Origin of the sequence: Anabaena sp. CCY 9910 (assembly GCF_963920875.1) — a bacterium.
Taxonomy (GTDB): domain Bacteria; phylum Cyanobacteriota; class Cyanobacteriia; order Cyanobacteriales; family Nostocaceae; genus Trichormus; species Trichormus variabilis.
The window spans coordinates 115,343-230,685 of the sequence record NZ_CAWUDJ010000003.1 but is presented as its reverse complement, the minus strand read 5'-3'; the positions used below and the strand labels follow the sequence as shown (position 1 = coordinate 230,685).

Here is a 115,343-nt window from a genome sequence, read left to right as displayed (position 1 = left end):
CGCGTGATTAAAGTCCCTGACAGCAGAATGCTGCATAAAGCCCGCACCCATCTGCAAGCGAAGGGTATCACCAGGCTGTTAATTGATGGTCAGGTTTATTCTTTGTCTCTGGTTTAGGGGTGTAGGGGTGTAGGGGAAAGAATTAACGGATAAAATCTAAATCCAAGTGATTCGACACTGTTTGGGGTTTTACATATACCCTCATACCCCTACACCCTCATACCCCTACACCCCTAACTACAAATAAACAGCCGCCGCAAAACGATTCGCCAAGTTAATGATGTCTTGTTTCCGAGCAATTTGATTTACCCATTGTTGGGGAATACATTCGATTCCGTAGTAAATCCCCGCTAACCCCCCTGTTACCGCCGCCGTTGTGTCTGTATGCCCTCCCAAATTCACAGCTTTCAGCACAGCCTCGGAGTAAGAAGAAGTATTTAACAAACACCACAGGGACGCTTCTAAGGTGTCAATTACATAACCACCAGAATTGATTTTCTCTGCTGATAACTGGGCAATTTCCCGGCTGAGGATGCGCTGAAAATGCGGGTGTTCTCGAATATATTCCTCAGATGAATAGATTTTGTGGATATTTTCTAGCCCTTGTAAATAAGCTGTGGGCAGATCAGCCCCTTTGAGGATCTCCACGGCAATACTAATGTAAATACCGCAGGCCATTTGGGAACGACGATGAGCGTGGGTAATACCAGAAACCTCATGTACACGCTGAATTAACTCACCAAAAGGTAAATTTTTATGGCAATAAGCCATCGGTAAAATTCTCATCAAAGAACCGTTACCATTGCTCATTTCACTAATTCCCCCGGCGTGTAACGGGGAAATTCCCTGCTTGAGACGCATAATTACGGCATGAGTGCTTTCACCAATACCGAAGATTTCCCCACGGGGTGTCCAGTAAGCTTGTTTGTACCAACGCCAAAAAGAATGAGCGATCGCATCTAATGAATAGCCTCTACATAGACTTTCTGCCAGGCAAAACGTCAGCGAACTGTCATCAGACCAAGTTCCTGGGGGTTGGTTCCATGTGCCGTAGCCTTGCATCTTTGTCACCGGAGATTTAGCTAGTTCGGTGCGGCTAGTAAACTCCACCGGCACACCCAACGCATCACCGACACATAAACCCATCAAACCAGATAAAGTTTTTGGCGCGGTTAGCATTATCTAATCTCCATGCAGATGATCAAAAATCTACTTTATAGATTTCCTCAAAAGCTTGTTGCCATAGTTGTTACAAGGCGGGGATTGGAGACTGGGGATTGGGGATTAGGGATTGGGGACTGGGGATTGGGGATTAGGGATTGGGGACTGGGGATTGGGGATTGGGTGGGGACTTGGGGCTTACCAATTACCCTGCGGAAAATACTACCCGAAAACCGCATATCCTTAAGCCGCCGTCTGACTCATTCCAACTGCGGCTGGCGCTGCGGCAAAGTTCTGCGGCAAAGTTCCAGGAACCGCCACGCAACACTCGGCGATATATATCACCACCTGCTTCCCATACACTACCGTCGGTTGGTGCGCCGTTGTAGTTATTGTGCCAAGGGTCGGCACACCATTCCCAGACTAGTCCGTGCATATCGTACAATCCAAAGGCATTGGCTACGCGAAAGTTGCCGACATCTGTAGTTTCTTTGCGGTATCTGGTTTTGGCTTCAAGATTGTGAATATCGCCGTCGCTGAAGTTGGCTAAATCGGGGGTGATGGTTTCGCCAAAGTGAAAAGATGTAGTTGTTCCAGCACGACAAGCATATTCCCATTCGGCTTCGCTGGGTAGGCGATATTCCCGTCCGGTTTTTTCGGAGAGTCTAGCACAAAATTCTAAAACTTCGTGCCAAGAGACGTTTTCTACTGGTCGATTTTGACCTTTGTATTTTGAGGGGTAGGGATTTAAGGCTTGTTTAATTTTGGGTAAGCCAGCCACAGCTCGCCACTGTGCTTGAGTTACGGGATATTTTCCCATGAAAAAGGGGGCGATCGCTACTTGGTGTTGGGGGCGTTCGTCGGCATCGCCTTCAAAGTTGGGCGAACCCATCAGGTATGCACCGCCAGGAATTGACACCATTTCTAGGGTGATATCTTTGTTTAATTGTTCTACCAAAATTTGGGTATTAGTGCGATCGCGGTTCACAATTCGACCGGCTGTATCTACTGTAACTACCTCATATTCAAAGGTTTGTAGGGGAGGTAATGGCCGTTTTGTTCTTTGTGTTACTGGTGCTAATGGGACTAATGTTGTTTGAGTATTTGGCAGAATTTGAGTTTCTTCAACTATGGCTGTGGATACTTGTAAATCATGGAGGACTTCGGCGGCTGATTGATATCTTTCACTAGGTAAATGCTTAAGTAATTTATCTAAAATTTGACTTAAATTTTCACTAATTGTGATGCCTCTGTCCTGTGAATATTCTTGCCATAACCATTTACCATTCATGGGATCATAAAGACCATCATCAATATGTCCGTAAGGATTTTGTTGCGGTAGGCATTGGGTTAATAACCTAACACAAGTAACACCCAAAGCATATAAATCACTAGCATGACAAGCGAATCCTGCCATTTGCTCTGTTGGTGCATAACCAATGGTATAAATAGCTGTTGCTTGTCTAGCTATACTAGTTTGGGTAACTTGTTTAGCACCACCAAAATCAATTAATACTAATTTGCCATCACCATCACGGCGAATAATATTTTCTGGTTTAATATCTCGGTGGATAACTTGATGAAAATGAATAAAATCGAGAACTGGTAATAAATCAATTAACAGTTGCCGAATTTTTTCTTCATTAAAGGGTTCTTGTTGGACTTCTTGTAAAAGTGTTAGTCCTTTAATAAACTCTTGAACAAGATATAAGCTAGAACCTTGTTCAAAGTAAGCTAATAACCTCGGAATTTGAGTGTGATTTTCTCCAAGTTCATACAGCCGGAAGGCTTCTTCTTTAAAGAATTCTGCCGCTTTACTGCGCTGTCCGGTTCCTTGAATTTGTGGAAAGAATTGTTTGATGACACAAGGTGCATCTAGTCTATCTGCGTCTTCAGCTGCGTAGGTTTTGCTGAATCCACCTTCACCTAATAGTCCTAGTACGCGGTAGCGATTTCTTAGTAGTTTGCCAAAGTTGCTTTGTCCGCAACTCATGCAAAATCTATTGCCATCAGGATTGAATGGGTTTGAACAATTGGGATTTTGGCAGATTTGCATAACGAAGGGATAGTAGCATCTTGTCCAAACTTAGCCCCAATATTATCGAATTGAAAAGGGATATCTAGACAAATAAATATTAATAATTTTCACCTGTATAAATACTTAAACGGCAAATACAGATGAATTTATTGAGTTAATCTGTTACTCGTTACTGGGTAGTTTGTGAAGATACATTTGTAAGGTGAGTAAGCTAGTGCGAATAAAATTATAGTTCGTAGATAGCAATTAATTACCCAGAGTAATAGTAACTAGGAATAAAGCCATGACTACAAACTTATATTTATTTTCATTCACCTGCGGACAATGCACGAGTTAACAGATATTTATTTCTAAAATAATATTAGAATTAAATAATTGAGTTTGTCAAGTGTGTTTATATTTTGTTTATTTTCGTTCTCCTAAGGAGCGAATTGATTCTGCTATAAAGGCAACAATTGCCGATAGAAAAATTAGTAAAACACTGAGAGCATTAATATCAGGTTTAACACCAGTTCTAATCCGACTAAAAATTTCCATTGGCAGAGTGTTGTAACCGCTACCTGAGGTAAAACTAGCAATGAGAAAGTCATCTAGACTAAGAACAAATGCTAGTAGACAGCCAGCAACAATTCCTGGCATTAATTGTGGTAGTAATACTTGCAGAAATGCTTGTATTGGTGTAGCGCCTAAATCAAGTGCAGCTTCTTCTAAGTGGGGGTCTAAATTTGTCAGTCGTGATGAAACTACTAAAGCGATATAAGCTATACAAAATACCACATGGGCAGCGACAATCGTCCATAAGCTGAGGGGGATGGCGAAGGTAGCGAGAAAGACGAGAGTGGCAACAGCGATCGCAATATCGGGAATAATTAATGGTAGATAAGCAACGCCACGATACAAATTTTTGCCAGGAAACTGATAACGCGCCAAACCCACAGCCATTAAAGTTCCTAATACGGCAGAAATACCGACGGCACTACAGGCAACCAGCAAACTATTTTTCAAAGCTGATAAGATGCGATCGTCACCTAATAGCTGGTAATACCAATCAAGGGTGAAGCCTTGCCAAGTTGCACTGTAAGGTGATTTATTGAAGCTATAAAATCCCAGTACCAGGATAGGTAGGTACATGAATATAAATATGAGTACGGAGAAAACCGCCTGCCATGAGACAAGCGGTTTATTGTGAGATGGAGAAATATTCACGTTTTTGTGATCTATTAAGATTACCAAGCCTAAAATATATTCCACTCGATATGAAACGTCAATATCGTAGCCGAAATTTCAGCCATAGGCTTAAAGAATTATCTCATTTCACAAATACATAACTGCTAGCTTAGTTTAGTAAATAAGAGGATAAACAAGTAAATAGTAGCAAATACTTTAAATATTGGTGCAGGAAATAGTAAAAACTATAAAATTGCTAATTTCTTGGGTTTTTACTCAGATAAAGGGGAAAATTACTTGAATACTTTCGAGCTATTGAGTTTAATTAGTCCAATAAATTATATTTGATAATTTATTAAATGCAACAAACTAATTAATCATAGAACAAAAATCATCTCTTGGGAATGGGAAGATTTCCCTACTAAGATAGACAAGGAATTAAGAATATAAAGCATAAGATGATGAGGCAGTTAATTTTAAAATTGGTGTTAAGAAGTAGTTTCTAGTGCAAATTTAATTGTCTATCAGGCACTCTTGAAACAAAAGACCAACACACCTAATTCAAATCTTAGTTTGTAGGAGGTTTGTGATGCGAATTGCTCAGGTAGCCCCATTATGGGAGAGAGTACCCCCGCCTGCGTACGGCGGTATAGAGTTAGTAGTGGGGTTATTAACAGATGAGTTAGTCCGACGTGGACACGAAGTTACTCTGTTTGCATCGGGAGATTCTATCAGTTTAGCAAACCTAGTATCAGTTCATCCCCGTGCGCTAAGGCTTGATTCCAGTGTTAAGGAATACGGCATTTATGAAATGCTCCAACTAAGCACAGTATACGAGCGTGCAGATGAGTTTGATATCATTCATTCACACATGGGTTGTGCATCATTACCTTACACAAAGTTAGTCAAAACCCCCACTGTTCACACTCTACACGGCATTTTTACCCCTGACAACGAAAAAATGTTTAGATATGCCAAAACAGAGCCTTTTGTGAGTATTTCTGATGCACAACGGGATCTGAGATTAGGACTTAATTATGTGGGAACAGTCTACAACGGCATTGATGTTAATAGTTATAAATTTTATCCCCAACCGGATGAACCACCATATTTAGCATTTTTAGGTCGAATATCTCCAGAAAAAGGTACACATCTAGCAATAGAAATTGCCAAGAAAGCTGGCTGGCATTTAAAAATGGCAGGTAAAGTAGACGTTGTTGATGTGGAATATTTTGAAAAAGAAGTTAAACCATTAATTGATGGTAAGCAAATTGAATATTTAGGTGAAGCAGACCACACACAAAAAAATGTATTGATGGGAGGTGCAGTTGCCACCTTATTCCCGATTACTTGGAGAGAACCATTCGGATTAGTAATGGTTGAGTCAATGGCATCAGGTACGCCTGTGATTGCGATGAATCTTGGTTCCACTACAGAGGTAATTGCCCACGGCAAAACAGGCTTCCTGTGCAGTAATGTGGAAGAGTGCGTGAGTGCGATCGCCAAAGTTGCAGATTTAGACCGCTATACTTGTCGGGAGTATGTGCAGAACCGTTTTAGCCTGCAAGCCATGACCAACGGCTATGAAGAAGTTTATCGACAAATTCTGCAACAGCGCTTTGCTAATAATGGGCATCACCGGAGTACAGTTGCTTTGAGTAAAGTATAGAACATGGCTGAATCTTTATACCTGCTCATGTCAAGGGTGATAACGTAACAGCAAAAGCTTCTTGAGTTGGTTTGGTTGGTAATGCTAATGATTTTTGATGATTACCCATTACCAATTACCAACTCCACAGAGGAAAATAATTCTCTAGACTTATAAAACATGGGTGATGCGATCGCTTTATGATGCGGTAAGTGGTATATAGGCGATCGTTATGACGCAGATAATCTCAATCAATGACAATCAACGTTTACAACTGGAACCTTTAGAAGTTCCCTCCCGTTTGCTGTTGGGGCCTGGGCCATCAAACGCCCATCCCGCAGTCTTGCAAGCGATGAATGTTTCACCAGTGGGACATCTTGACCCGGCTTTCCTCGCACTGATGGATGAAATTCAATCCTTGCTGCGCTATGTATGGCAAACAGAAAACCCCCTCACCATTGCTGTGAGTGGTACGGGGACAGCTGCAATGGAAGCAACCATCGCCAATGCTGTAGAACCCGGTGACGTAGTATTAATTGGTGTAGCTGGTTATTTTGGTAATCGTCTTGTGGATATGGCCGGACGCTATGGCGCAGATGTCCGCACAATTTCCAAACCTTGGGGACAAGTTTTCTCACTGGAAGAACTCCGCACAGCTTTAGAAAACAATCGTCCGGCAATTTTGGCTTTAGTTCATGCAGAAACTTCCACAGGCGCACGTCAACCCTTGGAAGGGGTGGGTGAGTTGTGTCGAGAATTTGGCACTCTGTTATTAGTAGATACAGTTACTAGCTTGGGTGGTGTCCCTATCTTTTTGGATGGGTGGGGAGTAGATTTAGCCTACAGTTGCAGTCAGAAAGGTCTAGGTTGTTCTCCTGGCGCTTCGCCTTTTACCATGAGTTCCCGTGCTATTGAGAAGTTGCAACGGCGACGCACCAAAGTGGCGAATTGGTATTTAGACATGAACTTGCTGGGTAAGTATTGGGGTAGTGAGCGAGTTTATCACCATACAGCCCCGATTAATTTGTATTATGCTTTGCGGGAAGCGTTGCGTTTAATTGCCCAGGAAGGATTAGCAAACTGCTGGCAACGTCATCAAAAGAACGTAGAATATTTGTGGGAAAGATTAGAAGATATAGGCTTAAGTCTGCACGTTGAGAAAGAATACAGACTACCAACCCTCACAACAGTCCGTATTCCCGACGGAGTGGATGGTAAAGCAGTCGCCCGTCAGTTACTCAATAAACATAACATTGAAGTTGGCGGTGGTTTAGGCGAATTAGCAGGTAAAGTCTGGCGTGTGGGGCTAATGGGTTTCAATAGCCGCAAAGAAAGTGTTGACCAACTGATTCCAGCTTTAGAGCAAGTTTTACGTTAGGGTCAAAATTCTTTGTAAGTCCTCAACTTGGGCTAAAAGTCTGAGTTTAGCTACAAAGGATTTTACTAAATGTTTTAGGGGGAAATATTTTGTTCACACCCCTAAATTCTGATAACTGCTACATAAGTACTGAGCGAGTTTCCTAATTCACTCAGTGCTTATTACTTATTTATGCTTACTCTTTTTATTTCAGAGATAACATTACGATACAGAGCTATCCTCTGGAGGATTGTGACGCTTAATAATAATATATTCTTGCTGGTTGTAACGCTTTCTTGCTTTCTTCTCCAAGACAATTATGGTTGAATTTGATGAACAGCTACGCTCCTTAGTTGCTCAAGCCTGTGGACATCCACCCGGAAGCCCTCAGCGTCAAAAGCTGCTCACGCAAATTATTCGCTTGACTTCCCGTAAACTTTGGAAGGAATACACTCCCTACTATCAAGATGCACTGCAACAAACTTGGCTGTACTTTTGTCGCAACGTTTGTGAAGGGTTGACAGGACAAAAATATGACCCTACTTATGGTACTGTGATTACCTGGCTGAATGCCTATCTTAGACGTAGATTACAAGACTTTTATATCAACCAAAATAAAGAACAAGCAACAACAGTTCCTTTAAGAATTCGCCAATCTAAATCAGGTGAGAGCAGTGATGTTATTGACCCTGTAGAGAATTTGGCTGCTACTCCTGAAACACCACCAATTTTGGAAGAGTTGGAAACTTGGGTAAAGAGGGATTTGAGCGGAGAACTGCGCGCTACTCATGTGAAAGGCCGTCCTGATGTAAACTGTCAGGTGTTAATTCTCAAGCGCTTACCTCCGGAAGTAAGTTGGAAAGAATTGTCTGAGCAATTTGGGCTGGCAATTCCTACATTGAGTAGTTTTTATCAGCGTCAGTGTCTGCCACGGTTACGGAAATTTGCCGAGTCGGAAGGTTTAATTTGAAATATTAATAATGGGTGATTGATAAGAACTAGGACTTACGCATGAAAACGAAATATCAAGGGTTTGGAGAAGAGTATAGGGGTATAGGGGAGCCAGTTGAGTGGGAGGTTTTCCCGACTTGAGCAAACTGGTGTGTATAAATGTTTGAAACCCTTACACCCTTACACCCCTACACCCTTACACCCGTTCTCAACAGACAAACCGTGTGCGTAAGTCCTAAGAACGTATTCTTAATTACCCATAAGTAAAGAATCATCTCACTGCAAAAATAACTCCCGAATCCCTGTACTACCAATCTCCACAGCCAATGCCGCCAAGAGGAAACCTAAAAGCTGGGTGACAATTACCCCGCCTTCTAAACCAATCCGTTTTTCTATGGGATTTGCCAAGCGCAAAATCAACCAAGTGACAAACATCGCCGCTAAAATCCCTAACACTACAGCCAAATGTGGACTTTGGGATTTAGACATGAATAACATCACTGTTGTTAGCGTACCCGGCCCGGCTAACAATGGTAAAGCCAAGGGTGTAATCGCCACATCCCTTCCTTCTTCGATGGTTGGTGTCTCCAATTCTCCCCGCAGCATTTGCAAAGCAATTAACAGCAACAACAGCCCCCCAGCTACCCGTAAAGATGCCATGCTGATTTCTAAATAAGTCAAAATATATTGACCACCAAAGGCAAATAGTAATAGAACTGCGATCGCCACAATACTCGCTTTATCAATTACTCTATTCCTATCCTCCGGTTCCATACCCTTGGTCAAAGCTAAAACTATGGGTATATTACCTATCGCATCTGCTAAGACGAACACAGCAATAAAAGTTTGAATCAAAATAGATGTATCCACAGCAATGCGCTTTTATCAAAGTTTGATAACAACTTACCTTGAGTGGGTTCAGTTGGCTATAGCCCGTAGGATGATTGAATAGTTAGTTGTCAGTGGTCAGTGGTCAGTTGTCGGTTGTCAGTGGTCAGTACCCAATCCCCAATCCCCAATCCCCAGTACCCAGTACCCAATCCCCAGCCCCCAATACCCCCAACTAACGGTATATTTAAGTATCTATCTCACACAACTCTACTGTTTTTTTAAGTCTATGAAGTCTTATTTAGCTGCTGCTATTCAAATGACCAGTGTGCCTGATTTACACAAGAATTTGGCACAAGCGGAAGAATTAATTGATCTGGCGGTGCGTCGGGGTGCTGAGTTAGTGGGTTTGCCAGAAAATTTTTCTTTTATGGGTGAAGAACAGGATAAACTGGCTCAAGCAGAAGCGATCGCTCGTGAAAGTGAGATTTTTATTAAAACAATGGCGCAGCGCTACCAAGTGACTCTGTTAGGTGGTAGTTTCCCCGTACCAGTAAGTGATACAGGTAGAGTCTATAACACCACTATTCTCGTCAGTCCCAGTGGTGAAGAACTTGCTCGCTACAATAAAGTACACCTTTTTGATGTCAATGTTCCTGATGGTAACACTTACCGCGAATCTAGCACTGTTGTCGCCGGTCAGCAATTACCCCCTGTCCATTTCTCAGAACATTTAGGCAATATCGGCGTTTCTATTTGTTACGATGTCCGCTTCCCAGAACTCTACCGCCATCTATCAGACAAGGGAACAGATATCATTTTTATACCTGCTGCTTTCACTGCTTTTACAGGTAAAGACCACTGGCAAGTTTTACTGCAAGCCAGGGCTATTGAAAATACAGCCTATGTAATTGCACCTGCTCAAACAGGTAATAACTACGGTCGCCGCCTCACCCACGGACACGCTGTGGTTATCGATCCCTGGGGAACAATTTTAGCTGATGCCGGGGACAAACCAGGAATTGCGATCGCCGAAATCAACCCTTCACGCCTAGAACAAGTCCGTCGCCAAATGCCTTCCTTGCAACACCGTGTATTTAGTTAATTTTAGAAGTTAGGGGTTAGGGTTTAGAGGCTAGAGGTTAGGGGCTAGAAAAATTAGGAGAAGTTATTAATTTATCCCAGTCCCCAGTCGCCAATACCTATTCCCCAGTTTCAGTACTGGGTTTTTGTGGCGTAATTCCATGCAGTTTTATAAAACTATCGAAAGAGTACCAAGCCAACACATACCAGGGGATAATTTCAAATTGCAAACCTTTAATAATTAGCTGTCTCACAGCCAAAATACTAAGTCCTAAGGGGAAAAGAAAACGAATATCAACAACGCCATCGGTTGCTTGTCTGACTCGTTTATTCAAATCTACAACCGCACTGGATACTGTCGTCGCTGCTTCGGTGCTACCTTGTGTAATCTCGCCAAAAATAATTCCTAAATCTTTCAAGGTTGCGAAGACATCATCCACGGTGCCATTTTTGTCACTATATTTAATGACAATACTGCCATGATCGACATTAGTCCGCACCTCGTCAATATGAGCTTGTGCGTCTAATGTATGAGCAATATGTGCCATTGTTTCCGCTTGACGGTGACAGTGAGCAATTCTCAACCTTAATCTTCCTGGGGTATCACTAATAATTTTTGTAGATATAGGTAAGGATGGCGTATTGAAGTTGATTTTCTGTTTAACTTTTGGCATTTTCGTGAGATTACCATGACTATTGGTCAACATGAGCCACCCTCCAAACTGATACTTGCTTGATTATTAGTGTTTATTCACAAGTTCTATAGGAATCCGATTTGATTATTGAAAATATTTGAGTATCTGTAGGGTGGGCAATGCCCACCACAACCATCGTACGGTGGGCATTGCCCACCCTACCTATATTTCAAAAATCAAATACTAGTCCTATATAAAACTAGTGCTTGAATAGCAAATTTCTCAAATATAAATATCTTTAGGACTTACGAAAGTGTCACATGATATATGTCGTGTAGGGTGCGTCAGATATCAAGAATCTGTTTATTGACAACACTTGAACCCTCTGACGCACCCTACTAATGAGGTTTCGGCAATAGGAACTAGATATCAAAGACTTTCATCGGCGGTTAATTATTGAGGAATTTTAGAGATGGGAAGATTACCCATCTCATCAATATCTCGATAAATCAAATCGCTTCTATAGAAACGAAATTGACTAATCTACACGCCATTATCAGAGGAACTATCGATAGTGCTAGCAGCCTCAAATGCTGGTGTTTCCTTATCTTCTGCTAGTTCAGCTTTAGCCTCAGCTACGATATCTTCCCAGGTTTCACCCAGTTCTGCAAAAGCTCCCTTGCTCTTTTCATAAGCTACAAGACTGCCTTTGATGATTGATTTGGCGATGGGTTTACCGATACCTGCAACAACCGGAATGAGAACGGGTGCTAACAGTACTGCGCCAATACCTGCAATAAGTCCAGGTGCGCCGGCTTCTTCAACTAAATCAGTGATTTTAGGCATGATTAATTCCTCCAGTAATTTGTTTGAAAATTTGTATGAAAGCTGTCTAGGCTAACTTAGCTAGATGAGCTATTTCATCTCTCTGCTGGGAGAGCTTTTTTTGGGGATTGCTTGAGGATGGGGCGTAAACCGTTCACTCCAGCAACTATTGTTGAGCCATTATTGACTACTGTGGCTGCTAATGGGTTGAGACCGAACAACACCGCTACCAATAAGGCTCCCAAGTTGGGGATAGCGACGATGCCGGTGTTTTGGCGAATCAAACTTTTGGCTTGACGAGCGATCGCAATTGCTTCTAATAATCCATGTAGGTCATTCTGCATTAGCACCACATCGGCTGTTTCACGGGCGATTTCCGAACCGTGGGCAAAGGACACGGAAACATCAGCGTAGGCTAAAGCTGGCGAATCGTTGATTCCATCCCCAACAAATGCAACCGTCTTACCTTGTTCGTGCAGTCCACGGACTACCGTTGCTTTTTGTTCGGGAAAAGCTTCTGCATGGGTGTGTGCTGGTGCAATTCCCAATTCTGCCGCCACAGTCATGGCCGTACGCTTGTTATCGCCGGTGAGCATATGGACTTCCACACCTTCCACCGTCATGAGTTGGGAAATTACTTCTCGACTCTCAGGGCGGAGAATATCACTATATCTTATTTTACCTTGAAGTTTCCCGTTGCTGGCGACATAAATCACTGATGTGGCTTTTTGTCCATTGCCGTTGAGGGCTTCCATATCAACGCCTTCCTGACGTAAAAAGCGCTCACTACCGACGTAAACAGTCTCACCGTCAATTTCTGCCTTCACACCCAAACCGAGTTTATAATCCCATTTACGGCGGCTGGGGATCACTACTTGTTGGGCTTCTGCATAGCGGACTATAGCTTCGGCTACTGGGTGGGTTAAACGCTGTTCGGCGGCGGCGGCGATCGCTAATATGCGATCGTTGGCAACTTCGGGACTATAACTATCAACGCCAATTACGGCGACTTCCCCTTGGGTGAGTGTGCCTGTTTTATCAAATACAATAGTATCAATTTCTGCTAACTGCTCTAAGGCGCGACCACTGCGGATGAGTATCCCTTGCCGTGCTGCATAGGAAAGAGCAGCTAAAACAGTTGTGGGAATAGATACGCGAATTCCTGTACACAGGTCGAGGGTAAGAATGCTGGCAACCCTGACTGGGTTACGGGTGACGGCAAATACGGCTGCCCCTAGTAACAATGTTGGCACTACTGCAATTTCGGCGATTCTGGTGGCGTGATTTTCCATCCGAGTATCGTGGACAGGGGCTTCTTCCATCAGTTTGATACTCTGCCCTGCTCGCGTATCATTACCGATGCGCTCAGCTAAAATATATACTTGTCCTTCTCGTACTAAGGTTGAAGCAAATACAGACTGTCCCTGCTTTTTCAAAATGGGTACAGATTCACCTGTTAGCTTCTGTTCATCAAGTAAAGCCTTACCTCTAAGGATAGTTCCATCTATGGGTATTTGTTCCCCTGGATAGACAATCACAGTGTCTCCTGGTAACACTTGTTGGATGGGGATTTGCACCTTTTCACCATCACGTTCTACCCAAGCAAATTGACCCAATGAACCCAGGAGATCCAATGTTTGCATTTTGGAAGAACGAGCAGTGCGATCGCGGATATTTTCCCCAATTTCAATTAGACTCAGCATCAGGGATGGGGTGAGAAACTGACCTTGGACTGTAGTAATGGCGATCGCAATAAAATCTAAAAAGTCTATACTTAACTTGCGTTCCTTAACAATTCCATCTACTGCTCTTTTAAAGACGGGTAAGGTTGCTAGAGCAATGGTTCCCGCCGTGACAATTGGTGGAACCGCTACCCCTAAAGGCCCCCCAAGCACCGCCAAACCAGTGGCTAAAACCGAAAGCTGCATTCCCGGCCAAGGCTTTTCCTCTTCTTGTGGAGATGCTTTTTTGGGATTCAACAAGACGATCCCAGGATCACTTGCAGCTATCATCAGACAGCTAAGGCGCGATCGCATCTTGGCATCAGTTACAGCATTTGCTTTATAGTTAACAACTAAGGATGCGGCTGCTGGCTTAATTTTGACAGTTGTCACCAGGGGATCAGCTTCCAGTAAAGTCTGCAACCGTTGTCCATAGTCTTGATCGTTGCGTAAGCGAGGTACACGCAACCGCAACCTACCCGGAATTGCATGGACAACACTATAAGTGACATGGGGAATTTTCTTAGAGGATTGTACTTGAGCAGAAGTTATCGCTACTCTGCTGTTTTGTTCCCCTACAGTCTTGTAAGGTAGGGAAGTTATAGATACTTCCCCACTCTTTTCTTCCAATGTCAAATAAGACTCTTTCACAGGAAGCGACGCTAGTTGAACTGTCATTTTTGCCATTTCTTAAATCTCAAAATATGTTGGATAAGCTTGTTTTTTGGAAACTGCTGGGGAGGAAGACAAATGCACATCTAGCCTCTGACCCTGAGAGAATGCAGATTTGCTTTTATACACGACTGGATATCTTGGCAGTTGCCGCAGATTGAATCAGACTGGAAAAGTGTGCAACTGCGACTGCGAAAATACTTTGCAATTGCTGTTTTGGCCTTTGTACTTTTCCTGGTTTGTAAATAATCACCACAGAAGCAGCCTCCCGATTAATTCGCTCACTGATCACTACTGGGTCTGATTGAAGTAAAGCTTCTAAACGTTGGACGTAAGCTGGATCTGTAGCGACTTGCGGGACATGAAACCGCACTCGTCCAGGGATCGCATGAACAACGCTATGAGCTACTTTTATTTGTTGCTCAGTTGGTTGTGAATGAGTGACAGACTGAGGGGGAGAGGATGAAGTTACTGGTTCTATGACTGGTGATTTAGGTGTTAATTCTGTATCATCCGTCATATCAGCAGCCTGAATTAGACCAGCTAGATGGTCTCGCATCTCAATATCAGACATTAGTCCAGACTGGTAAGCAATTGCTAAAGACCCTGTAGCGAGATTAACTTCCTCCGTGGTAATCCCTGTTTCCTTTGCTAACAACCTTTGTAGATGTTGCAAGTAGTTTGGATCTTCACTAATTCGCGGAATACAAAATGCTACTTGTCCGGGTAGGGCGTAGGTAACACTATAAAATACTTTTATGGGATGTGTGCAATTGTGGCGCGGCGGTCGCGGGACAGCATCTGATGATGAGGATGCAGAATCATCCATTTTGATTCCTCCATTGTTCCTGACTTGGGAACGTTCTACAACGGCAAGTTAGCTATAAAGTTTAAAGAATAGGATAATGCGGCAGGCTTCATATCAACCCAGAAATTAGAAATATTTAGGGTTTGGTCGGCGCTGGGGGAAAATTCTGTTTCTGTTGGCTGAGTTGGCTGACTAACTGCTGCTGCCAACGTTGGTGAAGTTGGACTCAATTTTTCTACGGCTATATCTGCTGACTGATTGATTGTTGTTATGGGTTGTGTAGGGGGGGTTGTCTGCATGGCTAATTCCATCAGACTCACCCAATGAGATGTAGCTACCTTACCACTTTGATAAGCGATCGCCAAAGATGCTGCATCACCATTTATCCGCACATTGTTAACCAAAGGATCAACTTTTAATAGCCTTTCCAGACGCTTTGCATAGGCGCGATCGCTAGCTATTTGAGGTATATGAAACCTAATCCTACCAGGAATTTCATGGACAATACTATAAGTTACTTTCGCAGACTTAATTGTTGTCTTAGTAATTCTATTTCCTGCGCTCTCTGGCTTACTTTCTTCAGTTACTATCACAGCTTTTGCCGACTCTTTGACTGCATCTGAACCCGTAATTTGCGGTTCTAGATAGTCAATTACTAGCCGAGTTGCATCTGCCGTAATCATATAGAGAGGAATCGCCGCTAAACCACTAACTCCTAACCCTCCCGTCACCGCCAAACCTGTCATTAAGGGGATAAATGAAACAGTTTGCTCTTTCCAAAAATCTACAGATTTCCAAGGAGCAAAGGGGTCTGATAAAGGTGAATTTTGTGAAGTTTGAATATTAAGTTGTTGCAAAATACCCAACATCTGCGGTAGTGACAGTTGATTTTCATCAAAGATGACTACCATACTGAGAGTTTGCTCATTGCTAGCAACTTCTCTGACACTTTTATACTGTTTTAAGTGTTGGGTTATTGTCTTGACGTTGGCGCTAAAACTACCATCAGTCGCCTTGATGCGTATGCGTCCATTCGTTGCGTGTACAACCTGCATACCAGTAGCAGAAAGTTGCAACTGGGGATATTCTCCCAATCTACTGCTATTCGTATTCACTTTTACTTCATCGGTTTGACGCTGATTAGAGGTTAAGTCAGAAGATATGGTTAGATGCGGACTTAACTCTACACGACTACTAATAGTTTTTGCCATTTATTCGATAGCTACACCCGGCTTTCTAGGTTAACAATAGGTTAAGTATACATTAAAAAAACTTGTTGGTTCTCATTCTTAAGAAGAATTTTTATTTTGTATCTTTGGCTACTATTTTTTGGTATTCTTCCTCCGTAATTATATTTAAATTACTTTCCACGCGGTCTATAAACAGTACACCATCCAGATGATCAAATTCGTGTTGAAATATACGAGCAACAAAATCAGTTAAGGTTTGTTTTTGTAAATTTCCGTAACGATCCGTGTATTCAACCTCAATTGCTTGATGCCGAGGAACTAATCCTCTAATTCCCGGAACACTAAGACAACCTTCCCAACCTTTGACTATTTCGGTTGAACTTCCCACTATCTTAGGGTTGATCATGGCAGTGGGTTCCATTACTGGAGCATGAGGATACCTGGGGTTAGGACGGGAAGCGACAATAAATAAACGATAAGACTGTGCTACTTGAGGGGATGCGATTCCCACACCGTTAGCCTTGGCAACCGTGGCAATTAAGTCATCAATTAATTGCTGTATAGCTGCATCATGAATATTTTCCACCCAAGCAGCTTTTTGGCGTAATGTGGGATTGCCTAATTGAATGATGGGGAGCAATTCGGGATTCATGTGGGGACTGGGGATTGGGGACTGGGGATTGGGTAATGGGTAATAGGTAATCGTAATACTCCACGCCCTGATACTAAGTAAATAGTAACAACTTCAGATTTTTTGGGTAATTTTGATTAATCGTGAACTATATTTAACTGCGGACTTTTGACCCCATTACCAATTACCAATTACCAATTACCCATTCCCTACCCTTCTCGTTGCACAGGTAAAGGTGCTGGACTGACGGCTACCTGTGTTGTTCGACCATTGCGTTCTATTTGGACTTGTAAAGGTTTACCTATTTGGCTATTTTCCACAATTCTTTGGACTTCTTCAACGGTTGTGACAGATTGGTTATTAATACTTTGAATAATGTCTCCTGGTCTGAGGCCAGCATCGGCGGCGGGAGAACCAGGGACGATACGAACTAATAAAACGCCTCTATCTGCTGTAATATTGATGCGATCGCCCAATCTTTCGTTAATTCTTTCCTTAACTTGTGGCGTGAGGGTTGCCATCTGTACACCCAAATAGGGATGATCTACCTTACCTTGAGTGATTAATTCCTGAGCAACTTTCTGCACAGTATTAATAGGAATAGCAAATCCCAAACCTTGAGCGCCTTGGATAATAGCTGTGTTCATCCCAATTACCTGACCGCGAGCATTGAGCAGGGGGCCGCCAGAGTTACCAGGATTAATCGCCGCGTCTGTTTGCAGATAGTCAACGCGCTTATCACTTGCGCCAATATCAGTACTAGAACGACCTGTGGCGCTGATAATTCCTGAAGTAACACTATTATTTAAGCCTAGAGGATTACCGATCGCAATAACCGCTTCACCCGGTTGTAAAACTTCAGAATTACCGACAGCAACAGTTGGCAAATTATTAGCGTTTATTTTAATAACAGCTACATCCGTTACTGGGTCTTCACCAAGTACCTTACCATCAAAAGTCCTCCCATCTTTGAGGGTAACTGTTACCTCATCAGCACCATCGACAACATGGGCATTAGTTAAAATCTGACCAGAGGAACTAATAATAAAACCTGAACCGCTACCCCTTTCTACTCGCTGTCTTGGTTGTGCTTGCACTCCATCTCCGAAAAAACGGCGGAAAAAAGGATCATTAAATCCATCTGGAACTCTGGAAGTTACTGTTCTGGCAGAATCAATCCGCACTACAGCCCCTCCCACTTTTTGTACTACTCCGACGACAAAATTAGGGTCGCCGGTAGATGAAAAAATAGCTGGGGGGACAATTGCTGGACTATTGTCATTCGACTGGGGCTGAGATTGATTAGCTTGGGATTGCACTGTCCTTGTGGGTAGGAGGGAGCAGCTTCCTAAAAACATAGCTGTTACCCCACCCAGCAGCATCAAAACCGCACTACTGCCACCCTTGTGGGGCAGACTCCAAGTATAAATCTTGTTATGTGCGCCATTATATGTCTTCATGTGTCTTTGTTTCTCCGTGTTGGTCAGTGAGTGCTAGGATGTTGCCTACTGGGTTTGTCCCAACATGATTACAACTCAAAAGCTAGTTCCAGGTCTAGAGCGTCTGAATGCTAAGTTGGTGCTTGCTTATATCTTCTATTGTGACGATTAGCAGCAAAGGTGGTAAATGATGGAAATTTCCATTGACAGTTTATGGAGTCAGGTACTAGAGCGCCTACAGATAGAACTATCTCGCCCCACCTTTGAAACTTGGATTAAAACTGCTAATGCAGAACGCCTAGAAAATAATTGTCTAGTAATAATTACACCTAACCCTTTTGCACGCAATTGGTTACAAAAGTATTACATCACTACTATTGCTAATGTTGTACAAAGTATTTTGGGACATCCTGTAGAAATTTACATTACAGTGGCTAAAGGCGAGGAATTTGAAGAGATTGGTGGGGGTGGAGCGTGGGAACTACCAACTACAAATAGTATCTACGAAACTCCGAATCAAAACAGGCAACCGAATACAGAATTAAATGCGAAGTATGTATTTTCGCGGTTTGTCGTCGGAGCTAATAATCGGATGGCTCATGCAGCTTCTTTAGCGGTGGCTGAATCTCCAGGGAGAGAGTTTAACCCTTTATTTTTATGTGGTGGTGTAGGACTGGGAAAAACTCATCTCATGCAGGCAATAGGGCATTACCGTTGGGAAATTTGCCCAGATTCTAAGATATTTTACGTTTCCACAGAGCAGTTTACAAATGATCTGATTACAGCTATTCGTAACGATAGTATGCAGAGTTTCCGAGAACATTATCGAGCTGCTGATGTGTTGTTAGTAGATGATATTCAATTTATTGAGGGTAAGGAATACACCCAAGAAGAGTTTTTTCATACTTTTAATACATTACATGAGGCTGGAAAACAAGTAGTGATTGCCTCTGACCGTCCACCAAATCAGATTCCTAGCCTACAAGAGCGCCTGTGTTCGCGGTTCTCGATGGGTTTGATTGCAGATATTCAAGCACCAGATTTAGAAACGAGAATGGCAATTTTGCAGAAAAAATCAGAGTACGAGAAAATACGTCTACCCCGCGATGTAATTGAGTATATTGCTACTAACTTTACTTCTAATATTCGGGAGTTGGAAGGGGCTTTAACTAGAGCGCTGGCTTATATTTCCATTTGGGGTTTACCCATGACCGTTGCCAATCTTGCACCAGTGTTAGTGTCACCAACAGAGAAAATAGAAGCTACCCCTGAGGCAATTCTCACGGTGATTGCTGACAATTTTGATATCTCAGTTGAAGATCTGAAAAGTAACTCCAGGCGACGGGAAATTAGTTGGGCGCGCCAAATCGGGATGTATCTTATGCGCCAACATACTGATTTAAGTTTCCCTAGAATTGGTGAGGAGTTTGGCGGGAAAGATCACACAACGGTGTTATATAGTTGTGACAAGATTGCTCAATTAGTAGAAAGCGATCGCGGTTTATCTCAAACTTTACGTCAATTGAGCGATCGCATCAAGATGAATAGCCGTTCTCGAAAACCATCATTATAAAAATTCGACGTTTTCCACAGCCTCACTGCAATTAATGATTTGAAAATATTAAAAATTGTATAAAGATAGATTAAATTTAAATCTTGCCTGTGGAAAAATAGCTGTTTTTTGTGGAAAACTTGACACTTTTTGAGCAAAGATTAGCTTAAGTATAATTACCCTGTGGAAAAGATAGAGGGTTTTTCCACAAGTTTTCCACAGATTTAAATGCACAGTAGACAAAGAAAACTCTTTTATATTTGATTGCAGGATTGTCCTGTGAATGCTTGTATTAAAATGAAACCGACTAGAAAAACAGTTCAAAAGTTACAAATTCAGATAAGATTTTATCTCGTTGAACCAAGAATCCTTCCTTCGGGACGCTAACGCGAACACGCCTTGAGGCTGAGTTTAATCAAAAGTAAATACCCATTCCCCATTCCCCATTCCCCACTCCCCATGAAATTAGTTTGCGCCCAAAGCGACCTCAGTACCAACCTTTCCTTAGTCAATCGTGCTGTACCATCACGACCAACTCATCCAGTACTTGCTAACGTGCTATTACAAGCTGATGCTGAAACTAATCAAGTAAGCTTAACAGCCTTTGATCTCAGTTTGGGTATCCGTACTAGCTTTAATGCTGATGTATGGCAAAGTGGAGCGATCGCACTTCCTGCTAAATTATTGGTAGATATCACCTCACGTCTGCCAGAGGGAGAAATTACCCTAGATGATGAATCAGCCACCGACGGTACAGCAACCGGAGAAGGTTTAATAGTTAGCCTAACCCCAAAAACCGGAAAGTATCAATTACGAGCAATGGGAGCAGAAGAGTTTCCCGAATTACCCTTAATTGAAAACACCACAGCTATTTATCTCACAGCTACTTCCTTAATTGAAGGATTGCGGGGTTCATTATTTGCTACCAGTGGCGACGAAACAAAGCAAGTCCTCACAGGAGTGCATCTGACAGTTAAACAAGACACCTTGGAATTTGCTGCTACTGATGGACATCGCCTAGCCGTAGTCGAAACCACTAACGAGCGTCCTTTAGAAGATAATGACCAGCAATTAGAGGTAACAGTACCAGCTAGAGCCTTACGGGAACTAGAAAGGATGTTGGCTCATAATGCTGCCTCTGAGGAACCCATAGCGTTATATTTAGACCAAGGTCAAGTCATATTTGCATGGCAAAACCAACGTCTAACTAGTCGCACATTAGAAGGTCAATACCCAGCTTATCGCCAACTCATTCCCCGCCAATTTGAGCGACAAGTAACCATTGAACGCCGACAATTTTTAAGCACATTAGAAAGAATTGCTGTACTAGCAGACCAGAAAAATAATATCGTCAAGCTAACTATTGATAGTACTGCTCAAGAACTTACCTTATCTTGTGAAGCTCAAGAAATGGGTAGTGGTAGAGAGTCGATGAATGCGGAAATTGCCGGAGAAGATATAGAAATTGCTTTTAACGTCAAGTACTTAATGGAAGGATTAAAAGCCCTACCATCTCCAGAAATTCAAATGCACATCAACCAAAATCTCACACCAGTAATTTTCACTCCCCTGGGTGGTTTGAAGATGACTTATTTGGCTATGCCGGTGCAATTAAGGAATTAACTAATTGTGGGGATTGGGGACTGGGTAATGGGTAATGGGTAATGGGTGATGGGTAACGAAAGAGAATTTAATTTGTCTCCAATCCCTAATCCCTAATCCCTAATCCCCAATCCCCAATCCCTAATCCCCCAGCTAATTAAGATAATCGAGGATCAAGGGCATCCCGTAAACCATCACCTATGTAGTTAATACTTAACACAGTCAGAAATATTGCCGTCCCTGGAAAAACCACCATATACGGTGCAAACTCCAAAAAGTTTTGTGCATCGTAAAGCATTCGCCCCCAAGTGGGGACATCAGGGGGAAAGCCCAAACCAAAAAAGCTGAGTGTAGATTCCGTGACGATGGCGGTACTCACAGAGAGAGTGGCTGCTACCAATACCGGACTGATGACATTGGGCAAAATATGAATCCAGATTAACCGTCTGGGGGAAGCACCGAGGGCGCGGGCTGCTGTGACAAATTCTTGTTCGCGCACACTTAAAAACCCAGCCCTAACTAACCTAGCCACAGACATCCAGTTGAGTCCGCCGATAACTAGCACGACTAAGACAAATATACCTAGTTCTGCACCAGCGATCGCCTTAATTGCATCTCGAAACAAAAATATCACCAATAACAATAATGGTAGGCGCGGTAAAGCCAGACACAAATCAGTCAACCGCATCAATACCACATCTAACCAACCGCCATAAAATCCTGAAAGTGCGCCGATGAGTATCCCCAACGTTATCGCCACCACCATCGAAAACACTCCCACAGCAATGGATATTCTGCCACCATACAAAATCCTGGCTAATATATCTTGACCCAAATCATTAGTCCCAAATGGATGTTCCCAACTTGGTGGTAGGGTGGACTTAGCAAAATCAATTTTATTGATAGGGACAGAGTAAATCAAAGGCCCAAACACAACACTCAAAACAATAATCAGTAATACTACAGCACCCAACATAGCCTGACGATTACCGCGAAACTTTCGCCATGCTTCTTGAGTGAGGCTTTCTTGTCCAGCAGTAGTACTTGTAATTGATATTTCAGGTATTGTGAAAGTACGATTTAACCAACGTTTTAACATAAATTATTTTGTATATTTAACGCGAGGATCTAAGAAACCATAGAGAATATCAGCAACCAGATTAAATATCACAATTAAAATTGCATATATAAAGGTGATTGCCATCACCACTGGCGTGTCATTTTTATAAATAGAGTCAATTAATAAAGCACCAATACCAGGAACGCGAAAAACTTTTTCTGTGACCAAAGCACCTGTAAACACGCTAGGAATATCCAATGCTATTAATGTGACTACAGGAATTAAGGCATTTCGTAAAATATGCCGTCGAATCACTACAAATTTGGATAATCCTTTTGCATAAGCAGTCCGAACATAATCTTGGTGGATATTTTCCAAAATTTCTGAACGGACAAAGCGCATTAGCATAGCTGTTTGCCAAAGTGCTAATACAGAAATTGGCATAATAGATTGTTGGATTTGGGCGATAAAACTCTGCCAATCTTTTACTTGTAATGTACTGTTATAAATAAAAGGCAACCATTTCAATTGAATACTAAAGATAATAATAAATAGTAAACCTGTGAAGAAAGTCGGCAGAGAAAAGCCGAAAAATACTAAAGTAGTTAAAACATGATCAATAACTGTATGGCGCTTAAGGGCAGAAATCACGCCTAAAGGAATAGCGAGAATTGCACCTAGTAAATAAGCAGCACCAACTACCCATAATGTTGTCGGTAGACGTTGCAGAATTAAATCAATTACAGGACTGCGACTAGTGAAAGAATAGCCCATATCCCCACGCACAAAAGCTATCACCCACTTGAAGTAACGAATATGAATTGGTTGGTCTAATCCTAAAGACCTTTTGATATTTTCCCGCACCTCTGCTGTGATGGAAGGATTCAGGGCAAATTCACCCATTGGATCACCGGGAGCTAATGCCAAAATAGTAAATATAACCAGACTAATAGCAATTAGTGTGGGGATAGCAACTAGTAGACGATTGATTAAATATTTATTCATTTTTGATGCAAAATCTGTCTTACCCGTTAACTCAATAACTATATCCAAACAAGTTTAATAGGTAATTTGCTGAGTAGATAGCATCAAGGATACAAAAAATTTAGCTTTATCATTTATACAAATTAAGTGCGCTCGTGATAGTTAAGGGGTTTACGGTATAAGTAAGCCTACGTTGTACCAATTCTCTATGAAGTTGCGCCAAATAAATGATGTAGAGACGTTGCATGCAACGTCTCTACAGTACAGAATAAAGTGCATCTTCATCAAGAAATGATATCAAACCAGTTATGGCGTTTCGTTACTTGATTTTTAACCAGGATTTACGCAAGTGTCACAATTGGTCGTTGGTGCGTGACGCTATAAGTCTCATAACTACGTTCAAGTCTTCTCGCTGCGTCACACACCCTACAGGAAAAATATGACAGATGCGTAAGTCCTATTAACTGATGACTCCGCATTAATTTTACTGTACCCAACCGCCAAAAACGGCTAAACCATAATATTTCCAAGGTACTGCTACCGTCTTAAACCCAGATTTTGTCAGCATTTGCAAATGGGTATCTAAAGTAGCGAGTTGGTCTGGATTGGAGTATCCTTGGGGGCTGCTATCACCAACCTTAGCGCGGACTTCTGTAAAATTGCTTCCCTGTTCACTTACCCATTCTTCTCTCGCTGCTTGGTAAATTTCTGCAAGGGTGGGTGATTCTGGTAAGGTGGGATCTGCGTTCCAGAAACAACCGTTTGGTGTAAGGCTAGCAGCGATGCGCTGAAATAGCCGTAACTTCATGTCGTCATAGAGATGGTGAATTGCTAGAGATGATACACAAGCATCAAATTCATTACCAATATTCAATGTCTCAGGATTGATAGCCCAGTCGCCAAAGTCAGCTTGTAAACCTGTCCAACGTTCTTTATACCCAGATGCGACGATTTTATTTTGGGCAAATTCCAGCATTCGGGGTGAATAATCTAAAGCAATGACTTGAGCATCGAGACAGCGTTGGAGTATTTTGAGACTAAGTTCGCCTGTACCGCAACCTAAGTCTAAAATGCGACGACTTGTCAAAGGTAGACAACGACTAATCACTTCCAGCATCTCGTTATAGCGAGGTAATAACTGGCGAATCCCGGTGTCAAAATCAGCAGTATTAGCAAAGACTTCTCCAGGGAATAACTGTGACATATTGATTGTTGGGTTAAGGGAAGATGCAGAAAAAAGATGATTTTAGTTTATCTTGTTGAGTAGTACAGCTTTGTTTAAAAGCATAGTGTTTTTAAACGCAGAGGTACGCAAGGTTAAGCGCGGTGAACCAGCGCTGCGGGAGGGTTTCCCTCTCTTACGAGACGCTTACGCGAACCGCAGGCGACTGGTGAACCCAAAGGGAGGTACGCTGAGTTTTCTTAAGAGGTGTTGCTACGAACTTAAAAATTGTGTATTTAGTTAGCATACATAGAGATTGTTTATTCCCAGTCCCCAGTCCCCAATCCCCAATCCCCAATCCCCAATCCCCTGATATGCTTATTTGATGTGAGTTCAATTTACAGAAAAATGCACATTCAGTTTCGTGAATTTGATCAATTTGATGTGTGGATGTGGCTAAAATTTAGTACCATCCCTTCTCAAAGAGAAAAGCAGTATGTAGAAGAAGTTTTTAATTCCTGGTTTTATCTAGGGAAATTGGGTGCATTTAATGCCGAAAATCTCCAGGTACAAGAAACTGGGGTTGATTTAAGTTACCTGAATTATGATTCGCAGGGTTATGACAAAAGCCTATTGGCGCTGATGCACAATATGGGTGAGTTGGAGTATGAAGGACAATGGGCGCGATGTTGGTTTGATTTGGGAACTAGTGATGCGATCGCCATTGATATTTTAATCAATGCTCTCACTCAACTAAGTGAAGAATACGTCACTATTGAAGAATTTTACATCGGCGGCGAGAATGAAAATTGGCCGGTCGAAGATAGTGACAGTCGCCCTCACTCTATTTACGATAATTAATCTAAAAATGACTAAACACGGCGAAATTCGGGTAATAGTCTTAGGATTGGTTCAAAACGGTAACCGCATTTTTGTCTCCGAAGGCTACGACCCCGTCAAGCAATCAACTTTTTATCGTGCTTTAGGTGGTGGTGTGGACTTTGGCGAAACCAGTCTAGCAGCTTTGAAAAGGGAATTTCAAGAAGAAATTCAGGCAGAATTAACAAATATTCGCTATCTAGGTTGCATAGAAAACCTATTTACATTTAATGCTAGAAGGGGACATGAAATTATTCAGCTTTATCAATGTGATTTCACTGATCCCAAGTTTTATCAGTTGGAGAGCTTAGTATTTTATGAATCTGAGCATCATAAACATAGAGCAATATGGATAGATATTGACCGCTTCAAATCTGGTGAACTGATATTAGTACCAGAGGAATTTTTTAATTATTTATAAAACTTTCATTTCCTAAGTAACAGTATTCAAAAGAGAAATAGAGTCACAAATTCAATCCTAAGTACATTGTAAAGATTACGCAAAATTATAAATAGCGGTTCTTCCGTATTACTGTTAGTAAAGTATCCGGCAAGTTACGCATTTTTACGATTGTGCTAGTGTTTCATACCCACATAGTATTTAGCACATCGTTTTACTACTACTGCACTAATTGTGAAATCTATTCTACAAACTTACCTAGAGAAAGAAATCTGGATACTGATACGAGATAAATGGTATTACGCAACCATTATTGGGATTTGGGATGATTTGTTGTGCTTTAAACATAGAACTCACAACAAAGACACGGAGGAAGATACTTTGTGGGAAATGATTGTCAAAGTCAGCGAAGTAGTTGCCATTGATAAAGTTGTCTCAGTTGTGAGTAGAAAACCGGATGTGTTTATGTCACGACTTCTAGAAACCGAAAGACATACTCATAATCATCAGGAACATGAAAATTCTTGAGTTATGGCGAAGCATTGAGTCATAAATATCAGACCACTTGCTTTATTGCTCTGAACAATTGAAATTTTCCTCACTTATATGACTATTGCTTTAGCTGAGACGCTTTGAATGTTTAGTTGTGAATATCCTACACAGCAGAGTACTCTGATGTATTCTTCCTGTAGATAGAGAAAAGCACCGTGAAATATCTCACAGTGCTTTTTTATTTTTGAATTCTTTCAGGTTCTTCAATCTAACGTGGAGAACAGCCACCGCTTTCCTGATGATGGTTTTCTAAGACAATGCTTACTTGTATCTCAAAAATCAAGTATGAACCCTACCTATCATCAAATGTCTAGTGACTGCTTATATGTCCTCAAGCAAATGCAAGCAGTTGTGAAACTTCTGCGTGTGCTAGAACCACACTGGGTTCACCTTGCAGTGCAGTGTAGTATTTTCTAGCAAATGTATTTCCCTCTTCTGATGGCGAGAGTAAAGTACGGATATCGACAATCAAGTTTTTGACGTTATCTGGCGATATGGGTTCATCTGCTGTGAGGATTTCATCAATTTGAACAATCACCTCGGAAATACTATGTAACCAAGCAAACTGCTCATGGCTAATTACAAGTTGCAAAAATTCTCCACTTGATATTCTGCCACTCACTTGTTCATAGGTAATGCGTTCTTTATCTAGCAAAACCTTATGTAGCTTGAGTAATTTGTTTCGTAAATTCTTGAGGTGCTGATGTTGATTTATACGTTGTAAAAGCGTGTTAGAAGTCAATGGAATCGATCCTCCCATTACGATATTCTTTAATAGCTGAAATTTCTGTTCAGGCTGGCATCACAAACGCTTCTCATCAAACTACTTTGTTAAATGCCATATCAGGAAATTAGTCATCCATTCAATTATGCTTTGTGTATGATGGATTTGTGGTCTGTAATTTCCGAAAATATAGCGCAAACTCTTTGTCTGCAATCAACAAAGTAAATATTATTGTTGAGAATGCTTTCGTTTTGGCATTTGTTTTTTATATATGAATATTCATATATTAGCATAATCAATATAGGAGCTATCAAAGACAGTATTTACTACTTTATTTTCGGAAAACCGTCTATGTCCTTGGCTTATATAATCCTCGGTTTCCTACAAAAAGAAGATATGACAGGTTACGACCTCAAGACAAATTGTTTCGATCAATGTATTGCTCACTTATGGCCAGCCGATCAAGGGCAGATTTATAAGACGCTCGATAAGCTGTTTGAGCAGGGTTGGATTAATTGCCATGTTGAGATTCAGCACGATCGCCCCAACCGTAAAGTCTATAGTCTCACAGAAATGGGCAAAACCGAGTTTGTAAGGTGGTTGCAATCCCCCCAGCCCTTGCCTATAGTCAGAGAACCTTTACTTGTACAATTATTTTTTGCAGCTCAGTTATCGAATGAGGCGATCGCTAGTCTACTACAACAGCAGCTAGCAGCTCACGATGAAAAAATCAGTAGTTGTGAAGCCATCAATTTTCCACCTGTTGAAGACGAATTGGGGATTCGTGAGCAATTAATCCATAGGCTAATGGTGGAATTAATCGTGCGTCGTGAGGAAACTTATATTGACTGGTTAAAGTCAGCCATCAAAATGCTAGAAGTTGAAAATTAATATATTCTTTCTAAATAACTATTATTTTTTATTAAATTAAAACTACTATTTTGAATTTATCTAAAGTTATAATATGTTTTTTAACAAAATACTCATTTGAGTTAGTAATATATCAATTTAGTTCTATTAATATATGATAAAAGACTAACATTATTTTTACCATACTCAGTCCAAATTACAGATTTCTGAACAGAGTAAGAATTACTTGGTACCTTCGTACTTATGTAACTACCCCAACCTTGACGATACCCTTATTGGTATTCTCTGTGTTCGCGTAGCATCCCCCACACAAAGATGAGTAGTCTTTTAATTTAGCGCTTTCAACTCAGCATTCTTCATAAGCATAGGAACTATGAATATAGGATATTTTCAAAAAATTCCTGTGATGCCACTAGTACTACTTTGGTTAGCTTATGCCCTCTTGGGGTGGTATCTTGCCGCGCATCACATTGTTTGGTTAGTCGGAGCTTTTATCGCTACTATTGCTATAGCTGTAGTCCGCAAGAGTATTTCTTGGTTAGAAAGCATAGTTTCCTTTGGTTCTCGAACTTTAGTAGTAGTTATAGTCTTAAGTGCATCTATTGCTTTAGTTGCAACTTGGTCAATGTTATTGAGTTTATTTCTTATTCCTATAGCAACCACTCTTTTAGCTGATTTAGAACTGCGTTTTGCCGGCTTCAAAAAAATAGATTCGTTTTGGATTTTAACTGTTTTGGCGGGTTGGGGTTTGACTGTCGGGGAAATTGTAGATATTTTACTTCTGCCCAGTGGTAGATATTAGAGGCTAGGGGAGAATAAGACAATTGTGCAGAGACGCGATTAATCGTGTCTATAATTACAAAACTTCTGATTTCCTCGCCTCTTGTAACTGTTGAGCAGTTCCGCCTTGTTGAGACAGTATCAAAGTAGCCCCGGCGACTGCTAGCACCCCAATTATTGCTAAACACAAAACTGTAGTTTGATATTTCAACTTGATGACTGTGGCTAATATTTCCATAGCTGTGGCATTACCAGTAACTTGAATAGGCTGGAGTGCTGCCAAAGCATCCGCAGCATTAGTATAGCGATATTGCCACTTGGGTTCCACCATGCCCATTAACCAGGAGCGGAAGCGTAAATCGATGGGAGAATCTAGTTTTTGAAAATCAAAATAACCCTTACTGTTAATTAACTTACCAATATCTACAGAACGGATATTAGCAAGTAAACAAGCTAGTGTCGCCCCTACACTGTATAAGTCTGAAGCCAATGATAAAGAATAGCCTGATTGTTCCTCTGGTGGTATAAAGCCTGGTGTTCCTGTTAGTAAGCTGGTGAGAGCTATTTTTGTATCCTGTACCCTAGCTAAACCAAAATCTACTAAGTAAGCATTCAGTTGGTCATCAACTAAAATATTTTCTGGTTTGATATCTCGATGAATAATTGGGTCAATTCGTTGCTGTAAATACACCAAAATTTCTAAAATTGACACAGCTATTTGTTTAATTTCTTCTGCTTGGAAACTGCGTTTTGAGCTTAAGGGTAGAGCGTGTTTATATTCCTGTACTAAATAGAAAGCTGTCTGCGTTGCAAAAGAATCCAGATAGCGGGGTATGCGGGGATGATTTAGTTTTTGTAAGATTTGCGCTTCACTTTCATAAGCTGTAAAACCAAACCAGTCAGTATAAGTATGAGCAAAACTGAATTCTTTAATTACTACCTGTTGCTTAGACTGATGATGATGAGCTAAATAAGTGATGCGACCTTCTTCTCGGTTCCGTCCCAGTTCTCGAATAACTTGATAACCTAAAGCAGAACAATCTGGATGATTAATTAAGGGAATTGCTCCTTTATTAAACACATCAAGCTCCATACACACCACCTGAGTTTGATTTTGTCAAGGTGCAATCAAAGAATTATAAATACTCACCCAGATTGTTACCTGCCATTCTGCCTTAATCTCGCTATGGAGTGGGGCGTTAAAAAGAGGATATGAATAATTAATTCTTATTTTCTCCTTACTCCCCTGCTGTGTAAGAGTTTTTATTTCCTTTGCGCCAACCAATCAATAATCTGGGCATTGACTACATTGGGGACTTCATCGTGGGGACAATGACCAGCACCAGGAATGGGAATAATTGTTATGTCTTGACCACTCTCCTGGGCTTGCTCGTAAATCTTCGCCCCTGTAATTGGTGTCCACGGGTCGTCAGCGCCCCAAATCACTAGTAAAGGACGTTCTATTTGGGGTAATAGTTCCTCTGGTGTGGGGCCAGGAGGTGCTGTGAGGATGGAGGCGAAAACTTGCTGCGCTCCAGGGTCGCAGGATGGGGTGTAAAGTAAATCGACTAACTCATCAGTGACGGCTGTACGATCGCGGTAAACTTGGTAGAGTGTGCGGCGAATTTGAGCTTTTTGTCTGATACGGTTAAAGACAAATTTGCCTGTAATGGGCGATCGCACTACTCGATTAAATGTGTCCATCACAATCCGTAGTGGTGGGTTCAGTTCATGGGGGCGATGGCTCAAACCACCTGCTGAGTTGATTAAAACACCACCAGATGTAATCTCTGGATGTTTTGCCAATACTATCAGGCTTAAAAGTGCGCCAATGGAATTACCGATAAATACGGCTGGTTGTTGAATATGGGCTGTCCAAAAGTCTTTTAGCAGTTCTACCCAAACATCAACATTGTAATCAATTGCTGCTTTGTCAGAACCACCAAAACCCAACAAATCAATTGCAAAGACTTGGTAGCCAGCATTTGCCAAAACGGGAATGTTCTTGCGCCAATGTCCGATGGAAGCACCAAAACCATGAACTAGGACTAATGGCTGTCCAGTACCCATGACTGTGTACTGAATTTTGTAATTACGCCAAGTCCATACTAATTTATCAAAATTAGCGATCGCCGTAGCTGCTGGCGGTTGAGCCTTTAAAGTCATTATTATTAAGATTTCTAAACTATTGCTTTATATATTAAAGCAGGGGAGCAGAGAGCAGAGGAGAAAACCCCCCCAAAGGAAAAGATAATCCACTCATTACCAATTACCAATTACCTATTACTCATTACTCATTGCACTACTCCAGTAAAATAGGTGTGTCCGTGATCAACTAAAAACACCTAAGTAGCCAATCTGTATGCTCACAACGGCTGAATTTCTGAAATATACTCAATGGTCTGGTATTGCCACTGTGGTATTTGCAGTTTTGGCAATATTAGCCTTCTTATTCAAATGGGGCATCCGCTTTCGGCTAGTGGGTACGACTGGCTTTATGTTGGTGCTAACTGCTGGTTTATTTGGACTTTCAATAGTTCCTTTGAGTCGTACTGTGATTCCTGGGGCTGTCAAGTACACGCTAGTTTACGATAATGGCTCAAACCAAGCAGTAATCTCCCTATCTCCCAAAATTTCCCCTGCGGAAGTAGAAGCAACTTTATTACAAGTAGCCAGCAATCTCAATTCTTTTGGGCGTTCTGGTGGCAGGAATGATGACAAGGTGACAATTCGCGCTCGTACTCTGATTCACCCAGAACCAGGGCTAACAATACCAATTTACCTTGGAGAAGTTAAGCGATCGCTCGCTAGTCGAGAAGATACTCAGATATCTGTGGAAATATATCCAGAGAAATTTGCCCAATTACCACCAACAGAAGCTTAACATCAAAAGTGCTGAGTTTAACTCAGCACGGGCTGAACACCCCGCAAACAGCAAGTATTATGTTTTTTCACCACGTATAACGAGTGCATAAGTTTTTTGTATTTTCATATACAATTTTTGTTATTTTTAGATTAAGATATTATTTACCTAAATTTAATCAACCAATCATTCATGGATGATGAAAGGTGTAAATTCTATTTCCTAATCCATGCGGTGACATGAATAACAATACTTTGGCTGAGTATTCTGACAGTGGTATTGTTAATTACTATATGTTTATTCAAAAGTTTGGTAGTTCAGAATTTAAGGATAATGGGCAATATTTAATTTCAGGCAACCCCGCTAATTATGTTCTGACAAGCATTTCCCTTCTTTGGGGAAACCGATATGAATTCTAATTAGTCTAATTTTATGAAGATATATCAAGGTTTTTGGCAAACTAGAGTATATGCCTAATCAATTATCTAATCAAACCTTGTCTACTCAAACTGCTAGTTCATTAATCACCCTCGCGGTTTCCCCAGCAAAAGTAATCCGTGGCTCTAATATATTGCAGGTAGCCGCCACAGAAATTGCCAAGTTGGGCAGTCGTCCTTTAATTGTGGCAGGTAATAGCACCGTTGCTATCAGCCAAGAGAGTCTGCAACCAATTTTAGAAGCCCAGAATCTGCACGTTGCCCAAGCCTCCTACGGTGCAGATTGCGCGGAAGCTAGCTTAAAAGCCTTGAGGAAAGCAGCCAAAGAACATAAAGCCGATGCCATTATCGGCATTGGTGGGGGTAAAGCGTTAGATACAGCGAAATTAGTTGCCCATCAGTTAGATTTACCTGTAGCCACAATTCCCACCTCAGCCGCTACCTGTGCCGCTTGGACGGCGTTATCCAATGTATATTCTGAGGACGGGGCGTTTCTTTACGATGTGGCTTTATCTCGCTGTCCCGACTTACTGATACTTGACTACGACTTGATTCAAACAGCACCACAACATACACTAGTGGCAGGGATTGGGGATGCGATCGCTAAATGGTATGAAGCTTCCGTTAGTAGTGGGCATCTAGAACAAACTTTAATTATCTCCGCAGTCCAACAAGCACGAGTTTTACGCGATATTTTATTCCAAAAGTCGGCAATTGCCTTACAACAACCAGGTAGTGAAGCTTGGCGGGAAGTTGTGGATGCCACAGTTTTACTTGCTGGTGTCATCGGTGGACTAGGTGGGGCGCAGTGCCGTACAGTCGCTGCCCATGCAGTCCATAATGGTTTAACCCACATTGCCGGACACAGTAGCATCCACGGCGAAAAAGTCGCCTATGGGATTTTGGTGCAACTGCGCCTCGAAGAGATGGTGCAAGGCAATCAACTAGCCACCGCCTCACGACAACAACTATTAAAGTTTTATGCAGAGATTGGCCTGCCACAAAAATTAGGAGATTTGGGGTTGGGTAATATTACCTTAGGCGAGTTGCAAACAGCCGCCGAAATCGCTTTAACACCTCAATCTGACATTCATCGCCTACCATTCAAAGTTGCGTTGGAACAGTTAATGGCAGCGATGGTTTCTACCACTGCACCAACAGATAGTAGAGACTCAGTTCATCGTGTCTCCACCAGGGGAATAAGTGACGAGGTTGAGGAATGAGTTTCGATTGGATTACGCCAGCAGATAGGATACAGCAACTACCACCTTATGTATTTGCCCGTCTTGACGAGCTGAAAGCTAAGGCAAGGGAGCAAGGAATTGATTTAATAGATTTGGGGATGGGGAATCCCGATGGCGCGACACCACAACCAGTGGTAGATGCGGCTATCAAAGCTTTGCAAAACCCCGCCAATCACGGTTACCCCCCCTTTGAAGGTACAGCAAGTTTCCGCCGTGCCATTACTAACTGGTACAATCGCCGCTATGGGGTTGTCTTAGATCCCGATAGTGAAGCCTTACCCCTACTCGGTTCTAAAGAAGGATTATCCCATTTAGCGATCGCCTATGTGAACCCAGGTGATGTGGTGTTGGTTCCTTCCCCCGCCTACCCCGCCCATTTTCGTGGCCCGGTAATCGCTGGGGGTACAGTCCACAGTTTAATTCTCAAGCCTGAGAATGACTGGTTAATTGATTTAACCGCCATTCCCGAAGAAGTAGCCAGAAAAGCCAAAATACTATACTTTAACTATCCCAGCAACCCCACAGGCGCGACTGCGCCCCGTGAATTTTTCGAGGAAATTGTGGCATTTGCCCGTAAATACGAAATTCTCTTGGTGCATGATTTGTGTTACGCCGAGTTAGCCTTTGATGGCTATCAACCCACCAGCTTACTAGAAATTCCTGGGGCTAAAGATATCGGCGTGGAGTTCCACACCTTATCAAAAACCTACAATATGGCTGGTTGGCGTGTGGGCTTTGTTGTGGGCAATCGTCATGTCATTCAAGGCTTGCGGACACTCAAAACCAACTTGGACTATGGCATTTTTGCCGCCTTGCAAACAGCCGCCGAGACAGCCTTACAACTACCAGATATTTATCTGCACGAAGTACAACAACGCTACCGCACCAGACGGGATTTCCTCATCCAAGGATTAGGTGAGTTGGGTTGGGATGTTCCCAAAACCAAAGCCACCATGTATCTGTGGGTGAAATGTCCTGTAGGTATGGGTTCGACAGATTTTGCTCTCAACTTGTTGCAGCAAACAGGCGTTGTCGTCACCCCTGGTAATGCCTTTGGGGTTGCCGGAGAGGGATATGTGCGGATAAGCTTAATTGCAGATTGCGATCGCTTAGGTGAAGCCTTAGGCCGAATTAAGCAAGCTGGCATCCGTTATCGTCCGGAAGCTCTCGTTTCTACGCCAGAATAGAAATAGCAGCCCTTTATTGACTTTCATTCATGCAAACCCCCACTGCTACCGTTCCTCATTTCATCGCTGCTGGGTTCCATGCTCTTTCCGATCCTATTAGGATTAATGTATTGGAATTACTCCGTCAGCGAGAATTGTGTGTCTGTGACTTGTGCGAAGCTTTGGGGGTAAGTCAATCAAAACTGTCTTTTCACCTCAAAACTCTCAAAGAAGCTAGTTTAGTTAACTCCCGTCAACAAGGGCGCTGGATTTATTACAGTCTTAATTTGCCTCAATTTGCTGTATTAGAAAAGTATTTGGCAGATTATCAACACTTTGGGCAAGTATTACCTGCACGGTGCTGTGATAATAAGTAGCGGCACTATATAGGAATCATATTTTATTTTTGAAAATATCTAAGTATCTGTAGGGTGAGAATTGCCCACCAAAACCATGATACGGTGGGCAATGCCCAACGCCACTTGCTCCAAGCCGGGAAACCCGTCCAACGCAGTGGCTCCCCTACGTATATTTCAGAAATCAAATACTAATTCTGGGGTTGAGGTAGTTCTAAACAACATGATATGCAGTTATTACCAACTTTTGGTCTGGGCTATATATTGACTCAACTCTCGGATAACTACTATGAATCCACCAGACTTTTACTCTATTTCCTTGTGCTGGCGCGCTTCCTGATTTTGAGTACCCTGCACCAGTCATCATTGTTTCAAACGCACTTGAGTCTAAGACAGTAGTACTAAAAGCTGGAAGTCCCTGTATCAGATGCTTGTTTAGGGTCATAGTTGCCCTGGTAGGTCGAGAAAATCCTATACCCTGGTAATACTAAAGCAATTCCGGTGTCACTGTGAATTATTCCTGGATATTTGTAAGGATGATCATCGGGTACACTACCACCAATCCGAACACTAAAGGCTGGCAACCAAATATATAAGCCAGGGATTAACAAATCCATACTATAAGTAATTGCCCTCATTTGCTCATTTTCTTGAGGGGCAGAGATATTTCTTATTCTCAATCCGAAGCTTGGTTTTGTGACACTTAGCATAGTTTCAATCCCGTAAGGGGATTTTTAATTTGTTAATTTCCTTGTGAAAATTAGCTGGTCGTCTTACAGGTTTTGGGAGTTTCGTTCCCTAATAGGGATTGTATCTTGATACTTTCTATTAGTTACAAGTTTTAAGAGTTTCAATCCCTATTAGGGATTATATCTTGACATTCTCTATTCAAAATCCGTTGAAGTCTGAAACGACATTGTAACAAGGGTTATACGCTTTATCTTACTGAACCTGATAGAAGACTGCGACTGCCTCACAGTCAATAGTCAAAATCAAGGTTTTTTGACTGTGGACTATTGACTATTGACTATTGACCACCCTCAGAAGGGTTTTTTGGTTCAGTGCGTAAGTCTTAATTGCTTTATATCGGTCTATACGGAGGGCAAACTGCTCAAGTGACTCATATTATAAGCGGTTGAGTACTGAGTAGAAAAACTCTGAAACCGACGATGAAAAACCTAATTTTTATTGCTACTACTTTTATAACTACAATTAGTTTGACCAATATTGCCCAAGCGGCAAATCAAGAACATATTAGACAGTTATTAGCGACTAAGCAATGTCAAAACTGTAACTTGAGTGGTGCTGGTTTAGTGATGGCTGACTTAACTGGAGCCAATTTAAGCGGCGCTAACCTTGCGGGTGCAAATCTGAGCCGGGCAAACTTGAGTGGTGCTGATTTGCGTGGTGCAAACTTAAGTGGTGCGGGTTTATTTGGAGTGAATTTGAGTGAAGCTAAACTTGGTGGAGCAAATTTAGCCGGTGCTGATTTAAGAAGTGCATTTTTAAGTAATGCCGAATTTACTGGTGCATATTTGCAGGGAACTAACTTTCAAGGTGCGTTAGGCATACCCTTGCAAATTGCGACACCAGACGAATTTTATGCTTTGGGTGTAGCTGAGGCACAAAAAGGCAATCAACAACAGGCTATTAATTATTTTAACCAGGCGATCGCATCTAAACCAGAATACGCTGGTGCATATTTAGCTCGTGGTATTGCTAGATACCAGCTATTTGACCGTCAAGGTGCCACCCAAGATGCCCAAACTGCCGAAAAGCTCTTTACATCCCAAGATAACGCCACAGGAACACAAACAGCCCAGGCTTTCATCCAAGAATTACAAACACCATATACAGAAAAGTTAAGTGCCGGTAAACCCAGTTTCTTCGACTTTGTAGGCAGTCTAGGTTCAGTACTACTACAGTTCCTACCATTTTGAATGCTTAATTTTGAATTTTGAATTGGAGTGAAGCGACTTGACTCTCTCAAATCAACTTTGGACAACAAATCAAGATTTAGCCGCAGCTTGCCTAGAGCATCCTTTTGTTCAAGGTATTGGTAATGGTAGCCTGGAGGAGCAAAAATTTGCTTATTATGTAGGGCAGGATGCTTTTTTCTTAAAAGCCTTCGCCCGTGCTTACAGTATTGCTGCGGCTAAATCACCAGACTGGATAGGTTTTACTACGTTTCACAATTTAGCTGGTGGTGTATTGGCAGAGATGCGTCTACATGAAAGCTACGCAGTCCAATGGGGAGTTGATTTACATTCTGTGCAACCAGGGATAGCCACCCGTCGCTATACCGATTTTTTGTTGGCTACTGCCTGGGGTGGAGATGTAGGTTTAACTGCTGCGGCCATGTCTCCTTGTATGCGTCTGTATGCTTTTTTGGGAGAACAGTTAGCTAAAAATGGTGTTCCTAATCATCAATACGCTGATTGGATTCGGACTTACAGTAGTGCTGATTTTCTACCATTAGTACAACAATTAGACAGTTTACTAGAAAACTATGCTACTGCTAATACCTTAACCAATTCAACTTATCGCTACGCCATGCTTTGCGAACAAGAATTTTTTCAAGCGGCCTGGATGATTTAACCAAGGCACATTCTACTTATTTGACTTGAGTTACTCGCCAACTGAGTCGCAGGTTTACCCAGAAGTTCCAAACAGTGGCTATGGCGATCGCAATCAAGTTGGCAATATAGCGGTTAGGAATGAGATAATTGAAGATAATATTCAATATCAGTACATTCAGCACTACCCCGGCCAAACAAACAATATTAAATTTTAAAAACCGCTTCAACCGTTGATGCCAATGCTGTTGCTGCATTGATACGTCGGCAAATGTCCAAGCATCATTCCAGAGAAAATTGTTAAAAATTGCTATTTCTGAGGCAATAATTTTACTGCGGGTAAGTGGCCAGGCTAGTGTTGATGGGTCACTTAATAGGTACAGTATCACCATATCTACAAATACACCACTCAACCCTACCAAACCAAAACGGATGAATTTATCAAAGGGAAAGCTTTGATGAATTCTTTGCAGCCTGCCGGTGGAAAGTCGCAAGCGAATTAAATGGTGGATGTAATCTACATACTGCTTCCAAGTAACTTTGCTCTCACCTTCTTGGCGTTCACAAAATACATAACCCACTTCGGCAATTTCGTCTACTTGACCCCGCCCAATCACTTCTAGTAAAATTTTATACCCTACTGGATTGAAGGTGGCATTAGTAATACAGTTACGCCGCACCATAAAATAACCACTCATAGGGTCAGAAACCCTACCCAATACACTAGGCAGAATCACTAGTCCTAATAATTGCGCCCCACGAGACAAAAAGCGTCTGATAAAACTCCAGCTACTTACACCACCCCCATCTACGTGACGACTGGCTACAGCTAAATCTGCGCCCCTATGGATTTTCCGCAAAAGTTCCAGCAATACATGGGGGGGATGTTGTAAATCTCCATCAATTACTCCCAAAATACTACCTCTAGCTACTTGCCATCCACGAATTACGGCTGTAGATAGTCCTCTTTCTTCCTGCCGTCGCATTACTCGTAACTGTGGATATTCTGCCATCAAAGATAGGGCTACTTCCCAAGTGCCATCTGGGCTATCATCATCTACTACAATCAGTTCATAATCTCCTGGTATAAACTCATCCAGTATCTGACTTAATCTCTCAACGACATTCCTAATATTCCCGCTTTCTTTATAAGTAGGAATGATGAGAGAAAATTGGATGGGTTGACCAGTCACACCCGAATCACTAGGTGGAAACTCAGGAACTTGTAAATTACCTGCGGGTACTGGCAACAATGACTGAGTTTTATTGATACTCATGTATTAGAATTCAGGTGGTAGAAGATTCTTTTATGACATTAACTGTATCTGCTTAAGTATACATAGAGTCAGTAGATATTCTTCATGAAATCTTAAATATTTTTTTCGGTGGAATCAGCTAAAGGATACAAGTATTTTATCTCTGTATTTAAATTTTCCTGACTTGAAGACGGTACTAGGCACTAGATTTATCTATAATGCTGTTGAATCGTAAATTTAATGTTGTTATTTGAATTCTTATACAATTTACGGTTTGTCTATTGACAAATAGAGATGTGTATGCAACCGAATGACAAATCATCGATGAAAATTGTCCGTCTAGACTATAGGTAATGGTAAGTAGATGAATTTTCTCTCAAGATGGATGCAAATTAGTACATCATCCGCATGAGAAAATACAGGTAATACAATCGCACCACAAGCGATGAAGGCACTGAAGGAAAAACGATGTCGGAGAATCTTAGAAGCAAGGCTATCACACAAGGGGTGCAGCGATCGCCTAACAGAGCAATGCTGCGGGCTGTTGGTTTTCAGGATGCAGATTTTACCAAAGCCATTGTAGGTGTTGCCAATGGTTACAGCACGATTACCCCGTGCAATATGGGGATAAATCAACTAGCGCAAAGGGCAGAAGCTGGTATAAATCGCGCTGGAGCAAAGCCGCAAATATTCGGTACAATTACGATTAGTGATGGGATTTCGATGGGAACCGAAGGGATGAAATATTCCCTGGTATCACGAGAGGTAATTGCTGACTCCATTGAAACCGTTTGTAATGGGCAAAGTTTAGATGGGGTAATTGCCATTGGTGGCTGTGATAAAAATATGCCAGGGGCAATGATAGCGATCGCTCGGATGAATATCCCTGCTATCTTTGTTTACGGTGGCACAATTAAACCCGGACACTACAACGGCAAAGATTTAACTGTTGTTAGTTCCTTTGAGGCTGTTGGTGAGTACAGCGCCGGCAAAATTGACGAAAATGAACTATTAGCAGTAGAACGCAATGCTTGTCCTGGTGCAGGTTCCTGCGGTGGGATGTACACAGCAAATACCATGTCCTCTGCTTTTGAAGCTCTGGGAATGAGTTTGCCCTATTCATCTACAATGGCAGCAGAAGACGACGAAAAAGCTGATAGTACGGAAGAATCAGCCAAGGTATTAGTAGAGGCGATTCGTCATCAACTATTACCCAGGCAGATTATCACTCGTAAATCCATAGAAAATGCCATAGCAGTAATTATGGCGGTGGGAGGCTCCACCAATGCCGTGTTACATTTTCTTGCGATCGCCCGTGCAGCTGGTGTAGAGTTGAATCTAGACGACTTTGAAACTATCCGTGGTCGTGTCCCCGTTTTGTGCGACTTGAAACCAAGCGGTAGATATGTAGCTACAGACCTGCACAAAGCAGGCGGTATACCCCAAGTTATGAAAATGTTGCTTGTGCATGGTTTACTCCACGGCGACTGTATCACCATCACAGGTAAAACCATTGCCGAAATTTTAGCAGATATCCCAGAAGAACCATCCCCCGACCAAGATGTGATTCGTCCTTGGAATAAACCCATGTATGCCCAAGGTCACTTGGCTATACTCAAAGGTAATTTGGCTACAGAAGGCGCAGTCGCCAAAATTACAGGTGTGAAAAATCCTGTGATTACCGGGCCAGCCAAAGTATTTGAATCAGAAGAAGATTGTTTAGATGCAATTTTGGCAGGTAAGATTAAAGCCGGTGACGTGATTGTCGTCCGTTACGAAGGCCCCAAAGGCGGCCCTGGGATGCGGGAAATGTTAGCCCCCACCTCAGCTATTATCGGTGCAGGTTTAGGTGATTCAGTGGGACTAATTACCGATGGACGCTTCTCCGGTGGTACTTATGGGATGGTAGTCGGACACGTTGCACCAGAAGCAGCAGTTGGTGGAGCGATCGCTCTGGTACAAGAAGGTGATAGCATCACAATTGATGCCCATGCCCGTTCTTTACAGTTGAACATATCAGACGAAGAATTAGCCCATCGTCGTGCCAACTGGCAACCCCGTCCCCCACGTTACACTAAAGGCATACTCGCAAAATATGCCAAGTTGGTAGCTTCTAGTAGTGTAGGTGCTGTCACCGATTTAGACTTATTCAATGAATAGTCGGTAAATTCAAAAAAAGGCTCCCATCTTTAGATTTTGCATTTTGAACTAGTGCAGAATCGCAGAATTACCGTCGCTGATTTTAAGTTTTAATTAGACGTGAGTTCGACGAAGAAAAAAACCCCTCTCCACTAGACGCGGCTTCCCGCAGGGTACCTCTCCCCTGCAAGGAGAAGCCACTGCGTTGCGCGGATTCCCCGCGTTGTAGCAAGTGGCGTAGAGGCTTTAAAACACCATTTTTCGTTGAGATGTTAGCTCTTTACTCCCCTCTCCAGGTCGGAGCCAAAAGTCTGAGGGGTTGGGGGAGAGGTCAAAAAAGACTTGTCGAACTCACGTTGAATTAATGGAGGATAAATTTTGAAGTCTACAACGAGCGTCCACCTAACCGTGAAATAGCTGGCATAGACATTACCCTAATTGCTATTCTCTAATTGTTTAATCGGGAGTATAATATCGATTTTAGTTCCCTGGTTCTCAATAGAAGTACATTTGATAGAGCCACCATGCTGCTCAACGATAATTTGATAGCTAATAGACAAACCTAAACCAGTTCCTTGACCAACAGGCTTAGTAGTAAAAAAAGGTTGGAAAATGCTCCGACAAATCTCTTCACTCATACCACAACCATTATCAGCGATTGAGATAGTGATTTGATTGTCCTGAGAATGAAATGTACGAATCCAAATAGTTGGTGTTTCATCTATATTTGGAGCGAGAGTAGCTACCTTTGAAATCAAAGCATCGATGGCATTATTAATTAAATTTAGAAATACTTGATTTAAAAAGCGAGGATTACAAAAAATTTGAGGAATTTTCCCGTACTCTTTAATCACTGAAATAGGCTGGCCATTACTACCATCACAGTTAAGCCGATGCTGCAAAATGACTAGTGTACTATCAATACCCTCGTGGATATTAGCTTTTTTATAGTTAGCTTCATTCAAACGTGAGAAATTTGAGAGCGATTCTACAATCTCCTTAATGCGAACTGCGCCAACCTGCATTGAATTCAGCAGCTTTGGTAAGTCGCTCTGGATATACTTCAAATCGCTGTTAGCAAGAGCCTTAACAATTCTGACATCTGGATTTGGATATACAGAAGCATAAGTTGCTAGAAGGTTTAGTAAGTCATGAGCATACTGGTGAAGATAGTCTAAATTGCCATGAATAAAACTGACTGGATTATTAATTTCGTGGGCAACCCCAGCAACCATTGTTCCCAACGCTAACATAGTTTCACGTTGAATTAATTGCATTTGGGCTTGCTGAGTTTCTTTTAATTGAAATAAAGCTGATTCAGCATTTTCTTTTGCTGCGCGGTATTTTTCCTGTACTATAAATAGTCGTTGCAGTGTGTGGTAGTAGATAGTAACGCTAAAAAAAACGAATAATGCCCCGAAAAAGAAAACCATGCCAGTAAGCAATGGTATCCATTCAATCAGCCTCGCAATTATTAAATAGATGCTCCCCAAATAACCACCCAGAAAAAAAATCATTAGTAAAAACATGATTTGCCAACTCAGTTGCTCTGGTTCGGTCTTGAATAATTTGAGAATTTTTTGAGTCCTGAGAATGGATAGTCCCATTATCCAAGCCCCAAGTGTAATCAGAATGATAATGAAGGACAGAACAATTGAAGAATTCAACATAGTATTAAGTCGACATAAACATAAAAAACTACAAGACGCTCTGTAAACTCCTACTATATCTACGCCTAATAAACATAAATTATAGAGATATTTCTCAGTAACTTTATCTATATAAATAGATTGACAGCGCTCACGTACTGCTTCATAAATAGGTATAGTGGGGGTTTCGCGCTCACTCCTTTTTTAGCTTCATCAAAGATTTTTTATTCCCGTGCATTTAAGCACCTTTCTAATATTCCCATCTGTCGCATCCAGCGCCGCAGTAATCACTGAATGCCTGACCCCTCTATATGGTGACGTGGGTTTCTTCACCACCGCGAACTTAAAAGCTGCCGGTACTATTTTTTGGCATAGCTTTTGCCAAAATGGAAATGAAGATTGTTGCAGCCCATCTTTTGCGTCGCTATCATTGGGAAATCTTGCCTAATCAAAGTTTAGATTCGGTGCCAGTCCCTAACAACCAACCTCAAGATGGGTTGCGAGTTTGATTCCAACCTCTGTGAGATGTTTTATGTCACCCCCAGTAGAAATAAATTTATCTGAAGGTTTATTACAACATTGGCACACAGCAAAGGGTTATGTTGACCAAAGCGTTAACTCTTTAACTGACTCAGCACAAAAACTTGGACAATCTTTACAAGAAACGACTAATACAACCACTGATAAAGCTATTGATGTCGTTACAACAACTCTAGGACAAAGCTGGCAAACGGCAGAGCAAATTAAGAGTAAAACATCTGTGGCGCTAAAAACAGCCATTGATGCTTCTGTCAATGATTGGCTAGTACAACACCCTACATTTTGGCGATTAGTGCAGATATTTGCTTGGGCAACTAATCACCCAATTATCAGTTTTATAATTTTAATATTTGCCATAGCTGTTATTTGGAACATTATCAAAGCAATAATGTATTTGATTGAAACAGCTAGCTGGTCAATTTTGCAATTACCATTAAAATTAATTCAAGCTTTGATTCAAGGGGTTGTTTTAGCTGTAACTAAATTTGTTAGCCTTGGTATACAAAAAATCAGCAATTCTCACATCATGGATGATACAAAAGCTTTGCCAATGACAAGCAATCAAGTTTTGTATCAAGATAAACAGCAAAGATTAATAGATATTTCACATCGCCTGGAAGAAATTCAACAGGAACAGCAACAGCTTTTACAAGAAGCTCAAGAGCTAATTGCTTCAGATACAATTGAGGTAAAACTTCCAGAAATAAAATTAACTCCCAGTCAAAATTAAAAAATCAGAAAATTGGGGAATAATATCATCTTCTGTACCAGATAAAAATTGAGCAAAGCGCTGTGCTAAGGGTAGTATCAAAACTAAGGGATTGCTGAAACCAGAAAAAATATGCACACCTGGCAATTCGGGGATCGCACCAATTATAGGTATATTATTAGTACTAAATGCAACTAAACAATGATGCCAATTTCCTGGTAAATTACCCAATCTGGGTAAAATATGACTAATACTTTGTCGCAACCAATCTTCACTTTCTTCATGGTTGATATAAGCATCCACATCTGTCAGCACACGACTAATTTGTCCCAAGCGTAAACTCCCATCTAAAAACTGAATTGCACCCGCATCTAATATAGGTGGTGCTAGTTGATTACCGGGTTTATTCCATAATTTATCAACTTTAGTAGATGTAGACTCTAATTTAAATCTTTGCAGATTAGCTGGCATAACTAAAGTATTTAACCGCAAATCAACGGGAGGAGTTTCAATTATTTCTGCGTGAGTAAAATACACTTTAATGGAAACACCTGCGGATTTTAGTAACTGTCGGCTAAGTCCGCCAGCGCAAACGACTACATTAGCACTGTGATAAGTTACAGTAGTCGTCTTAACGCCACCTGAGATTACTTGCAATACTTCACCTATTTGCAACTCACCCCCAGCACGTAAAAAGGCTTGAATGTAAGCTTGCACAGTTTTTTGGGGGTGAATATGACCATGTTTGACAGTTAGAGCGCCTGCGATCGCTCCTGGGTTCAGCAGTGGTTCTAACTCACAAGCTTCTGGTACACTCAATAAACATGGCGGCACTGCACACTGAGCATACAACCTTGCTGTAACTTCCGGGTCGCTGTTCGCAGGAATTGTTAATAATAAATCCAATTCTCGCAATTCAATATCAGCATCTAACTCTTGGGGAAGAATGTTGTAGCGATCGCGCGCCTCCTGGCATAATTGTCTTGTTAATGGCGTACTCCCCGACCAATAGGCAAGTCCACCATAACTGTAACGAGTAGCGTTCTCAGCTACAGCGTCTTTTTCTAATAGCAGTACACTAAAGCCTGTTTTCACCAATTCGTAGGCGAGTACAGCACCCGTAATTCCCCCACCAACAACAATCCAGTCGTAAGTTTTCATTAGTCCCATTTAAGAAATCGGTTCAAACACCATTTGAGGAATTAACACACCAGTTTGCAATTCTCCAATACCCAAGAAAATATTTGTTTCTGCTTGATACACTCGCACTTTACCAACGGTTTCTAAATTTAATTCAATTCGCTGTCCCTGACACCATTTTTGTGCAGAGATGCTAGGTAGGGTAACTGACGGTAAATATTGCAAAGCTGCATCGGCGGGAGTTGGTTCAAAAGTCCCAGCTTGCAGTTGAGTTTCTAAGTCCGTCAAGGTGAGACTGTCTGTTAAATTAAAGCCACTGCTGTGAGTGCGGATCAAGGCGGCGAGAGTTCCACCTGTATTGAAAATTGCACCTAAATCACGAGCGATCGCTCTAATATATGTACCACTACCACAGGCGATCGCCACATCCAATTCGGGAAAATCCCCTTCCCGCCAATCCAAAACGTCTATACTAAAAACTTCTACAGTCCGCGCTGGCACTTCTATTGTTTCACCTTTACGCGCCAAATCATATAAGCGTTTCCCTTCTACTTGAATCGCACTGTAAATGGGTGGTATTTGTTCAATCTTGCCGATAAATTGGCAAAGTGCAGTTTTCACTTCAGATAAACTCAATCCCGCACAAGGCTGGGAAGTAATAATTTCACCTTGCAAATCGTCTGTTGTCGTCTGCACACCAAAACGAACAGTAGCCTTATAAGCTTTGTCATTGGGGAGATATTGTAATAATCTTGTAGCTTTGCCAACTGCGATAGGTAACACCCCAGTGGCTGCTGGATCTAATGTTCCTGCGTGTCCCACTCGTTTGAGGCGTAACATTTTTCTTAACCGTGCTACACAGTCGTGGGAAGTCCACCCAAATTGTTTATCTAAATTAATAAAACCCTGCATAGTAACAATTCAAAAATAAAAAAGGAACTAGAAATTAGGGGTTAGTGTATTTGTTCCCTAGCCCCTCCATAGCAACTTTCAAGCTAGACTAAAACAAATTATTGAGGAAGCGTTAATGATAAAGCCAAATGGGGTTAAAAGTGAAGCTGTAGAGGAATTAACGACAGTGTCAGAGGTGGAAAATTTGCCTGAAGCTGTGGATGATCTCCAAGATATTGATAATATTTTGAACTCCTTAAAATCCCTACTGAGTTCTGTAGAAAAGCTGCAAAAAGTTCGTCAGGAAGTGGGAGATATTAAACCTTTGATCGGGCGGATGCTTGATGGCGAACTGGTATCAGGTGAAGAACTGGAGCAGCTTAAGACTGGTGTAAGTAGTTTAGCTCGCTTGGTGCGCGCTTATAGTGACCACCAAGCAGCTTTGACTAAAGCACAACCCGCTAGGCAATTACTAGATCAGGTTTTGAAAGAGCGCAAGGCTAGTTGAAACTCTGTAAAAGTCTTAGTTTGTGGATATTATAGACTCGTTGCTCCCATCAGGAAGAGGTTTGCAGGTGTGCGTTACACCAATAACTATAAATATCATGGTGTAACTACAAAAATTTTCCTTGTTGACAAATATAGTCATAATGACTACGCTTAAGAGAGGAGACAATCAAAAGTAAAATTTTGTCAGCAGGGGTTAAATATATGTTTTCCAATCGAGAAGGTCAAAGAGTTCCTCAAGTCACCTTTCGGACTCGTCAAAATAACGAATGGGTGAATGTAACAACTGATGATTTATTCGCAGGTAAAACAGTCGCCGTCTTCTCTTTACCTGGTGCATTCACGCCAACTTGTTCATCTACTCACCTACCCGGTTACAACGAGTTGGCTAAAGTGTTTAAAGAGAATGGTGTTGATGAAATCGTTTGTATTTCCGTAAATGATGCTTTTGTGATGAACGAATGGGCAAAAACCCAAGAAGCAGAAAATATCACTCTGATTCCTGATGGTAATGGGGAATTTACCGAAGGCATGGGAATGTTAGTAGATAAGGCAGACTTGGGATTTGGCAAACGTTCATGGCGCTATTCCATGCTGGTGAAAGATGGTGTAATTGAGAAGATGTTCATTGAGCCAGATGTACCAGGTGATCCATTTGAGGTGTCTGATGCTCAAACAATGCTTAAATACATTAATCCTCAAGCAGCCAAGCCAAAATTAGTTTCCTTGTTTACTAAAGTTGGTTGTCCTTTCTGCGCTCGTGCTAAAGCCGCGCTACAAGAAAATGGTATAGAGTATGAAGAAATTACCTTGGGTAAAGGAATTACAACTCGTTCTCTGCGCGCTGTGACAGGTGCAACAACTGTTCCGCAAGTGTTTATTGATGGTGTATTAATTGGTGGCTCAGAAGCTTTAGCAGAATATCTGAGTGCAATCAAACAGGAAAAAGTAGGAGTTTGATCAGCTATCAAAAATTATCCACAATGTAGGGTGTGTCAGTGAGATAGAACCTAACTATACTCAAATATTATTCATGCTGACGCACCCTACCAAATCATTAATTTCGGATAATTTATTTTTTGGTGTTCTTTAGGGTCTATCAAACTCTTACTTTTCAACCTACTGATTCCGCCAACGACGAGCAAATTCATTGAGCGTAGCTGCGGGAATTTGACTTTGCAGCCATTCCAAAGCAGATACTTGATGGGGAAATTGGGTTGGGTCGTAGTTGAGAGCAACATCTACTAAACGAATTGTGGGAGTAGGAACCTTTCGTAAAGCTACCCAAGTTTTTGAGCCGACAATCCCGTCAGCCGTGAGACCGTTGGCGCGCTGAAATTTGATCACTGCGGCTTGGGTTCCCGCACCAAAGATACCATCAACTGATACTTTTACACCTTTGGCATTCAGCAACCGTTGTAATTCAGCCACAGCCGCACCAGAGTCACCTTGGCGGAGTAGAGGTTCTGCAACTTTAGAGGCTTCTTGAGCATTAGTGTTAGTCATGAAAAATTTCCTTTGTATGTAGGTGATTTATTACATAGGAACACTACATGATTGATCGGGCTATTTACGGAAGAATTGTTTTATCTCCCATTCCCCTATTCATATAGCGTTCCATCTTGGTGAATAAATTGTCTGGATTTGCCATCAGGACTAGGTGGTGTCATCAAATCTGGTACATCGGGATAAAAACCTTGGTCATTGGGGGTGCGATCGCCTACTTCTAAATACACCCCAACCACCGCAGACCGATTAACTAAATGATGTCCATTGGCTTCACCTGCGGGAAATCCAGCCGCCATCCCTGGTGTCAGAATTTCTTCTCCGGCATCTGTAATTAAAGTCAGTTCACCTGCCAATATATAAATAAACTCGTCTTGATGAGAATGCCAGTGTCTTAAAGCAGAAAAACTCCCTGGCTCTAACTGCACTAAGTTGACTCCAAAATTCTTCAACCCAGCAAAGTTGCCCAACTTTTGTCGCATCCGTCCTGCAACCATCGCTTTGAAAGCATCGGGGTAATTTGTGCCTCTTTCCATAGGCACATTGTTAGGGTCGATAATCATAAGATTATTAACTAGTAAACAAGTTTGTTGTAGATTTTAGACTATGAGGCTTTTTTTAAGGCGATCGCCACTGAACCACTTACCACTAAACACGCTCCCACAATTCCTGTAGTTGTCAGAGGTTCTGGGGGAATTAAATCAGGTGCAATGAGTGATATCAACTCCACCGCGAGTAAAGTCAAAATCGGTGCTAAAGCTAAAACTGCACTTACCCGTGAGGCTTCCCAATGTTCTAGAGATTCTGCAAACGCACCATAGGCAATTACTGTGTTTAAAGCGCAAAAAATTAATGTGAATAAATGAAGATTACTGATTTGACTAATTTCATCAAACTTAGTGAAAGGAGTGAAGAGTAATGTACATCCTCCATAAATAACTAGCATGATTTGGGCAGAAGATAGGAACTGTAATAATTGCTTTTGTGCTAAAGCATAAATAGCCCAAACTACTGCGCCTAAAACTACTAAGGCACTGCCGAAAACATAGGTATCATGGGATGTAATAACGTTAGTCAATTGAGAACGAAAAAATAAAACGTAACCTAAAGTTAATACACCAACACCAAGCCATTGCAAGAAATTGTATCTTTCTTGAAAAAAAATTAAGCCACCAAAACCTAACAAGAGGGGAGCTAATTGAATAATTACTTCGGCGTTTGCAGGTGATGTTAAGGCTAGACCTTGCATAAACAGGAAGTAATTAGAGGCTAACATGAGTGTGGCGATCGCTAATAACTTCCAAGAATTAGCTTGTAACTGTTTTAGCTTTGGCAAGTTACCACGCATTCCTAAATACACAGCCAGCAAGGCAAACGATACCAAAAAGCGAAACCAAATAACTGTATATACATCGAGCGCTTGCAGTACCACCTTCAGCGCCAGTGGTAGAATTCCCCACAAAAAAACAGTTAGCAGAGATAAAGCCAGGCCTAAGCGCCAGCGACCAGAACTGTGGTGCATAATAATTCGTGATTCAAAAATCTAGTAAAGTATCTAGGTGAAATAGGAAAAGCTCATCCCCTATACCCTACTTAAAAGAAATCAATCATCCAAGGAGATTCACCTGCAAAGATTTGCGTAGCTTTGAGAAGTGCGGTTTCTGTCGCCTGGAGTTTTCCTGTGAGCTGCAACTGACGGGGTGTAAATAAACTGGTGTACAAGGATGCTAATCCTTTAAGATCTAGCTGCAATTCACCTTTGCCACCTTTTGTTACTTCGCTTTTGCCATTAGCAACAGATAAGATAAATTTACCGTGGTTGGTAGCTAAAAGGTCATCTTGTACTTGTAAATGTAACTCTGCTTCTACTCCTGGTGGATAACCCCGCACCTCCAGTGCTTTACACACATCGACGATTCGCAACATCCAACGGTCTTGACTCCTGATTGTGGCACTTTGCTCTGGTAGCAGCAATGTCAAAGCATCGATGATAGAACTTTTCCACGTTACTTTGTCAATTTGAGAACGATGATTGGCAATAAATGTCCAAAAACTTTGTACAGCAGGATTTGAAAGCATCACCCAATCTCTAATTCTGAGAATTGAGCCATCTCTGGTTCGCTCTTGAGTAAAGATGATGTAACCTTGTGGTTTGTTTTTGTCACCAATTAAATAACTATAGAGAGTTTCTGTATCAAGTGTGCGACTTAATCCTTGCCAAATGGCGGGATGTCGATCTAAGTATCCGTGCGTCAGTTGCGCCTGTTGTTGATACAACTCATAAAAGATGGGATTATTTTTGAGAACTACGGGTTCTAAGGGTAAAGAGGCGTGTTGAACTTGAATACTATCGGTGGGAATTTCCCACACGCAAGAACTACCAGCTTGTTCATACCCGGCTTTTCGATAAAGGCGTTGTGTAGCTGGATAGAGAACCGAGATAGGGATATCTTGCTCAGAGATTTCTTGGAGGGTATGCTGAATAAGAGCGATCGCAGCTCCATCACCACGATATTCTGGAGCAATACCCACAGCCGCAATCCCCGCCATTGGTACACGCTGACCCCCCCACCACTGACCCATCGGCAAAATTGCCAGTCCCCCTGCAACTTTCTGTTCACGGTAAATAACACGGAAGTTTTCTAAGCCAATACCTTTGACATAAATTTCACTGTCACCAAAGGACATGACAAAGCACTGTTCAAGAATATTCCCCAGTTGTTGAATATTCTCTTGACTAGCCTTGGTGTATTTAAATCTAGGTGTCATTGGTTCTACCATGAGAAGCACGAGTTACAATGATACTACAATATGTGTTAGTTACTCGCTTTGTTCTGTAGAATCATCAGATTGGGGGTAATTTGATCTGTTGATTTGTATAATTTATGACACCTGATTCTCTTAACTTTGCGGCAAGACGTTCCACTCTTGCTTGTGCAAACTGTGACGGCTCCCACCCTGTCATGAGTAAATTACCCTGATTATCCCACCAGCGTAACCAGGGTAATTCGAGATTCTGATATAGAATTAAACCCTGTGCGATCGCCGACTTTATTTTGATTCTGGGGATGGGGGATTTGGGCAAGTTTTCTGAGCAAAATTGCACTGGTAAACGTATGGTTCTTGCCAACTTAAAGGAATTTCTAATAAATCTCGTGTACCTGTAAAACCTTGTCCAATAAATAATAATAAAGCAATGGTATTGAGAATAGTGTGAATAATTCGCCAGCGATGGGTTTTATCTTGATAAATATCCTGCACAATAGCTACAGAAAAAATCATTAGCAGTGATGCAGCTACACCTATATAGTAATGCGACCAATACCATTCATTTGTTCGGCGAAATACTCCATCTTGACAACCAATAACTACTAAGCCAACACCAGTTAAAGTGGCAAATATACCACGCCAGAGCTTTTGTTTTGCCTGATAGAGAAAGACTAAAGAAGCTATAGTTAAAACAAACATGATAAGAATAAAAATAACTTGAGTTAAATTTTTATTCCATAGTTGATTTTTAATAATATTTTTACCAATCGCATACCCTAAGCCAACTAAAGATATACCTACAACTGCACTACTTAACCATTCGCCTATGCGCCTATGTTCTGTTCCCACTACAGGCGGAATCTTGCTTTTACCTCCTGCTAATGTCTGCAAACGACGTTGGCGTGTTTGCCAGGCAAAGTTACTGACAATGCCAATTAAAGGAAATACAAAAATGACGGCGATCGCTGGATGTATCAGACCTAAAAAATCGGCTATTTCCATATATTTTTTGAGTGATGATTTCTGAGTACTGAATCTTCTTTAACTTCTTGTTTGATTCATAGTACTTCCGCAAATTTATAAAATGGCATAACCGAAAGTAGCATTAAATTTTCGACACCATATAGCTATAGATTTAAATTGTTGCAAATTAACATTATTTGGTAAAGCATAACGTTGATTGCCAGTTGTTTTTTGTAAACGAGCAATACTCACATAATCTTTTTCTTTAATTCCGGATATTGGTGGTTTTTCAAAACGATACAGAATTACATATAAGTCTGGGCCTTGATCGGTTTTGAAATTTTGATCAAACTCCAGGTAGTTCTTCCCTGCTTCTTTCACTACGGAAACTTGCCCTTGAGTTGGATGTTCTCCAGCTTGGAAATTACCTGGCTTCACGTCAGCAGTAGCTACAGTTGTTGCTGTTGGTGTTTCAGTAAAAGTCTGATTTGTACAACCAACACTTAAAATACTAGTTAACCCAATAATGATTAAATATTTATATCTCATAGGTTAAATTTCCTTAAATTGACAATTTAAGGATAATATATAGCTTCTTGTCAGCAAAAAAATGAGTTAAAGCTGAGAATTAGTTAAGAATTATTTTTACTATAGACATCTGATTTGCAAACTGAATAAAAACTATTGACGAATTTCTTTGTGTATGAAAAGAATACTTAGCTGTAGTGAACTGCAAACAAGCCATTTTTGAAAATACATTATGGGTCTTGGCTGTTCCTTTTGGCTAATCAAGTGATATACCAGTATTGATAGTTCTGATTTTCATAGTTCTGTCATGGGCAAGGTAAGACATAGATAAATGCTATGAATAACGAGTTTTATAACCAGGGACTGGAAAAAGCTAAACAAAGAGACTACGCTGGAGCCATTGAGGAATTTAGCCGTGCTTTAAAACTTACTCCTTATTTTGCGGAAGCTTATTTACAAAGGGGTTTAGCATATTATGACTCAGGAGCAATCCTTTTGGCTGTGTCAGATTACACTGAAGTTATCAAGATAAACCCTGAAGGTGTGGAAGCATATTACTGTCGATCATTAGCACGGCTAGCGCTGAAAAATTTACCAGGAGCGCTGGAAGATGTAGAACAGGCGATTCGGCTAAATATTAATTATGCTGCGGCTCATCACTTACGGGGGACAGTGCGGCGCAAACAGGGATACATTCAAGATGCGATCGCTAGTTTTAAACAAGCTGCGGAATTATACCTACAGCAGAAAGACCAGGAAAATTGTCGTCTGTGTCTAGAGAAAATTAAACAGTTACAGCCACCGACACAATCCACTACACAGCCAACAAAGTCTCCCATTGCACCCATCACATCTGTGAACGAATATTTTACCCAGCTATTAGATAAAGCCGAACAGGGAGACACCAGAGAAGCCATAGCCGATTTAAACTGGATATTACAAGCCGATCCTCAAGATGCTCAAGCCTATTGCTGTCGGGGAGTGGTACGGTGCAAAATGGGAAATTATCGAGAAGCGATCGCCGATTTTAACCAAGCATTACAATTAAACTTTCAAGATGCAGTCGTTTACCGTAACCGAGGTAAAGCACGTTCTCTATTAGGTGATCATCGAGGTGCGATCGCCGATTTTAATCAAGCCATTCAAATGCAGCCAGAGGACACATTAGGTTATATTGCCAGAGGAAATACCTATCGTGCAATGGGTAATTATCTAGGTGCTATTCAAGACTATGGCAAAGCGTTGCAGATTAACCCCCATGATGCCCAAGCTTACTACAATCGCGGTATAGCTTACACTTTTCTCGAAGAAATGCAAAACGCCGTTGAAGACTATCAACGTGCAGCCAGTATCTTTTGTGAACAACAAGACTGGGAAAATTACCAACTAACCCAAGATAGCCTCAAACAAATTCAGACATCTGTTCCCGAATATAAACAACAAAAGTCGAATGTGCTGCGTCAAAAACTCCTGCGGTTGGTTGGTGGGTATTGGGAAATTGCTCAAAGATTAATTCAGCAGCAAAAAGATTACCAACCAGGGATGTCGGAAGAGTGGTATATGCAGAAAGTGATTGATGATTTAGAACGCGATCGTGGCAGATAAAAGCAATTCGCAATTTGCAATAAAAAACAGATATTTTGACTTTGAATTTGCAGAGTACACTCTAATAACGTAATTTTAAACATAAATTCACCCATATTTATGATACGGGTGAAAACGCATTTACCATTTTTAGTGTCTTTGGTGGATGACTGCACTGATAGTTGCTGTTTCCAGCAGTGTGATGTGATAGGAACGCAGAACAGACTCTAGATTAATTTATTGAGCAGTGGGCTTGTGGCGGCGGCGTAACCCTAATACACTGACAGATCCGATAAGTAGCATTGACAAAGTAACAGACGGCTCAGGGGTGGTAGCACTCACTAACGCTTGTACATTTCTCTCACCGATATCAAGAACAACGATCACATCATTGAAATCGCGATCAGAATTTTCATTCCACCTACCAGTATTTACATCTTGTCCGGAAGCACCCAAAGCTCCATACAAATCCTCAAAGCCCAACAAAATATAATTGTTAAAACTATAAGCAACTACGTGTTGTAGTCCATCAGCGTTAGATGAGGTTTTAGTTCCGAAGATATTTGCTGAGTCACCACGGCTTAAACCATCAGCACGTAACCATAAATCGAGTTGAGTACCTGCGGTAAAATTGCCCAGCTTAACTCCATCTCCCAATTGTAAAGTATTACCACCCCAACCACCAACACACCCTGCACCTTCACAGGCAATGTCATTAAAAACTAATCCTGAACTGTTAGTACTTCCTGTCGCCTCAAAAGCTAATTGGTTTCTGTAACCTGCACCTTCGTTGATGAAGTAAACCGAAACGTCATGGTCATATTTTAGCTTCAGCTTTGTGGGGTCTAATATAAACTGTCCACTGTTTGGTAGCGCAATACCTTCTGCTTGTACGAATTGTTGAAAAGGTGTGTCATTAAAACCAGTGACAGACTTACTTTCAACAGTGGTTTGAGTCCAAGAATTATTCCATGTAAAACCAGATGCAGATGCAGTATCAATTTTGTAGCACAAGCCTGCAATGGTGGCGGCGGTAGTAACTAAGGCAGTGAGTAAATTAGCTTTCATGTGCAGAATAAATATGTTTAATGTTCTACTAGAATCAGGTTTGTTAATTTGAGAGTTAAACAATGATTGTTGGTGTGTATGTTTACTTCTAACAAAATATTTTTCATAGTTGGGACTTTTATTTAAGTCTCAATGAAAAATTCAAAAAAAGATTTATTTAACGTATTAATACTGATTTATCAGTATTAACTTTTGACAAAAATGATTATGATCAGCGTCGATGATTAAGTAGATAGACAAATTTAAATATAAAATTTTCATGTAGTTTGGCTGGAGGTACGTAAACCAGCATTGACAAGATGATTGGTGGCACTATCGCGGTTTGCAATTGAGTTAAATACAGACTTAATCACCAGTCCCTTCCCTTGTAGAGAAGGGGAGTAGGACTCAAAGCCTTTCTTCTTATAGGAGAAAGATCAAAGTGTATTGCATACAAACGAGAAGCGCTATATTGCTCTAGCCATCCTACAAAGAATTTTATCTCTGCACTTATTTAATGAAGCTTTCACTAAAACATTATGAATTTTGTAAAACTATAATATTAATTTGTCCGCATTAATATTAAAAACCCTATCCACAAGAGGATAGGGAATCAAGCAGTATTTTCAAGGAAAATATAGTGGTCAATTTCTTTGCTGTAGTTTAGACTCAGTTTGAGAATGAGCATTGTCGATGTGCTGAATTAAACTTTCCGCCATCTCTACAGCCGTTATAATTAATTCCTGTTCCATTTGTCCATAGCCACCCTCTTCACTAATTTGGGTGTAAATGTGGGGATTTGATAGCATTGCTGCTAGCAGTTGGGATGCAGTTTGCCTTAATTCATTATTCATGTTGATTATCAAGAAACAGCGTTTCTAATTCCCAGACAATAGTGGCTCATGGTTATTGTTAGCTTTGTTTAATAACTCTCTAACTTCATCATCCGTAGTTTGTGGAAACTTCTCATACCACATACCTACGCTATAAAATGGACTAGGTGTATTGGCGCAGACGATTTTTTCCACCTTGCTTTGCATCTCATCACAGGTTTCAGGTGCAGCAACCGGCACAGCAATCACAATTTCTTTGGGTTGTTGTTGTCGGACAGCAATTATAGCAGCCCACATAGTTGCACCAGTGGCTAAACCATCATCTACTAAAATCACGGTTTGTCCTTTTAGATTGGGAAAAGGGCGATCGCCTCGATACATACTTTCCCTTCTTTCTAGTTCTCTTTCCTCTTGGACTGCAACCCTCGCAATTACTTCATCAGAGATTTGAATATCATTGACAATACTTTGATTCAGTATCCGTACACCACCAGAAGCGAACCCCGTTCCGGGGAGCTTCGCTAACGCCCCCATTGCTAATTCTTCATTGTGCGGTACACCCAGCTTACGCACTACCAGCACATCTAAGGGAGCATTTAAAGCCCTAGCCACTTCAAAACCAACAGGTACACCACCTCTAGGTAAGGCTAACACCAACACATTGGAGCGATTAGCATAATCTGCTAATTTTTTAGCCAAAACTTGACCTGCTACTGTCCGGTCTTTAAATAGCATGGTTTCACACTCCCGGTAGTTTAGCGAAAAACTGGGTTTAAAGTAATGAGTAATAAATTCACTGTTTAAGTATTAAATCGCATCTTTCCTTGACTTTCTGCCTCAAATATTTTACTGCTGATTAACCTGATCTAATTGTAAAAAGCCTGAAATTAAATATCCTCTGACTAACGAAGCGACTCTACATTTTAGCTCTCTATCTAATGGGTGAGTTATTGCAATTCAAAATTCAAAATACCCTGCGGGTTCGCGTAGCGTTCTCGTACCCCTATGGGGAAGCAAGCTACGCGTTAGCGTCTCCGAAGGAGAAGAGTAGGCTACGCCAACAAAATTCAAAATTAAGAAATAATGGCTCCTTATTCATCACTCCTCAAACAAACCTTGACTTGTAACAAAATTTGTAACGGCAGTGTGATTTTGGGTTGCACTCGCTTAGATTAAGGGAAAATCTAGGGGAAATCCCTGAATAAAGGGTTAATGTTGCTCAAAGATATACGAGATTATCAAATTATTTTTCTGAGCTTGTTTCTCATACTAGGGATTAGTACAAGGGACTGGACATTGCAACCGGAATTAATAGCAGTAGCGATCGCCACCTGTCTATTAACACAATGGCTATTGTCGCTGGTGAAACAAGGCTGGGGGCTGGGGGCTGGGAGCAAGGGAGAGAAAATGTCTCCCAGCCCTACTTCCTATTCCCCATTCCCTGAGCTAAATCTCCGCAGCGCCTTGATTACTTCTTTGGGACTAAGCTTATTGTTGCGTGCTGACCATTGGACAACAATGGCTTTAGCCGCAGCTAGTGCGATCGCTAGTAAATTTGTCTTTCAAGTCAACAATAAACATTTCTTCAACCCAGCTAATTTTGGCATCATCTCTGCCTTAGCTTTAACTCCTGATGCTTGGGTTTCTCCCGGTCAGTGGGGTGAAGAGTGGTGGTATGGGCTGTTATTCGCTGGTGCTGGTGGCATGATTTTACAGCGTATTGGTCGCTGGGATACAACAGCCGCTTTTTTAGGAAGCTACTCGTTGCTAGAAGCCGTGCGTAATCTCTGGTTGGGCTGGACTTGGGATGTTTACTGGCATCGATTGATGAGTGGGTCTTTGCTGCTGTTTGCCTTATTTATGATTACAGACCCCCGATCAATTCCTAATGCCCGAATTGGGCGGATAGTTTGGGCATTCAGCATTGCCATTTTCACTTTTATTTTGCGGAACTATTTCTTTGTTCCCACCGCAGTTTTTTGGGTATTGTTCGCCTTTGCACCCTTGACCATCTTGGTAGATTTTCTGTGGTCTGCACCAAGGTTTTCTTGGATGAGGGAGTTATCAATTCAAGATTCAAAAATAATATGAAGCGTTTGAAATTACTTGTTCCATTGTTGTTGGTAATAGTTGCTGTGCTGTGCTTTGCACCGGCGGCTTGGGCATTTTGTGGATTTTATGTGGCTAAGGCTGATACCAAGTTGTATAACAAAGCATCTCAGGTGGTGTTGGCACGGGATGGCGATCGCACTGTGTTGACTATGGCTAATGATTACCAGGGCGAAGTTAAAGATTTTGCGATGGTTGTACCTGTACCGACGGTCATTAAAAAAGAGCAGGTGCGTGTGGCTGAACCCAAAATTATTGAGCGGTTGGATGCTTTTAGTGCGCCGCGTTTGGTGGAATATTTCGACTCCAATCCTTGCGCTGTCGAGGATTTTGCACTAGAGGCACTACCTGCACCTAGCGCCGCCCTCAATGAATCTGGGGCTGCAAGAAGAAGGAGCGATCGTAGTTTGGGTGTGACAGTGGAGGCACGCTTTAATGTTGGAGAATACGACATTGTAGTTTTAAGTGCCAAAGAATCCGGTGGCTTGGAAACTTGGCTCAACCGCAATGGTTACAAAATTCCTAGAGGTGCAAAACAGCTACTTAAGCCTTATATTCGCTCCTCAATGAAGTTCTTTGTTGCCAAGGTCAATTTAGATAGATTTGAACAATCTGGTTATCAATTTCTCCGCCCACTGCAAATTGCTTACAAGTCCTCTAGGTTCATGCTACCTATTCGTTTAGGCATGATTAACGCTACTACAGAACAAGATTTAATTGTCTATGTCCTCTCACCTCAAGGTCAGGCGGAAATCACCAATTATCGGACAGTAAAAATCCCCTCTAACGCCAACATCCCCTTATTTGTGAAATCAGAATTTGGCGACTTTTACAAGTCCACTTTCCAAACGGCATACACCAAAGAAGGTAAGAAAGTCGCTTTCCTAGAATATGCCTGGGACATGGGTAGTTGTGACCCCTGTTCTGGCGATCCTTTAACTCCAGATGAATTAAAACAGGCTGGTGTGTTTTGGTTAGATAAAGATGCTTCTAGTCCAGGTTCTCCTAGCTTTCGCCGATTTCCTGTGAGTAACGTCTTTATCTCTCGCCTACACGTCCGCTATACCCGCGACAAGTTCCCCGAAGATTTGATGTTTCAGGAAACATCTAACCGTGAATCTTTTCAAGGAAGATATGTATTGCAACATCCATTCACAGGAGAGGCAAAGTGTCAGGCTGGTAGAGAATATAAGCGCTCTTTGCCCAGACGTTTTGAACAAGAAGCCCAAACTCTAGCTAGGCTAACTAACTGGAATATTAAAGACATCCGTCAAAAAATGAAATTGACAGTAAGTAATCTCACACTTCCTTGGTGGGAAAATTTCTTCTCCTGGCTAGGAATATAAGTGCAGGTTTATTGTACTGTACTTATTTATATTAATAAGACTTACGCATAACAACGAAACATCAAGGGTGTAAGGGTGTAAATTTTTAAAACCCTTACCCCTTTATACCCAGTCTCAACAGACAACTTGGGTGCGTAAGTCCTGACCAATTCAAAATTCGCGCATTAGGAAAGCTCCTTTTCAGCTAATAGTCTAAAGTCAGTGGCAAAACAACTAACAACTGAAAAGCTTTGCATCATAAACTAGGGGAAATACGACAGCGTGTCTTTTGACACAATTTTACAAAAAAAGTAACAATAATACTTAGTAATTGTTATTACTTGGTGTGAGACGAAGTGAAAAAGAGCTTTTTTTGGCTGCCCGTTGCTTTTCCTAGTTTATTTTTAGCATTTCCGGCTTTGGGTAGTGATACGGAAATTACTCAAACAGTAGATAATTCTGATATTCCGTATTTGAGTGAAATTGAGTTACCCACGACCAATGCTGAATTATTAACTCAATCGACACCAGGAGAATTAAATTCAGACAGTGAAACTAAGGAACAGCCGGAAATTGAGGAAACTTCTAGTGATGATGCAGACATTACCATAGAAGCGATCGCCGAACCAGAAACTCTGCCAGTATCTACTCCCACTTACGTTATTGACCAAGAAGAAATTCAAAAACAAGGCGCTACCAGTGTCGCTGATGTATTAAAAAGAATGCCTGGTTTTGCTATCAATGATGTTAGTCATGGTGCAGATATACACACAGGTACTTATTACCGGGGAGCCTCAATTAATCAGTCTGTATTCCTCATTAATGGCAGACCAATTAACAATGATGTCAACACATATCATGGTGCAACTGACCTTAATAGTATTCCTGTAGAATCTATTGAGCGTGTCGAATTATCTAGCGGCGTGACCTCTGCTTTATATGGTTCCTCTGCTTTTGGGGGAGTGGTGAATATCATCACCAAAAAAGGTTTTGCACAACCTAAATTGACGAGTAGTTTAGAATTTGGCTCACTCAATCTGAATAATCAACAGTTTAGTTATAGTGGTTCAGTTGGTGCGGCAAATTATAATTTTAGCTTTGAGAGGTACTTTGTTGATAACCGTTATCGCGCGCCTGTAGGTGCAGCCAATCGTGACTCCCAAGGGTTTTTATCCAATGCAGATACCTCTACTAGCACCTACTTTGGCAATATTGGCTTAGATTTAGATCAAAGAAACTCATTAAGTTTAGATATTACTAAACTCAGTAGTCGTAGAGGCTTAGTTTATTTCGGATTTCCCCTACAAAGAGATAGATTAGACCATGATGGTTTAAATATTGGTTTATCTTGGAAAACTCGCCTTGGGAATAGCGATAACTCCAACCTGACCACTACATTTGGTTATAACCAAAATTATTTCAGCACCTATGGCCCTACAGTTTTTGCAGGTAGAGAATTTTATCGCACTGGTGTTTTAGATACACAACAATTCACTGGTAGGATTGATCATGATTGGAAAATTTCCCCAAATAATAAATTGCGTTGGGGACTAGATTTAAAAAATACTGATTTAAGTGGTGATGTTTTAAGCTCTAGTCCGAATCGGACGGCTTTTAACGAATCTGAAAATAGAAATGTATTAAATACAGCTTTATTTGCTGTGAATACATGGAATCTGAGTAATAGTTTTCAGTTAGATTTAGGACTGAGACAAAGTTTTGATGGTCAGTTTGGCAATTATCTTAACCCTAGTGTGGGGTTACGTTACGACATTACACCATTAATTGCTATGCGTGGTAGTTGGGCTGGCGGACAGCGCAACCCAGGTTTAGATCAGTTATACGTTTATGATACAGTTCATGGTTGGGAACCAAACCCTGATTTAGAGCCGGAAACAGGTTCCTCTTGGACTGCGGGGGTAGATGTCAAGCTTGCTGATAATTTAACAGGACAGTTTACCTATTTTGGCAGCAGTCTGAATAATCGCTTAGGAATTGTGGCTGGAAGATGGGCAAATATTGGCTTAGTAGATACCAATGGTTTAGAAGCCGCACTGCAATTGAAAGTTGCTAATAACTGGTCAACTTTTCTCAACTACACTTATACAGATGCCCAAATTAAGACAGGTTCAGAAAGAGGTTTACAGTTGGGGATGATTCCCTATTCTGTATTGCAAACTGGTGTAGGTTATCAAAACTCAGGTTGGCAGGCTAATTTGTATGTTACCTACAATAGTGGCGCGCGTAGAGCTTTTTTCAACCGACCAGGTGAGACAACTACAGATTTCGTCTCATCCTTTGTCAATTTAGATTTGAGTGGTCGCATCCCCTTAACTCGTACTTTAGGACTAACAGTTTACTTAGAAAATTTACTAGGTGAACAATATGAGCGAGTGAATCGGATTTATAGTCCTGGGTTTACTTTTCGCTTGGGTTTAAGTTCTAGTATTTAACCTCTCTCCAAACTTATCTTCTACAAGGCGAGAGGCTTTAAAGCTGTGTAAGGAAGAGGTTGGGGGTTGGGTCTATATTAGACTCAACTGCAAACCTCTATATTTACACTGTTCTCCTTATTCCCAGGTAGCGACATCTCGTAATAAATCAGGAATTTCCCCTTGTGATAAAGGAAACTCTAATATAGTTTCTCGATAACCCAAATATCCCGACTCGGAGAAAGACAACAGCATTCGCGCCAGTGCTAGCCACACTTCTGGCTCATATTCCCAGTCCCGATAACGGGAGGCTCTACCAGCAATTGAACGTAGCGCCCAAAAATAGGAGTTTCTAACTACAGAACCACCTTTTTTAAACTCTGGTAAGTCTTCATGATGCAGAAATAGAACTTGATTTTCAATTTTGGCTCTCATATCAGCCATTTTAAACCCTGTCTCAATAGATAACCTTGGTGCGTAAGTTCTGAAATTCTTTCATGGGAATTGCTGCATAAAGCGACGGTCAAGCCAGTCCTTCCATTGCCAGCATAATTGATGGGGTGGTAAAGTGATACAACCTTTGGTAGCGATCGCTCGTTTGTCACCTGTACCAATTAAACTTAAATATTGTTGCTGTGGTTTGTAGGGTTTGAGCGGTTGTCCCCTTAATTTCCGCCTGAGGTTGTCGAATAAGGGTTTACCTTGGCGTACGGCAAATACCCCCGCTTTTGGCCGGGGATGATGAATCATTGTGGCGATGTCACCAGCTGCAAATACCTGTGGGTGTGTGGGCGATTGTAATGTGTCCTCAACTAAAATAAAGCCCCTCTCATCGGTGGCTAATCCTGTGGCTTTTAACCATTGGGGTGCTGAGGCTTGGGTTACCCAAAAAATTTGATGGCAGTTTACTTTGATGCCAGATTCACATTGAACTTCTAATAGTTCTTCGTCTTGGGTGTCGGTAGAGGGTGCAATATGAGAAACTGTTTCCTTCAAGTGAAGCTTAACACCCCGTGCCATGAGAACTTGTTTGACTTGACGTTGCACTGATGGGTGATGATGGGACATCAGTTCGGCTTGGCGATGAAATAAATGAATTTCCAGATTACTTAGGGGTTGTTGGGCTTGTTTGAAGATGCGGTGCAGATGCGCCTGCATTGATAGTGCCAATTCTACACCACCTGCACCACCGCCGGCGATCGCAATACTCCTGTTGATTTGCGGTTTTTGAACTACGCTATCCAGTGTCTGATGCCAATGTTCTAGTAATTGCGACACTGGTTTAGCCGGAACTGCATATTCTGCTGCACCGGATACAGACACTGTGGCTGGAGTGCTGCCAATATCGATAGACAGCAAGTCGAAATCTACTGCCTGATGACTAGCACAAATCACCTTGTAGTTTTTCAAATCCAGGTCAACTGCTGTATCAATATACAATTGCGCTTGAGCAAAGTTAGCTAATCTTTGCAAGTTAATATGGCATTCATCATGGTTGTAAACACCGCTAATATGTCCTGGTAACATTCCAGAGTATGGTGTTTCAACGGACGGAGTAATTAAAGTTAAACGTACTCCAGATAGAGGTTTCATGCCAAACATTCTGAGTACAATAGCATGAGTATGACCTCCACCAATTAGTACTAAATTATGCGTAAGTGGCTGTAAATTTTGCAGCATTTGTTAAAGTAAAAAAACATATTAGTACATATTTAATTTATAGTAACAGATGCTTTTGTAATTAATATCTTCTGCCAGAAGAAGTAACATTTGTTCTGTATTCTCGATAATTATAATTATATTTACGAATATTAAAAATCAAAAAATATATGCAAAATAGCAGGTAGTTTCTAACTGAAAAAAGGCAGGGTTAGTTGGCCGTAAAGCTGGGCAGGCGGCGAAGCAAGCTACGGTTCATCTTCCCGCAGGGAACTTAGGGAAATAAAGACGGGTTTTTTCATCTGTCCTGGTGTCCGCCGTTCATGATGGATATTAAATATTATCTTTAATTATGTTAACCATGATTTTTAATGTTTATCGTACAGTTGCAGGAAAGATACAACACAACAATTTAATAGAGAATCTCATTGATAGGATAGTTTTTTCTGGTCAAAAAAAGATCGCCTGTGGTGAGCGAAATAGCATCACCCAACGCTTACAAGAAGCTATAAGAGACTTGCACCACAATCAAACAATAGAAACCAGGCTCAAAGCCATTTATGAGCTAAAGCAAATAGCCCATGATTATCCAAAACAGCACTGGCTAATCATGGAAGTTCTCAGCAATTTTATCCACAATTGTGCTAATAATATCTCGTCCGCACAGCTAACATCATCAATTGATGCAGAAATTCAAGCTGCTTTGACTGTGATTGCTCATAGGGATACAACGCAAGACCCAGAAAATCAACAATTAGATTTGAGCCATATCGATATAGCGGGAGCGAATCTCAGCAAAGCCAATCTAGAAAACGCGAATCTCTATCGTGTTAATCTCGCTGGTGCAAATTTATTACAAGCCAATCTCTGTGGGGCAATTTTGACCGCCGCCAACCTTTCTGGTGCTAACTTAGCTGGGGCAAATTTATCTGGCTCCATCCTTAGTGCTGCAAACCTAGTCGGTGCAAATCTCACGGGGGCAAATTTGGCAGGAGCAAATTTATATTTAGCTAATTTACAGGAAGTAATTTTACATGAGGCAATATTTAACGGGGCAAATCTACGAGAAGCAAAATTTACTACGGCCGACACTTCTAATAGATAATAATCCTGTAAACATTCTCCATCCAGAATCAATATATCAGAATGAATCAGATGTAAATTCTTTACTTTCTCATTCTCAACGGGATTCTGACTTCTAAATTCTTAAATAATTATTAAATTACCCATTCCTCTACTTATCAACGCATCAATTAATGCACTCAGTACCATATTTAAATTTAGATTTAAATGGTGTATTATTTTCTGAAAAACACATGAGTATTAATTGTGTGTGGTAAGGAATGATACGATTATGCCTGCTAATAAGACAGACAAATTATGGCGTTGGTTGATTGGCATAACCGTGATATTTGCCGTTACTATAGCTGTGATTTTATTTGCATCTTCCAATCCTCAAGGGTTGACCATACAGCAAAAATTACAATCTAGAAATCAAGCACTAACAATTACTGCCATCATTTTTTTGGGCTTGGGTGTAATGATTAATGCTTACTATGCAGCCAAGCGCGTAGATGTCATTATTAAAAGTGCTTTGGCTGCCGAAAAAAATTTAGAAATCAGCATTCAAAATGCCAAACTATCTGAAGATAGATTAATTTCAGAACGTCTGATGACTGCTGTTACCCAGCTTGGACATGACAAAATTGAAACCCGCACAGGGGCAATTTATGTGTTAGAAAAAGTCGCCCAAGATTTTCCCCAAGAACACTGGACAGTTATCGAAATTCTGACAGCATTTATTCGAGAGAATGCTTCTGTTCGAGAAGAACAAGAGCAAAAGGAAGATGAATCACAGCCAACACCCCTGGGTCGGTATAAGCAAGGCGAGCGCCGAACAACACAGTTGCGCTTGAATGTTCATGAAGAATCACCAAAAATCCGTAGGGATATTCAAGTGGCTCTGACGGTTGTGGGTAGACGTAATTACTTACAAGAGGAGGGAGATAAACGACTTGATTTGCGTAATATTAATCTCAGGCGAGTAGAACTATTGGGAGCAAATTTACAACGAGCGGACTTGCGGGGTTGTGATTTTCGCGGAGCAGATTTGCGGGGTTGTGATTTCAGTGGAGCAAATCTTGAGGGTGCAGAACTGGCTGGTTCTATTCTGTTTGAGGCTAATTTTTTGAAAGCAAATTTGCAAGGCGCAAACATACAAGGCGCAAATTTGAATCGTGCGGAACTTGGTGGTGCAAATTTACGCGGTGCTAATCTTATGGGTGCAAGTCTGCGTGCAGCCAACTTGCCAGGTGCTAATCTTTATAAAGTCAATTTGCAACACGCAATATTGAAATTGGCTAATCTTTCCGGTGCAAAGCTGTTCTTAGCTAACCTACAAGGAGCCAAACTTGGTAAGGCTAACTTATATCTTTGTGGTCTCATTGGCGCAAATTTACAGGGTGCAAATCTCAACGGTGCTAATCTTGCTGAAGCGAATTTAAATGCAGCTAAGTTACAACAAACAGAGATGTTATTTGCTGACTTCACTGAGGCCAGTTTGACGGAAGCAGATTTGTGTAAAGCCAATTTGATGGGAGCAAATTTACAAAGAGCCAGCCTCTATCAAGCCAATCTTTCTCAGTGCAATCTCGTAGGGGCTAACCTATCCGATACTAACTTTTGTGATGTTAAATTAGCCGGAGCAATTCTCACAGGAGTCAAAAATTTAAAACCTCAACAAGTTAGTATTGCCATAGGCGATCGCACGACTCGCTTACCTGATAATGTGGAAATACCAATACATTGGCGACAATCGAGTTAACTATAGAAGCAAGGTATTCAAAACCAAGGACTTTGTTCTTTATCCCAACACTGATTGTCATTCCAAGTCCTGCCTGTATACTCACATTCATACTGGCTGTTTATCCAAGGAACTGAAGTAGGATAACTAGACTTGGTAATAGAATTAAAGTAGAAAAACAGGGATTTAACAATTACGATACTAGCCGTGAATAGTACTGTTGAACAAGTACCATATATCATCAATTTCAGGAGGATTTTCCAGTAAAACTTGCCTTTTTCATTATGCAAGTGGTCTCTCATAATATTTTCTCAGTATTTGAGCATGAGTAGATTACGAAATTTCAGTACTGATCAATCCTTCACACTTACGTAGTGATAAGAATTATTTCCTATGTAATGGAACACCACAATCAATTTATCTAAAAGAGTTGCACCTCAGTAAGTCTACCATCCTTAATATAAAAATCAGTATACAAATATAAACTCTTCATAGTATCCTGTTTATGGATTATGAAATTCTTATCCGGATCATTTTCAAAAGCCAGTGACTTTCCCATCAACATCAGTCAGATGAATCTCTGGTTTATCTCCTCAGCTAATCAAGCTAGCGCAAAGAAGAATCAGAATCTCACAACTTAGGTAATATTATTTGTACATAGAATTTATCAACGTGGTTTGGTTAAATTTTATCCAGACTCAGTGTAATCCCTCTAATAAGCAGCTACTTTGTTTTTCAGGTGAAGAAAAGCCAGTTTTTTGGTGATTTCTGTAAAGAAAGTATGAAGTTCAGGGAAATTACCCAATTAATTAAGTATCTAATATGATTTGCTCACACTACGAATGAGAGAAAAAACCTCTTTCCCTCTTCGTCGTGACTTGTGACCGGAAGAGGCAGGGGGAAACTTCTCCCCATCTCCCTGCCCCCTGCACCTTTTCCTATTCCTCAAGAGTATCCCTTTCCGCTCTATCTTTCTCGACGAATTGCCCCTTGCCAATTAATCGTCTGCTTGGCAGAACGTCCAGCCAAAGAACGGGTAGCTAATATTTCAATATCAACGTTCACACCAGGAGTTAGGGCATCAGAGGGAATTTTTAATTTACCTAAAGCCAGGGTAAAGCGGTTATAGTCACGGGTGACAAGTTCTTTGGGGATATCACCTTCATATACAGTTTTGTAGTCAGAAAAGCCACCGGAGTTATCTTTTGTCCTGAATTTGACGCGAAACTGAGTTTGCAGCGCATCAGATTTCCCGGCTAAATCAACTATTTTTAAGTTCAGCTTTTCTCCTGCATCGGCAAATTCTGCCACAGCTAACCGGGTCACATCTTGTTTGGGAATAGCATGGTTGACAGTAAATGTTGTCAAGTTAGCCTGGCTACTGGTGCTACCAGCTAACCACAAATCTTCCGGAAAATTGACTTCTACTTGTTTATCGTCATTTAAACTTACAGTCAGGCTTTGATTAGCAAAACTGCTGATGGGTTGTTTCTCTTGCCAGACTATCTGCACAGTTTGTTCTAAACGCTGGGCAAATTCTCGGTACTCATCACCAATAACAGAACCAGGTGCAAGTAAAGAAGTTGCGCCTGGTCGCAGATTCCATTTATTTTTCGATAGGTTTAACTTTTTCCCTGGAATTTCCGCCAAATTTACTGTCAAGGTGGGATTGTCAGCAACTAAGGGTTCCTTGCTATTAACAATACTGAGAATTCCTAAACGCCCTCTTTCACCGTTCTTTCCGTCACTACCATCACGCCCATCTTGGCCGTCGTAACACCTGTAGCGTTTCTTTGTACATTTATAATCAGCAGTACCCGGAGTACCTTTACAGGTTTCTATCTCCCAATTGCGTCGCCGACAATTACAACCGGCTGTACCATTACCACCCCGACCACCTCGCCCACCATCTCCAGGAGTTGCACGCACGAAAATTTTTCGCAAGTCTGCCAAATTTGCGTAGTAAACGGTCAGCAAACCACCGTTACCGCCATTTCCACCTGCGCCACCATTCCCACCTGGGCCACCATTACGTGCATGAATGTCATAGCTGGGGTTGTTGGGTTGCTTCCCACAATCAGGTCTGTCGCCTCGTTCGCCATCTTCACCGTCTTCACCGTCTTTACCAGATAGGTCAATATTTACTGGTGAACCATCAACAAAGATAGTTTGATTGTCTCCATCACGGCCATTTCTACCCTCCCGCCCATCAGTACCTTTACTACCTGCTGTTTCATATCTCTCATAGGCAACAGCAGAACATAAAACTGAGCCAGAAGCAGGTAGCAGGCTTGTGAATAAGCAGAATGTTAACAGCAGTGGTAGTTGGCTTCTCAAACCTTTCAGCATTGGTATGACATCTGGATGGTTTTTAAGTATTGCTGACGGTGATTTTTGGTAATTTGCTCCCGTGCTTTTCAGTGATTTCCGTATCTATTTTGCCTGCTGCGAGTAAATGAGCGATCGCTCTACTAATCGTTTGACTGGTAGCATATTCATAGTAGGTAAACCCAGGGGAAGGATTAACTTCAAAGCAGTACCATTCACCTTCTGGTGTTTGGCGTAAATCTATACCGCAGAGGGGTAAGTTGATGGCTTGAGCTAAGACCAGACATTTCGCTTCTACCTCTTGGGGAATTTCACAAGCTCGGATAACTGTAGACTCTTCATTTTGGGCTACATAACGATAATCATCGGCTGAGGAAATCACTTCACTAGCAAAAACCTCTGTACCTACTACATGAACTCGATAATCTCTACCAGGAATATACTGCTGAAACTGAGTCGGACACCAGGATACATTGGCAAGGCGTTCTAGATGTTCTGGGTTGAGGCGGGAGACTTTGCTGCGAATACCACTGATGGACTTGTAAATAATATTGCCATGTTGTTGCCAAAAAGCTTGCACAGCGTTGGGGTCTGTGGTCACTAAGGTTGCCGGAATCTGGAAGCCTAGCTGACGAATCTGCTCTAGTTGGTAAGGTTTGGAACCATTAGGAGCCATCGCGGCGGGACGGTTAATTACCAAGGCTGGGGTAATTTCCGACCAACATAACAAAGTATCATCGATCGCGATCGCCTGCTGCCAAGCTAAACTATTTATACCAGCTTGTTCTATTTGGGGTAGGCGACGGGAGTCGTAGGGGCGAATGTAAGCAGCCGTGACTGCACTCAGGTCAATTGTTTGCTGTGGAGTCCGAAGGACACCTTGCACTGATTCCCCCACAAATAATTCAATTTCTGTTGCTAAAATATCTCGTTGGTTCAACAGTATGGTGGGAATACCTAGACCTATCAATTCTGAGTAAACGGCGGCTAAAGGTGAATCCTCAGGAAGTCCCCATAACAAAATCAACATTTGCCATCCCCTCCACTCAAATGTTCTAAAATGGCATCACATATTTCTGGGTGAGAAATATCAGCCCACAACTCAGCATTTAAAAACTCTGCGTTAGCTTCACTGCTGCTAAACTGCACTGTTAACAAGTCAACCTTTGCCGCACCAGCAAGGCGTTTGGCATGAGTCGCCAGGTTATCATCTACCTGGCCAAGACAACGATGACCTACAACGGTGACAGTTACAGGTGGTTTTTCTAAAACCTGAGCCTGGATAGGTGTAGATAATGCTACTCGTCGTCTGACTGCACCCACGGGTATACCAATTTGAGAGGCTGCATACACCCATTGCTGTGGTCGCCAATTAGGCCCCAGTAAATATGTAGGCGTTGGTCGATTTAAAACGGGACATTGTAACCCAGATAACCAGGAAACGAGGAAAGCATTCATTTCTGCTGCCACATAGGCGCGGTCTTCTGGGGCAATGTGCCGTAATTCCTGTTCAGGAAGGTAAGGTAGGCGGGTGAGAACGCCAGTAATTTTGGCAACTGCGATCGCCTGCCCACCAATTACAGCTGTAGAATCAAGGGGAGAATCTAAGTAATGTCGCCATCCCGCTACCGACAAATCTTCAACTGTTAACAGTTGGGCATCATCAGCCATCCAACGAAGAGCCAGTGCCTCGGCGGCTTTATCGTGGCGACTGGCGACAATCACTATCATGAATACTGCCCCTATTGATTAATTACGTGGTGACCAACGCTAGGGCGTTCCTCTGCTTGGATAAAAGCGCGTCCATTGCCGTTACTGACAGTACGTTGTTCTAACTCATCCAGACGTTGAGCCATCAGACCGATAACTCGCTGTAGGTCATTGGGTATTTGTGCCTGGGGTGTTACTGGTAATGTTTCTGCCAGTTTGTTCTCAACTAGTTTCTCAATCTCTTTAATTTCTAACTTGAGTTCCTTGTTGGGTTTGGCTGGGCCTGTCAGCGTAAACTCACTTTGTCCGGTGGATGTAGGCAAAGCATACACTAGTTGGTCAAAATCAGGAGCGCGAACAGCATCAAAGTTCTGCGGTACAAATGTACCACGGTGTTCTGGTGTCAGCAGCAACCTCACAGAACCAGATGGAGATGTTAAAGCGATTTCTACATATCCCCGCACTTCCAAAGAGTTAGCTTTGATTACCTCTGGTTTGCTGACATCAGGCAACAGGGTAAATAAAGCTGTGTCGTTAGCACCAATACCTAAATTAAAGATAAATCTTTTGGGGTCACCAACAATGGGGGTGAGGTCAGAAAAGTCGTTAACACCTTGAACATCGGTGATAGTAACAGTATTAGTTAAATCTAATTCTGGGGTTGTGGCAGTAAATTGTAACCGTACTTTGATATCTGAGTTACTGGTGTTGGCAATGGTTAAAAAGTAACCTTGGATAACCGTACGTGCTACAACACTAGGGCCAGAACCAACAGGAGCAATTGGTTTCACCAACAGTTCAAAAGTTGAAAGTAAAGTTGGTCTTGGTCTAACAATAATTTGAGATGGGTCTATTAGGTCTGTCATACAATTGTTTACTGGGAAACTACATAACTAACCTAACGGCTGATCCCCATATACTGACAGTACCCTTGAGGGTGATATTGGGGAGATGAGGATTTACGTTTAACAATTCAAAATTCAAAATTCAAAATTCAAAATTAAAGACATTTTCAGTCAGGGTTTAAATCCCCGACTGAAAATGATACTAGGTATAGACGCAGGGGGCTTAAACCCTTTTATGTACGATAAACCATTTGTAGAGACGCGATGAATCGCGTCTTCTACGATTTATCGCGTCTTCTAGTAGATTTTTGACATAAAAAAAGTGGCTCTGTGTAAAACAGAACCACTGAGCATTGAAAAAATGTTACAACTTAACGCGCTGCGCCTTGGGCAGAAACAGCATCAATTGGTTTCATCAAGTACAGGCGTAATAATTGCCAGCCAGTAGATGCTAATACTGGTAATTTCTGGAAGAATTGCAGGAACTTGGGAGTATTAGAGCTAGCGATCGCACTCAATTTTTCGCTATTCTCAACACATATATCTAAGCGTTCGTAAAATTCTGGGCTATCCACATCCAGAATTACTGGAAATACTCTACCTGCGGTTTCATTGGTTTTCTTAATCACGTAGATGTCATAATCTCGTGCATCTAAACCGATGGAAGCGTAGAAGTCTTTACGTTGAATATCATTGAGATACATCGTCGCAAACACCGACAACAGGAAGAAACGACTCCACAGTTTCGCCTTCCAGTCGTTCAACATTTGTGGCTGAGATTTCATGATGGCATCAAAGAAATCTCCGTGACGGTTTTCATCCTGACACCAGTTCTCAAAGAACCGGAAAATTGGATAAATTCTGTCTTCTGGATGTGCTTCCAAGTGGCGATAAATGGTGATATAGCGCCAGTAACCAATCTTTTCTGAAAGGTAGGTAGCGTAGAAAATGAATTTTGGCTTAAAGAAGGTATAGTTACGGCTCTTAGTTAAAAACCCTAAGTCAAGAGACAGGTTAAAGTCTGACATCGCTTTGTTCAAAAAGCCTGCATGACGCGCTTCGTCCCGTGACATGAGGTTAAAGCACTCTGCCAAAACTGGGCTTTTATCTTTCAAACGGCGACCGAGTTCTTTGTAAAGCAAAAAGCCGGAGAATTCTGCTGTACAAGACCGTTCGAGAAATTCTACGAACAAGCGGCGAGTATCCCCGTCAATGTGATCCCAGGATTTTTCAAACTCGGCATCCCGAACAAAGTGATGGCGGTTATAGTCAGTCCGGAATTCTTCCAGAATGGCTAGTAACTCGTCTTCATTGACGGAGATGTCCATCCGTGCCATCTCATCAAAATCAGTGGTGTAAAACCGGGGTGTTAATAGAGTTTCTTTTGCCGGGACTTTAACGCCCGGACGGATTTCTTCAAAGCCTGGTTTTTTTAGGGAATCTACCATGTCCTAATTGCTCTTTTGTCTTGATTATCTTGAGTACACCCGAAGAACCAAGTTTAGGCTCTCACAAAGCGCAACAGCCGACAATAATTAGTTTGTATAAAATTCAGTCTACCAAGGTGCAGAGGTAAACTGGTAGGCAAAACGTTAAGAGTTGCAACAATAGTTCAACATTTGCGGAATCGATGGGGGGAATTTGGTGGTTAACGTATCGGGCAAATCCTCACTCTCAGCATTGGCGTAGCGTCTTTGCCAGAGCAGGGAACAAAGGCGAGTGGGGGTACTTAACTACAATTGAGTTAGTAGAATTATCAAATATTTCTGTGCATCAGGCGATCGCATTTTTCCCGGCGTAGCTGATATGCAGCTCTCAAACAAAACAGCAACGAGACACTATCCCAGAAAACAAGCGTAAATCCAAGGGGTTAACCACAACATGACTGTTAATCATCAGCAGAAAGACCGTGTGCTTGTCTCTTACATTTTGAGTGCGGCCTGGTTTCTTGGTTTAGGAGGACTACATCGGCTCTACAACGGCAAAATTGGCACTGGTTTGTTGTGGCTATGCACAGGGGGAGTATTTGGCATCGGGCAGTTTGTGGATTTGTTTCTCATGCCTGGTATGGTTGACGAATATGAACAGCAACTGAGACTAAAAGCTGGTGTGTCTCCCTTAGGTGTACCTCTAAATCAGCCAATCACTACATCCCAAACCCAGCGTTTAACCAAAGACCAACTGATAGTCAAACTCATTGAAGCCGCAGAAACCAAAGGCGGTAGTTTAACTGTGACTCAAGGAGTCAAAGCCACAGGAGCCAGCTTTACAGAAGTAGAAGCCACGCTCAAGGAAATGCTGAAATCAGGTTACGTCAAAATAGACAACGACCCCATTACTGGAGCCGTCACCTATCACTTTTATGAACTTAACTAGGACTCAGATTACCGACTTCTTGAAGAAGTCGGTAATCTAAAAAAACCTAGTTTCTCCCCAACCACTTCTGACCGTTTAAGCGATACACCAGACGAGATACCAACATATCCAGTGTAATTTTGCGCTCATCGATTAAAAATGACTCTAGGGTGCTTGGTCTTCTGCCTTCATTGCAAGAAAAACCTTTTTTGCCCTGAATATCTTCATCAGGGAAATACACATTAAATTGGCGTTGACCGTTTTGCCAACTACCAATTACTTGCCAGTATTCTTCCGCCGATGACAAACCAGCAATGGGTAGCTTTTGCTTGGCGAAAGAAAGCTGTAAATCTTTCACTCCTTCCGCAGTAATCGCCTTTTGCAAAGCCGGCAAGTAGTCTTGCTCCATGAACTCTACGAATGGCTTGTCTTCCACAGATGGGGCTTTCTCTTTCTTCGCAGCTTTAGCGGCTGCGGCTGGTTTTTCTTCCTTAGGAGGTGCAGCAGTTGGTTTAGCAGCATTGGGGTTAGTCTTCGGGTTCGCTGCTTGGGGATCTGGCGTGTTGGCAGTAGGAAGGTTTGTCGCTACTGGTTCGCTAGTGCTGGGGGCGTTTTCTTCAGCGACAGTGGGGGCTTTTTGGTCAACAGTGCTGGGAACTGCGTCTCCCGGTTGATTTTGATTGGTTGGATCTGCCATTGCTCAGGTTATCCTTTGTCTAGCTTGTCGAGCGATCGCTTACCTTTAGGTAATAAATTACCTTCATTTTGACATAGGATAGCCAGTCAATAGTTATTAGTTATTTAGTCATGAGATCAATAGAGAATAATCAATACACAGTAGTCGAAAAATCTTATGTATTTGTATTACTTATTTTTATTTATAAATTAACTGCTACTAGTCGCCACAATTTAGCCCAATCCTGTTTTAATATCTCCAATCAATTGATCAATTCTGCCTTTGGTGGTATTCCAAGAACACATAAAGCGGACACCACCCACCCCTATGAAAGTATAAAATAGCCAATTTTTTGCTTTTAAGTCATTAATAACTTGCTCTGGTAGTTTGACAAAAACTGCATTAGCTTCACGGGGAAACATAATTTCCACACCTTCTATCTTTAACAATTCATTCTCTAAATAAGCCGCACATTGATTCGCGTATCGAGCATTTTTTAACCACGCGCCAGTTTCTAACAAACCTAACCACGGCGCAGAAATAAACCGCATTTTTGATGCTAATTGTCCTGCTTGTTTGCAACGATAATCAAAGTCTTCTGCTAAGGCTCGATTAAAAAATATAATTGCTTCCCCCAATGCCATACCATTTTTTGTCCCACAGAAACACAATACATCTACGCCATTTTTCCAACTCATCTCTGCTGGACTTTTATTCATAGCTGCAACTGCATTGGCAAAGCGCGCGCCGTCCATGTGAATTTTTAATTGATACTTGTGGGCAACTTCTTTAATAGCTAAAAGTTCTTCTATAGAATACAAAGTTCCTAATTCTGTAGCTTGAGTAATACTAATAACTTTTGGTTTAGGATAATGAATATCAGCCCGTTTCGTGATTACAGACTGTATCTCCTGTGGTGTTAACTTACCATTTTCGCCTTTAGCAAGTAACAGCTTAGAACCATTAGAAGCAAACTCTGGTGCGCCACATTCATCTGTTTCTATATGTGCTGTCTCATGACAAATTACGCTGTGATATGACTGACAAAGTGCAGCCAAAGATAATGAATTTGCGGCTGTACCGTTAAAAGTAAAAAATACCTCGCAATCAATTTCAAAAAGTTCTCGAAAATAGTCTGCGGCTTTTTGCGTCCATTCATCATTTCCGTAAGCTGGCGCACTACCTTGATTAGCTTTAATCATGTAGTCCATTGCTTCTGGACAAATACCCGCGTAATTGTCACTGGCAAACTGTTCTAAGTTGCTATTAATCATTTTTCAATTTATTTATCTACTACAACTACCAAGTTTGGCTAATCAGTTTATATTCAGTCAAAATTCGGGAATAATTTCATTGAATATATCCACAAGCAAAGGTCTTGGGATAACAATAGAAGTAAAAATAGTCAGGAAGGGGTGGAAATGCTGTTGAATATAGTTGAGGACAAATTACGACTAGAATTTACATGGCAAGAGCAATTACTGGCTGTTCGGTTCCAAAAACTTTGGCTCATACCCTTAGCGCATATCAAGCAAGTGACAATCGCTAAACCTCAAAGTAGTTGGAAAGAACTACGCGCACCAGGTAGCTTTATTCCTGGGATAATCAAAGCAGGTACTTATTATACTGAACGAGGTAAAGAGTTCTGGTATGTAGATCGAGATGATAGCTATTTAAATATTGATCTACAGAATGAATCTTACGACAGAATTATCGTCACCATTGATGACAATAGTTACTGGTTACAACAACTTACTCAAGTTGAATATTAATAATATATAACTTTCTCCCCCAAAATTAGGGGAAAAAGTATGGATAAACCTCAACCACCCGCTACAGCAGGTACGATACTGACTTCATCACCATCTTTCAACGGTGTAGCTGTCCCATCTAAAAAGCGGATATCTTCGCTGTTGACGTATAAATTCAAAAAACGCCGTGGCTGTCCATTGTCATCGCACAACCGCGCTTTAATACCGGGAAAGCTTTTTTCTAAAGAATCTAGGAGTTCTGCAATACTGCTACCACTAGATTCTAAAGCAGCTTGATTATTTGTGAAATTTTGCAGAGCGGTGGGGACTAAAACTTTTACAGCCATAGTTAATAAATGATTGGTCAGTTGATAGTTGACAGTGGTCAGTTGTTAGTTGCTAATGACCACTGACTAATTACTAAACGAGGACTTGTTGCCATTCTAAGCGGTCGAGGGTACGTGAACGCTCTAAAGCACGCTCAAAACTATCGAGCTTGGCATCAATTGTCAAAGGTTCGCCAACATAGCCTTGTACAGCTTCTTGGGTTTTCAAACCATTGCCAGTAATGTAAACCACGGTAGTTTCATCTGGATCAATTTTGCCAGCTTCTACCAATTTTTTCAGCACAGCAACGGTTGTACCACCGGCTGTTTCTGTAAATATGCCTTCGGTTTCTGCCAGTAATTTGATGCCTTCGATAATTTCTGCATCATTTACTGATTCAATATTACCGCCAGTTTTCTTAGCGATATCAACAGCATAAACGCCATCTGCTGGATTACCGATCGCAATTGATTTGGCAATTGTATTCGGTTTCACGGGTTTAATAAAGTCTCTGTCTTCTTTAAAGGCTTGAGCAATGGGTGAACAACCTTCTGCCTGTGCGCCACTAAAGCGGACTTTCTTACCTTCCACTAAACCAACTTCTACAAACTCTTGGAAGCCTTTATAGATTTTGGTGAACAATGAACCAGAAGCCAAAGGCGCAACAACATGATCAGGTAGTTCCCAACCTAGTTGTTCAGCTACTTCAAAGCCCAAAGTTTTGGAACCTTCGGAATAGTATGGGCGCAAGTTGATATTGACAAAACCCCAACCATGTGTATTAGCCACTTCCGAGCAGAGGCGATTTACTTGGTCGTAGTTACCTTTCACTGCCATGAGGGTAGGACTGTAGATCAAGCTACCCAGAATTTTCCCTGCTTCTAAGTCTGCGGGGATGAACACGCAGCAATCTAAACCGGCATGGGCGGCGATCGCAGCTGTAGAATTTGCTAAGTTACCCGTGCTAGCGCAAGAAACTGTAGTGAATCCCAACTCTCTAGCACGAGACAGGGCGACGGACACCACCCGATCCTTAAAGCTGAGGGTGGGCATATTCACCGCATCATTTTTGATGTAAAGCTTGTTTAGACCCAGGCGACGGGCAAGACGATGGGAACGTACCAGGGGAGTCATGCCTGTTCCCACATCAATTACATTGTCAGTTGTGACGGGCAGAAAGGAGCGATAACGCCAAATTGAGTTTGGCCCAGCTTGGATTTTTTCACGGGTCACAGAGAGACGCAAGGCATTGTAGTCATACTTCACTTCCAACGGCCCAAAGCAATACTCACACACATGAGTAGCCTTCAGTTCATATTCTGCGCCACATTCCTTACACTTCAAAGCTGAAAGAGTGGCATTGCTTGTTTGGGTGGGTGTAGATGTTGCCTGCGTCATATAACTAGCTTTCCCTGTTTGTCCGTCAACTGCCGTTGATAGTAACACGGGTAAAAACACTAGTCAAACATACCCGATAAAAATTGTCGGGTATTTGCTAAGGGTCTATGTTCCGGAAAAAGCCGTTATTGTATTTTTGAGTTAAAAATATTACTAATTTAAGACCATTTGATTGGTTATAAATACAGAGATATTTTTCCGTAATTACTTAAGTAAAAAACTGGCTTTTGGGAACTTGTATTGTTTAATCCCAGTAGTTTAACTGTTTTAAAATCTGAGGCGATTGTCTTAAGTTTTTACTATTGAGCGATCGCTCTGCGGCCATCATTCAACTCTAATTCAGCCACTAGAACTAAATTTAAGTAGAACTAGTTACAGTTAACGCCCTACATAAGACTTCCGTTTACATCTGTAAACACACTTTCTTATAGGAACTAGACTAGAAAGATTTGGGTAATCTTTATTACTTTGAGATTAGTTCATATTGCCAGGTGACGGCGATACAAATTACACCGATAGTTTCCCTATCTCAGGCATATCTTAGATTCACTTGTTCTCGAAATTTATCAGGCAGCACTCAACCAAATAACCAAATCAAATGAATTTCCACCAAAAGGCTCACAAGACTGGAAAGTCAAAAATTTACCGTGCTTTAGTCGCCACGGCATTTTTAGCAAGCGGCATTTTCCCATTTACTACGCCTGTACTAGCAGAAGGGACTAAGGCGGGTACATCTATCAGAAACGAAGCGACTGCTACTTACGAAGACCCCAACAATCCCAATGTACCCCTGAATACAACTTCCAACACTGTCACTGTAACAGTGGCAGAAGTGGCAGGTATTACAGTAGACTACACAGGTTTAGTAGACAACAACGGCGGTACGATTGAAGAAAATGATCTTTTAATCTTCAATTACACCATCACCAACGTTGGTAACGACCCCACCCGGTTCCGTATACCCAACTTGGCAACAACAACAGGGCCTGCCACAGTTTCCGGGACATTACCTAACAACGGTACACTCAACAATCTGCAATATAGTATCGACAACGGTGCGACCTGGGTTAACATCACTGGTTCTGAGGCCATTGTTCCCAACATTGCTGTCGGCGGTCAGGTATTAGTTAGAGTCCCCGTGACTGTACAGCCAGGCGCTCAAAGCGGTGACGTTATTACGGTTAAGTTAGGTAATACCCCTGCTAATGCTCAAAACGTTTTGCGTAGTCCTGATGGTGGTGACGTTTATACCGTAGATAACCCTTTCCCTAACGTTCCTGAGCCTAATCCTAATAATCCAGAAGTTGATGGCGCTCCTGTTAACGGCACTAGGGAAGCTAGTGATACATCTATTGATGTTCAAGTAGGTGGAGGCGTTAAAACCTACTCTTTAGCCACAATTCTCAAGACACGTACTGCTTACAACAATGCAGGAACAACTAACTCAATCACAGATGACACACTTACTTATGGTTTGAGTCTGCGAGTTGAAGGCAATGACCCAACAGGACAGGGTATCACTCCAGCCGCCTTGGAAGGTAGAGGTATTAATCTTGATGGAATACCTAATGTTCCGCACATCTTAGTTTCCGATGCCATTCCTACCGGCACAGATTTGGCATCAGTAAGCGCTCCCAACGGATGGACAGCCGTATATACGACATCACTAATTACAACAGATGCTAATGCTGCGGCGTGGACGACAACAGCACCAGCAAACTTGAGTACAGTTACCCGTGTTGGTTTTATCAACAACACTGCTACAGTTACATCTGTTGCACCCAATCAAACCGTTAATAATTTTATTATTAATTTAAGAGTCGAATCCAACTTTGCTGGTACATCTTTGAATGTTGCCAACATTGCTCAATTGTTTGGTCAAACTCCTGGCAATAATTTCCCTGTATACGATGAGTCTGGAGACCAAAACCCCAGCAATTTTGATGGACAAGTGGGCAACATGACACCACCCCCAGGTACAGATACTGGTGTTGCGCCTGATGGTGTGCCTGATAGGTTACTTGATGCTGATGTCGATGATGGTTTTGTTGATAATCCAGCTGCTCCAGAAACAGGAGTTGACGGCAATAATGATAACACTGGTGTAGGCGACGGTGGTGAAGCTAACATCTTCACGCTAGAAGTTCCTGTAGCTTCAGCCGTTCTTAATGGTCCAGTCAATGCTCCTAATGCCATTGGTCCCTCTGGTGGAACTAACGACGACTTTACTAACAAATCTTCTTTAGTACCTTTTGGCACACAACCAAACTCTACATTAAATCCACAACCAGTAGCCTTTACCAACACCATCAGAAATAGTGGTAGCGCTCCTAGTGACTACTCTTTAGTACCCATCCCACCGGCAAGTAATACACCAGCTGGAAACAATGCTGATTTACCTACTGGTACGTTAGTTACGATTACTTATGGTTCTGAATCGAGATCCTATGTCTGGACTGGATCTGAGTTCCTCTTTGATAGCGATCGCAATCCGGCTACAGCAGGTGATCAATCCCCCATTGATCTCACCAGCGAATACATAACTATTCCCAACGTAGCACCAGGAACAAACATCAACTACGGTGTGGAAATTGATCTACCTGACCCCACTCAATTATCTACAGATATTGACAGAGGTTTCCCAGTTCCTGTGACCGCTTTTGTGGATGATGCTACTCCTGGCTTAGGTACAGAAACCGTCCGCAACACCACAATCAACCGTGTATATACTGGTTTCTTGAAACTGCGGAAACTCTCCAGAATCTTAGATCAAAACGGACAACCAGTAGCTGGGCTTGATGGTCAACTGAGTGATAGTAACAAGAGTCCTGTCCCTGGAAACATTATTGAGTACCAGATTCAATACAGCAATATCTCTGAGCCACAATCTGGTAACGGTAACATCATCCTGAACGCCAGCAATGTAGTCATCAATGAAAATGGTGTGACTGCGCCTAATAACTGGGCATTAGACAATGATAGTAATGGTCAGATTGATACCAGCAACATAATTGGTTCAGCTACAGACCCCAATGGTACTATCCAATTCTTCAATGGTAATCCTGCTACTAATTCCGGTAGTGATCAGACTGGAACTACCGTCAACACTGATGTGACTCGGTATGTCAACAGTGTGACTGGTCAAGTAGCACCAGGTCAACAAAGAACGTTTACTTTCCGACGCAAGGTTAACTAAGTTCTGCACAGTTTGTAGTCAGGACTTAAGTCCTGACCGCAAACATGGGAATCATATATCTAATAGTTTTTCGGGGTTATTTGTAATGAAGGGTGTTCTTATCGCTGGTGTGGGCGCATTTGCGCTGATTGCTACCGCACCATTTATCAATCACTTACCAGGAAGTGTAGTTGCTCAAAGTATTAAAAATCAACCACAGTTGCAATTGCGCTTAGGGGCGGAAAAACAGGTTATTAGCAAGGATCAACAGGGGAAACAGAAGGTTGCTTGGCAAGCATTACAAGGTCAAGCTGTAGTACAGCCTGGGGATGTGCTGCGTTATACCTTAAATGGCGAAAATAAAAGCGATCGCCCAATCAAAAATTTGACTCTCAATCAACCAATTCCCAAAGGCATGGTATATGTGCTGAAATCGGTTGATATTTCTAATACAGAAGCCAAAGTTACTTACAGCATTGATGGCGGTCGCAGTTTTGTTGAGAACCCCACAGTTAAAGTTATCCTCCCTGGCGGTAAAGCTGAAATTAAGCCAGCACCAGCTACAGCTTATACAAATATTCGTTTGCAACTGCCATTAGTAGCAGCTAAAACTACGGTTAAGGCGACCTATTTAACCCAGGTGCGTTAATTAATTCTAATTCTTAACTACGAATTAGCTCTACTAGAAAACATCTAATTAATAGTTAGCCGTTGTTCCAAATTTCAATGACGACGGCTCATATTTGTATCCATAAAATGCCTTTATTCATAAATAACAGGGCGCTTCTGAGGGGAGAAATTCAGTGATTCGTCCTTGTAAACCAACATCAATTTACCTCCGCAGTAACTGGTATCAAAGGTTAACTGCCACTTTTCTTTTCGGAAGCTTATTGCATACTACCATCCCGACACCAGTGACCGCGCAAAATACTCCCATCGTTAATATCACAAACCAAGCTACATACACTTATCAAGATAGAGCTAGTAATAATCGATATCAAGGATTAACTATTAAGACTAATGTCAATCCTAGTCCTTTGGTTGACCCATTAGGCAGGATTTTAGGTTGTGCTGGAACCCTATTACCAGACTATACTGGTTTTTCTGTTAGCGTCTATGAACCTAATCCCAATGACCCCACTGGTACAGAATTAGGGCAGTTAGTTTCTCTCACACCCACAGAAGTTCCTGATATTCCCAATAACAATATCCCTGGTGGTTTAAGACCAAATTCTGAGAACAGTAATCCTTATTTCATTACTAATAATCCGGCTGGTGTTTATAATTTTCTTCTCGACCCTAATCGTGGTCAAATTGAACCGGGCAGAACCTATATTTTTGTAGTTAACCCTCCGGCTAATTCTGTTTATCGACAACGGCGGATTAAAATTGAAATTCTCAATAGTACAGGCGCAATTAATAACAGTATTGTGCGTTATGTTGCGACTTCTTTAGATGGTCAACCAATCAGTTTAACTGGTGACTCTAGGGTAGAAAGTACTGTGGTTTTAGTTCCTAATGCCGAGGTTGTGGGACTAGATTTATTAGCTTTTGAGTTCACCACAAATATGTGTCAGGCAACTCAAGCACAGCTGATCAAAACAGGCGATCGCGCTACGGCTGAACCTGGAGACACTGTGATCTATCGTTTGTCGGTACGAAATTTATCTGATGCAGCTTTAAGTAATGTGGAAATTACGGATACTTTACCTTTAGGTTTTAACTTTATTCCTAAGTCGGTGCGGGGTGAAATTGATGGGTCATCAGTCACTGTCACTCCCGTGAGTAATGGCAATACTATTACATTTCGTTCTAACGCTAATGTTCCCGTTGGTAAAGTCATTAACATTGCCTATGCGGCTCAACTGACGACCGATTCTTTGCGTGGTAGTGGTCGAAATAGTGCGATCGTTAATGCTGAACGGGCTGATAACAGATTTAGGATTAAGGATGGCCCAGCAACGCACCAGCTGAAAATTCGTCCAGGTATAGTTTCTGACTGCGGTACTATTATTGGTCGCGTCTTTAATGACAAAAACTTTGATGGTGAACAGCAACCAGGAGAAGCGGGAATTGCCAACGCTGTGATTTTCCTCCAAGACGGTAACCGCATCACCACAGATCCCAATGGTTTATTCTCCCTCGCCAACGTTTTACCCGGAAGCCACACGGGAGTACTAGACCTGAGTAGCATTCCTGGTTACAAACTTGCTCCCAACGACAAATTCCGTGAACGCAATAGCCAATCTCGTTGGGTACGCCTCGAACCTGGTGGTTTGGTAAGGATGAACTTTGCGGTTACTCCCACCCCACAGGAGGTAATCAAGCCATGAAACCTGTAACTATTTTCAATTTACGATTGATGGGCGCAATGGCTGGGGCTTTCAGCTTTGTCTTATATCCAGCAATAGTTCATGCGGAGGTTCCAGAAAGTCCAGAATTTTCACCTGATTTAGAAAACCCCTCTCCTGACCTCTCTATCAAGAGAGAGGCTTTGAATATTCCCCTTTCCCCACTAGAGAAGGGGATTAGGGGATTAGGTCGCACTACTGAATTAACCACTCAGTTAACCCAGGATGAAATAGAACACCCCTCTCCCGCCCCAGAGGCTTTGAATATTTCCACTTCCCCTGTAGAGAAAGGGGTTAGGGGATTAGGTCGCACAACTCAGACCAATGAAGTACAAGAGGAAACACCTACATCCAACGCACCAACAAATGCTATCTCACCATTCCAACCAGCAGATGACCCATTACCCAGAGGTTTAAGTAGGCTTACAGAACCAGCGCCAACTACCCCAAAGGAAATTCCCACCTTTCAACCAGCAACAGATACACCCATACCTAGAAGTTTACGCAAATTAGTTGCAGAAACAGATAAGGGTAACGGACGGAGGGAAAATACTCCAACATCTGCAACAGGAGTGAAAATCTTGACTCCCAGTCCTGACGGTGTGATTGATGTGCCAGCAACTACCGTAGCAGTGCAATTCCCATCTGGTAGTCAAGTAGAGTTGCGGGTAAATGGGCTATTAGTAGACTCTTCTTTGTTGGGACGTACGGAAACTGATGCTGATACTAACTTAGTAACGCAGACATGGTATGGAGTTGGTCTCAAGGAAGGGGAAAATACTCTAGCTGCACAAATAGTAGGAGGAACAGAAGCACCCGTTACGATGCGGGTAGTTGTTAGGGGAACAGCCAAAAAACTCACGGTAGAAACCGTCGAGTCTCGTGTACCGGCTGATGGACGTTCAACGGCGACAATTCGCGGTCAACTCCTCGATGAAAATGGCAATCGCTCAAATCAAGATGCCGTTATTACCTTAATTCCCACAGTGGGAGAGTTGGTAGGAACTGACTTAAAACCAGAACAACCAGGGTTTCAGGTAGAGGCGAAAAAGGGAGAATTTACTGCGGTGTGGCGATCGCCTCTCCAAGCCCAAACAGCCAGGATTCGCGCTGTAGCTAACGATTTAGAAGCCTTTACCCAACTGGAATTTGCGACAGCACTACGTCCTAGTTTGGTGACTGGGGTCATAGATGTGCGGCTGGGAGCAAGAGGAACAAATTATTACAGCAGGTTCCGTGATTTCCTCCCCCCAGATAGAGATAATGGCACCCGATTGGAATTTAACTCAGCCATATTTGCCACGGGTGCGATCGGTGAGTGGTTGTTTACTGGTGCATACAATAGTTCTCGTAGCCTCAACGAAGATTGTAACTGTGACAATCGTCTGTTTAGGTCATACCAATTTAGCGAACAAAACTATCCTGTTTACGGCGATAGTTCTAAAGTAGACGTAGTTACACCCTCCATTGACAGTGTATATCTGCGTTTTGAACGTTCTACAGGTATTCCAGGTACTGCCCCTGATTATGCTATGTGGGGCGACTACAACACAGAAGAATTTGCTCGGTCGTCTCAGCAATTCACCGCCGTTACCCGCCAACTCCACGGCTTTAAAGCCAACTACAACTTAGGTAATCTGCAAATTACAGGTTTCTATGGCAATAACTTAGAAGCCTTTCAAAGAGACACTATTGCACCTGATGGAACCAGTGGCTACTACTTCCTTTCCCGACGGTTAGTTGTTCCTGGTAGTGAAAACCTTTTTATTGAATTAGAAGAACTCAACCGTCCTGGTACAGTGCTGGAACGTAAACAACTAAGTCGTGGCCCAGATTACGAAATAGACTACGATCGCGGTACTGTAATTTTCCGTGAACCAGTCTTACGTACTGATATTGATGCAACGGGACAGGTTCTGGTGCGGCGGATTGTTGTCACCTATCAATATGACAGCAACAATTCTGATAGCAATATCTATGCAGGTCGTTTGCAATACAACTTTTCCCGCACCCTCAACCAAGAGAGTTGGATAGCTGCAACCTATGTCAGAGAGAATCAAGGACTACGTGGTTTTGAACTTTATGGTGCAGATGCCAAAATCTCTCTCGGTTCTCAAAACCAGCTAATTGCCGAATATGCTCATTCTCGTAATGATTCTGACATTATGGGGCGAGTACGTGGCGAAGCCTACCGTCTAGAAGCCCAAGGACAGATTTTTTCAGGTTTACAAGGTCGGGCTTATTATCGCTATGCTGATACAGGTTTTGCCAATAACGCCACTATTAGTTTTGTCCCTGGTCAAACTCGCTATGGTGGACAGTTAACAGGGCGACTTTCCCAAACTACAAATATTCGTGTCCAGTATGACCATGAAGACAACTTTGGTATTGCACCTCAACCACTAGATACATTTGAAGAATTATTTTCTCCACGTTCACAAGCAATTCCAGGTAGCCAAGTCGATAATTCCCTGACAACAATTTCGGCGGGGATTCAACAACGTTTTGGTAAAGCCACTGTAGATGTAGATTGGATTCACCGTAATCGGGAAGACCGGATAGCGACAAATGGTCTAGAAAGTACATCAGATCAATTACGTTCCCGTCTAACATATCCCCTGACAAACAACCTGACATTCCAAGCCCAAAACGAACTCACCCTATCTTCCCAAAAAGATACTGTCTACCCAGACCGCACTATCTTCGGTCTCAATTGGGCTGTTGTTCCTGGTGTGAATATCAGCTTGGCTCAACAGTTTTACAGTAGCGGTCAGTCTTCCAGTAACTCCATCACCAGTTTAAGTGTTAACAGTGAGCATAAACTCGGTTCCGATACTACCCTTACTGGTCGTTACTCAATCATTGGTGGGGCTAATGAACTGACTACTCAAGGTGCTATTGGGTTAAATAACCGTTGGCTGATTGCTTCTGGTTTGCGGTTGAATTTGGCTTATGAACACGTTTTTGGTAACTTCTTCAACCGCACCGCCGCAGGTCAACAATTTGCCCAACCCTTTGCTGTTGGTCAAAGTGCTTCTTCTATTGGATTTAATGGGGGTGATAGTTACAGCATAGGTTTGGAATACTCTGATAATCCTCAATTCCAAGCCAGCGCGCGTTATGAACATCGGACTTCTTCTGGTGGTTCTAACACAGTGATTACAGCCGCCGCCTTAGGGAAAATTTCCCCTGCACTCACAGCTTTGGTGAGATATCAACAAGCCAACTCTTCCAATCAAAAACTCTCAGGACTAGGAGATACAGCGAATTTGAAGCTGGGTTTAGCTTACCGCGACCCCAACAACGATAAATTTAACGCCTTGTTGCGTTATGAGTATCGCCAAAATCCGGCGACTATTCCTGACACGATTCTTTTAGGTAGTGGTACGGGTTCTCAAGACCATACCTTTGCTGTAGAAGCGATTTATGCGCCTAATTGGCAATGGGAATTTTATGGTAAGTATGCACTGCGTAACAGTACTTCTTATTTAGCAAATGATCTAGTAGGTACTAGTACGGTGAACTTGGGACAATTACGTGCTACTTATCGCCTGGGATATAGTTGGGATTTAGTTGGTGAGGCGCGTGTGATTGGTCAAGCCAACTATACTGAGACGGGTTTTGTAGTGGAGGCTGGGTATTATTTAAGTCCTAATCTGCGGCTTTCGGCTGGTTATGCCTTTGGTAAAGTTGATGACCAAGATTTTTCCGGTACGCGATCAGCGGGGGGAGTTTATTTGGGTTTGACGTTGAAATTGAATGAATTATTTGATGGGTTTGGATTACAAAAATCTGTGGCGCGTCAACCGTAATTTAGTAGAGATGTTGCAGTGCAACGTCTCTACAGATTTTGTTGTGCATGGGGAATAATTTGGATGATGAATAAACCAAAATTTCGGGGCAAATATCGTGTGGAATCTATTCGGTTACAAAATAGGCATTATGCTGCGAATGGTTGGTATTTTGTGACTATTTGTACAGGCGATCGCGCTCATTTTTTTGGCAATGTTATTGGTGGTCAAATGAGACTATAGCTGATGGGATAAATAGCCCAACAATTTTGGATAGATATTCCTCAACATTTTGATTACACCTACATTGATGCCTATGTTGTTTAAATTTTAAATTTACCAATGAAATAATGAAATATTTATTTAATTATTTAAAAGCGATCGCCACCATCAAAATCTATAGAAATGATAGATTTTCTGCAACTGTGGGCAATCTAAACAAAAAAACCATGAAAAAGCCATTAACCAGTAGTCGCCGAAAACTATGGCTGAGTAGCCTGGGCTTTTTTGTGTGTATTTTAGGAAATAGTATCCAACCTAGCTGGGCTGAAGGTAGCAAAGAGTTAGTCTCTGATGGTGGATATAGACCTTACCTGGAATGGTCAGATTTAACAGCAGCAGGTATTGTTCGGAAAACTACACTGAAAGTTTATGTGGAAGCAGGAGAAACAGTTAATCTTGGTTCTAGCGTGGCTACTAGTTTCTCGAACCCACAAGATATTGTTTACCGTAGTCCTTTTAATGGTCAAAATGGCTCTTGTGATGTTCTGGCTACTGGTTTCGGTTTTATTGACACTATTGATAAAGAAACAGCAGGCCCTTTACCTCCCAACCCTTTACCTAATCATGGTGGCTATACCCCTTGTAGTTTCATCGCTACAGAAACTGGTATTTATGAAGTTGAATTTCGTTCTGCAAATACAAGCGGTTCAGGGAATCCACCGCCAAGAGCTACAACGGTGGCGTTCCCTATAGATGGTACTCAACTGTCAGGGGTAGCGGCTTGGGATATCACGGTTCGGGATAGTAATGGCGTTGCTAAAAAAGGGCGGGTATTTACTAACTATATTGCTATGAATATGGGATCAAATGCCAGTGGTGGTACTCCCATAGCACTCAATTCTAAGCTTTATATTCAAACCAAAGATGGGTATAGGTACGAAACTGACATGAATGGGGTCGATCCCTTTGGTTTTATATTTTTTGCTAATAACCGGGGATTTATTGATAGAACAAATAACAGCACTGTTTACCATTCTGCCGGTGGCGCTACTAATAATGATTTGAACTTTAGCGGCAATGTGCGAGTCCAAAATCCGACTGTTGCTGATACTGCAACTGACATTACCCACTTAGTTTTCTTTAATCGACCAGACAACTCAACCCTCAATTATTTAGGTATTTCTACATTGGCGACGGTGCCGACAGTACCAACTTCGTTCCAATTTACTGGGGGTACTGGAGGTAGTGGAAATCAAGCCCCTGTGGGTGTGGGAGGAAATTTTAGCTTCAATGCCGTTTCCACTGGTAGCTATCAAATAATTATTGACACCAACACGGATAACATTTATGACCCTAGCGTTGATAGAGTGCTACAAAATGTGCTGTCTGTAGGCTCAAATGTGGTGTTTTGGGATGGGAAGGATGCGTCTGGAACCAATCTCCCACCTCGACCACTAAATGCTCCATATAATGCCATCATTACAACACGATCTGGTGAATATCACTTTCCCATGTTGGATGCGGAAAACAATCCTCTAGGGTTTAAAATCACAATGGAAAACGCTCCGGCTGCTTTTCCTAACCTTCTAGATATGAATGGACAGCAGATTGGAACGACTACCGTTTATTACAATGACAGCAATTACGTTACCGCTAATGGTACGACGATTAACTTGAATGGTACTGGAGCTACTAGCCCTCGGAATGCCGCTAGAGGGATAAATAGTGCGTTAGGAGAGCATGAGTTTAGTAGTGGGTATGGTGACTTTAAAGGGATAGACACTTGGACATATTTCCCCAGTCAAGCAATCAATACTCCCTTGGTAATTACTACTAGTAATCAAGCAAACGTCAGAGGAAGCAAGTCTGTTCGCTTTCTCACAGACAATGATAATAGTAGAACTGTGACTGTAGGCGATCGCATCGAATATACTATCACCTACTCCAATCTGAGTCCAGGCAATAGCGATGCTATTAACTTTGTGATTAACGACTCATTACCCTCACAGTTAACCTTTGTGAGTGCAGCAATTACTACGGCAACATCGGGGAATAACATCACACTGAATCCCAGTTATAACGGTGCTGGTGTGGTGACTTTGACAAATTCTGGAACTCTGCGTGTAAACGATACCATCACTATTAAAATCACGGCCACAATTAACAATGCTAATGGCGGTAATCCCATTAGTAATCAAGCAAGTGCTACTTTTAACACACCGGATAATTCTACGGGAACTGTCGGTACAGTGTTTACTGATGCAGATTCTGCTGGTGCTACTAGTAACCCCCCTACTCTCGGCAATTCATTCTTACAAATTACTGATAATGGTGTAAATACTGGTAATAACCCTACCAGTACGGCAGATGATGATCCAACTTTATTTACAGCATTAAATGCTATTAGTTCTACTCCTAACTTGCTGTTGACTAAACGCATTACTCGCATTAATAACCAAGATTTAACTGATATTGTGGATGGTCGTAGTGATGTTCCTAGCAATGCCAGTAACTATGTGCCAGAACCTTATGCTACTCATGACAGCGATGCTAAATGGCCTGTCGGCTATTTGCGAGGATTGATTAATGCTGGCGTTGTCAAACCAGGAGATGAGCTAGAGTACACAATTTACTTCCTTTCCAATGGGTTGAGTAATGTCACTAATGTGAAATTGTGTGACTTAGTTCCGACTAATGTTGATTTTATTTCCAGTGCTTTTAATGCTCTGACTCCTAATGATGGTGGTTTGTCCGGAACAGATAAAGGTATCGCTTTAGCAATTGGCTCCACAATGCCAACAGTTTATTTAAGTAATGTAGCAGATAGCGATCGCGGCACTTTCTACCCAGCTAATGATCCTAATACACCCAGTTTTTGCAACAATATTGGTAGCAATACTAATGGGGCTTTGGTAGTAGAGATTACTCGTAATTCTATTTTACCTAACCTACCCCCTGCAACTAGTAGTGGGAATCCACCAGAATCTTACGGGTTTGTACGCTTCCGAGGCAAAGTAAAGTAAACTTCAGGAAGATTTCTTACTATCTGTTACCATTTGGGCTAGAAGATAACCTGTGTAATCTATAAACTGATCTAGCAAAAATCCAATAATACCAATGTAGAGTATGCCCTCAATTATGTAGTTGCTATTACCTGATTTATAACTATTCCACAACAAAGCACCAAGTCCTTTAGATGCGAGTAACATTTCTATAGCGATAACAGTAAACCACGCTACCCAAATTCCTACTTTCAGTGCATGAGATGTATGAAAGATAACGGCGCGAAAGTTATTATTTTGTCTACGGAAATGTTGAATTCCCATAGCAGTATTAATAGTAATCGTCCAAAGGCTAGCCATAAAAATTACTACTGCTATAGCTGATTCACTCTCTTGAAAAATAACCAATGTCAGGGGGAGAACGGCAATAGGAGGAATACTATTAGGGATCTGAAAAATCCGCCGCATCAATTGATATACAGCAACATTTATACCTATAAGATATCCAATGAAACTGCCGAATATAGCGGCGGGAATGTAACCTACAAATAATTTTTGCAAGCTAGTTAAGACATCTAAAAATATACTTTGATCCATGCCTCAGTGCTTATTTGAAACGTCTGAGAAATACTGCGGCAAGCAAAAAATGGCTAATAGATGAACAATCAAGATAAATTAAAGTGTTGATTTAAATATATCAGTAAATTCAATTAAAAATCAAAAAACAAAGAAAATCTCAAGGATTTATTTGTTTTGCGGTAGATACTATATTTAGTATTATAATTTCCGTTAGCTAATATACGGTAATTCGCATTTTATAAGACTCGATTTCATATAAATTAAGGTTGTATCCAAAATACGAAATTTACTTCGGTACATCTTAAAAAATTTCTTGCTTTTGTCCCCAATGATACAAAGCGAAGATGTGCTAACCGTTATAGAAACAGACATACATCGAATTACTGTTGAGAGAGCAATACCTTCGATAACCAACAAAACCAGAGCAGTCCAAAATAGCTCTTTACCATCTCATTTAGTAATTGGTCTGTCAGTAATAATGAGCCTATCGCCAAGAGATTCGATGCGGGATGTAAATGAATGGGCAATTCAAAATAAAAAACATACAATTAAACAATATTAAATCTCCGTATTTATCTCCCTGGAGAAATACTTTTTATTGCCAAAAAAATTCTACTTATAACCTATTCTGTAACAAGAGAAGTATATTAAGATTAATTAAGGCAGCATTATTAATTATAAAAAAATGAATTTCCGTGACTGGGCTACCAGAGTTACGCTAATTTTTCTCATGTTAGCCGCTTTGATATTGGCGTTATTAGCAGGAAAATCTACACAGTTACAACAAAATACAGCAACACCATCAAACTCAGATATAGCTACTTGGAGACAATATCCTCAGATACAAATCCAGTCCGAAATAAACCAAGGTGGCAAAGCCCAAGATATTGGCAATTTTCCAGTTATAACTAATCAGTCTTCTGATAGATATATAACTACTCAAGCGTTTGCTAAGTACAAGCCAAAATTAGAAATTGCGGCTGTACATCCAAGTAATTATGGTGAACGTTATGCCCAAGATATGAATGGGTTACCGATAAAAAATCAACCAATTATCGTTCTCCATGAAACTAGTAACTCTGCTACTAGTGCAGTTAACTTTTTCCAAACGCCCCATACAGATGAAAACGTCCAGGCAAGTTACCACGCCATAATTAAATTAGATGGAACTGTTTTATATTTAGTCCCGCCAGAAAAGCGAGCCTTTGGCGCTGCTAACTCAGTTTTTGATGGCGCAGAGGGTATTGAAACTGTGCAAACTAATCCTAAATTACCACCATCTGTCAATAATTTTGCCTATCACGTTTCTCTAGAAACACCACCAGATGGACGCGGTAATAATTTCCTAAAATCTCATAGTGGCTATACCCCAGAGCAGTATAACTCCTTAGCTTGGTTAATTGCTCAAAGCCAAGTACCAGAATATCGCATCACTACACACAAAGCAGTAGACCGTTCGAGCCAGAGAGTTGACCCCTTAAGTTTTGATTTTGATAAATTCTTAGAATTACTCAATACTTATCGTCAAGTAAGTCCAGTTTATAGAGCGCAAAAATAATTCCAAACAACTTAGAGACTTCCAGATAAAAAAATATCCAAAATGTAGGGCGCATCAGTATGAACAATTTCTGAGTATAGTTAGGTTCTATGGCACTGACGCACCCTACCAAATTATCTCAACACTTATCGTCAAATAAGTCCAATTTATAGAGCGCAAAAATATTTTCAAACAACTCAATTACGATTCATTAAATCCGCTCAGGCGGACTTCGTGGAGGATGTCAATTCCTCAACTTTCCATTTTTTGAATTTTGAATTTTGAATTTTGAATTGGTATTACCTTGCCCACTGCTGCAAAATATAAGCATAAAAAGCATCCTTATCCACTTTATCCATAGCTAAAATCTTACGTCCACCAGCGACAACTTTAGTCCGTCCCTGACTCAAACCACTAGTAATAATTTCTGTCTCCCATTCGCGGAGTTGATAAAACTCTGGATGTCCTAAATAAGCCGTTGCTAGCACATCCCAAAAATAATAATCTTGTGGGATAACTAAGGCATAACATTGTCCAGCTAAATCAGATACGGGATAATGGCGTTGTCGCCCCATTTTGTATACTAACTCCGATGTTACTGGTACATTGTTAGTCAAATCTAAGGGACACATAATTATATTAATATCGCTTTGCCATACTCGTGCAGCTGAAACTGCATCCCAATAAACATTCCATTCAGCAGACCCATCTTGTCCAGCCTCTAAACTTTTTTCCACATTACCGGGAACATTCAAAGCGCCACCCATCCACACAATCTTTTCAATCTTGGCTTCAATGTCTGGTGCTTTGTCTAAAGCAACTGCAACTGTTGTGAGTGGGCCTGTCACCATTAGTGTTACGGGTTCCAGCGCTTCTCGCAATACTCTGACCATAAAATCTTGACCAGTTTCCTCAACCAGAGGTGTATGAATCAATTCGTTTTGATTGAGAATAGGCAGATGGTCAACAATAAACGAATCACGCCGATACAGCCGAGGAAAAGGATTAATCCCACGTACAGTACTTTCTGCCACTGGGATATGAGAAAATCCCATCAAATCGATAATTTTACGCGTAGCACTTACCGCAGGCTGGACATAACAATCAGCAGGAGTAACGACGACACCCAGGAGTTGAATATGCTCCATCGTCAACAGGAGCATGGTTGCTAGATAATCATCTACACCACCATCATGATCCATTAACACTAGTTGTTTTGTCATATAAGGAGGATGAAAAATGGATGAGTTTATGCAGGTCGCCATTCAAGAAGCAACACAAGGTAGACAAGAAGGAGGTATTCCCATTGGTTCCGTGCTTGTCAAAGATGGCAAAGTTCTCGGCAGAGGACATAATAAACGTGTACAAGACCGTGACCCTGTTACTCATGCCGAGATCGATTGTCTCCGTAATGCTGGCAGAATTGGCAGTTACAGAGGTACCATATTATATTCAACCTTAATGCCGTGTTATTTATGCGCTGGGGCTGTGGTGCAATTTGGTATTAAGAAAGTCATCGTGGGTGAATCTAGAACTTTTCCGGGCGCTAAAGATTTTATGGTGTCCCACGGTGTGGAAGTTATTGATTTAAATTTAGATGAATGCGAACAGATGATGAGTGAGTTTATTCAAGCCAATCCTGAACTATGGAATGAGGATATCGGCAATTAGACGTTCTTCATAACTATGAAACCTCCGCGTCTATTTGCGTAAACTTTGAACCTCCTCTGTGTTTAAAAACAAAAAAATGCCGCAATACCTTGGTGGGGATTACGGCAGTCATTATGAATTGACTGAGGAAAAGACAGCTTTGGTACGCCGACCTCTAACGCTTTTCTCCAGAAACACGCCAATAGTTAAGCAACGACAAAATTAACTAACTTTCCAGGTACGACAATTACCTTTTTAATTTCCTTACCTTCCAGGTGACGCTGCACAACTTCTGATTCGCGGGCGTATTTCTCCAACTCAGCTTTATCAGCTTGTGACGGAACTTGAATATCAGCACGCTTCTTACCATTCACTTGAATCACCAAAGTGATTTCATCGGCAACTAAAGCGGTTGGGTCAAAAGCAGGCCAGGTTTGCGTATGCACTGATTCGCTATTACCCAACAGTTGCCAAAATTCTTCCGCAATGTGTGGTGCAAAGGGAGCCAGCAACACCACTAATGTGTGGATACCTTCAGCATAAACCCGTGAATCTTTGCCGTTAGCATCAGTAAGGGCGTTACTTAATTTCATCAACTCAGAAATAGCAGTATTAAACTGATACTCATCCTCTAAATCTTCAGTCACCGACTGAATTGCACTGTGAATTGCCCGCCGTAAATCTTTTTCTGACTTGCTCAATTCACCAGATTTATTTTTAGGGTTTACCCCAGATGCAACATAATCTGTCACCAAACGCCAAACCCGATTTAAAAAGCGGAATTGTCCTTCTACATCAGCTTCATCCCATTCCAAATCTTTTTCTGGCGGCGCTTTAAACAAGATGAACATCCGTGCTGTGTCTACACCATATTTAGCAATGACATCTTCCGGTGCGACACCATTGCCTTTAGATTTAGACATGGTAGCGTAAAGGCGTTGCAGTGGTTCACCTGTTTGGGGGTCACGAGGGTCATTGGGGTTAACTAAATGGGAAGGAACCCACTTATCTTTACCACCCTTGTTTGGATTGAAGTAAGTTAAACCTTGTACCATCCCTTGAGTTAACAAACGTTCAAAGGGTTCATCAAAGTTCAACAAACCGCGATCGCGCAGCACTTTAGTAAAGAATCGGGAATACAATAAGTGTAAAATCGCGTGTTCAATACCGCCTACATATTGGTCTACGGGCATCCAGTCATTGGTTTTTGCTGATTCAAATACCTGTGCTTCGTTCCTAGCATCAGTAAACCGCAAGAAATACCACGAGGAATCAATAAAGGTATCCATCGTATCGGTTTCCCGTTTGGCAGGAGTACCACAGGTAGGACAAGGCACATTGACCCAGCTTTCCAACTGTGCTAACGGTGAACCACCGCGCCCAGTAAATTCCACCTCTTCTGGTAAAATGACTGGCAAATCTTTGTCTGGCACTGGTACTATCCCACAGTTGGGACAATGAATGACAGGAATTGGTGCGCCCCAATAACGTTGCCGAGAAATCAACCAGTCCCGCAAGCGATATTGAATACGTTCTTTGCCAAAACCTGTTTCTGCGGCATATTTCACGATCGCTTGCTTGGCATCTGTGGAAGTCATGCCAGTAAAAGCCCCAGAATTAATTAAGATTCCTGGCTCTGTGTAGGCTTGGTTATATTCTATCTGCACAACTTGTGTGACTTCTTCTGTCTCTGATGTTGGGCTGAGGTCAAAACCTGCCACATCATCTGGGGCTGCAATGACAAAATCAATGGGCAAGTCATATCTTTGAGCAAATTTAAAATCCCGTACATCATGGGCAGGTACACCCATCACAGCCCCAGTACCATACTCATACAGTACATAGTCAGCAATCCAAATGGGTACTTCTTCCCCTGTAAACGGGTTGATTGCTTTACCACCGGTTGCTACACCGCGTTTAGGTTTATCTTCGGCGGTACGTTCCAACTCGCTTTGATTTGTCACCTCTTGAATAAAGGTGTCTACTACTGCTTGTTGAGTTTTGCTGGTGACTTGTTTGGTGAGGGGGTGTTCTGGTGCCAATACTACATAGCTAACACCGTAAACTGTATCAGGCCGGGTGGTATACACAGCAATTTTCTCAGTGCTGCCGACAATGGGAAATTCTAAATACGCGCCTACAGATTTCCCTATCCAGTTCGCCTGCATCAATTTGACGCGTTCTGGCCAACCGGTCAATTTATCTAAGTCGTTTAATAATTCTTCGGCGTAGTCGGTAATCTTTAAAAACCACTGCCTGAGCAATTTACGCTCAACGATCGCACCACTGCGCCAAGAACGACCTTCGTTATCAACCTGCTCGTTTGCCAATACAGTTTGGTCAATGGGGTCCCAGTTGACGGCTGCTTCTTTTTGGTAAGCTAACCCCGCCTGCAAGAACTGTAAGAAAATCCACTGCGTCCATTTGTAATAATCTGGCGAACAGGTGGCAACTTCGCTATCCCAGTCAATGGATAAACCAAGACGCTGCAATTGTTGCCGCATTTGGGTAATGTTTTGATAAGTCCAGTTGGCAGGAGGTACACCACGGTCAATGGCGGCGTTTTCTGCTGGTAAGCCAAAGGCATCCCATCCCATTGGATGCAGTACCCGATACCCTTGCATTCGTTTGAGGCGGGCAATCACATCTGTAATTGTGTAATTACGGACGTGACCCATGTGTAGGCTGCCCGATGGATAGGGAAACATGGATAGAGCGTAGAATTTTGGTTTATTGCTTTGTGTTTGGGTCTTATCTAAACCAAGTTCTACCCATGTTTTTTGCCATTTTTCCTCAAGTATTGCGGGGTTGTATCGGGAGTCCACCAAAAATTCTCCTACTGGCTCTGTAATCTTGTTTGCCTACATATTGTAGATGATGGTAGGCAAAGGAATCAGTCGGTTAAAAAAGGGATGACACAATTAAAAACAGAATTTTCCGGCGGAGTGCGGGTTTTGTTTACGGCACTCTCAAACCAGGTGAAGGAAATCATCAAACATATTGTGCTGGCAAGGTAGTGTCAGCCGAAAAAGCAACTACACTAGGCCAGTTATTTGCTTTGCCAATGGGCTATCCAGCCATGACGACGGGGAAAAGTACCGTTCATGGATATTTACTTTCTTTTGCTGATTTAGGAATTCTAGATGCTTTAGACACGCTAGAAGATTATCAGCCTGAGCGAGAAATGTCAGAGAATCTTTACAATCGCCTGGAGGTTAAAGTAAAAAATCCCCTGGGTTTGTCTCTCGGATGGGCTTGGGTATACTTGATGAACCCAGCGAAAGTGGAGATGCTAAAAGGTACTCACCTACCTGATGGTTGGTGGAGTAGCCACAATAAATTTCAGCATCAAAGTGCCGACTACACATTTGGAGATTAGTTGATATCTGGGGGAATCTCTCCTAGTTGTGGCTGCGGCTGTATAAATTTGGTAGGTGAGGCTACGGCCGCTTTAGGAATTTCAATTACTGGGTTGTTCAAGGCTATCATGGGCAGTGCATCTGGCGTGGTGACAGCTTGAGTAGGCTGTTCTTGGGGTTGTTGGGCTAGTTGGGGTATGCCAGTTTGCCGCCCTGGTAGCCAGTTAGTAACAGCACCAATCACACAAGCTGCAACAGCCGCACCACCTAATTTCCAAGCTAATCGAGAACGGCGGTTAACTTTGGCAAATACTTGCTCTGCTGTTGTTTCTGGTGATTGTTGTGCTGTTGGTATGGGCATAGTTCGTATGCCTTGCCTTAGCTTTAATAGTCGGGAATAGAGGCGCTGTACTGCCACATCGTTGGCTAACCAGTCTTCGACTTGCCGACGTTCTGCGGCTGTCACCTCTCCATCAAGGTAAGCACTTAATAATTCAAAGCGATCGCGCTTCACCATATCCATAGCACCCGTTGCTTCGTTGGTATGCCTAGCCATCTTTTGTGGTAAATCTCTCGAAAATTGCCGCCGACAACGGTCATTAAAATTAGAATCAGTAGTCATACTAACATTATTACCAATTCATCCACGGGCAGAAGGGGGACAACCTTGAGAGGTTTATTAATTCTTTTAATGATGGCAAGGGCATGATACAGGTTCCTCACAATTCTTAATCAATAGTTAAATTCTCCCATAGGATAGATTAAGGATATTGTAAATTAGGCATCAAGATAAGTTTGCAATTGAGTTTGCAATCTGGATCTAGCTCTAGCAATTCTCGACTTGACTGTTCCCAAGGATACACCTGTGATTTCGGCGATTTCTTCGTATGCCATACCCTCGATTTCTCTCAGAACAATGGTAGTGCGGAATACTTCTGGTAAATCCGCGATCGCCTCTCGCAGTTGTTCGTAAAATTCTCTAGTTGTCAGTTCTTCCTCTGGCCCTGGTGTATCTCCAGCAATTTCCCAATCCATTTCGCCATCATCTACAGAACGGGGAGCATCTAATGACAAAGGACTTACAACCCGCTTGCGTTTACGCAATTCGTCATAAAACAAATTAGTGGCAATCCGGCTTAACCAGCCCCTAAACTTAGATGGTTCTTGCAATCGGTTAATATTCCGATACACGCGAATCCAAACTTCTTGAGCCAAGTCGGCTCTGTCTGACCAATCAGGGGCTAAGTGATACAAAACTCTATCAACCTGGGTTTGATAGCGGCGCAATAGCTCGGCAAACGCAACACGATCAGGACGCAGCCCTAATTGACAGCGCAAAATTAAATCGTGGTTCGAGAGTTTGTCAACTTGCACCGATGCTTCTGAACACCTCGCATCAACCGTTGACCAGGATACAGTAATCGATTGACTCATAGATCGTACTGGCGTTAATTCATCCCTATCTATTAGACCTGCTAATGGGCCGCTTGTTCCTGAATTACGTGACGGATTTAAGACTGTAACACTGACTTCTGCGATATTGGGTGCATTTGGTCTGACGCACAAGGTCAATCTTGTTCTTGGGGATTATTTTTGTTCATCTGCCCAGTCAAGGCTATATTACATATGGTTGTGGAGCTAATGCCAAGTGACTGATTATAGTTGACATAATCATAAATATATGCTTAAGGCTATTTGATCAATATGCAGATTGTTATCTACTAATTAAGTAACTGTGCAACTGGTTTTCATAGAAAATTATCTATGTATAAGAAAGATAAAAAGGGAGGAAAGTAATTTTTATATAATTTTTGTGGCAATTTTACCAGATAGACTTTACTATTTCTAAAGCATCTTAATTTAGTGAAAAATAAGTCATAATTTCAGTACTTTCAAACCCAATATAAATATGAATTCATGACATCAGAAACTGTACAAGTTTGTCTTCTAGAATCTAGGAGATATGTCCGATTTTCTTGCTTGGGCAATAGCCATGTTGATTATGATGAAATAGAAAACTTAGTTATTTGGCTGACAGAAACTAGCTCTATTAGACTCTATTATTAGTAATAATACCAACCTAAAAAAAATAATGAGGTAGAGTGATGCACATCATCTAGATACAGAAAGTAATTCTCAACTCAAATTAAAAAACTACCTCGCTAATGCTTTTCAGTCGGATACTGGGAAAACATAGTATCAGAAATTTCTGGGACTGTAGTAACTGGAAAGTGTCATTTTTCCGGTATTTTGACCAAAATTGTTGTTGATGTATCTATATTTTGTTGATAAATAGCACCAGAATTGGTTTGATCAGGGACGTGAACCTGAAAAAATAAATTGAGGGCAAATGTAATCGTGACTGCTAGCCATAGTTTTTCTAACATGGTCTTTCTCCCACCCACACCACTAAAGATTGATTGCTGCACTTGGAAAGTGCCGCCGATAAGTTCGATGTTAAAAATTCTCTCCTCGACACTTCAGCGAAACAAATTTCTGCTCCAGAATTTGTCTATTTGTAATGCCTATATATCCTTAGTCTGCCCAAGTGTATAGGCATAGTTATGAGGGAACAGATAAGAATTTATAAATTCTTGATAATTAGAGAATAAAAATATTCAATTAGTCGGCTGAATATGTCAGGGATAAACAATAGGCGATGGCAATGGTAAGAAATGAATCTGTAGGGCGTATGGTAATGTTTCTTTGCTTTGGCACAGCCATATTATCGTTAGCTGTGCATTGGCGCATTACTACAGCGCAGGGTCAGTTTAAAAAGCCAGTCTCCACCACAACAAACCGCCCTGGAGAGGTTTATAAGGGGGGTTTAGGCGAAACCGCTTTTGGCGCACCTGCACCTTTTGGTGCCACTACTCCAGATAAACTATCTCGACCGCAGTCTTCGGCTATTAAATCTCATAATAAGTCGGATACTGTTAGCCAAAATGTAGCTTTAGCGACTAACTCACCTAAAAAAACACAGTTATTAACACCAGAGTCAAGAAAAAACGCCGATTTATCAGATCAAAGCCAGTTACGATTATCTCAACCTGCGGCACATAGAAAAACATCTAATAAGCTAGAAAATGCCAAGAAGGAAGTGGTGGTTGATTTAAGCGATCGCCGCACTTACGTTTATTCTGGAGATGTAGTGATAGCTAGTTACCCAATTGCTGTAGGTAAGAGGGGTTGGGAAACGCCTACGGGTACTTTCAATGTGTCACATATGGAACATGACCCCATCTGGCGACACCCCATCACAGGCAAAGTGTTCCCTGCTGGTGTTGATAGTCCTTTAGGGGAAAGATGGATTGGTTTTTGGTCTGATGGACGTAATAAAATCGGCTTTCACGGCACACCAGACACTCATCTTCTGGGAACAGCTATTTCTCACGGCTGTTTGAGGATGCGTAATTCTGATGTCCGTTTGCTTTATGACCAAGTAGAAGTGGGGACACCTGTGATAGTACAGGATTAGTCAGTTGTAAGTAGTCATTGGTCAGTGGTAAAACCGAAAAAGTAACGACTAACAACTGACAACTGACTAATTATGAAGATTTCTGCTCAAAACTAGGGGCGTAGACTTGTAATAAACTGCTAACTTGACGCAAGACTTCATTGCCAGTAGTTTTTGTGGACACAGGTGTTCTGTTGTCGTTTGGCTGATCAAGATTAAGGTTGATTGCCTCACTTACCTGCTGGGCGATTAATTCCTGAAGTTCTGCTTTGGCGCGTATGCGCTGGTAGCTAGCACCTTCTTCTGTGGTGGCGTATAAGGGGGGTAAGCGGTTGAGGGCATAAGCGGCAATATCCCCGACATCGATGGAACTCTCGCTAGTAGCTTCAATTTCTGCTACTCTGGCGATCGCTTCGGTTAATACCAACTCTTCCATCACGTTAATGAACTGCTTGCGAGGAACCGCCACTACCTCACCAGTCAATAACGCTCCCATCAACCTATCCAACGCCATATACTCTTCTATCGAGAGTTCTGAGGCGTTATCACAGATGCGTCCAACTTCTGCTTCCATTGCTGGCGTAAGATAACCATCCTGGAGAGCTTGTTCTACAATTTTCTCGATACTCATAACGCTCATCTTAAATTTAAGCCACCCAAGCAAGGTAAGGACGGAACCGATTCAAACTTATTTTGTCTAACTCATTATCGACAAAAAATATACAAAGTCAACAACAGAAACGACTAATTACGCCTCTATTATTCAAAAGTTTTGTTTTTCCATGAGGTTGGGTCAATAGACTGACCGTTAACATACAGACCCCAGTGTAGGTGCGGCCCGGTAGAAGCCCCTGTAGAACCCACTGCGCCGATTAATTGTCCAGCTTTTACCAAGTCACCTTCTTTGACATTAATTCGACTCAGGTGCATGAAAATACTGACAACCCCTTGGCCGTGGTCAATGCCAACTACATTACCATGAACTCTAAATCCTTGGGCTACCCTGCCGACTAAAGCTACCTTACCAGCAGCCGGGGCAACTACACGCGAACCGGCTGCACCAGCATAGTCAAGACCGCGATGGTAGTAGTCATTGGCAAATTTCCCGTTGTAGTAGCGACGTACACCATAAAGTGTGCTGAGTCGTCCTGTATTTGGTCTCAGGAATGGCCCATTCCAATACTTTTGTGATGTTTGTAACGCTTTAAAGGCTGCAACACGGTTGAGTTCGTATTCAGTCGCACCGTCAGCAGATTTCCCTGGTGGTAAAGTGATGCGCTGTACAGGGAACTTACGAGTAGCTACTGGTACAGATAATTCTTGAACTTGACCATCACCAAATACTCTAATTTTTCTAGTGCCTGGCTTTTCTAGGGGTGTTGTGGGGATAAATGCCCGATACTTATTGGGTGCTACTTCAAAAGCTGGGTAAGTTTTCTCGCCAACAGATACGGTTGGGTTATTGGTATTGTCTGGATTATCTAAATTGATCACTACAGAAACTGTATCCCCCAGGCGGGGATTCTTGGGATTTACCTGTACTTGCAAAGCTTCTACCGGTAATGCCAAGGTAATAGGCAAGGCAGCACATAAACCTATAAATAAATTACCTGGCAAAAAATGATTGCGTTTATCTCCTCTAATATCAAAACTGCATTTGTTTTTTTGATAATTACTATTGGGAATCTTGGTAATCATATAACTCAATAAAGATTTTTTACTTCTGCTGAGAAAAATCTTAGCTGATCGTTGCTAGAGTTTCCTGGCAGAGGCAAATTTTTTTGACTATAAGGTTACGGTCTTTAGAAATTCTCTATGGACTAAACTATACTAAGCGTAATGTATAAAATTGCAAATGATAATTATCTTAACTATCAAGCACTTGCAAAATGCGAAAATTGGATGAGATATTAATGGTTTAACAGTATGTGATTGTCTTTGACTAACTATATCTGATCTCCTACGCTAGTCTGATATGGCTGCATATTGTATTACTCCCCAGTCTAAATGGAAAAGACGAGAAAAAGTGTTTTCATATGTACTGGTGTAGCAGTTCATAATGCCTACTGGTAAAGTCTTGACTGCATGAGCTGAAGCACAAAGCACCCTTCGATGATGTAACCCATGACAGACTCCATGAAAATTGCCATTATGCGTAGATGGCTGATGATTTCACTGTTGGGCTTATTCGCTCTGGTTATTGCTCATGGGATGGCGCTGATTTACCGCATTCAGCCGGGAGTGTCTTTATGGTTTCCTCCATCAGGTGTGGCGATCGCTTTAACTTTTTGGTTCGGCCCTTGTGGTATTATTCTCACCGGCTTGGCTTCTTTTCTCATGTCGCCGTTTTGGGGTTTACATGGTTGGGAGCGATTAATAGCTTTTGTCGATATCATCGAGCCTCTGAGCGCTTGGTTACTGTACCGCCGTCTCTGGAAGGGTTCCCGAACCATTAATACCCTCAAGGATGCCACTCTTTTTACTGTTAGCGCCCCCCTCGTCGCCTGCGCTACTTTGGCGACAATTGGTAGTTTATGTCTTGTCGCTATAGGCAAAATGCCTCTCGCTGGTTTGAGTCATAACATACCCCATTGGTGGTTAGGTAATGCAATTGGAATCATGGCGATTGCACCTACTGCCTTATTAGTTTTTACCCCCTATTTTCAATCTCAAGGCTGGTTACGCCCTACCGAACCACTAAATTCTGGATTTGTTTCTCGAAATTTCCGTCCTTCTTTGCACCTCTTATTAGAATTCAGCGCCATATTACTACTTTGTTTAGCTATAGCAACCTTAACAGTGGCTGAAACTAATCAAAACGGATTTAAGTTACAACAGTTGTCTTTTTTAGGCTTTGTTCCAGTTTTATGGGCTGCAACCCGCTTTGGCGTAACTAGTGGGATGTTAACTTCAAGTTTCTGTGTATTAGTAACGCTATTTGCTTACTTAGTTGCTTACCCTAAAGCAATGTATTTAGCCACTTTTCCAGTACAAGCAGAAGTTTTACACGTCCACAAATTGAGCTTATTGGTACAGTGTGCTGTGAGTTTATTTGTGGGCATTGCTATTACTGAAAGGTCAAGTATTCAAGTAGAGTTAGCAGTAGAAAAAGTGCGTCGTGGGGAATACCAAACCCGCGCAGAATTATCAGAAAAACTTATCCAACTCAATGAATCACTGGTGGAAATCAATGATTGTTTAGAAGAATCTCATCGAGAAAAGGATGAATTACTTCGGCGTGAACAAGCGCTCCGCAGTCGGTTGAGCAATATTTTGTCAAGTATGACTGATGCTTTTATTGCTGTGAATCGAGATTGGGATATTACATATTGCAATCACCAAGCGGCAAAAATTCAAGATTTAGAACCAGAAGACTTGATTGGTAAGAACTACTGGGAACAGTGGGCGAGAACTAAAGGTACAGACTTTGAGCGAGAATATAGGCGATCGCTAGCTGAAAATATTCCAGTCCATTTTGAGGTATTGTACGAACTATGGGATATGTGGTTTGAAGTCCACGCCTATCCGGCTGAAGATGGCTTAGGGATATTTTTTCGGAATATTACTGAACGCAAACAAGCAGAACAAGAACGGGAATATCTGCTGATGCGTGAGCAAATTGCTAGAAGCGAAGCTGAGAGAGCTAATCGTTTAAAGGATGATTTTCTGGCAGTTCTTTCTCACGAATTGCGTACTCCACTTAACCCGATTTTAGGTTGGGCAACTCTACTTAAAAAGCGGAATTTGGAAGAAGCTACGCGCCGACGGGGGATAGAAACAATTGAGCGGAATGCTAAATTACAAATTCAACTTATTGAAGATTTATTAGATGTCTCTCGCATTCAGCAAGGGAAATTAAATTTAAATATCCAGTCGGTGAATTTAGTTAATACGATTGAAGAGGCTTTGGAGACTGTAAGTCTAGCAATAGAGGCGAAAAATATTGATGTTAAAACTGCACTAAACGTCAATTTTTGTATGGTTGCAGGTGATGCTGCTCGTTTACAACAAATTATCTGGAACCTGCTTGCTAATGCCATTAAATTCACTCCTCCCGCAGGACAAATACAGGTAGCCTTAGAAAGAGTTAATAATTCTGCCCAAATTCAAATTCAAGATAATGGCAAGGGAATAAGTTCAGAATTTCTACCTTATGTCTTTGAGTATTTTCGTCAAGCAGATGGCACAATAACAAGACAATTTGGCGGTTTAGGATTAGGGTTGGCTATTGTTAAGCATCTCACAGAACTACATGGTGGCACAGTCAAAGCAGAAAGCGCAGGGGAAGGAATGGGCGCAACATTTACAGTCAATTTACCATTAATGCTTAATGCGCCGCAGAAAGTTCCACAAGTGGGACAGCCAGATAATACTTGGAGTTTAGCTGGACTGTATATTTTGGTAGTAGATGATGATGTTGATACAGGTGAATTCCTGACATTAATGTTAGAACAATCTGGAGCCGAAGTAACAGCAGTGACATCAGCAGGTGAGGCTTTAGAGGTAATAGCCAGAACTAAAGTTGATTTGCTCTTAAGTGATATCGGAATGCCAGGAATAGATGGTTATATGTTGATGCAGTTAATTCGAGCTATGCCTTCAGCAAAAGGTGGTAAAATTCCAGCGATCGCCCTAACTGCTTATGCTGGAGAAATCAACCAAAAACAGGCACTAGCTGCTGGCTTTCAACTGCATTTAGTTAAACCCGTAGAAGCAGAAAAGTTACTTCAGGGTATATCAGGAGTTTTAGCTGCTTCACCGCCAGAATTTAGTTACGTTTCCGTAGAAAATTAAAAATAGTAATTTATGCAAATTCATAAAGTAAGAAAAGCCGTGATTCCGGCTGCTGGTTTTGGTACTAGATTATTTCCAGCTACTAAAGTTGTGAAAAAAGAACTATTCCCAATTATTGATCAAGATGGTAGAGCCAAGCCTGTAATTTTAGCCATTGTGGAAGAAGCTATTAGTGCAGGAATTACAGAAATTGGTATTGTTGTACAGCCTGATGATATAGGAGTTTTTGCTGACTTATTTAAAAATCCACCCGCACCAGAACTTTTACAAAAACTTTCGCCACAAAATCAAGAATATAGTCAATACTTGCAAGAGTTGGGACAGAAAGTTGTTTTATTGACGCAATCAGAACAAGAAGGATATGGCCACGCAGTGTTCTGCGCCAAAGATTGGGTAGGAAATGAATCATTTTTATTAATGTTAGGTGATCATGTTTATAAATCCGACACAGAAAAATCTTGCGCGCAACAAGTTGTAGAGATATACGCACAAGTTCATCAAAGTGTTGTTGGCTTAACTACCATGCCAGCAGCCATAATTAGTAAGGCTGGATGTGTCACAGGAGTGTGGCAAGAGTTTAATTCTATTTTGGAACTAACACAACTTGCAGAAAAACCCAGTACTGATTATGCGCGTGAGCATTTGCGGGTAGAATATATGGCAGAAGATGAGTTTTTATGTGTTTTTGGCTTGTATGTCCTCACACCAAAAATATTTGATTTTCTAGCAGACAGTATAAACCAAAATTTACGCGATCGCGGTGAATTTCAGTTAACAACTTGTTTAGATAAATTGTGTCAAGCAGAAGGAATTACAGGGTATGTGATGCAAGGGCAATGTTTTGATACGGGGCTACCAAATACTTATCGCCAGACATTGATTGATTTTATATAGCTTGCGTTTGAACATCTGTACATTTGTGTTTATTGTAGAAAATACTGTTTAATTCGTACTATAAATAGTATCAATTCATTACAAGTTAGCATTTTTCAATTGACCGCCGCCTCTAATAATTCTATTGTTCCAGCATCAGCGTCGATTTCCACATTTGCGCCAATTGGTAAGATGAATTTATCTTGAATATGACCAATCATTGCACCATACCAAGCGGGTATTTTTAAAGGAGTGATATGGTCTTGTAATACTTCTATTAACGTCTGGGATTTGTCATTGGTTGGCTTACAGTCGGTACATTGACCAAAGATAAAACCGGAAATTCGATATAGTATTCCAGCATTTTTTAACTGCGTCAACATCCTATCTACGCGATAAACATCCTCGTTCACATCTTCCAAAAATAAAATTCTATTTTGCCAACCTGGTAGATAGGGTGAACCAACCATTGCAGATAAAACTGACAAATTACCGCCTACAAGTTGACCTTGCGCTTTTCCTGGTGTGATTGTTTGTACTTTTCCCTCAGGAGAATCTGTATTTTCTAATGTTACTGCTTCTGCATTAAATAAAATACGCTTCAGGTACTCCAGCATAAAGGGAGTCCAGGTAGATGTAGCCACAGGCCCATGAAAAGTGAGAATGCGACTACGGGCATTAATCGCTAATAATAAAGAAGTAATATCGCTATAACCCATGAGAATTTTGGCATGGGAACGAATTAAGGGGTAATTGAGTAAGGGTAAAATCCGATTGCAACCCCAACCCCCACGCATAGCCAGAATTGCTTGAACCGAATCATCTGCAAACATATCATTTACATCTTGGGCGCGGTCAGCATCTCTACCTGCTAAATAACCATAACGGTCTAAAATATGTCTTCCCACCTTAGCTTTTAATCCCAAATTAGTCAGATGTTGCTGGACTACTTCTATATATCGAGGTTCAAAAGTACCAGCCGGCGCAATTAACCCCACCGTATCGCCTACTTGTAAGCGTTGTGGCTTGATGATAGTGTTTGACAATGACCGACCGTTGCTCGTACTCCTCCAAAGACGCAAGCTACGTGTAGTGTCTTGTAGAGAAGACCGTTGCTCACCTTGAGCAGTAAATAGAGGAATCTGAGTAGCTACAGTAGCTAATCCGCAAGTTTTCAGGAATTGCCGACGCTTGATATTCATGAAGGGAGTTTAACTTACAAAGGCGCACAGGAAAAAAGTATTAATAAAAACTTTAGTTGTCGGTCTAAGACCCACTAATATAAAAAATTTGTGTCCGGATGGGAAGCATGAAAGACAAAACTGGGGAGTAGTGAGACAATTCAGTCATCAGGATGGAGTAGCATACTGTTCAGTAGCGCCAGTAAAAATTTTGGCAAGTACATGAAGATATTTCTGATCGCACCTGCGGAATATTGGGTTACGATCTTGTCAAAGTTACTTTTTAATTTGAGAAGCCCTATACTAGAATTTTCCGGCTAAAATAGTATATCTGTTCTACTCAAACTCCAAACCCCACACTCCTTAAATCCATACATTTTTAGAGGCAGTAATGGCTATCAATACCGATACTTCAGGCAAGCAAAAAGCGCTAACTATGGTACTCAACCAGATTGAGCGCAGCTTCGGTAAAGGAGCAATCATGCGCCTGGGCGATGCTACCCGGATGCGGGTAGAAACGATTTCCACAGGAGCGCTCACCTTGGATTTAGCATTGGGTGGCGGTTTGCCCAAGGGGCGGGTGATTGAGATTTATGGCCCGGAAAGTTCCGGTAAAACAACAGTAGCACTCCACGCGATCGCCGAAGTACAAAAAGAAGGCGGAATTGCTGCTTTTGTGGATGCTGAACACGCCCTTGACCCCACCTACGCCTCGGCCTTAGGTGTAGATATTCAAAACTTGCTGGTCTCCCAACCAGACACCGGTGAATCCGCGTTGGAAATTGTTGATCAGCTGGTACGCTCCGCCGCCGTTGATATTGTAGTTATTGACTCAGTAGCAGCGTTGGTTCCCCGTGCAGAAATCGAAGGCGATATGGGTGATGCCCATGTTGGTTTACAAGCGAGATTAATGAGCCAAGCTCTACGTAAAATTACTGGCAATATTGGTAAATCTGGTTGTACAGTAATTTTCATTAACCAGTTGCGGCAGAAAATTGGTGTTACCTACGGTAGCCCGGAAACAACAACTGGTGGTAACGCCTTGAAGTTCTACGCTTCAGTGCGTTTAGATATTCGTCGGATTCAAACCTTGAAAAAAGGTACTGATGAATTTGGTAACCGAGTTAAAGTCAAAGTTGCGAAAAATAAAGTTGCACCGCCTTTTAGAATTGCGGAATTTGACATTATTTTTGGTAAAGGTGTTTCCACTCTAGGTTGTTTAGTAGATTTAGCTGAAGAAACTGGTATCTTACTCCGTAAGGGAGCATGGTATAGTTACAACGGCGATAATATTTCTCAAGGTCGAGATAACGCTATCAAGTATCTGGAAGAAAAACCAGAATTTGCTGAACAGATTAAACAACAGGTGCGTGAAAAATTGGACAAGGGCGCTGTTGTTTCTGCAAACTCGGTAGCCAAAGCTAACGAAGAAGATGAAGAAGATGTTGACTTAGACGAGGAAGAATAATATTGATAGTGTGATGAACTAGGTAAATATAATTCCTTAAACTAAGTAATCACACTACCGCAATCCGCAACTATCTCTAAAATGATACGATTCATCTGAAGATTACTCCATATGGGGTAATCTTTTAATTTATGGATTTTAATAAAACAGGACTTACGCAACTTGTATATTAGTAGGGTGTGTCAATAAACAAGTTTTTGATATCTGACGCATCCTGCACGAAGTACATTATGTAACACTTATATAAGTTCTATGAAACTGAAATAAATTGTTATTCTAAATTATAAGTAAAGGGATGATTGGTGAAACAAAACCAGATTGTCTTAATCTTGTTTCACCAGAATCAAATTATCTCTGTCTCTGAAAAAAACAGTCTAAAATCTCCGATTTATGCTCAGGACTTAAATCCTGATGTTCATATTTTAAACTTTCTAGAGAATCAGTCCCTATAAAAATTTGTACAGTATCTTCTGAGTTTTCACTTCGATGTTTCTGTGTTTGAGGTATCGTTGGCTTCAAAAAATCTGTTGTTACTGTTGGTAAAAGACGACTGCTATAATTCAAGAAGAAATTAAATGTTAAACTTCCTAAGCGGATAATATCACCATCTTTAAGTCTCACTGGCTGATATATTTGCTCTCCATTAACAAAAGAACCATTTGTACTGTTGAAATCAATTAAGTAAAAGCCTTGATTGTCAATATATTGAACTGCCGCATGGTGACGAGACAACAGTTTATCGTAGGTGGAAATACCATTATTATGATCGCGCCCTATCGTCCAAGTTAACTGTGGTTGCTGTAGGGTTTGTGTTTGATTGTTACATAAGTTGGTAATCACATATATAGCTGACTCATCGATTACCCCTTGTATATAGTAAGGCTTTGCATTAGCCCAGGATGACTGAGATAGATTGTCTAATTGAAGGATATCATTCAAAAGATCACTATGCTGTTCATACAGAGAAATAAATATCTGATATAAACTTAAGCGCCGTTCTATATCCTGGTTCTTTAACTGGAATTCTATGCCTCTATCTTGGTCTTTTAACATATGTTAATAGGAAATTTCGGCTAATTATATGTGATTTCAGGAAATGGTCAGAGAAGTTTATATCTTCTCTTCAGCTACTTTGTGTAACCAGACATTTTATCGGTTTAATGTATCTTTATCTATTGTATTCTATTACAAATAAATTTAATATAACTCATTGATTAAGATTAATCCAATTATTTTCTCTAGCTATGAAAATTTATGATTCAATGCTCATTTATATTCAATTTTTTTAGAAGTTGTGGGCATTTAAAAATCCAAATTCTAATGTGATTTTTTGGACAAAAGATATGATTCATAAAAATCAATAGGAACCAAAATTCTCTGTCTTAAATCTTCCAGTTACAATAAACCTCTTTTACCATTAGGACGTATCGTCATCCAGTTAGTTTTCGCCAATGCTAGTTGCTCATCAGTAATTTTTGCACCTGTAAGATTAGCACCACACAAATTAGTGCCACGAAGATTAGCATTACTGAGATAAGCATGACTCAGGTCTGCACCACGTAGGTCTGCTCCTTCTAAGTCGGCATGATTGAAATAAGCTTTACTTAAATTAGCGTCTTTAAGGTTGGCGCGTGTCAGGCTAGCTCTGCCAAAATCACTGTTATGGAGGTTAGCTCCTTGGAGATTAGTGCTTTGTAGCTGAGCTGAATGAAAATTTGTTTCTGATAAGTCAACTCCTTGGAGATTAAGGAAATTTAAATTATGAAGAGCAAAGTCGCGTCTCCCTTTAAGATAAGCTTTCATTAAAGTTTGGCTATCTAGTCTACGTCCAGCTTTGGATTGTTGAGTTGGCAATGCGTTACCATTACTGTTGCTATTAGGTAATATGGCTAACTTGGCTGCTGCATCTTTAGCTCTTCTGGCTCTAATTGCGGCAGCTACCTGTGCTACACCACCTACACTAGTTGCTGCGACAGGAGAACTGCTAGATAAAACCGCAGAATTTTCTGGACGTTGGGATGTTTGCTCTTTCTCTGATTTCACTAGCAATCCCTGAGCCAAACTTTCCAAATATGGCTCGATTTCCAAGGCTTTAAGTACATCTGTGGCTGATTGGTAACGACTGCGTACTGATACTTCCAACATTTTCCGCAGCACACCAATCAGGTGGTCACTTACTTGTACCAAATGTTCCCACATGACTTCACCTGTTGTGGGATTGTAATCTAAATCTTTAGGTGTTTTACCTGTTAATAGATATACACACGTTACCCCCAAGGCATAGATATCGCTGGCATAAACTGGACGCATTGCCATTTGCTCTGGAGGTGCAAAACCAGGAGTGCCAATTGCATAGGCCGTTAGTGCGGTGTTTGCCGATTGGTTTGTAATTGCTTGGCTGACTTGGTTTTTGACCGCACCAAAGTCAATCAATACCATTCTGGCATCTTGAGAACGGCGAATTAAATTGGCTGGTTTGATATCACGGTGAATTACTTTATGCTCATGGATGTATTGCAGTAAGGGCAAAATTTCACTTAAAAATTGCTTTACACCTGCTTCGCTCAGAGTGCCATTAAGTTTGACCTCCTGTTGAAGAGTGGAACCACTGATATATTCCTGAACTAAGTAGAATTGTTCTTGCTCTTCAAAGTAGTCTAGCAATCGTGGTACTTGGGGATGATTACCAATTGTGCCTAAGGTTTTGGCTTCTCGCTCGAATAGTTCTCGCGCCATCTGCAAAACGTGTGGTGCTGTTCCTGAAGGACGTAATTGTTTAATTACACAACTTGGTTCCCCTGGCAATATTTGATCATGGGCTAAAAAGGTTGCACCGAAGCCACCCTGACCCAATGGTTTCAGCACCCGATAGCGATCGCGCAACAGTAGCCGTGAGCCACAAGCCTCACACCTTTGGCTATATGCTACATTTTCTGGATTTGGACAGGTAGGATTAATGCAGTAGCTCATGCACTGTCAACTCGCTGCACGAATAAATAATAGAAAGCGTTATGCTCTGTTTCAATTATTGAGATATAAAATCAACTCTTACTAGGTAATTTTTGCTGGAACTCCTTTAAAGAATTCCTAAAGTTGTACCTGGGTTACGTAAAGCGATTCTCATCATTGAATGATTTATTATACTTATGCTAACAAATAGTGTCGAGACTAAATATTTTCTCGTGAAACTTTTTAAGAATTGAGATTTCTATTTTTTCTACATAAATGTCTTTTACAATTCGATTTTTTCAGTTATTCTACTCAAGATTATTTGCAATAAGATGAGTAAATCAGTAATACTAACTAGAAATACTACCTTTTAGCCTTTGATGCGTTGGAAATTGGTGTAGTAAGCTATACTGAAAATTCCCAAAATAGCCATAAAAAGAATGGGGGTTAGGGTGTTTGATTATCTTTTCTTGATAGCCTCTATTACACTGATATCTTTACCCAAAACTGAATCACCCATCCAAACAACCATTATGGTACAAAATACCCAACAACCTGCTCTAAGTTTGAATGTTAATCTTTTAGAGGTATATGAAACATTGATACCACCTCCTGGTGCGGCAGAAAATTACCCAGTTGGTCACGCTGTTGTCAGGTTGAGACTGGAGAATTCGACGCTCAATCATCTAAATATCAACGCGCAGAAAGTCGAACTTAAACAAGCAGATAATAATAAAATTTTGATTTCTCAGGTAGTGCAACCATTTAATTTAGCTGGACTACAAATTTTTGAACAAGGCTTTTATTTAACTAATGCTCAAGGCTTTAGTGGTGCAAAAAAAGTTAAAGCTGTATTCACCTATGAACTTCATGGTAAGAGCTATAGTGTAGAGTCTCCCATACTGGATGTTGTACAGACTCTTTGAATTGCTGAGAGTAGCCAAACGTAATTATATAACCTAATTGTTACATTTTATTAAGCAATACTTGAACATCTGTTCAGATATTGTAGTGTAATCACAAGTGAAAACGGAGGAAATAATTATGACAACCGTAACTCAAATGAAATGTGCCTGTCCGAGTTGCTTGTGTATCATTTCCGTAGAAGATGCCATCAATAAAGAGGGTAAATACTATTGTTCTGAAGGCTGTGCCGAAGGTCACAAAACTATAAAAGGTTGTAACCATAATGGCTGTGGCTGTTAAAAAGTTCTGATTTTTGAGTGCTGAGTTATTATACTCAGCACTCAGTATTTAGATACTAGATAGAACTTCGCGGGCGATCGCGATCGTCTGATCAATATCTTCGTCAGTGTGAGCTAAAGAGGTAAAACCAGCCTCAAATTGGGAAGGTGCTAAATAAACACCCCGCTCTAACATACCGCGATGGAAGCGGCCAAATTTAGCTGTGTCAGAATTTTTGGCATCTTCATAGTTATGCACAGGGCCAGAGGTAAAGAATAAACCAAACATGGCGCTAATATGACCACCGCAAGCTGCATGACCTGTTTCCTGGGCAACTTGCAGTAACCCATCTGCTAACTTCTTAGTAATCCGCTCTAGATACTCATAAGCACCGGGCTTTTGCAATAACTCCAGAGTTTTAATCCCGGCTGTCATGGCTAAAGGATTACCAGAAAGCGTTCCTGCTTGATACACGGGGCCCGCAGGCGCAATCATAGACATAATATCCCGACGACCACCATAAGCACCCACTGGCAAACCACCACCGATAACTTTCCCTAAAGTCGTCAAATCGGGTGTAACGCCAAACTTTTCTTGAGCGCCACCATAGGCAATACGGAAACCGGTCATCACTTCATCAAACACGAGTAAAGCTCCATGTTCGTGAGTTAGTTCCCGCAGTCCTTCCAAAAAGCCGGCATCAGGAGTAATAAACCCAGCATTACCAACAACTGGTTCGAGAATGACACCAGCGATTTGATCGCGGTTTTCTGCAAATAATGCCTTAACAGCTTCGAGGTCATTGTATGGGGCTGTGAGAGTGCTGCTGGTTGCAGATTTTGGTACACCAGGGGAATCGGGTAAACCTAGTGTGGCTACACCAGAGCCGGCTTTGACCAGAAACATATCGGCGTGTCCGTGGTAACAGCCTTCAAACTTGATGACTTTCTCCCGGTTAGTGAAAGCACGCATCAGACGCAATACAGCCATACAAGCTTCTGTCCCTGAGTTGACGAATCTTACCATTTCGATGCTGGGAACAGCAGCGATGACCATTTCCGCCAAAACATTTTCCAAGAATGAAGGCGCACCAAAACTAGTACCTTTTTCTAAAGCTTCATGCAACGCCCCGATGACATCTGGATGAGCATGACCGCAAATGGCAGGCCCCCAAGTGCCTACATAGTCGATGTATTGGTTGCCATCTACATCCCAGATGTATGCACCCTTTACATGATCAAATACGATGGGTTGCCCCCCTACAGATTTAAAAGCGCGCACAGGGGAGCTGACACCACCTGGCATCAGGTTTTGGGCGGCAGCGAAGATTTCTTGTGATTTTGTGGTTTTAATAGTGGTATTTACCAAGGGTCTCTCCTAACAATGGGCAACGAAAAAAAGCTCTATCTCAGGATAGGGTTAAAAATCGCCTAGAACTTCTATCGTATAAAATAAGCAGAACCAAAAAAATAACAATATGTTATACAAGTCCAACGAAGACTTGCCTTTAGAAGTCCGCTCTCAACTATCTCAGTCTCATCAAGACCTTTATCGAGCAGCTTTTAACTCGGCAATCCATTGGTATGGAGAAGTTGCCAAAGCTCATCACGTTGCTTTAAGTGCTGTCAGGATGCAGTCGGCTATGGATAGGACTGTTGTTTTACAAGGATGAAAAAATATTACTCGAAAAAATCATGCCAGCTGCTGTATACAGAATGGTATCGTGAAACCATGAATCATTCTCATTAAATTTAGCTGGTATGTCCTTCATCGATTCACACTCACCACAAAATGTTATCCCCGTCGAAGAAATCCGCTACGATGAACGGGGTTTAGTGCCAGCTATTGTGCAAGATTATTTGGATGGCACAGTCCTTATGATGGCGTGGATGAATCGAGAGTCTTTACAAAAGACTTTAGATACAGGGGAAACTTGGTTTTGGAGTCGTTCCCGACAGGAATTATGGCATAAGGGCGGAACTTCTGGCCATACCCAAAAGGTGCAAAGCATACGTTATGACTGTGACAGTGATGCACTGCTAGTTGGCGTGGAGCAGATTGGAGATATTGCTTGCCATACTGGTGAACGTAGTTGTTTCCATCAAGTGGAAGGAAAAATTGTGCCACCGCCAGGAGATACGTTATCTCAGGTATTTCAGGTAATTTGCGATCGCCAAAATCACCCCAGCGAAAGTTCCTATACCAGCAAGTTATTTGCAGGTGGCGATAATAAGATTTTAAAGAAGATTGGCGAGGAATCGGCTGAAGTAGTGATGGCTTGTAAGGATGATGACCAAGAGGCGATCGCTGGTGAGGTGGCAGATTTGCTGTACCACACTTTGGTGGCTTTAGCTCACCATCAAGTAGATATCAAGGCAGTTTATCGGAAGTTACAAGAACGTAGGCGTTAGGGATTGGGGACTGGGGATTGGGAGATGACAAAGAATGAAAATTAACTTTTCTACTGCCCATTCCCCAAAACATGATTGAGGTATTGCAGGATTGTCAGGGCGATCGCTACACTCAAGACAAAACCTAACCATAGGTTTTGGGTAATTGCTTGGGGTTGATCTAATGCCCAACCACCAAGAGGGGAACCGATAAAGGAACCAGCAGCCCAGCAAAGGGAG

General features: G+C 41.6%; 102 protein-coding genes and 1 pseudogene (2 of these 103 running past the window's edge). 48 read left to right on the top strand and 55 right to left on the bottom strand.

Annotation, left to right across the window (positions count from 1 at the left end; translation table 11 throughout):
- Positions 1-117, top strand: the 3' portion of a protein-coding gene (locus tag ACM5QX_RS04735) for a hypothetical protein (protein WP_414752594.1). Its footprint begins 1,155 nt before the window's first position; the window shows 117 of its 1,272 coding nt (coding positions 1,156-1,272); its start codon lies beyond the left edge, outside the window; it ends in the stop codon at positions 115-117.
- 120 nt (positions 118-237) lie between these two features.
- On the opposite strand, the gene ACM5QX_RS04730 is transcribed toward ACM5QX_RS04735, so the two are convergent.
- From ACM5QX_RS04730 to ACM5QX_RS04720, 3 genes are all read right to left on the bottom strand, one after another.
- Positions 238-1,179, bottom strand: a complete 942-nt coding sequence (locus tag ACM5QX_RS04730) for an ADP-ribosylglycohydrolase family protein (RefSeq protein ID WP_414752593.1) — start codon at positions 1,177-1,179, stop codon at positions 238-240.
- A 187-nt stretch (positions 1,180-1,366) separates the two neighbouring features.
- Positions 1,367-3,217: an SUMF1/EgtB/PvdO family nonheme iron enzyme gene (locus ACM5QX_RS04725; protein WP_414752591.1), complete on the bottom strand. Its 1,851-nt coding sequence runs from the start codon at positions 3,215-3,217 to the stop codon at positions 1,367-1,369.
- Positions 3,218-3,604: 387 nt separating this feature from the next.
- Entirely contained in the window at positions 3,605-4,330 is a 726-nt protein-coding gene (locus ACM5QX_RS04720; protein ID WP_414752590.1) for an ABC transporter permease, read from the bottom strand.
- A gap of 625 nt (positions 4,331-4,955) precedes the next feature.
- On the opposite strand from ACM5QX_RS04720, the gene ACM5QX_RS04715 reads away from it, so the two are divergent.
- The 3 genes from ACM5QX_RS04715 (at position 4,956) to ACM5QX_RS04705 (ending at position 8,341) form a co-directional block, all read left to right on the top strand.
- Positions 4,956-6,035, top strand: a complete 1,080-nt coding sequence (locus ACM5QX_RS04715; RefSeq protein ID WP_414752589.1) for a glycosyltransferase family 4 protein — start codon at positions 4,956-4,958, stop codon at positions 6,033-6,035.
- A gap of 211 nt (positions 6,036-6,246) precedes the next feature.
- Entirely contained in the window at positions 6,247-7,392 is a 1,146-nt protein-coding gene (locus tag ACM5QX_RS04710; RefSeq protein WP_414752588.1) for an alanine--glyoxylate aminotransferase family protein, read from the top strand.
- Positions 7,393-7,690: 298 nt separating this feature from the next.
- Complete coding sequence (locus ACM5QX_RS04705) at positions 7,691-8,341, top strand: sigma-70 family RNA polymerase sigma factor (protein ID WP_414752587.1); 651 nt, start codon at positions 7,691-7,693, stop codon at positions 8,339-8,341.
- Between the two features lie 257 nt (positions 8,342-8,598).
- On the opposite strand, the gene ACM5QX_RS04700 is transcribed toward ACM5QX_RS04705, so the two are convergent.
- Positions 8,599-9,192 carry a MarC family protein gene (locus ACM5QX_RS04700; protein WP_011321710.1) on the bottom strand — a complete coding sequence of 198 codons (594 nt, stop codon included), beginning with the start codon at positions 9,190-9,192 and terminating at the stop codon, positions 8,599-8,601.
- Between the two features lie 247 nt (positions 9,193-9,439).
- Here ACM5QX_RS04700 and ACM5QX_RS04695 point away from each other — a divergent pair, with 247 nt between their 5' ends.
- A complete protein-coding gene (locus tag ACM5QX_RS04695) occupies positions 9,440-10,255 on the top strand; it encodes a carbon-nitrogen hydrolase family protein (RefSeq protein ID WP_414752586.1) in 816 nt (271 codons plus the stop codon).
- 97 nt (positions 10,256-10,352) lie between these two features.
- On the opposite strand, the gene ACM5QX_RS04690 is transcribed toward ACM5QX_RS04695, so the two are convergent.
- The 7 genes from ACM5QX_RS04690 to ACM5QX_RS04660 form a co-directional block, all read right to left on the bottom strand.
- Complete coding sequence (locus ACM5QX_RS04690) at positions 10,353-10,940, bottom strand: HMA2 domain-containing protein (RefSeq protein ID WP_414752585.1); 588 nt, start codon at positions 10,938-10,940, stop codon at positions 10,353-10,355.
- A gap of 471 nt (positions 10,941-11,411) precedes the next feature.
- Positions 11,412-11,714 (bottom strand): DUF5132 domain-containing protein, encoded by a 303-nt coding sequence (locus ACM5QX_RS04685; protein ID WP_190570538.1) that lies wholly within the window; start codon positions 11,712-11,714, stop codon positions 11,412-11,414.
- 74 nt (positions 11,715-11,788) lie between these two features.
- Positions 11,789-14,101 (bottom strand): heavy metal translocating P-type ATPase, encoded by a 2,313-nt coding sequence (locus tag ACM5QX_RS04680; RefSeq protein ID WP_414752584.1) that lies wholly within the window; start codon positions 14,099-14,101, stop codon positions 11,789-11,791.
- 106 nt (positions 14,102-14,207) lie between these two features.
- Positions 14,208-14,915: a hypothetical protein gene (locus ACM5QX_RS04675; RefSeq protein ID WP_414752583.1), complete on the bottom strand. Its 708-nt coding sequence runs from the start codon at positions 14,913-14,915 to the stop codon at positions 14,208-14,210.
- Positions 14,916-14,950: 35 nt separating this feature from the next.
- Positions 14,951-16,105, bottom strand: coding sequence for an HMA2 domain-containing protein (locus ACM5QX_RS04670; protein WP_414752582.1), 1,155 nt, complete (start codon positions 16,103-16,105; stop codon positions 14,951-14,953).
- A gap of 91 nt (positions 16,106-16,196) precedes the next feature.
- Entirely contained in the window at positions 16,197-16,736 is a 540-nt protein-coding gene (gene def / locus ACM5QX_RS04665) for a peptide deformylase (protein WP_414752581.1), read from the bottom strand.
- 188 nt (positions 16,737-16,924) lie between these two features.
- Positions 16,925-18,175, bottom strand: coding sequence for an HhoA/HhoB/HtrA family serine endopeptidase (locus ACM5QX_RS04660; protein ID WP_414752580.1), 1,251 nt, complete (start codon positions 18,173-18,175; stop codon positions 16,925-16,927).
- 169 nt (positions 18,176-18,344) lie between these two features.
- On the opposite strand from ACM5QX_RS04660, the gene dnaA reads away from it, so the two are divergent.
- Together dnaA and dnaN are read left to right on the top strand one after the other, a co-directional pair.
- Entirely contained in the window at positions 18,345-19,727 is a 1,383-nt protein-coding gene (gene dnaA / locus ACM5QX_RS04655) for a chromosomal replication initiator protein DnaA (protein ID WP_414752578.1), read from the top strand.
- 438 nt (positions 19,728-20,165) lie between these two features.
- On the top strand, positions 20,166-21,329 hold the full coding sequence (dnaN, locus tag ACM5QX_RS04650) for a DNA polymerase III subunit beta (protein ID WP_011316901.1): 1,164 nt from the start codon (positions 20,166-20,168) through the stop codon (positions 21,327-21,329).
- 136 nt (positions 21,330-21,465) lie between these two features.
- On the opposite strand, the gene ACM5QX_RS04645 is transcribed toward dnaN, so the two are convergent.
- From ACM5QX_RS04645 to ACM5QX_RS04635, 3 genes are all read right to left on the bottom strand, one after another.
- On the bottom strand, positions 21,466-22,407 hold the full coding sequence (locus ACM5QX_RS04645) for an ABC transporter permease (RefSeq protein ID WP_414752577.1): 942 nt from the start codon (positions 22,405-22,407) through the stop codon (positions 21,466-21,468).
- A gap of 3 nt (positions 22,408-22,410) precedes the next feature.
- Positions 22,411-23,373 (bottom strand): ABC transporter permease, encoded by a 963-nt coding sequence (locus ACM5QX_RS04640; RefSeq protein WP_414752575.1) that lies wholly within the window; start codon positions 23,371-23,373, stop codon positions 22,411-22,413.
- Between the two features lie 463 nt (positions 23,374-23,836).
- Entirely contained in the window at positions 23,837-24,556 is a 720-nt protein-coding gene (locus ACM5QX_RS04635) for a class I SAM-dependent methyltransferase (RefSeq protein ID WP_414752574.1), read from the bottom strand.
- A 366-nt stretch (positions 24,557-24,922) separates the two neighbouring features.
- Between ACM5QX_RS04635 and ACM5QX_RS04630 the strand changes: the two genes are divergently transcribed.
- From ACM5QX_RS04630 to ACM5QX_RS04620, 3 genes are all read left to right on the top strand, one after another.
- On the top strand, positions 24,923-25,375 hold the full coding sequence (locus ACM5QX_RS04630; protein WP_011316905.1) for a DUF3531 family protein: 453 nt from the start codon (positions 24,923-24,925) through the stop codon (positions 25,373-25,375).
- 7 nt (positions 25,376-25,382) lie between these two features.
- On the top strand, positions 25,383-25,814 hold the full coding sequence (locus ACM5QX_RS04625) for an NUDIX hydrolase (protein WP_414752573.1): 432 nt from the start codon (positions 25,383-25,385) through the stop codon (positions 25,812-25,814).
- A gap of 213 nt (positions 25,815-26,027) precedes the next feature.
- Positions 26,028-26,321 carry a DUF6679 family protein gene (locus ACM5QX_RS04620; protein WP_414752572.1) on the top strand — a complete coding sequence of 98 codons (294 nt, stop codon included), beginning with the start codon at positions 26,028-26,030 and terminating at the stop codon, positions 26,319-26,321.
- A gap of 355 nt (positions 26,322-26,676) precedes the next feature.
- Here the strand turns inward: ACM5QX_RS04620 and ACM5QX_RS04615 are convergent, their stop codons facing one another.
- Positions 26,677-27,087 carry a hypothetical protein gene (locus ACM5QX_RS04615; protein WP_224311609.1) on the bottom strand — a complete coding sequence of 137 codons (411 nt, stop codon included), beginning with the start codon at positions 27,085-27,087 and terminating at the stop codon, positions 26,677-26,679.
- A 333-nt stretch (positions 27,088-27,420) separates the two neighbouring features.
- Here ACM5QX_RS04615 and ACM5QX_RS04610 point away from each other — a divergent pair, with 333 nt between their 5' ends.
- Together ACM5QX_RS04610 and ACM5QX_RS04605 are read left to right on the top strand one after the other, a co-directional pair.
- On the top strand, positions 27,421-27,960 hold the full coding sequence (locus ACM5QX_RS04610) for a PadR family transcriptional regulator (protein ID WP_414752571.1): 540 nt from the start codon (positions 27,421-27,423) through the stop codon (positions 27,958-27,960).
- A 352-nt stretch (positions 27,961-28,312) separates the two neighbouring features.
- Positions 28,313-28,741: a hypothetical protein gene (locus tag ACM5QX_RS04605; protein ID WP_011316909.1), complete on the top strand. Its 429-nt coding sequence runs from the start codon at positions 28,313-28,315 to the stop codon at positions 28,739-28,741.
- Positions 28,742-28,795: 54 nt separating this feature from the next.
- Here the strand turns inward: ACM5QX_RS04605 and ACM5QX_RS04600 are convergent, their stop codons facing one another.
- Together ACM5QX_RS04600 and ACM5QX_RS04595 are read right to left on the bottom strand one after the other, a co-directional pair.
- Positions 28,796-29,812, bottom strand: coding sequence for a serine/threonine protein kinase (locus tag ACM5QX_RS04600; protein WP_414752570.1), 1,017 nt, complete (start codon positions 29,810-29,812; stop codon positions 28,796-28,798).
- A 170-nt stretch (positions 29,813-29,982) separates the two neighbouring features.
- Positions 29,983-30,885, bottom strand: a complete 903-nt coding sequence (locus ACM5QX_RS04595; protein WP_414752569.1) for an alpha/beta fold hydrolase — start codon at positions 30,883-30,885, stop codon at positions 29,983-29,985.
- A 196-nt stretch (positions 30,886-31,081) separates the two neighbouring features.
- Here ACM5QX_RS04595 and ACM5QX_RS04590 point away from each other — a divergent pair, with 196 nt between their 5' ends.
- The 4 genes from ACM5QX_RS04590 (at position 31,082) to ACM5QX_RS04575 (ending at position 34,806) form a co-directional block, all read left to right on the top strand.
- Complete coding sequence (locus ACM5QX_RS04590; protein ID WP_414752568.1) at positions 31,082-31,603, top strand: Ycf51 family protein; 522 nt, start codon at positions 31,082-31,084, stop codon at positions 31,601-31,603.
- 448 nt (positions 31,604-32,051) lie between these two features.
- Positions 32,052-33,242: an iron-containing alcohol dehydrogenase family protein gene (locus ACM5QX_RS04585; RefSeq protein WP_414752567.1), complete on the top strand. Its 1,191-nt coding sequence runs from the start codon at positions 32,052-32,054 to the stop codon at positions 33,240-33,242.
- The gene (locus ACM5QX_RS04580; protein WP_414752566.1) at positions 33,239-34,450 is read left to right on the top strand and encodes an aspartate aminotransferase; all 1,212 of its coding nucleotides are present in this window, start codon (positions 33,239-33,241) and stop codon (positions 34,448-34,450) included. The genes ACM5QX_RS04585 and ACM5QX_RS04580 overlap by 4 nt, the downstream gene beginning before the upstream one ends.
- Positions 34,451-34,479: 29 nt before the next feature.
- Complete coding sequence (locus tag ACM5QX_RS04575) at positions 34,480-34,806, top strand: ArsR/SmtB family transcription factor (RefSeq protein WP_414752565.1); 327 nt, start codon at positions 34,480-34,482, stop codon at positions 34,804-34,806.
- Positions 34,807-35,186: 380 nt separating this feature from the next.
- Here the strand turns inward: ACM5QX_RS04575 and ACM5QX_RS04570 are convergent, their stop codons facing one another.
- Entirely contained in the window at positions 35,187-35,495 is a 309-nt protein-coding gene (locus ACM5QX_RS04570; RefSeq protein ID WP_414752564.1) for a hypothetical protein, read from the bottom strand.
- Between the two features lie 459 nt (positions 35,496-35,954).
- Between ACM5QX_RS04570 and ACM5QX_RS04565 the strand changes: the two genes are divergently transcribed.
- Together ACM5QX_RS04565 and ACM5QX_RS04560 are read left to right on the top strand one after the other, a co-directional pair.
- Entirely contained in the window at positions 35,955-36,725 is a 771-nt protein-coding gene (locus tag ACM5QX_RS04565; protein ID WP_414752563.1) for a pentapeptide repeat-containing protein, read from the top strand.
- Positions 36,726-36,762: 37 nt separating this feature from the next.
- Positions 36,763-37,383 (top strand): TenA family protein, encoded by a 621-nt coding sequence (locus ACM5QX_RS04560; RefSeq protein WP_414752562.1) that lies wholly within the window; start codon positions 36,763-36,765, stop codon positions 37,381-37,383.
- Positions 37,384-37,399: 16 nt separating this feature from the next.
- Here ACM5QX_RS04560 and ACM5QX_RS04555 read toward each other — a convergent pair whose 3' ends face one another.
- Positions 37,400-38,638 carry a glycosyltransferase gene (locus ACM5QX_RS04555; RefSeq protein WP_414752561.1) on the bottom strand — a complete coding sequence of 413 codons (1,239 nt, stop codon included), beginning with the start codon at positions 38,636-38,638 and terminating at the stop codon, positions 37,400-37,402.
- A 447-nt stretch (positions 38,639-39,085) separates the two neighbouring features.
- On the opposite strand from ACM5QX_RS04555, the gene ilvD reads away from it, so the two are divergent.
- Positions 39,086-40,777 (top strand): dihydroxy-acid dehydratase, encoded by a 1,692-nt coding sequence (gene ilvD / locus ACM5QX_RS04550; protein WP_414752560.1) that lies wholly within the window; start codon positions 39,086-39,088, stop codon positions 40,775-40,777.
- 413 nt (positions 40,778-41,190) lie between these two features.
- Here the strand turns inward: ilvD and ACM5QX_RS04545 are convergent, their stop codons facing one another.
- Entirely contained in the window at positions 41,191-42,426 is a 1,236-nt protein-coding gene (locus ACM5QX_RS04545) for a sensor histidine kinase (protein WP_414752559.1), read from the bottom strand.
- Positions 42,427-42,937: 511 nt separating this feature from the next.
- Between ACM5QX_RS04545 and ACM5QX_RS04540 the strand changes: the two genes are divergently transcribed.
- Positions 42,938-43,675: a hypothetical protein gene (locus tag ACM5QX_RS04540; protein ID WP_414752558.1), complete on the top strand. Its 738-nt coding sequence runs from the start codon at positions 42,938-42,940 to the stop codon at positions 43,673-43,675.
- Here ACM5QX_RS04540 and ACM5QX_RS04535 read toward each other — a convergent pair.
- Entirely contained in the window at positions 43,655-44,815 is a 1,161-nt protein-coding gene (locus ACM5QX_RS04535; RefSeq protein ID WP_414752557.1) for an NAD(P)/FAD-dependent oxidoreductase, read from the bottom strand. The genes ACM5QX_RS04540 and ACM5QX_RS04535 overlap by 21 nt on opposite strands.
- A gap of 9 nt (positions 44,816-44,824) precedes the next feature.
- On the bottom strand, positions 44,825-45,706 hold the full coding sequence (gene truB / locus ACM5QX_RS04530) for a tRNA pseudouridine(55) synthase TruB (protein WP_414752556.1): 882 nt from the start codon (positions 45,704-45,706) through the stop codon (positions 44,825-44,827).
- Positions 45,707-45,821: 115 nt separating this feature from the next.
- Here truB and ACM5QX_RS04525 point away from each other — a divergent pair, with 115 nt between their 5' ends.
- A complete protein-coding gene (locus ACM5QX_RS04525) occupies positions 45,822-46,193 on the top strand; it encodes a hypothetical protein (RefSeq protein WP_414752555.1) in 372 nt (123 codons plus the stop codon).
- Between the two features lie 203 nt (positions 46,194-46,396).
- A complete protein-coding gene (locus ACM5QX_RS04520; protein WP_011321631.1) occupies positions 46,397-47,152 on the top strand; it encodes a glutathione peroxidase in 756 nt (251 codons plus the stop codon).
- A gap of 159 nt (positions 47,153-47,311) precedes the next feature.
- On the opposite strand, the gene ACM5QX_RS04515 is transcribed toward ACM5QX_RS04520, so the two are convergent.
- The 6 genes from ACM5QX_RS04515 to ACM5QX_RS04490 all read right to left on the bottom strand — a co-directional run bounded on the left by ACM5QX_RS04515 (position 47,312) and on the right by ACM5QX_RS04490 (position 51,979).
- Complete coding sequence (locus ACM5QX_RS04515; RefSeq protein WP_414752554.1) at positions 47,312-47,698, bottom strand: peptidoglycan-binding domain-containing protein; 387 nt, start codon at positions 47,696-47,698, stop codon at positions 47,312-47,314.
- A gap of 95 nt (positions 47,699-47,793) precedes the next feature.
- The gene (locus tag ACM5QX_RS04510) at positions 47,794-48,261 is read right to left on the bottom strand and encodes a cupin domain-containing protein (protein ID WP_414752553.1); all 468 of its coding nucleotides are present in this window, start codon (positions 48,259-48,261) and stop codon (positions 47,794-47,796) included.
- Between the two features lie 41 nt (positions 48,262-48,302).
- Positions 48,303-49,220 (bottom strand): DMT family transporter, encoded by a 918-nt coding sequence (locus ACM5QX_RS04505; RefSeq protein WP_414752552.1) that lies wholly within the window; start codon positions 49,218-49,220, stop codon positions 48,303-48,305.
- Positions 49,221-49,291: 71 nt separating this feature from the next.
- The gene (gene eis, locus ACM5QX_RS04500) at positions 49,292-50,467 is read right to left on the bottom strand and encodes an enhanced intracellular survival protein Eis (protein WP_414752551.1); all 1,176 of its coding nucleotides are present in this window, start codon (positions 50,465-50,467) and stop codon (positions 49,292-49,294) included.
- A gap of 282 nt (positions 50,468-50,749) precedes the next feature.
- The gene (locus tag ACM5QX_RS04495; protein ID WP_414752550.1) at positions 50,750-51,469 is read right to left on the bottom strand and encodes a DUF4079 domain-containing protein; all 720 of its coding nucleotides are present in this window, start codon (positions 51,467-51,469) and stop codon (positions 50,750-50,752) included.
- A gap of 75 nt (positions 51,470-51,544) precedes the next feature.
- Positions 51,545-51,979 (bottom strand): DM13 domain-containing protein, encoded by a 435-nt coding sequence (locus ACM5QX_RS04490; protein ID WP_414752549.1) that lies wholly within the window; start codon positions 51,977-51,979, stop codon positions 51,545-51,547.
- A gap of 315 nt (positions 51,980-52,294) precedes the next feature.
- Here ACM5QX_RS04490 and ACM5QX_RS04485 point away from each other — a divergent pair, with 315 nt between their 5' ends.
- Positions 52,295-53,563 (top strand): tetratricopeptide repeat protein, encoded by a 1,269-nt coding sequence (locus ACM5QX_RS04485; RefSeq protein WP_414752548.1) that lies wholly within the window; start codon positions 52,295-52,297, stop codon positions 53,561-53,563.
- 216 nt (positions 53,564-53,779) lie between these two features.
- On the opposite strand, the gene ACM5QX_RS04480 is transcribed toward ACM5QX_RS04485, so the two are convergent.
- The 3 genes from ACM5QX_RS04480 to ACM5QX_RS04470 all read right to left on the bottom strand — a co-directional run bounded on the left by ACM5QX_RS04480 (position 53,780) and on the right by ACM5QX_RS04470 (position 56,157).
- Entirely contained in the window at positions 53,780-54,610 is an 831-nt protein-coding gene (locus ACM5QX_RS04480; RefSeq protein ID WP_414752547.1) for a DUF4114 domain-containing protein, read from the bottom strand.
- Positions 54,611-55,233: 623 nt separating this feature from the next.
- Positions 55,234-55,443: a hypothetical protein gene (locus ACM5QX_RS04475; RefSeq protein ID WP_414752546.1), complete on the bottom strand. Its 210-nt coding sequence runs from the start codon at positions 55,441-55,443 to the stop codon at positions 55,234-55,236.
- A 24-nt stretch (positions 55,444-55,467) separates the two neighbouring features.
- Positions 55,468-56,157 (bottom strand): phosphoribosyltransferase, encoded by a 690-nt coding sequence (locus ACM5QX_RS04470; RefSeq protein ID WP_414752545.1) that lies wholly within the window; start codon positions 56,155-56,157, stop codon positions 55,468-55,470.
- A gap of 477 nt (positions 56,158-56,634) precedes the next feature.
- Here ACM5QX_RS04470 and ACM5QX_RS04465 point away from each other — a divergent pair, with 477 nt between their 5' ends.
- From ACM5QX_RS04465 to ACM5QX_RS04455, 3 genes are all read left to right on the top strand, one after another.
- Entirely contained in the window at positions 56,635-57,513 is an 879-nt protein-coding gene (locus tag ACM5QX_RS04465) for an RnfABCDGE type electron transport complex subunit D (RefSeq protein WP_414752544.1), read from the top strand.
- Positions 57,510-58,877, top strand: coding sequence for a DUF2330 domain-containing protein (locus tag ACM5QX_RS04460; protein ID WP_414752543.1), 1,368 nt, complete (start codon positions 57,510-57,512; stop codon positions 58,875-58,877). Before ACM5QX_RS04465 ends, ACM5QX_RS04460 begins: the two co-directional genes overlap by 4 nt.
- Before the next feature lie 335 nt (positions 58,878-59,212).
- A complete protein-coding gene (locus ACM5QX_RS04455) occupies positions 59,213-61,309 on the top strand; it encodes a TonB-dependent receptor plug domain-containing protein (RefSeq protein ID WP_414752542.1) in 2,097 nt (698 codons plus the stop codon).
- Positions 61,310-61,426: 117 nt separating this feature from the next.
- Here ACM5QX_RS04455 and ACM5QX_RS04450 read toward each other — a convergent pair whose 3' ends face one another.
- Positions 61,427-61,723: a hypothetical protein gene (locus tag ACM5QX_RS04450; protein WP_010997459.1), complete on the bottom strand. Its 297-nt coding sequence runs from the start codon at positions 61,721-61,723 to the stop codon at positions 61,427-61,429.
- 60 nt (positions 61,724-61,783) lie between these two features.
- Complete coding sequence (locus tag ACM5QX_RS04445) at positions 61,784-62,968, bottom strand: FAD-dependent oxidoreductase (RefSeq protein ID WP_414752541.1); 1,185 nt, start codon at positions 62,966-62,968, stop codon at positions 61,784-61,786.
- 331 nt (positions 62,969-63,299) lie between these two features.
- Between ACM5QX_RS04445 and ACM5QX_RS04440 the strand changes: the two genes are divergently transcribed.
- Together ACM5QX_RS04440 and ACM5QX_RS04435 are read left to right on the top strand one after the other, a co-directional pair.
- Positions 63,300-64,052, top strand: coding sequence for a pentapeptide repeat-containing protein (locus ACM5QX_RS04440; RefSeq protein WP_011321614.1), 753 nt, complete (start codon positions 63,300-63,302; stop codon positions 64,050-64,052).
- A 249-nt stretch (positions 64,053-64,301) separates the two neighbouring features.
- Positions 64,302-65,771, top strand: coding sequence for a pentapeptide repeat-containing protein (locus ACM5QX_RS04435; RefSeq protein ID WP_414752540.1), 1,470 nt, complete (start codon positions 64,302-64,304; stop codon positions 65,769-65,771).
- Between the two features lie 945 nt (positions 65,772-66,716).
- On the opposite strand, the gene ACM5QX_RS04430 is transcribed toward ACM5QX_RS04435, so the two are convergent.
- The 5 genes from ACM5QX_RS04430 to acsF all read right to left on the bottom strand — a co-directional run bounded on the left by ACM5QX_RS04430 (position 66,717) and on the right by acsF (position 72,081).
- Positions 66,717-68,099, bottom strand: a complete 1,383-nt coding sequence (locus ACM5QX_RS04430) for a collagen-like protein (RefSeq protein WP_414752539.1) — start codon at positions 68,097-68,099, stop codon at positions 66,717-66,719.
- Between the two features lie 22 nt (positions 68,100-68,121).
- Positions 68,122-69,108, bottom strand: coding sequence for an ATP-grasp domain-containing protein (locus ACM5QX_RS04425; protein ID WP_414752538.1), 987 nt, complete (start codon positions 69,106-69,108; stop codon positions 68,122-68,124).
- Positions 69,102-69,809, bottom strand: coding sequence for a hypothetical protein (locus ACM5QX_RS04420; protein WP_414752537.1), 708 nt, complete (start codon positions 69,807-69,809; stop codon positions 69,102-69,104). The genes ACM5QX_RS04425 and ACM5QX_RS04420 overlap by 7 nt, the downstream gene beginning before the upstream one ends.
- An 11-nt stretch (positions 69,810-69,820) precedes the next feature.
- On the bottom strand, positions 69,821-70,654 hold the full coding sequence (locus ACM5QX_RS04415) for a hypothetical protein (RefSeq protein ID WP_414752536.1): 834 nt from the start codon (positions 70,652-70,654) through the stop codon (positions 69,821-69,823).
- A 350-nt stretch (positions 70,655-71,004) separates the two neighbouring features.
- The gene (gene acsF / locus ACM5QX_RS04410) at positions 71,005-72,081 is read right to left on the bottom strand and encodes a magnesium-protoporphyrin IX monomethyl ester (oxidative) cyclase (protein ID WP_011321608.1); all 1,077 of its coding nucleotides are present in this window, start codon (positions 72,079-72,081) and stop codon (positions 71,005-71,007) included.
- Between the two features lie 182 nt (positions 72,082-72,263).
- Between acsF and ACM5QX_RS04405 the strand changes: the two genes are divergently transcribed.
- Positions 72,264-72,434, top strand: a complete 171-nt coding sequence (locus ACM5QX_RS04405; protein ID WP_414752535.1) for a hypothetical protein — start codon at positions 72,264-72,266, stop codon at positions 72,432-72,434.
- Between the two features lie 80 nt (positions 72,435-72,514).
- Complete coding sequence (locus tag ACM5QX_RS04400; RefSeq protein WP_190568829.1) at positions 72,515-73,009, top strand: NINE protein; 495 nt, start codon at positions 72,515-72,517, stop codon at positions 73,007-73,009.
- Between the two features lie 46 nt (positions 73,010-73,055).
- Here ACM5QX_RS04400 and ACM5QX_RS04395 read toward each other — a convergent pair whose 3' ends face one another.
- Entirely contained in the window at positions 73,056-73,685 is a 630-nt protein-coding gene (locus ACM5QX_RS04395; protein WP_414752534.1) for a DUF2996 domain-containing protein, read from the bottom strand.
- Positions 73,686-73,897: 212 nt separating this feature from the next.
- Entirely contained in the window at positions 73,898-74,935 is a 1,038-nt protein-coding gene (locus tag ACM5QX_RS04390; RefSeq protein WP_414752644.1) for a low specificity L-threonine aldolase, read from the bottom strand.
- Positions 74,936-75,085: 150 nt separating this feature from the next.
- Here ACM5QX_RS04390 and ACM5QX_RS04385 point away from each other — a divergent pair, with 150 nt between their 5' ends.
- Positions 75,086-75,436 carry a hypothetical protein gene (locus ACM5QX_RS04385; protein WP_414752533.1) on the top strand — a complete coding sequence of 117 codons (351 nt, stop codon included), beginning with the start codon at positions 75,086-75,088 and terminating at the stop codon, positions 75,434-75,436.
- A gap of 50 nt (positions 75,437-75,486) precedes the next feature.
- Here the strand turns inward: ACM5QX_RS04385 and ACM5QX_RS04380 are convergent, their stop codons facing one another.
- The gene (locus ACM5QX_RS04380) at positions 75,487-75,762 is read right to left on the bottom strand and encodes a MoaD/ThiS family protein (RefSeq protein WP_010997445.1); all 276 of its coding nucleotides are present in this window, start codon (positions 75,760-75,762) and stop codon (positions 75,487-75,489) included.
- 73 nt (positions 75,763-75,835) lie between these two features.
- The gene (gene thrC / locus ACM5QX_RS04375) at positions 75,836-77,140 is read right to left on the bottom strand and encodes a threonine synthase (RefSeq protein WP_414752643.1); all 1,305 of its coding nucleotides are present in this window, start codon (positions 77,138-77,140) and stop codon (positions 75,836-75,838) included.
- 598 nt (positions 77,141-77,738) lie between these two features.
- Between thrC and ACM5QX_RS04370 the strand changes: the two genes are divergently transcribed.
- The 6 genes from ACM5QX_RS04370 (at position 77,739) to ACM5QX_RS04345 (ending at position 89,702) form a co-directional block, all read left to right on the top strand.
- Positions 77,739-80,336 (top strand): hypothetical protein, encoded by a 2,598-nt coding sequence (locus ACM5QX_RS04370; protein ID WP_414752532.1) that lies wholly within the window; start codon positions 77,739-77,741, stop codon positions 80,334-80,336.
- Positions 80,337-80,421: 85 nt separating this feature from the next.
- Positions 80,422-80,964, top strand: a complete 543-nt coding sequence (locus tag ACM5QX_RS04365; protein ID WP_414752531.1) for a hypothetical protein — start codon at positions 80,422-80,424, stop codon at positions 80,962-80,964.
- A 154-nt stretch (positions 80,965-81,118) separates the two neighbouring features.
- A complete protein-coding gene (locus tag ACM5QX_RS04360) occupies positions 81,119-82,648 on the top strand; it encodes a hypothetical protein (protein ID WP_414752530.1) in 1,530 nt (509 codons plus the stop codon).
- A complete protein-coding gene (locus ACM5QX_RS04355) occupies positions 82,645-86,478 on the top strand; it encodes a TonB-dependent receptor (protein ID WP_414752529.1) in 3,834 nt (1,277 codons plus the stop codon). The genes ACM5QX_RS04360 and ACM5QX_RS04355 overlap by 4 nt, the downstream gene beginning before the upstream one ends.
- 63 nt (positions 86,479-86,541) lie before the next feature.
- Positions 86,542-86,700 (top strand): hypothetical protein, encoded by a 159-nt coding sequence (locus tag ACM5QX_RS04350; RefSeq protein ID WP_414752528.1) that lies wholly within the window; start codon positions 86,542-86,544, stop codon positions 86,698-86,700.
- A gap of 107 nt (positions 86,701-86,807) precedes the next feature.
- Entirely contained in the window at positions 86,808-89,702 is a 2,895-nt protein-coding gene (locus tag ACM5QX_RS04345; protein WP_414752527.1) for an isopeptide-forming domain-containing fimbrial protein, read from the top strand.
- 3 nt (positions 89,703-89,705) lie between these two features.
- Here the strand turns inward: ACM5QX_RS04345 and ACM5QX_RS04340 are convergent, their stop codons facing one another.
- Positions 89,706-90,278, bottom strand: a complete 573-nt coding sequence (locus ACM5QX_RS04340) for a nitrate transporter (protein ID WP_011321596.1) — start codon at positions 90,276-90,278, stop codon at positions 89,706-89,708.
- Positions 90,279-90,945: 667 nt separating this feature from the next.
- Between ACM5QX_RS04340 and ACM5QX_RS04335 the strand changes: the two genes are divergently transcribed.
- Positions 90,946-91,818: a peptidoglycan recognition family protein gene (locus ACM5QX_RS04335; protein ID WP_414752526.1), complete on the top strand. Its 873-nt coding sequence runs from the start codon at positions 90,946-90,948 to the stop codon at positions 91,816-91,818.
- A gap of 278 nt (positions 91,819-92,096) precedes the next feature.
- Here the strand turns inward: ACM5QX_RS04335 and ACM5QX_RS04330 are convergent, their stop codons facing one another.
- Positions 92,097-93,020, bottom strand: coding sequence for a nucleoside hydrolase (locus tag ACM5QX_RS04330; RefSeq protein WP_414752525.1), 924 nt, complete (start codon positions 93,018-93,020; stop codon positions 92,097-92,099).
- 16 nt (positions 93,021-93,036) lie between these two features.
- Here ACM5QX_RS04330 and ACM5QX_RS04325 point away from each other — a divergent pair, with 16 nt between their 5' ends.
- Complete coding sequence (locus ACM5QX_RS04325; protein WP_414752524.1) at positions 93,037-93,468, top strand: nucleoside deaminase; 432 nt, start codon at positions 93,037-93,039, stop codon at positions 93,466-93,468.
- Positions 93,469-93,653: 185 nt separating this feature from the next.
- On the opposite strand, the gene leuS is transcribed toward ACM5QX_RS04325, so the two are convergent.
- Positions 93,654-96,272: a leucine--tRNA ligase gene (leuS, locus tag ACM5QX_RS04320; RefSeq protein WP_414752523.1), complete on the bottom strand. Its 2,619-nt coding sequence runs from the start codon at positions 96,270-96,272 to the stop codon at positions 93,654-93,656.
- An 87-nt stretch (positions 96,273-96,359) separates the two neighbouring features.
- Here leuS and ACM5QX_RS04315 point away from each other — a divergent pair.
- Positions 96,360-96,826 (top strand): annotated as a pseudogene (locus tag ACM5QX_RS04315) (gamma-glutamylcyclotransferase).
- Here the strand turns inward: ACM5QX_RS04315 and ACM5QX_RS04310 are convergent.
- The 3 genes from ACM5QX_RS04310 to ACM5QX_RS04300 all read right to left on the bottom strand — a co-directional run bounded on the left by ACM5QX_RS04310 (position 96,823) and on the right by ACM5QX_RS04300 (position 99,235).
- Positions 96,823-97,428 (bottom strand): anti-sigma factor family protein, encoded by a 606-nt coding sequence (locus tag ACM5QX_RS04310; protein ID WP_011321590.1) that lies wholly within the window; start codon positions 97,426-97,428, stop codon positions 96,823-96,825. The pseudogene ACM5QX_RS04315 and the gene ACM5QX_RS04310 overlap by 4 nt on opposite strands.
- Positions 97,429-97,583: 155 nt before the next feature.
- The gene (locus ACM5QX_RS04305; RefSeq protein ID WP_011321589.1) at positions 97,584-98,240 is read right to left on the bottom strand and encodes a sigma-70 family RNA polymerase sigma factor; all 657 of its coding nucleotides are present in this window, start codon (positions 98,238-98,240) and stop codon (positions 97,584-97,586) included.
- 800 nt (positions 98,241-99,040) lie between these two features.
- Positions 99,041-99,235 carry a hypothetical protein gene (locus ACM5QX_RS04300; RefSeq protein WP_011321588.1) on the bottom strand — a complete coding sequence of 65 codons (195 nt, stop codon included), beginning with the start codon at positions 99,233-99,235 and terminating at the stop codon, positions 99,041-99,043.
- 230 nt (positions 99,236-99,465) lie between these two features.
- Between ACM5QX_RS04300 and ACM5QX_RS04295 the strand changes: the two genes are divergently transcribed.
- Positions 99,466-100,284, top strand: a complete 819-nt coding sequence (locus tag ACM5QX_RS04295) for a L,D-transpeptidase (RefSeq protein ID WP_414752522.1) — start codon at positions 99,466-99,468, stop codon at positions 100,282-100,284.
- A 70-nt stretch (positions 100,285-100,354) separates the two neighbouring features.
- On the opposite strand, the gene ACM5QX_RS04290 is transcribed toward ACM5QX_RS04295, so the two are convergent.
- Together ACM5QX_RS04290 and ACM5QX_RS04285 are read right to left on the bottom strand one after the other, a co-directional pair.
- Positions 100,355-100,894 (bottom strand): late competence development ComFB family protein, encoded by a 540-nt coding sequence (locus ACM5QX_RS04290; RefSeq protein ID WP_010997428.1) that lies wholly within the window; start codon positions 100,892-100,894, stop codon positions 100,355-100,357.
- Positions 100,895-101,022: 128 nt separating this feature from the next.
- Positions 101,023-101,961, bottom strand: coding sequence for a M23 family metallopeptidase (locus tag ACM5QX_RS04285; protein WP_414752521.1), 939 nt, complete (start codon positions 101,959-101,961; stop codon positions 101,023-101,025).
- A gap of 426 nt (positions 101,962-102,387) precedes the next feature.
- On the opposite strand from ACM5QX_RS04285, the gene ACM5QX_RS04280 reads away from it, so the two are divergent.
- Positions 102,388-105,057, top strand: coding sequence for an MASE1 domain-containing protein (locus ACM5QX_RS04280; RefSeq protein WP_414752520.1), 2,670 nt, complete (start codon positions 102,388-102,390; stop codon positions 105,055-105,057).
- Between the two features lie 12 nt (positions 105,058-105,069).
- Positions 105,070-105,951, top strand: coding sequence for a sugar phosphate nucleotidyltransferase (locus tag ACM5QX_RS04275; RefSeq protein WP_414752519.1), 882 nt, complete (start codon positions 105,070-105,072; stop codon positions 105,949-105,951).
- A gap of 95 nt (positions 105,952-106,046) precedes the next feature.
- Here ACM5QX_RS04275 and ACM5QX_RS04270 read toward each other — a convergent pair whose 3' ends face one another.
- Positions 106,047-107,132, bottom strand: coding sequence for a S66 peptidase family protein (locus ACM5QX_RS04270; RefSeq protein WP_414752518.1), 1,086 nt, complete (start codon positions 107,130-107,132; stop codon positions 106,047-106,049).
- Between the two features lie 370 nt (positions 107,133-107,502).
- Here ACM5QX_RS04270 and recA point away from each other — a divergent pair, with 370 nt between their 5' ends.
- Complete coding sequence (recA, locus tag ACM5QX_RS04265; protein ID WP_011321581.1) at positions 107,503-108,579, top strand: recombinase RecA; 1,077 nt, start codon at positions 107,503-107,505, stop codon at positions 108,577-108,579.
- A gap of 348 nt (positions 108,580-108,927) precedes the next feature.
- On the opposite strand, the gene ACM5QX_RS04260 is transcribed toward recA, so the two are convergent.
- Both ACM5QX_RS04260 and ACM5QX_RS04255 read right to left on the bottom strand, forming a co-directional pair.
- The gene (locus ACM5QX_RS04260; protein ID WP_414752517.1) at positions 108,928-109,632 is read right to left on the bottom strand and encodes an FHA domain-containing protein; all 705 of its coding nucleotides are present in this window, start codon (positions 109,630-109,632) and stop codon (positions 108,928-108,930) included.
- Positions 109,633-109,974: 342 nt separating this feature from the next.
- On the bottom strand, positions 109,975-111,549 hold the full coding sequence (locus tag ACM5QX_RS04255) for a protein kinase domain-containing protein (protein WP_414752516.1): 1,575 nt from the start codon (positions 111,547-111,549) through the stop codon (positions 109,975-109,977).
- A gap of 512 nt (positions 111,550-112,061) precedes the next feature.
- Here ACM5QX_RS04255 and ACM5QX_RS04250 point away from each other — a divergent pair.
- Both ACM5QX_RS04250 and ACM5QX_RS04245 read left to right on the top strand, forming a co-directional pair.
- Positions 112,062-112,454, top strand: a complete 393-nt coding sequence (locus ACM5QX_RS04250) for a hypothetical protein (RefSeq protein WP_414752515.1) — start codon at positions 112,062-112,064, stop codon at positions 112,452-112,454.
- Between the two features lie 118 nt (positions 112,455-112,572).
- Entirely contained in the window at positions 112,573-112,734 is a 162-nt protein-coding gene (locus ACM5QX_RS04245; protein ID WP_084789106.1) for a metallothionein, read from the top strand.
- A 48-nt stretch (positions 112,735-112,782) separates the two neighbouring features.
- Here the strand turns inward: ACM5QX_RS04245 and hemL are convergent, their stop codons facing one another.
- Positions 112,783-114,081: a glutamate-1-semialdehyde 2,1-aminomutase gene (gene hemL, locus ACM5QX_RS04240; protein ID WP_011321576.1), complete on the bottom strand. Its 1,299-nt coding sequence runs from the start codon at positions 114,079-114,081 to the stop codon at positions 112,783-112,785.
- 109 nt (positions 114,082-114,190) lie between these two features.
- Between hemL and ACM5QX_RS04235 the strand changes: the two genes are divergently transcribed.
- Both ACM5QX_RS04235 and hisIE read left to right on the top strand, forming a co-directional pair.
- Positions 114,191-114,385, top strand: a complete 195-nt coding sequence (locus ACM5QX_RS04235) for a ChaB family protein (RefSeq protein ID WP_011321575.1) — start codon at positions 114,191-114,193, stop codon at positions 114,383-114,385.
- Positions 114,386-114,473: 88 nt separating this feature from the next.
- The gene (gene hisIE / locus ACM5QX_RS04230) at positions 114,474-115,124 is read left to right on the top strand and encodes a bifunctional phosphoribosyl-AMP cyclohydrolase/phosphoribosyl-ATP diphosphatase HisIE (RefSeq protein ID WP_414752514.1); all 651 of its coding nucleotides are present in this window, start codon (positions 114,474-114,476) and stop codon (positions 115,122-115,124) included.
- A gap of 50 nt (positions 115,125-115,174) precedes the next feature.
- Here hisIE and ACM5QX_RS04225 read toward each other — a convergent pair whose 3' ends face one another.
- On the bottom strand, positions 115,175-115,343 hold the end of the coding sequence (locus ACM5QX_RS04225; RefSeq protein WP_414752513.1) for an MFS transporter. The gene runs 1,091 nt beyond the window's last position; only the last 169 of its 1,260 coding nucleotides appear in the window; the start codon falls outside the window, past its right edge; the stop codon is at positions 115,175-115,177.

Coding starts and splice junctions, on each gene's coding strand:
- ACM5QX_RS04730 (WP_414752593.1), bottom strand. CDS start 1,179: ATGCTAACCGCGCCAAAAACTTTATCTGGTTTGATGGGTTTATGTGTC.
- ACM5QX_RS04725 (WP_414752591.1), bottom strand. CDS start 3,217: ATGCAAATCTGCCAAAATCCCAATTGTTCAAACCCATTCAATCCTGAT.
- ACM5QX_RS04720 (WP_414752590.1), bottom strand. CDS start 4,330: ATGTACCTACCTATCCTGGTACTGGGATTTTATAGCTTCAATAAATCA.
- ACM5QX_RS04715 (WP_414752589.1), top strand. CDS start 4,956: ATGCGAATTGCTCAGGTAGCCCCATTATGGGAGAGAGTACCCCCGCCT.
- ACM5QX_RS04710 (WP_414752588.1), top strand. CDS start 6,247: ATGACGCAGATAATCTCAATCAATGACAATCAACGTTTACAACTGGAA.
- ACM5QX_RS04705 (WP_414752587.1), top strand. CDS start 7,691: ATGGTTGAATTTGATGAACAGCTACGCTCCTTAGTTGCTCAAGCCTGT.
- ACM5QX_RS04695 (WP_414752586.1), top strand. CDS start 9,440: ATGAAGTCTTATTTAGCTGCTGCTATTCAAATGACCAGTGTGCCTGAT.
- ACM5QX_RS04690 (WP_414752585.1), bottom strand. CDS start 10,940: ATGTTGACCAATAGTCATGGTAATCTCACGAAAATGCCAAAAGTTAAA.
- ACM5QX_RS04685 (WP_190570538.1), bottom strand. CDS start 11,714: ATGCCTAAAATCACTGATTTAGTTGAAGAAGCCGGCGCACCTGGACTT.
- ACM5QX_RS04680 (WP_414752584.1), bottom strand. CDS start 14,101: ATGGCAAAAATGACAGTTCAACTAGCGTCGCTTCCTGTGAAAGAGTCT.
- ACM5QX_RS04675 (WP_414752583.1), bottom strand. CDS start 14,915: ATGGATGATTCTGCATCCTCATCATCAGATGCTGTCCCGCGACCGCCG.
- ACM5QX_RS04670 (WP_414752582.1), bottom strand. CDS start 16,105: ATGGCAAAAACTATTAGTAGTCGTGTAGAGTTAAGTCCGCATCTAACC.
- def (WP_414752581.1), bottom strand. CDS start 16,736: ATGAATCCCGAATTGCTCCCCATCATTCAATTAGGCAATCCCACATTA.
- ACM5QX_RS04660 (WP_414752580.1), bottom strand. CDS start 18,175: ATGAAGACATATAATGGCGCACATAACAAGATTTATACTTGGAGTCTG.
- dnaA (WP_414752578.1), top strand. CDS start 18,345: ATGGAAATTTCCATTGACAGTTTATGGAGTCAGGTACTAGAGCGCCTA.
- dnaN (WP_011316901.1), top strand. CDS start 20,166: ATGAAATTAGTTTGCGCCCAAAGCGACCTCAGTACCAACCTTTCCTTA.
- ACM5QX_RS04645 (WP_414752577.1), bottom strand. CDS start 22,407: ATGTTAAAACGTTGGTTAAATCGTACTTTCACAATACCTGAAATATCA.
- ACM5QX_RS04640 (WP_414752575.1), bottom strand. CDS start 23,373: ATGAATAAATATTTAATCAATCGTCTACTAGTTGCTATCCCCACACTA.
- ACM5QX_RS04635 (WP_414752574.1), bottom strand. CDS start 24,556: ATGTCACAGTTATTCCCTGGAGAAGTCTTTGCTAATACTGCTGATTTT.
- ACM5QX_RS04630 (WP_011316905.1), top strand. CDS start 24,923: ATGCACATTCAGTTTCGTGAATTTGATCAATTTGATGTGTGGATGTGG.
- ACM5QX_RS04625 (WP_414752573.1), top strand. CDS start 25,383: ATGACTAAACACGGCGAAATTCGGGTAATAGTCTTAGGATTGGTTCAA.
- ACM5QX_RS04610 (WP_414752571.1), top strand. CDS start 27,421: ATGTCCTTGGCTTATATAATCCTCGGTTTCCTACAAAAAGAAGATATG.
- ACM5QX_RS04605 (WP_011316909.1), top strand. CDS start 28,313: ATGAATATAGGATATTTTCAAAAAATTCCTGTGATGCCACTAGTACTA.
- ACM5QX_RS04600 (WP_414752570.1), bottom strand. CDS start 29,812: ATGGAGCTTGATGTGTTTAATAAAGGAGCAATTCCCTTAATTAATCAT.
- ACM5QX_RS04595 (WP_414752569.1), bottom strand. CDS start 30,885: ATGACTTTAAAGGCTCAACCGCCAGCAGCTACGGCGATCGCTAATTTT.
- ACM5QX_RS04590 (WP_414752568.1), top strand. CDS start 31,082: ATGCTCACAACGGCTGAATTTCTGAAATATACTCAATGGTCTGGTATT.
- ACM5QX_RS04585 (WP_414752567.1), top strand. CDS start 32,052: ATGCCTAATCAATTATCTAATCAAACCTTGTCTACTCAAACTGCTAGT.
- ACM5QX_RS04580 (WP_414752566.1), top strand. CDS start 33,239: ATGAGTTTCGATTGGATTACGCCAGCAGATAGGATACAGCAACTACCA.
- ACM5QX_RS04575 (WP_414752565.1), top strand. CDS start 34,480: ATGCAAACCCCCACTGCTACCGTTCCTCATTTCATCGCTGCTGGGTTC.
- ACM5QX_RS04570 (WP_414752564.1), bottom strand. CDS start 35,495: ATGCTAAGTGTCACAAAACCAAGCTTCGGATTGAGAATAAGAAATATC.
- ACM5QX_RS04565 (WP_414752563.1), top strand. CDS start 35,955: ATGAAAAACCTAATTTTTATTGCTACTACTTTTATAACTACAATTAGT.
- ACM5QX_RS04555 (WP_414752561.1), bottom strand. CDS start 38,638: ATGAGTATCAATAAAACTCAGTCATTGTTGCCAGTACCCGCAGGTAAT.
- ilvD (WP_414752560.1), top strand. CDS start 39,086: ATGTCGGAGAATCTTAGAAGCAAGGCTATCACACAAGGGGTGCAGCGA.
- ACM5QX_RS04545 (WP_414752559.1), bottom strand. CDS start 42,426: ATGTTGAATTCTTCAATTGTTCTGTCCTTCATTATCATTCTGATTACA.
- ACM5QX_RS04540 (WP_414752558.1), top strand. CDS start 42,938: ATGTCACCCCCAGTAGAAATAAATTTATCTGAAGGTTTATTACAACAT.
- ACM5QX_RS04535 (WP_414752557.1), bottom strand. CDS start 44,815: ATGAAAACTTACGACTGGATTGTTGTTGGTGGGGGAATTACGGGTGCT.
- truB (WP_414752556.1), bottom strand. CDS start 45,706: ATGCAGGGTTTTATTAATTTAGATAAACAATTTGGGTGGACTTCCCAC.
- ACM5QX_RS04525 (WP_414752555.1), top strand. CDS start 45,822: ATGATAAAGCCAAATGGGGTTAAAAGTGAAGCTGTAGAGGAATTAACG.
- ACM5QX_RS04520 (WP_011321631.1), top strand. CDS start 46,397: ATGTTTTCCAATCGAGAAGGTCAAAGAGTTCCTCAAGTCACCTTTCGG.
- ACM5QX_RS04515 (WP_414752554.1), bottom strand. CDS start 47,698: ATGACTAACACTAATGCTCAAGAAGCCTCTAAAGTTGCAGAACCTCTA.
- ACM5QX_RS04510 (WP_414752553.1), bottom strand. CDS start 48,261: ATGATTATCGACCCTAACAATGTGCCTATGGAAAGAGGCACAAATTAC.
- ACM5QX_RS04505 (WP_414752552.1), bottom strand. CDS start 49,220: ATGCACCACAGTTCTGGTCGCTGGCGCTTAGGCCTGGCTTTATCTCTG.
- eis (WP_414752551.1), bottom strand. CDS start 50,467: ATGACACCTAGATTTAAATACACCAAGGCTAGTCAAGAGAATATTCAA.
- ACM5QX_RS04495 (WP_414752550.1), bottom strand. CDS start 51,469: ATGGAAATAGCCGATTTTTTAGGTCTGATACATCCAGCGATCGCCGTC.
- ACM5QX_RS04490 (WP_414752549.1), bottom strand. CDS start 51,979: ATGAGATATAAATATTTAATCATTATTGGGTTAACTAGTATTTTAAGT.
- ACM5QX_RS04485 (WP_414752548.1), top strand. CDS start 52,295: ATGAATAACGAGTTTTATAACCAGGGACTGGAAAAAGCTAAACAAAGA.
- ACM5QX_RS04480 (WP_414752547.1), bottom strand. CDS start 54,610: ATGAAAGCTAATTTACTCACTGCCTTAGTTACTACCGCCGCCACCATT.
- ACM5QX_RS04475 (WP_414752546.1), bottom strand. CDS start 55,443: ATGAATAATGAATTAAGGCAAACTGCATCCCAACTGCTAGCAGCAATG.
- ACM5QX_RS04470 (WP_414752545.1), bottom strand. CDS start 56,157: ATGCTATTTAAAGACCGGACAGTAGCAGGTCAAGTTTTGGCTAAAAAA.
- ACM5QX_RS04465 (WP_414752544.1), top strand. CDS start 56,635: ATGTTGCTCAAAGATATACGAGATTATCAAATTATTTTTCTGAGCTTG.
- ACM5QX_RS04460 (WP_414752543.1), top strand. CDS start 57,510: ATGAAGCGTTTGAAATTACTTGTTCCATTGTTGTTGGTAATAGTTGCT.
- ACM5QX_RS04450 (WP_010997459.1), bottom strand. CDS start 61,723: ATGAGAGCCAAAATTGAAAATCAAGTTCTATTTCTGCATCATGAAGAC.
- ACM5QX_RS04445 (WP_414752541.1), bottom strand. CDS start 62,968: ATGCTGCAAAATTTACAGCCACTTACGCATAATTTAGTACTAATTGGT.
- ACM5QX_RS04440 (WP_011321614.1), top strand. CDS start 63,300: ATGTTAACCATGATTTTTAATGTTTATCGTACAGTTGCAGGAAAGATA.
- ACM5QX_RS04435 (WP_414752540.1), top strand. CDS start 64,302: ATGCCTGCTAATAAGACAGACAAATTATGGCGTTGGTTGATTGGCATA.
- ACM5QX_RS04430 (WP_414752539.1), bottom strand. CDS start 68,099: ATGCTGAAAGGTTTGAGAAGCCAACTACCACTGCTGTTAACATTCTGC.
- ACM5QX_RS04425 (WP_414752538.1), bottom strand. CDS start 69,108: ATGTTGATTTTGTTATGGGGACTTCCTGAGGATTCACCTTTAGCCGCC.
- ACM5QX_RS04420 (WP_414752537.1), bottom strand. CDS start 69,809: ATGATAGTGATTGTCGCCAGTCGCCACGATAAAGCCGCCGAGGCACTG.
- ACM5QX_RS04415 (WP_414752536.1), bottom strand. CDS start 70,654: ATGACAGACCTAATAGACCCATCTCAAATTATTGTTAGACCAAGACCA.
- acsF (WP_011321608.1), bottom strand. CDS start 72,081: ATGGTAGATTCCCTAAAAAAACCAGGCTTTGAAGAAATCCGTCCGGGC.
- ACM5QX_RS04405 (WP_414752535.1), top strand. CDS start 72,264: ATGGGGGGAATTTGGTGGTTAACGTATCGGGCAAATCCTCACTCTCAG.
- ACM5QX_RS04400 (WP_190568829.1), top strand. CDS start 72,515: ATGACTGTTAATCATCAGCAGAAAGACCGTGTGCTTGTCTCTTACATT.
- ACM5QX_RS04395 (WP_414752534.1), bottom strand. CDS start 73,685: ATGGCAGATCCAACCAATCAAAATCAACCGGGAGACGCAGTTCCCAGC.
- ACM5QX_RS04385 (WP_414752533.1), top strand. CDS start 75,086: ATGCTGTTGAATATAGTTGAGGACAAATTACGACTAGAATTTACATGG.
- ACM5QX_RS04380 (WP_010997445.1), bottom strand. CDS start 75,762: ATGGCTGTAAAAGTTTTAGTCCCCACCGCTCTGCAAAATTTCACAAAT.
- thrC (WP_414752643.1), bottom strand. CDS start 77,140: ATGACGCAGGCAACATCTACACCCACCCAAACAAGCAATGCCACTCTT.
- ACM5QX_RS04370 (WP_414752532.1), top strand. CDS start 77,739: ATGAATTTCCACCAAAAGGCTCACAAGACTGGAAAGTCAAAAATTTAC.
- ACM5QX_RS04365 (WP_414752531.1), top strand. CDS start 80,422: ATGAAGGGTGTTCTTATCGCTGGTGTGGGCGCATTTGCGCTGATTGCT.
- ACM5QX_RS04355 (WP_414752529.1), top strand. CDS start 82,645: ATGAAACCTGTAACTATTTTCAATTTACGATTGATGGGCGCAATGGCT.
- ACM5QX_RS04350 (WP_414752528.1), top strand. CDS start 86,542: ATGATGAATAAACCAAAATTTCGGGGCAAATATCGTGTGGAATCTATT.
- ACM5QX_RS04345 (WP_414752527.1), top strand. CDS start 86,808: ATGAAATATTTATTTAATTATTTAAAAGCGATCGCCACCATCAAAATC.
- ACM5QX_RS04340 (WP_011321596.1), bottom strand. CDS start 90,278: ATGGATCAAAGTATATTTTTAGATGTCTTAACTAGCTTGCAAAAATTA.
- ACM5QX_RS04335 (WP_414752526.1), top strand. CDS start 90,946: ATGAATTTCCGTGACTGGGCTACCAGAGTTACGCTAATTTTTCTCATG.
- ACM5QX_RS04330 (WP_414752525.1), bottom strand. CDS start 93,020: ATGACAAAACAACTAGTGTTAATGGATCATGATGGTGGTGTAGATGAT.
- ACM5QX_RS04325 (WP_414752524.1), top strand. CDS start 93,037: ATGGATGAGTTTATGCAGGTCGCCATTCAAGAAGCAACACAAGGTAGA.
- ACM5QX_RS04310 (WP_011321590.1), bottom strand. CDS start 97,428: ATGACTACTGATTCTAATTTTAATGACCGTTGTCGGCGGCAATTTTCG.
- ACM5QX_RS04305 (WP_011321589.1), bottom strand. CDS start 98,240: ATGAGTCAATCGATTACTGTATCCTGGTCAACGGTTGATGCGAGGTGT.
- ACM5QX_RS04295 (WP_414752522.1), top strand. CDS start 99,466: ATGGCAATGGTAAGAAATGAATCTGTAGGGCGTATGGTAATGTTTCTT.
- ACM5QX_RS04290 (WP_010997428.1), bottom strand. CDS start 100,894: ATGAGTATCGAGAAAATTGTAGAACAAGCTCTCCAGGATGGTTATCTT.
- ACM5QX_RS04285 (WP_414752521.1), bottom strand. CDS start 101,961: ATGATTACCAAGATTCCCAATAGTAATTATCAAAAAAACAAATGCAGT.
- ACM5QX_RS04280 (WP_414752520.1), top strand. CDS start 102,388: ATGACAGACTCCATGAAAATTGCCATTATGCGTAGATGGCTGATGATT.
- ACM5QX_RS04275 (WP_414752519.1), top strand. CDS start 105,070: ATGCAAATTCATAAAGTAAGAAAAGCCGTGATTCCGGCTGCTGGTTTT.
- ACM5QX_RS04270 (WP_414752518.1), bottom strand. CDS start 107,132: ATGAATATCAAGCGTCGGCAATTCCTGAAAACTTGCGGATTAGCTACT.
- recA (WP_011321581.1), top strand. CDS start 107,503: ATGGCTATCAATACCGATACTTCAGGCAAGCAAAAAGCGCTAACTATG.
- ACM5QX_RS04260 (WP_414752517.1), bottom strand. CDS start 109,632: ATGTTAAAAGACCAAGATAGAGGCATAGAATTCCAGTTAAAGAACCAG.
- ACM5QX_RS04255 (WP_414752516.1), bottom strand. CDS start 111,549: ATGAGCTACTGCATTAATCCTACCTGTCCAAATCCAGAAAATGTAGCA.
- ACM5QX_RS04250 (WP_414752515.1), top strand. CDS start 112,062: ATGGTACAAAATACCCAACAACCTGCTCTAAGTTTGAATGTTAATCTT.
- ACM5QX_RS04245 (WP_084789106.1), top strand. CDS start 112,573: ATGACAACCGTAACTCAAATGAAATGTGCCTGTCCGAGTTGCTTGTGT.
- ACM5QX_RS04235 (WP_011321575.1), top strand. CDS start 114,191: ATGTTATACAAGTCCAACGAAGACTTGCCTTTAGAAGTCCGCTCTCAA.
- hisIE (WP_414752514.1), top strand. CDS start 114,474: ATGTCCTTCATCGATTCACACTCACCACAAAATGTTATCCCCGTCGAA.